Below are 115,343 nucleotides of genomic sequence, written 5' to 3' on the forward strand. Positions count from 1 at the left end.
CCGATTATGATCTGACGATGGAGGCGGTGGAAGCAGGAGGGTGCATTCGGCTCAATCTGGAGTATTGTACGAAATTATTCAAGCAGGAGACGGCGGAGCGCTTGCTGTCGGATTACGTGGGCATTCTCGAAGCAGTAGCGGAATGCGCCGATGTGGCAATTCAAGATATCGAACTGCCAAGCAGCCGCCTCCATACCCCCCATTACGAGGATGAAGAAGATGTTGAATTTAGCCTGTAATCACGCTGGTTAAAAGGGGGGATGATTCCATGCAGACGGAAGCGTTGATGGGGAACCTGCTGCTGACCAGCGGCAAGTATAAGGAAGAGCGGGACTATTGGAGCCGCAAGCTGGATGGGCGCTTGGAGATCACCGGCTTTCCGGCGGATGGTCCGGCAGACGCTATGCGCGCAGGTACTGCTAGAGCCGCTTATCCGATTCCCGAGGAAGTGGCGGACAAGCTGAATCAAGTCAGCCGGCATAACCAGGTAGGGCTCTATATTCTGCTGGTGACGGGGGTTCAATACCTGCTGCACCGGTATGTGGGCACGGAGGAAGTGGTTATCGGCATGCCGCCGCCCTCATCGGCGGAGCTGGTCCAACCGAATCAACCGAACCAACCGATCCAAGAAGCCCGCCACACGATGCCGATTATCACGACGATGCGGGCGGACTGGACGTACCGGGAGCTCCTCACGGACGTGACCCGAAGCGTGAAGGAAGCCCGAAAGTACGGGCATTTCCCCCTGGCCATCCTGTCGGAGCTGGCGGGCCATAGGACCGACGGCGAGGAGGCTCCATCCTTCAAAACCGTTGTATCGCTGGATAGCTTGCATGGGCCAGCAGGGATCAGCGAGGAACAGGCCGATATGCGCTGGACCTTCAAGACCCGTGAGGGCAGCTTGGACCTTGAGATCGCTTACAACAAAGCCTGCTTTTCCGACGGAATGATTCGAGGTGTTTTTGCCCGGCTGCTCCGGTTTTTTCGCCAGGTTCTCGATAACGGAGATGTCGGGCTGAGAACGGTGCGGCTGCTGGCGATGGAAGAGGAGCGGCAACTGCTGCATGACTTCAATGACACCGCTGCAGCGTATCCCAGGGAGAAGACGATCCAGGATTTGTTCCGCCAGACCGCAGCCCGCTGCCGGAGCCAGACCGCCATCCAATGTGGCGGGCACCGGCTGACCTACGGAGAATTGGATGCGCGGTCCGACCAGGTGGCCGGTTATTTGAGGCAAAGGGGAGTCGTGCCCAACCAGGTTGTAGCCGTCATGGTGGAGCGGTCTGTGGAGCTTCTGATTGCCATCCTTGGAGTGCTGAAGGCAGGGGGAGCTTATCTCCCGCTGGACCCTGAATATCCTCGCCAGCGGCTCGAGTACATGTTGGAGGACAGCGGTGCGGCACTGCTGCTTACGTTGGACGGCCTTCGGGAGCGGGTGGACTTCGCCGGGGAGATCATGGATTTGAAAGCCTTCGATTGGCTTGATGCATCTCCAGCCGCTCCACTTGCCCCTGTGGCGGATTCGTCTCATTTGGCGTATCTCATCTACACGTCAGGCTCAACTGGAAAACCCAAGGGCGTCATGATCGCCCAGCAAGCGGTTGTTAATTTCATCTATGGCATAGCGGGCCGCATTCCCTTCACTCCCGGGAAGACCATCGCGGCGCTGACGACCGTTTCCTTCGACATCTTCGTCCTGGAAACCCTGCTGCCGCTGACCCTGGGACTGCAAATCGCCATGTCGACGGGGGAGCAGAATCAAGACCCGGCGCTCCTCTGGCGCATGCTGGCTCAGCACCAGGTGAGCATGCTTCAGGCAACCCCCTCCAGGATGAAGATGCTCTTGAATAAGGAGGAAGGCATCCGGCAGCTTCAGGGGATCACCGAGCTCATGCTTGGAGGGGAAGCCTTCACCCCAGGGCTCTTGGACCGGTTGAAGCGGGAGCTGCCCCAAACCAGAATTTACAATATGTACGGCCCGACAGAGACCACCGTATGGTCAGCGATGAAGGACCTGACGCAATCACCTGGCATTACCCTTGGCACACCGATCCTGAATACCCAAATCTATATTTTGGACCCGTGGCACAGGCTCATGCCCGTTGGTATCCCTGGTGAGCTGTGCATCGCGGGCGATGGCCTCTCGGAAGGATATTGGAAGAACCGGGAGCTGACGAGTCAGAGGTTCGTCCTGAACCCCTATACGGGGAAGCTCATGTACCGGACCGGGGATTTGGCCCGCTGGCTGCCAAACGGGGAGCTCGACTGCCTGGGCCGAATGGACGATCAGGTCAAGATTCGGGGCTACCGGATCGAGCTTCGTGAAATTGAACAGGTGCTGACAGGCTGCGAGGGCGTCGAGGAGGCAGTAGCCATTGTCAGAACCGATAGCGAGGGCAACCGCAGCATCTGCGCTTATTTCACCTCAACCGTCCTGGTCGATATCGACCAGCTGCGAAGCCAAGCCGCCAGGGTTCTTCCGGATTACATGCTCCCTTCCTTCTACATTCAATTGGATGCATGGCCGCTGACGCCCAACGGCAAGATCAACAAGAAGGCACTGCCCGACCCGGCTGCCCACCTATACGCTGCCATGCCGTACGTTCCGCCGGCTAATGCAGCGGAGGAGCAGATGGCTGCCATTTGGAGGTCGGTCCTTGATCTGGACCAGGTGGGAGTTCTTGATCACTTCTTCTCCATCGGCGGTCACTCCCTCAAGGCTTTGAAGCTGGAGACCGAGCTGGAGAAGCATCACATTCCCTACCAGATCAATGATATTTATGAATATCCTACCATCCGGGAATTTGTCTCCCGTCAAAAAATCACAGGTGGCCATTCCATCATTCGGGGGGAGAAGCAGGAGATGCACGAAACGATAACCGCCTCAGCCAGCTTGGTAACCATTGAGCGGGTCGACGAACTGGTTCCGTATAACGACTTGTTTTATCGAAAGTGCTTTTATAACTCACTCTTCTCGATGCTTGCGTATTACGGACAAACGATTCTGCCGATTTTCGCCAGCGATATTGTGGCGTATACCTTCGATGAGAAGCGGCTGATTTTCGATGTGAAAAGCGTGAATGAGAAGACCATCGAGAGGGTTCTTGCCGACATGGGAATCGTGCTCGAGGCGAAACCGTCGGGTGAGCCCATCATCGATAAGCTGCGAGCTTCCATCCGGCACAATCGGCCCGTGGTCATTTGGGTAGACTGCTTCTACGAACCGCTTCTGTCCGATACGTTCCATAAGCAGCATATTCCCCACACATGGCTGGTGATCGGATATGACGATGCCCAGGAGCAGTTTTTGATTGTTGAGAAGGACCACCTGGAGAGCTTGACCTATGAGAAGCGTTGGATCAGCTATCAGGATGCGGTACGTTGCCATGACGGCTACAAGGAGCTGCTGAAGACCCTGCCGGCCTATGATATGGCTCCCTACTACGAGCTGTATGCCACAGCCGACAAGCCGCAGCCTCACGAGGATTATGCCAAGCTCTATATCGAGAATATGCGGGCTTACCGGGAAGTCGTGCTTGGCGGGATGAAGGTGCTGACCTTTGCCGTGGACGTAATGAAAACTATTTTGTTGGATGAAAAGCTGACTCGGCTTTATGCCGCAGGGGTGATGAATATCCTCACCCACATTATCAATAGCAAGATTGTGGAGAAGCACAAGGCCCAGAGGCTGCTGGCGTCTTATCCGGAGGTTGAACAGTGGATCGAAGCATGCATTGAACGGTGGGGAAAAATCAGAAGGCCGGTGGCCAAGTACTTGTTTACCGATACTTACAAGGCGCTGTCCATGCAGAAGCTGACTGCCGAGCTGGATGAGGTGTGTTCCGTGGAGGCCGTCTACCTGGATAACGTGTATGCCCTTCTGGACCAGTTGGTTCCCATGTGAGCCGAGGAGCTAAAAACAAGAAAGGGGAGATTTACAGGTGAACAAAGTAGGGGTTATCGGCGCGGGGGTCATGGGCAGTGGAGTGGCCCAGAGCCTGGCGCAATCCGGCTTGCAGACGGTGCTGGTGGATCTTTCGGAGGAGAAGCTGCAGCAATCCCGTGCCTCCATCTCGGAGCAGCTTCGGTTTCGAAGCCTGTTCCAGCCGTCAGCCAAGGATGTGGAGCCGTCTGATGCCGTAATGGATCGGATCACCTTCACAACGGACTACGAGCTTGTTGCGGATGCGTCCTTCATCATCGAGAACGTCACCGAAAACTGGGAGGTGAAGAAGGAGGTCTATGAGAGGTTGGATCCCTTATGCCACGAGGAGACGATCTTTATGGTCAATACATCCTGCATCTCCATCACCAAGGTTGCCTCGTTGACCCGCAGGCCCGACAAGGTTATTGGCACCCACTTTATGAATCCTGTCCCGGTCAAAAAAACCGTGGAGGTCATCCGGGGCTACCATACGTCCGAGGCGTGCATTGCATCGGTAGGCTCGCTCTTGGAGCAGATGGGAAAGGACATGATTGTGGTCCAGGATTACCCGGGATTTGTCAGCAATCGCATCTCGCATTTATTCATGAATGAAGCGGCTTACGTAGTTCAAGATCAGGTCGCTTCACCGGACGAGGTGGATGAGATTTTCAAGAAGTGCTATGGACATGCCATGGGACCGCTGGAAACAGCGGACCTGATCGGCCTGGATACCGTTGTCCACTCCCTCACCGTTTTGTATGAGAGCTTTCAAGACTCGAAATTCCGCTGCTGTCCTCTATTAAAGAAGATGGTGGATGCCGGTCTCTATGGCCGCAAGAGCGGACAAGGCTTCTATCAATACTAATCCAACGAAGGTGGGTTGAACATGGAACAAACCAAGGAAAAGATCAAAGGCTTTCTCTCCAGATTCTTCAGAAAACGTGAATTGCAGGATGATGAGGACATTTTTGCCCTGGGCTTCGTGAACTCCCTGTTTGCCATGCAGCTGGTCATGTTCCTGGAAAAAGAATTCTCCGTCCGAATCGAGAACCAGGACATGGACATGAACCACTTCAGAACCATCAACAGCATTGCCGATCTGGTGCACGGGAAGCTGCAAGTCCAATAAACCATAACGAGGTGAATCATCTTGAAGATGGAATTAACACCTGAACAGGAACGCAGCAAACATGAATTCCGGACTTTTGTTGATGAAGAGATTATTCCATTCGCAGAAAAGAATGACCGGGAGGAGCGAATCGACCCCTCCGTGATTGATAAGGTGATCAGCAAAGGGTACCTGGGCTCCATGCTGCCCCGCCAATACGGCGGATTGGACATGGACCAGGTTACGCTGGGCATTTTGAATGAAGAGATTGGGCGAGGCTGCTCCTCTGTTAGAAGTCTGCTCACCGTACATGGCATGGTCGGGCTGGCGATTTTGCGCTGGGGCACGGAGGAGCAAAGGCAGCATTGGCTGCCCAAGCTGGCGAAGGGCGAGCTCTTATCCGCCTTCGGATTAACGGAGCCGAAGGTAGGCAGCGATGCCAAGAGCATCGAAACCACCGCTGTAGCGGATGGGGATGATTACATCCTGAACGGAACCAAGAAGTGGACGACTCTGGGACAGGTGGCGGACTTGTTCCTGATTTTCGCCCGATGTGAAGGCAAGCCGACGGCATTCCTGGTGGAACGGGGGACGCAGGGCTTCTCTACCAAGCCAATTACGGGGCTCATGGGGGCCCGCGCCTCTTCCATCGCCGAGATTACCTTAGAGGATGTTCGGATCCCGAAGGCCAACATCGTTGGGCAGGTAGGCATGGGCTTATCCCACGTTGCCATGACCTGTCTGGATTATGGCCGCTATACCATCGCCTGCGGCTGTGTCGGCCTAGCTCAGGCCTGCTTGGAGGAATCCGTGAAATACGCAAGAAAACGGAAGCAGTTCGGATCCCCGCTTAGGGAAAATCAACTGATTCAGAAGATGATCACCGAGATGGTGGTCAATGTGAAGGCTGCCCGATTGCTGTGCTACAGTGCAGGCTCGATGAAGGAGCTTGGCGACCCGGACAGCATCATGGAAACCTGGTCGGCCAAATATTTCGCCTCGCTTATGGTGAACAAGGTAGCCAGCGATGCCGTCCAAATTCATGGAGCCAATGGCTGCTACAGCGGTTACCCGGTGGAACGGCATTACCGGGACGCCAAGATCAACGAGATCATTGAAGGCACCACGCAAATGCATGAAGTATTAATCGCCATTAACGCATTTCGTACCATCTAAACCAAGGTGTGAGGAGGGTAGTACATGATCGTTCACATCAATGACCCAATCGTCAAAGAGCTGACCCCATCGAAGAAGATCAAGTGCTTGGTATGGGATCTGGACAATACCCTTTGGGAGGGGGTGCTGCTGGAGGACAAAGAGGTGGTGCTGAGGGAGGGAGTCGTTGCGATCATCCGAACCTTGGACGAGCGGGGCATTCTGCAATCTATCGCCAGCAGAAACGAGCATGATCTGGCCATGGAGAAGCTGAAGGAGTTCGGCTTGGACGAGTATTTCCTGTATCCCCAGATCAACTGGAACAACAAGTCATCCTCGGTTCAACAGATTGCCCGCTCTATCAATATCGGCATGGATACGATGGCGTTCATAGACGACCAGCCCTTCGAATTGGAGGAGGTCGCGTTCCATCATCCCCAAGTCCTCTGCATCAACGCCTCCCGGCTGGGCCAACTGACGGAAATGCCTCAATTGAAACCAACCTTTCAAACGGAGGACTCCCAAAACCGCAGGAAGATGTACATGAGCGATATAGTGCGGAACCAGGTGGAGGAGGCCTTTGATGGCTCCCAGGAGGATTTTCTGTCTTCCCTGCAGATGAAGCTGACCATCTCCCAAGTGAAGGAGAATGACCTGCAGCGGGCGGAGGAGCTGACCGTCCGGACCCATCAGCTGAATGCAACCGGATATACCTATTCATACGAGGAACTGGATCATTTCCGAAGCTCGGACAAGCACAAGCTGCTTATTGCGGGGCTGGAGGATAAGTATGGGACCTATGGCAAAATCGGCTTGACGCTGCTGGAATGCGAAGAGGAGATTTGGACCCTCAAGCTTCTGCTCATGTCCTGCCGTGTCATCTCCCGAGGAGTCGGCACCTTGATGCTGGGTCATGTGATGCGGCTGGCCAAGGAGGCTCATGTGAGGCTGCGGGCCGAATTCGTATCCACCGACCGGAACCGGATGATGTACATTGCCTACTCCTTCGCTGGCTTCAAGGAAGTCGAAACCAAGGATGGCCTTACGATCTTCGAGAACGATCTGAGCTTGATTCAACCCATACCGGAGTACATTGACGTGATCGTTGAATAGCACGCTTTTACGAGGACTCATTCAAAAAGGAGTGTTTCACCATGGAAAAAATTGTGTTCCTGTTTCCCGGTCAGGGATCGCATTTCGTCGGAATGTCCAAAGGCATGGTCGATCAGTTCCCTATCGCCAGGCAGACCTTCGAGGAAGCCAACGATGTGCTGGGCTTTGATCTGACGAAATGCTGTTTTGAGGGTCCTCTGGCCGAGCTGACGAAGGCGGAGAATGCCCAGCCAGCCATTCTGGTCTCCAGCGTCGCAGCCTTCCGGGTCTACATGCAGGAAATTGGCATTGCCCCGCAGTTTTGTGCAGGCCATAGCCTGGGCGAATATTCCGCCTTGACCTGCGCCGGGGCCATCCGGTTCGAGGATGCGCTGCGCATCACCCGGTACCGGGGGAAGCTGACGGATGAGGTTGTCCGTACAGGTACAGGTGCCATGACCATTATTGATGGGGTAGAGCAGCATGTGGTGGAGGAAGAATGCAAACGGCTGACAGAGCAAGGCCGATATGTGGCCATTTCCTGCTACAACGCTCCCAACCAAACGGTCATTGCCGGGGACGCCGAGGCGGTGATGGAGGCGGAGGTGAAGCTGCTGGAGCAGGATTGCCAGGTTACGCCGCTCATTGCCAGCGCCCCGTTCCATTCCCGCTTGATGCAGCCGGTGGCGGATTTGATGCGGGAGGAGCTGAAGAAGTACACCTTCGGATTCTTCAAATACCCGGTCATCAGCAATGTCAACGCCCAGCCGCTCAGCCAGCCGGAGCTGGTGCTGGATAATCTGGCCAACCACCTGGTCAAGCCCGTCCAATGGCAGGAAACCATGTCCTACCTCAAACGAAAAGGTGTCACCCTTGCCATTGAAATGGGAGCCAAGAACGTCATGACCAACCTGCTCAAGGTGAATACCCAAGGCATCGAAGCCTTGTGCTACGGGATCAAGGACGACAGCCATAAAGTCGAAACCATCCTATCCGCCTATCCGAACCTAAGGAAGCACATTCCAACCGTCGTGACCAAATGCCTGGCTGTCGCTGTGTCCACACCGAACCGGAACTGGAACAATGAGGAATACCAGGAAGGCGTCGTGCAGCCGTACCGGAGAATCCAGGAGATCCAGGATCGTCTGGATCAAACGGGCGGCAACCCATCGGTGGAAGAGATGAAGGAGGCGCTCCAGCTTCTGTCCATCATCCTGAACACCAAGAAGGTTCCTGAACTGGAGCAGACCCGCTGGATGAACCAAATCATTGATGAAACCGGTACCTATTACACGCTGAAGGATGTCTCACTGTCCGGGTCGTTAGTTGGCACGCATTGATTATCCCCAGGTTGAAGGCATTTTCGTGTGACGAGGTGCTTTCAGCCTGCAAAAGGAACTTAAGAGGAGTTGTCGAGGCCATGGACAAATTTGTGCTGGAAGCGGAACCGTTCAATGGGATCTGGTTGAACTGTGTAAATAACAACTTGATTTCTATGATGCTGAATGTAGACCCCTCCTTCAAAGAGATTATGTTTTACATGCAGGTGAAGTACTTCAAGTGCAAGTTTGATCAGGAATTTGCTTCGGATGAGGCAAAAGTCCGCATGGTGGCCGAAGGCAATATGACTCCCTATGTGAACTACTTTAGTGACATGATGTACCAGTTTTTTGACTACAAAAAAGAGAGCTTTAAATCCAATGACTTTTCGGGTTTGCAGGATTGCCTGAAAGCGGCTATTCGCGAAGGCAGCTATGTCTTTTTGGAAATCGACCGGTTCTTTTATCCCAACGGCAGAGAAGCCGGAAACTTTCACATGGTCCATCCTGTGTTTATTCATGGATATAACGATAGGGAAGAGGTCTTCTATGCCATTGAAGATTGCTTGAATCCCGGCGTTATGGAGCATTATGTGCTCCCTTATTCGTCCGTGAAGCAGTCCCTGGAGTATTTCATTGGCCAGGGGGAGGAAATGTCCGCAGGCCTATGCAAGCCACGTGCCAAAGAAGCGTTCGAAGGCTTTTTTCAGGATAAAACCATCCCGCTCCTAGAAGCAAAAAAAATGGCCGCCGACCTGTTGGCAAACGAGATTATTTACCTCGAGAATTACGATTTGTACTGTGATACCGGGCTATCCAGCCTGGACTTATTCCATAATGAGTTAGAGCTGCTGATGAACAAAATGCAGGAAAGAAGCATGTTTGCCCTTCGAATGCTGTCGTTTCAGCAAGTGCACAAGCGCAACCAGGATTTGCTGGAGTACTTCGAAGCCCATAAACTGGTGGACCCCAAGGAGTCCCGCAAGCTGAGGCAGCGGTATCAAGAGATCCAGCAGGAATGGGGGTTCTTCAAGAACAAATCCCATTATTTGCTGGAGAAGCATGGCGGGCAATTGAACTGCCAGCCTCTGAAGGAGACGCTCAGCAGCATCAGAGCGCTGGAGGAAACCGCTGCAGGCAAGCTGCTGAACCTTTGCCAATAGCTGGAGAGGGGTCTACACGAAATGAGCCTAATGGATAATTTCTATAAAACCCGCCTCCGTGCGGGCAAGGATACCTACCGTGAATATCCATCGGAGAAAACCATACATGAGCTGTTTGAGGAGCAGGCGGAACGAACGCCGGACCGAACGGCCGTAAGCTTCAAGGGAAAAAGCCTCACCTACCGGGAACTGAACAGCCAAGCCAACCAGCTTGCCCGAGTCATCAGAAGAATGGGGATCTTGCCGGATCATATCGTTGCGTTGATGGTGGACCGTTCCTTGGACACGCTGGTTTCGATTTTGGCGATTCTGAAGGCCGGCGGGGCGTTTTTACCCATTGATCCTCATTTCCCCAATGCGAGAATCGATTATATGCTAAGCGACAGCCAGACTCGCCTGCTGATCACCCAAAGGACGCTGCAGGCGAAAGTAAACGAGGTCTACACCGGCCAAACCATTATTTTGGACGATGAGGTGGCTTCCCACGAGGATACCTCAAACCTTCCTCACACGGGAGATAGCCGCTGCCTGATGGATGTCATCTATACATCCGGTTCCACAGGAAAGCCCAAGGGGGTCATGATTGAACACCGGGCGGTTCATAATTTTATCGTCGGGATGACCGACGTGATTGATTTCGATCCTGACTACACTATCGTATCGTTGACTACCATATCCTTTGATATTTTTATCCTGGAAACGCTGCTGCCGCTGACAAGGGGCATGCGGATCGTGATTGCGGACCCGAGGGAGTTCCATGCCCATGTGGGGAAAGAGCGCATCGATATGCTTCAGACGACCCCTTCGACCATGCTGCTCCTGCAGAATGACGAGGCGAACCTTAAGACGCTCCGTGATCTGAAGGTTATCATGCTGGGCGGGGAGCCCTTCCCCACCGTCTTGCTGGAGAAGCTGAAGGACATCACCGGGGCACGCATCTATAACATGTATGGGCCAACGGAGACGACGATTTGGTCCTCGGTAAAGGAATTGACCCATGAGCAAGAAATCACGATCGGCTGGCCCATTGCCAACACGCAGTTTTATATTTTGGATCCAAACCGGACCCAGCTGCCCCCAGGTGAAATGGGGGAATTGTATATTTCCGGGGACGGTGTCGCACGGGGATACCTGCATAAGCCGGAGCTCACGGGTGAGCGATTTGTGACCCAGCACATCGGGGATGCGGAAGTCATCATGTACCGGACAGGGGACTTGGCTCGGCTGACGGAGCGGGGGGAATACACGTTTCATGGCCGGGTGGACAACCAGGTGAAAATCCGGGGCTTCCGAATGGAGCTGGGGGAAATTGAGGAGCGCCTCAGCCGGTTTGATGGGTTGAAGGAATGCGCCGTAACGGCCCGAGAGAATAAAACCGGGGAGAACTATTTGGCGGCCTACTACGTGGCAGATGAACCCATTGAGGCTTCGCAGCTCATCAGACACTTGGCCAAGGATTTGCCTGAGTATATGATTCCCGGATTTTATATCCGCATGGAGGCCATTCCGCTGACTCCCAACGGGAAGCTGGACCGGCGTTCCCTGCCGGAACCCGACAGCAGCAGGCCTATGCTGGAGACCGCTTATGTCTCTCCAGCTACAGCCATTGAGAAACAGCTGGTGGAGCTGTGGGGAGAGATCCTTGGGCTCGACCTGATTGGCGTCCATGACAATTTCTTCGAGCTGGGCGGCAATTCCATTCTCCTGTCGGTCATGCATGTGGAGATCAAGCGCAGGATGGACGAGCAGCTGACCCTGCCGGACTTATTCTCTTATCCAACCATTGCCAAGCTGGCTGACTATATGATGAGTAGCCGCAGCACTAGCCCGGCCGCGAGGAGCACGGCCGTTTCCCTCCCCCGCTCCTATGGCGGATACGACCCCGCAGGCCCATACGCGGGGTTGAAGTACCGGCTGGCCCAAGGCGATTACGCCGGACTGCTGAAGATATGCAGTTTCCAGGGCGTAGAGCTTCTTGATGTCTTGGCTGGTGTTTGGGGCTATATCCTCTCGGAAGTGAGCGGCACGAAGCAAATCCCTATCAACGTGCTGTGCAAGGATAGGGAGCAGGTTCAGCTTCAGGCCATCCCTGTCGATTACGGACAGTCCCGCGACCTGAGTCAACTGTTTACTCTCTTTCACGAAGCCCGGCAGGCTGCTGGAGCAGACCTGCTTCCGCTGGAGGCTATGCGCCATGTGATTCCCCAGGGGGAACAGGTCTACCCAATGGTATGCCTAGCGGACGGCCTGCAGGAGGACTTCGGTCGTCTGTTCGGAGTGGCTGTGGGTTTTCGTCAGGAGGCAACCCAGGGTGAGCTCCTCTTCAAGTATGACGGCAGCCGATTCGGCGGCGGCAGGATGAAGGAGCTGCTGACGACCTATATCAAGGCGTTGAAGGCCATTTGTACAATTTATCAGAAAAGGTGGAGCCAATGAAGAAACGGGCGTTGCTGTTCCCCGGTCAAGGGTCCCAATACGTGGGCATGGGCAAAAACCTGTATGAAGACAGCCTGACGGTGCGGAACGTCTTCGACGAGGTTAGTCACTCCCTGGGCATAGACATGGCCAAGCTGTGCTTTGAGAGCAGCCCCTCGGAGCTGATGAAGACCGAGAATACCCAGCCGGCGATTCTTACTGTGAGCGTGGCGATGTTCCAAGCGTATAAGGAACGCGGGGGAATCGAACCGGCCTTTCTCGCCGGCCACAGCTTGGGGGAAATCTCCGCGCTGGTATGTGCGGGTGCTATTACGTTAAGCGACGCAGCGCACCTCGTAAGGCAGCGGGGCCGGTTCATGCAGGAGGCCGTTACCCTCGGCACAGGGGCGATGGCTGCCATTCATAATCTCGATGTGGAGCTGATCGAGCGAGAGTGCCAAGCCCGGCAGAACGCCGGAACGACCGTCGTGATCTCCAACTACAATGCGCCCTTGCAAACCGTAATTTCAGGGACGGCCGACGGGGTTGAAGCCGTATGCGCCGCATTGAAGAAGCTGGGTGCCAAGGCGGCTCCCTTGAATGTCAGCGCCCCGTTCCACAGTCCGCTGATGAAGGCGGCAGCCGAGCAATTGAAGCAGGAATTGGAGAAGGTCAGCTATCATCCGATGAAATGGCCGGTCATCTCCAATGTCACCGGGCTGCCTTACCGGGACGTCTCATCCATTCCGGACAGCCTGTACCAGCAGATGGCTCAGCCGGTCCAATGGGTGTACACGATGAAGTACTTGGTGCAATCCGGCGTAACGGCTGTTGTGGAGATTGGACCGAAGGATGTATTGAAGAAGCTTACGATGAAGAACTGCCCCCAGCTCGAAGCTCTTGCGTTCGACAAGACGGAGGATCTGCCCGATATTTTAGAGTCCGCTTCTTCCTCTCATCAAGTCCACGGCGCAAGCAAGCTCAAGCTATTGACCCGGTCTCTGGCCATTGCGGTCTGTACGCCTAACCACAACTGGAACCAAGAGGAATACCAGGCTGGGGTGGTTGAGCCGTACAAGCGTCTGGAAGCGGTTGTGGAGGAACTGGAGAAGAACAGCCTGGAGCCCACGGAAGCGCACATGACCGCAGCATTGGAGATGCTTCAATCCGTATTTCGCACCAAGCAAACGTCGGAGGACGAGCAGAGCGAACGATACCAGCAGCTGATGTATGAATTGGACATGGAAGCGTTCATACGAGACAAGCTGTTTAAGTGAGGATTCCATATGGACAAGGTGAAGAAGTACATCTATAAGCAAGTCGCCGGGCAAAAAATGACCAAGGAAGAAGCGAAGGAGCTGCTTCTGGAGCTGCAGGAGCACCCGGGCAAGGAAGCGGAGCGGGACAAGGTTGCCATCATCGGGATGAGCCTGCGCTTCCCTGATGCGGATACGCCGCAGCAGTATTGGTCCAACTTATGTGCAGGCCGAAGAAGCATCAAAGACTTCCCCAAGCTTAGAGAGCGGGATGACTTCGGGTCTCAGGCAGAGGGCAAGACATTCAAGAAAGGCGGCTACCTGGACCGGATTGATACCTTCGATGCAGGGTTTTTCCATATCGCACCGAGTGAAGCCAAATATATGAATCCGCTGCAGCGGGTCTTTCTGGAGCTGGCGTATGAGGCTGTTGAGGATGCGGGCTACGCAGGCAGCCCGATTCGCAGGTCCAGAACGGGAGTATACGTCGGCGTCGATCACACGTCCAAGCCGGACTACCCGCCGCAGGAGCACAAGAAGAACCCTCTTGCGGTTACGGGCTCCTGGACCGGCATCTTGGCCAGCCGAGTATCCTATGTCTTGAACCTGCGCGGGCCCAGCATGGTCGTCGATACCGCCTGCTCCTCGGGATTGGTTGCTGTTCATACGGCCTGCAAGGCCATTCAGAATCAGGAATGCGAGATGGCAATCGCCGGAGGCATCTGTCTGGAGCTGAAGCCGGCGGTTGAGGATGATGAACTCAGTATGGTCGCTTCCAAGGATGACCGAGTCCGGACCTTCGACCGGAACGCCAACGGCACGGTATGGGGCGAAGGTGTAGGGGTGGTGCTCCTGAAACCGCTGAAGAAGGCCATTCAGGACAAGGACCATATCTATGCAGTCATTGCGGGAAGCGCCGTCAACAATGACGGAACCAGCAACGGCATCACTGCGCCGGATGCAGAGGCCCAGGAGGATGTGCTGGTTGCCGCATGGGAGGATGCGGGCGTACAGCCGGAGAGCATCGGGTATATGGAAGCCCACGGCACGGGGACCGTGCTGGGTGATCCGATTGAGGTGAAGGGGTTAACGCAAGCCTTCGGAAGGTATACGCGGAAGAAGCAGTTTTGCGGCATCGGCTCTGTAAAGACGAACATCGGACATACGGTAGGCGCTTCAGGAATGGCCTCCTTGCTGAAGGTCGTGCTGTCCCTGAAGGAAGGCGTCATCCCGGCTACCTTGAACTTCGAAGAGCCCAACCGCTACATCAGCTTTCCGAACAGTCCTTTCTACGTGGTAGACCGCACACGGGAGTGGAGGAAGGGCAGCCATCCTAGAAGGGCGGGAGTCAGTGCCTTCGGCTTCAGCGGAACGAACTGCCATATGGTGGTGGAGGAGGCGACGATTCCGCTGGAGAGCCGTTCGGCCGCTGCCCCCTATGGACAGGGAGTCATCACCCTGTCTGCCGCCTCCAGGGAAGGGCTGCTCCGGCTATTAGGCAAGTACCAGCAGTTCTTGGCGCAGAATGAGCATGTGAGCAGGGAGGCCCTCTGCTTCACGGCGAACACGGGCAGGGAGCACCGGCATGTCCGCCTGGCCATCCTTTTCCAGGACATCCCCGAGCTGCGTGAGCGGCTGGCCAGCATCCTGCAGAAGGGACTGCTGACCAGCGAGTCGGAAGGGATCTTCTATGGTGGAGGACTGGCGCCCGCGAAGGGCGGCCAATCGGAGAAGCTGCGCATGAGCGCACTAGCGAAGCAATGGCTTCAAGAGGAGGGGCATCACGGGGGCGCCGCCCGCTTGAAGGAACTGTGCCAATGGTACGTGCGGGGAGCCGAGATCCCCTGGGAGGAGTATTACAAGGGGCTGGACTACTGCAAAATCAGCCTGCCCACCTATCCCTTCGAGGCGAAGCGTTATTGGTTGGATCAGGATGAGGATTCCTCCTTGGACCAGAATGCTAGGAGCGGCTTCGGAGCGACTGAAGCGGCGTTATGGAGGATCTGGTCCGAGGTGCTGGAAACCGATCACCTCGGGCTGGATGACGATTTCTATGAGTTGGGCGGCAACTCCATCCTATCGCTGAATATCGAGGTGCGGATGCTGGAGCAGGGCATGGAGGTCACTGCAACTGATCTGATGCGTTATCCCACCCTAAGGAAGCTTGCGGCTTATGTGGATGGCAGCCGCTCTGCAGTGACAGGGGCTGATCAGGGAACCGATGCGTCACCTGATACGAGTACCGATTGGGGTGCTGATACGGGAACGAAGGCTGATGCAGTCCTCCGTCGGACTGCCAACCAGTGGGAGCCCTTCAATGAGGTCTTCTACAAATACTGCTTCTATAACTCTTTATTCCCCGTAGTTTTCTATGCAGGAGGCTCCATTACGCCGTTCCTGGCGAATGATGTGCTCTTGTATGCCTTTGACAAGTCCTCCAGTTTGGCTGACTCCCAGGTTAGCTACCGTTCGGTGAAGTCGGTGAAGCAAATCCTCGATTCCATGGGAATGACCATGGTGGGGAAGAGTCATTCCACCGATCAGCCGGCAGAGAGCGAGATCTCGGAAGCTGACAGGATCATGCTGAACAATTATGGGCGGGATCTCGGGCTTGAGGATGAACCTGCTGGCTCTGCGGACTCCTTGCTCGAGGAATTGCGTGAAGCGATGCTTCGCAAACATCCCGTAATTCTTTGGGTCGATTGCTTCTACAGCTCCAGGCGAAGGGATACCTATCAGATCGAGCATTGGCCCCATGCCCTGCTCCTCCTGGATTATGATGCAGAGAACGGCACGTTTCTTGCCCTTGAACATGACAAGAAAGACAGCCTCAATTACAAACGCTGCTCGATCAGCCAGGAGGATGTCCTTCATTCATATAAGGGCTTTCTCGCCCATTACAAACAACATACGGGTCTCCCGGCCTTTATAACATTTCCCATGGACCCCTTAGAGTCCCGAGGGCTTGTAGAGCCCTCCTTGCTGGAACAGGACACCTTGATGTATGCTCGCAACCTGCTGGAAGCCAAAGAAGAGGTTGGAGCCGGTCTGCCCAAGCTGGAACGCTTCTTCTCCCAGGTCAAGGAATGGATCTCGTCTGAGGAGTGCCTGCAGCTTCATGTGAAGGAGATGATCGAGGATTTCAATGGGCTGATTGACGGCAAGAAGGTCGATAAATTCCGCAGCCACGTCTTGTTCGGCCCCCATCACAGCCTTACCGGACAGGCGGACGCAATGGTGGAGCAGTGGAGTCAGGTACGATCGATATTGACGAAGTACTATTTCTCAGCCAACTACGCCCCGAAAAAAATCAGCGAAGTGGATCGTTTGCTTGGGGACATCCTGCAAGCCGAGCATGTCTATTATCAGGCTCTTATTTCACAGATGGACAGCATTGCTTTATGTGGGGGGAAGGCCAGTGAATGAACTAACCGAGCAGATGATGCTTATTCAATTGGATGTGGATGAAGAGATCGAAGTGGAGCATCAGCCGGTCAGCCGGGATATTGCCATCATCGGAATTTCCTGCACCATCGCGAAGGCGAATGGGAAGGAGGCGTACTGGCAAGTGATCCGGCAGGGGGAGGACTGTATCCGCCCCCTGCCTGCGGACAGAGCGGCCCATAACGACAGCTACATCGAATACTTGGGGATCCCGAAGGACGAGCGGGCGTATTATGAGGGCGGGTTTCTGGATGAGATTCACCGGTTTGATCATGAGCTCTTCTCGATCTCGCCCAGGGAAGCAAGTCTGATGAGCCCGGCCCAGCGGCTGTTCCTGGAAACCGCTTGGCATGTGATTGAGGATGCAGGCTATGGCGGACAGCGCATCAAGAGCACGAAGACCGGCATGTACGTGGGGCACAGTACGGATTTTGGCGAGAGCTACAAGCATATTATTGAAGCTATTGATCCGTCTCTGGCCAGTGTGAGTATTCCGGGGAATCTTCATTCCATCATCGCCAGCCGGATTTCGTATCTGCTGGATTTGAAGGGCCCCAGTCTTATGGTGGATACGGCTTGCTCCTCTTCCCTTGCTGCGGTGCATTTGGCCTGTCAGGCTTTGCGGAATGGCGAATGCGAGATGGCGATAGCCGGCTCTATCAAGGTCGACCTGCTTCCTCTTGCCAGCATAAGAGAAAAAGAGGATGAGCTGGGCATCACGTCACCGGACGGGAGAACAAGAACCTTCGACGACCATTCGGAGGGTACCGGGTTAGGGGAAGGCACCATTGCCGTCTTCTTGAAGCCTCTTGCACGAGCGGTGGCGGACAAGGACTCCATCTATGCCGTCATCAAGGGCAGTGCTATGAACCAGGATGGCAGTTCAGTCGGGTTAACTGCACCCAATGCAGCAGCACAGGAGGAGGTCATCCTTCGCGCTTGGCATGATGCAGGCGTGGACCCCGAGACCATCTCCTACATGGAGGTGCATGGCACAGGCACGAAGCTGGGCGATCCCATTGAGATTAGCGGCATCGAGCGGGCGTTCAGGAGGTACACCACCAAGCGTCAGTTCTGCGGGGTCGGGTCGGTAAAAAGCAATATTGGCCACTTGGACAACGCTGCGGGCTTGGCCGGCTTGGTGAAGGCTGTATTATGTCTGGTTCACAAGGAGCTGCCGCCGTCGCTGCACTTTGACCGGCCAAACCGGAAGATCAGCTTCGAGCAATCCCCGGTGTACGTCAACGATACCCTGCGGCGTTGGGAAACAAACGGGTTCCCCCGAAGATGCGGGGTCAGTGCTTTCGGGCTTAGCGGCACCAACTGCCATGTGGTGCTGGAGGAAGCGCCAAGCAGAGAGGAGGGGTTAAGAGAGGATGCCGGTCCGCTGCAAGGAGCGCCTTATCTTGTTACCTTGTCAGCCAAGAGCATGCCTGCCCTGCGGGAAATGGCTAGACAGCATCTGCGGCTGCTGCATGAGAACCCGAAGCTTCCCTTAGGGGATTGGTGCTACACCTTGAACACCGGAAGGGAAGCCTTCTCGCACCGTCTGGCGATATGCTTCCGCACGGCCGATGAGCTCATGGACAAGCTGTGCCAATTCTCCATTCAGGATAGGGACCGCTTCTCGAAGGGAAGGGCTTGGTCTGGCTGCCACAAGCTGGCCTCCGATCACGCAGCCCGGCTGATGAACGGGGAGATTACCCTGGCCCAGAAGCGGGGGATGACCGAACAGGCAGAGGTGCTTCTTGCGCAAGGCCAGAAGCTATGGGCGGACGTTGAACGCTTGTCCACTCTGTGCCAGCTGTTCGTGGATGGCGCAGACGTCTCATGGAACGTGCTCTACCCGGAGGGGCGGCACCGCCGACTCCATCTGCCGGGCTACGCCTTTCACCGGAAGAGCTGCTGGGTGGCCAAACAAAGTCCCTCCGTGGTGGACCAATTCTCCATGCACGAGGCAGGTGTGCGGCATCCCCTGCTGAACCGGTGCTTGACCATTTCCCTGGACCGGATGATCTATGAAAGCGTCTTTACGCCGGCTGACCATTGGATCCTCCATGATCATATCGTGAATGGATTGTATGTGGTGCCGGGCACCGTATACCTGGAGCTAATCACCGAGGCTGTAAGAGTTAGCTTCCCCCATAAGAAGCTTCAGCTGAAGAACGTATTGTTCCTGTCTCCGATGATTGCAGGCAGAGAGGAGAAGCGGGAGGTCCATACCATCATCAAGCTGGGCCCTAACGACCCGGAGTTCGTTATTGCCAGCAGAAGCGAGGAGCAATCCCCGTGGGTGATTCATGCGGAAGGCAGGATTCACCTGGAGGATGCCATTAGCCTGCCGAAGCATTCGGTGGCTGCGCTGAAATCCGCTTGTACAGGGGGCAGCCTACCCGTTTATTCCTACCAGCGGGGCAAGGGGATCGAGACCGGCCTCCGATGGGATTGCATCAAGGAGTCGTTCTTCGGAGTGGACGAGTACCTGGCCCTGATTGGCATGCGGGAGGAGTTCGTAGAGGAAGTCAGCCAATACAACCTTCATCCCGCCTTGCTGGACGAAGCGGTGAACCTGGCGCTCCGAAGCGTCGGAGAAGAGCTGTACCTGCCGTTCTCCTATGGCACGGTGACCCTCTGCGGCAGGCTGCCTCGGACCTTCTATACGTATACCCGTAAGAAAACCACAAGCGGCAGCCAGCGGGAAATTGTCGTCTTCGATATTTTGCTGTTGGATCTGCAAGGAAATGTTCTGGTCAAGATCGACGACTATTCCATCAAGAGGGTGCATGGGGAGCTTCAAGCCACGAGCAAGGATTGGGCCGCCTTCGATATGGGTTGGGTGAAGTCCGAGCCGCAGTCCTGGGAGGAAGTTGATCTGGACGCACCGTGCCTGGTGCTTAAGGGAAGTACCCGGTTCGCTGCCGCAACTGTCGAGCGGTTAAAGGAACGGTTCAAGGAAGTGATCGAGGTCAGCCTGGGCCATCCGTTCGTCGCCATCAGCCGCAACCAGTATTCCGTCGACGGAAGCGAAGAGGATTTCCTGAGGCTCTTCGAAGCTGTCAACGACCGGGGCATCAGCCAAATGGTTTGCCTGCAGACCTTCACTGACCAAGCTGCAGGACAGCTGGACGGCTTGAATGAGCAGCTTGAGCGAGGAGTGTACGGTCTGTTCCTCGCCGTCAAGGGTCTTCTGAAGGCAGGCGCAGTCCGCAAGCTGGATGTTGTGCTTGTCGGTGAGGCTGCCTATGCTGTGACTGGTAGGGAGGAGCGGATTCAGCCTCATCATGCGGCATGGTTCGGCCTAAGCCAAGTGATAAGCCTGGAGTATCCCAAGCTGCAATGCCGGTCCATCGACATCGATGCCCATACGACCCCGGAGCAGCTCCTGCAAGAGCTGCTGTTCCGCTCGCCGAACCCTAGGGTCGCGCTGCGGGAAGGCATCCGGTATACCCCCCTGCTGCAGCGTGTGGTGGTGGAGGAGTTGCCTGAAGAGCCGGTTATGATTCGACCTAACGGGGTGTACGTCATCACTGGCGGGCTTGGGGGGCTTGGCCTTGCATTCGCCAAACACTTGGCCTCCCGAGAGGCGGTGAAGCTGGTGCTGATGGGACGCACGGGCTTGCCCAAGGCTGAAACCTGGGATGCTCTATTGTCGGATGGTGCCGACGCGAAGCTGGCAGGGAAAATTCAGGCCATCCGCGAATTGGAGCAAAGCGGCTCCGAGGTGGAGTGCATGAGCGTGGATATTGCCGACCTGTGTCAGGTCCAGGCCGCCATCGCTTCTGTTCGGGCCCAGTATGGCCCCATTCACGGCGTCATTCACGCTGCTGGCGTAGCAGGTAATGGCTTCCTCATCAGGAAGAGCCGGGAGACGTTTCATCAGGTTATGGCGCCTAAAGTCCAAGGCACCTGGATCCTAGATCATGTAACGGAGCACGATCCGCTGGATTTCTTCGTAATGTTCTCATCGATTTCCGCCATTCTGCCTGAGGTCGGGCAGGGCGATTACATGGCAGCCAACTGCTACTTGGACGCCTACGCCAGCAGCCGTATGATGCGGGGCAAAAAAACCCTCTCCATCAACTGGCCGGCATGGAATGAAATCGGGATGGCGGTGGATTATGAGGTGGATATGGATGGAGATGTGTTCCAATCCATCGGCACCGGTCAGGCCATGGCAGCCTTCGACGCCGTCCTCTCCAGGAGGGTCCATAAGGTCCTGTTGGGCCAGATTAACGAGAAGCAGCTGCGCCAGAAGCGGGGTCGACTGCCCTTTGATGTGGAGGAGCGGCTTCGGCTTGAGGCTGAGCGCAAGGAGCAGTCGCCCCCCCCGAGGACCATGGCTCCAGGGGCCGCGTCCGATTCTGGAAGCCGTATGCTGGAAGATCGCGTAGAAGCCATCTGGAGCCGGGTATTGGGCCTTCCGCAGATCGACATGTATGAGAGCTTCTATGATTTGGGCGGCGATTCTATATTGGCTACTCTGTTATGGAAAGAGCTGAATAAGGAATTCCCCGATTGTATCGATATATCGGATATTTTCACACACGCGACGGTTATGGACATGGCGGAGTATATCCGAAGCAAGATCGAGCCAGAGCAGCCGGAGCGGCCGGAGCCCAGTAAGCCAGCGGAGCCGGTGAAGGAAGGGCTTGACTTGGATGCCCTGTTGGAGAAGCTGGCCAGCGGCGAGCTCAGTGAAGAAGAGATTGATCAATTGGTGTAACCCTCTAGAGGGATCGAACCCGGTGAACAGGAGTGACTCCCTGCTTCCTCACCGGGTTCCTTTGTGTACGCCCGGAATGGGAGATAACTTGGCGGTGAAAGTCCGCTGCAGGCTTGGCAGTAGGAACGGTTAGCCAAGGGCAAGGGCTTCTCACATGCGGATACGCTTTTTGACAACAAGAGTGAGACGGCATTTATAACTCATAAATTGTAAAATAAACTATAATATAGTAAATACACCCTGGGAAATGGTATCCTTTGCCATTATGATGGCAGTTCAGAAAGTCAGGTGTTTTCTTTAGGTTTGTGGCATTTTCTTAGGCTCTTTTTGGTTTTTTACTATTAGTTAGGGCGAAATACATAGGTTATGTTATTTACTTGACTTTAGGCCAAATAGAATTTAATGTTAAATTATTAAGGGAAGCGTTTTTGTTTTATTCAAGTGATGATGGGGTGACTTTATGTCAATCCGCTCATACCTGCAGCCTTATGAAACGTTTTCAACTGATCATCGGCCCAAGCAAATGCAAAAGGATGATTGCTCCCGAGCCATCATCGAACTGATCGCATCTTTGTTGAATACCCCCTATTTCAATCCCCCTGCGGACCAGGATCTTCGTTCCTGTGGAATGGATTCCATTAAGACCATCGTCCTGATTGTACGACTGGAGGAGCGATTCGGGATTGTATTTGACGATGCCGAGCTGTGGTACAAGCATTTTGCGACCCTTCGCAAAATCAACCAATTGGTTTGGTCTAAGCTGAGGTAACGTCCGTCATTTTTTTCTTTACCACAACACTCATAGGAAAATGATGCCGATGAATGAAGTTGTTTTGATTATATTGCAAGGCTGCTTGCTTCCCGAACGGTCGATCGCCTATCATCTGCGGGGAAATGAATACCTCTATCTGGAGAGCCACTCCAAGGTACACCTCACCATGGGAACCGTGGATATGTCGCTTGCGGACGGGGACTTGATTCTCGCTCAGGACTTTCTCCTTCACAACCTCACCGATGCTCCAGCCTATTATCGGGCTGTGCTGCTTGATCTACATGACGGACATCATCCGCCGGGACCGATTATTTCTACCATCGATCCGGTGGCCAGCTCCCATATTCGCAGCTTGCTGGAACCTCTGTTTTCGGACTGCGTGAGCTGTCATAACCAAGATTTGATTAGCACATATCTCACTACATTATCTACCGGGACTGCCGAATCCTGCGCAGCTTCTATGGACGACCCTCCCAAAGCCCCATCCAACCGCATCGACAGCAGACTCATCAAGGTCAACCGCTACCTTCGGCAAAATCATGAGAAAATCATCACCTTACAGGATCTGGCCGCCTTGATCGATTGTAATCCGGTTTATTTGAGTAACAGGTATTCCATGGTGTTCAATATGTCCCCTATGAAGCATCTGCAGCAAATGAAGATTGAAAAGGCCAAGGAGCTGTTAGCAACCACCAAGCTGAAGGTCAGCTTGATCTCCCAGCGGCTCGGCTATATTTCGACGTCACAATTTTCCCTTCTCTTTAAACGTTACACCGGTTATACACCTACCGAGTTCCGAAACACCGAGCACTAAAGAGGACGAGTTTTCCCACATCATCACCGAGTTGTCGGCCTATATTCAGCTCGAAGAAGGGGAATGAGAATCTTACTTCCCCCGGCAAAAAAGGCGGCCGGTCGTCGATGCGTTCATCGACGCCGGCCGCCTTGCTTTTGATTGCTCCCAGGCTCCGAGTGCCGTTCCATGGCCCACGAATCTTCCTGGAATGGTTCGAATTGCATTGTGTCGGTTCATGGTTAATCCTTATCAGCCCGGCAGGTGGTAATAGGGCAAAGTGAAGACCGGTTCGAACCCGAGCTTGCAGGCGAGGGCATAAGACCCGGCGTTGCTCTCTCGGCAGGCCCATACGGGCTCCAGCCCGGTCTCCAGGCAATAGTCGATGAGCGCTTCGCCGGCATCGAACGCCATCCCTCGGCCGCGGAAGGGCTCCATCGTCTCGATGCCGATCTCCAGCTCCCGGTGCGTCAGGCAGGAGGAAAAGGCGACGGATGCAACCGAACCGTCTCCGCCGCGGACGGCGAAGGCGACATTCGGCTCGGGGGTCCGCCCAGCCTCGGCGGCTTTTCCTTCCTCGGCGGCCTCCTTTCGCCAGAACAATCCGGGAACGACGCTTCCCCTAAGCCGCATGGCTTCTTCCCGCTCCAGCCGCTCTGCTTCCCGGACGGAAGCGTTCGTGCTTTCGCGTCTAGCTCGGCAGGCTTCCGCAAATGCCTCGCGGTTGAGCCGGAAGTTCACCCGTACGTGCTCCTCGACGGCTCCTTGAAGCGAGGGGAGGACCTCCTTCCAGGCCGGCGGATAGGCTTGCAGCCATTCGGCTGCCGGCCGGGTCCCGGCGGAATTCGTTATGTATTCGTCGACCTTCTGCCGGAACGAATGCCGTTCCGGGCGGCCGAACAGCAGCGACATTCCATACGGATGCACAATGTAGAATGCCTGCGGGTCTGCCGGGTCATCGGCATAAACCGTTCCTTTCACCTTTCCCTCCGCCACCGCCTGAGCGAAGAGCGTATTCATCGGGAGCCGTTTCAGTGAATCCAGGAGTGCTTGACGGGCTACAGTCGAGCCAGTAGGGTCGGAAGATGGATAGGAATCGAGAAACAACGGAAACAAACGTCAACACCCCTTCGCCTCTTTGTCCGGAACAGTGAGTCTCAACGGGTGGCAGGCTCCTCCTTCGCTGGCGGCATGGGATTGACTGCCGAAGGGGAAGGAGGGACCGCCCGTCCGCATTTGAACCATTGTAACGGAATTGGAAGTCGGTTGACTGTGCCGAAAATTCGAAATTTTTACACTAGTGGATACCGGCGTTGGAATTGCGTTTGCCGATTCCGGAGATGGGAACAAACAGATCGAAGATGCCGATCACCAAAGCCGCGAGTAAGGCTCCAAGCAGGGTGACGCGGCTTCCCGCAACGACGAACTGGGCGATGTAGATCACGACGGCGCTGAGCAGAAAGCCGACGATCCCCCGTCCAAAAGGAGTGACCTCCCGGCCGACCAGGTTCTCCACCAGCCAACCGACGACGGCGATAACCAGCGCAAGCAGCACCGCGCTGCCGAAGCTGCCGATCCGGAATCCCGGAACGAGCCAAGCCGTGATCATCAGCACGACGGCGGTCACCACAAACCGCATGACGGCTCCCAAGATGCGCATGTCCTGTACCTCCTTTCGCTTGCAGCCTTGTTCACTGCGCTTTGCCGTCCGTTACCGCCGGAAAACGGCTGCGGCCTCTTCCGCCTGCCGCTTACGAGCGAACTGAGTCGGGTGAAGGGCGATAGGAGAAGGCCGCTCTCCAGTAAGGTTCCCCGGCCTTGGGCATCCCATAAACCAAACGCGGCGGAATGCGGAATTTTCCGTTATAGGTAACCCGTGGAATAGCTTCTCCGTGCGCCATTGGATATAATAAAAGGCGAAATGCCGGAATCAAGATGGGAGAAGGATCGAGTGGAAGGCCATGCAACCAGCCAATTGGAAGGCAAAATTCTGAAGACGTTGGAATTTCATAAAATCAAGGAACGGCTCGCCGCGCGCGCGGCTACCAGCCTGGGCAAGTCCCGGGCGGAGGCGCTCGCGCCCAGCGCCGATCTGGAACAGGTGAAGAAGCGGCTGAAGGCGACCGACGAGGCCGCTGCAGTGGACCGGTTGAAGGGGCCCGCTCCGTTCGGCGGCATCCGCGATGTCCGCGCGCCGCTTCGGCGTGCGGAGCTGGGCGGCGTATTGAACCCGAACGAGCTGCTCGATATCGCGAACACGATGCAGGGAGGACGCCGGCTGCGGCGCTTTCTCGAGCTGGCGGCCGAGGATCACGCCATTCCGCTGCTCTCCGACCTCGCGGAGCTGATCAGCGAGGATCGCAAGACGGAGGAAAGCATCCTCAGGTGCATCGACGAGGCGGCATTTGTCGTCGATTCGGCGAGTCCGGAGCTGAACCGCATCCGCCAGGAGCTGAGGACCGGCGAATCGCGCGTCCGCGAGAAGCTGGATCAGATGATCCGCACGCCGTCCGTGCAGAAGATGCTGCAGGAGAACCTGGTGACGATCCGCGGAGACCGCTATGTCATTCCGGTCAAGGCCGAATACCGCAGCCACTTCGGCGGCATCGTGCACGACCAATCGGCCTCGGGGGCGACGATGTACATCGAGCCGGAGGCGGTGGTCCAGATGAATAACCGCCTGCGCGAGCTGAAGATGAAGGAGGAACGCGAGGTCGACAAGATCCTCCAGATGCTGACCGCTCTCGTGGCCGAGGACGTGCCCGCGCTCAGCGCTAACCTGGAGATTTTGGCCGAGCTGGACTTTATCTTCGCGAAGGCTTATCTTGCCCGCGAGATGAAGGCGACGCTGCCGATGATGAACGACCGCGGCTTCCTGAAGATCAAGAAAGGGCGGCATCCGCTGCTAAACCCGGGGGCGGTTGTGCCGCTCGAATTGGAACTCGGCAATCACTACTCCGCGATTATCGTCACCGGTCCCAATACCGGCGGCAAGACCGTGTCGCTGAAGACCGTCGGTCTGCTCAGCCTGATGGCGATGTCCGGGCTGTTCGTCCCGGCGGAAGACGGAAGCCAGCTCTGCGTCTTCGACGGCATCTACGCCGATATCGGCGACGAGCAGAGTATCGAGCAGAACCTGAGTACGTTTTCCAGCCATATGACCAATATTATCTCCATCCTGCGCGGGATGACTCCGAAGAGCCTGGTGCTGCTGGACGAAGTCGGGGCGGGAACGGACCCCGCCGAGGGTTCTGCGCTTGCCATCTCAATCCTGGATTACATTCATTCCATGGGCAGCCGGCTGATCGCCACCACCCACTACAGCGAGCTGAAGGCCTACGCCTACGATAAGAAAGGCGTCATCAACGCCAGCATGGAGTTCGACATCAACACGCTGAGCCCCACATACCGGCTGCTCGTGGGCATTCCCGGCCGAAGCAACGCCTTCGCCATCGCCGAGCGGCTCGGCCTGCCGAAGCGGATCATCGACCATGCCCGCGGCCAGGTCACCGAGGAGGACCAGCGGGTGGAGACGATGATCGCCACGCTGGAGGAAAACCGGCTCACCGCCGAGGCGGAGCGGGAGACCGCGGAAGGCCTGCGCCGCGAGGCGGAAACGGCCAAGCGGAAGCTGGAGGAGGAGCGCCGCCGGTTCGAGGAGGAGCGGGGCAAGCTGCTCGCCAAGGCGGAGCAGGATGCGGCCGCCGCGGTGGCCAAAGCCCGGCGCGAGGCCGACGAAGTGATCGCCGAGCTGCGACGACTCAGCATGGAGGGCGTGCGCGTCAAGGAGCATGAGCTGATCGACGCCCGCCGTCGGCTCGACGAGGCGGTGCCGGAGCTCGCGCCCAAGCGGAGCGCCGCGCCGGCGAAGAAAACCCGTCCGATCGAGCCGGGCGACGAGGTGATGGTGGCCAGCTTCGGCCAGAAGGGAACGGTCGTCGACATCGGCGCCGAAGAGGCCACGGTGCAGCTCGGCATCCTCAAGATGAAGGTGCCGGTGAAGGAGCTGGAGCTGGTCAAGGCCGCAGCCGCTAAGGCCAAGCAGCCGGCGCCGCAGGCGACCTCCACCGTCAAGCGGACGCGGGACGAGAACGCGCGGCTCGAGCTCGACCTGCGCGGCCACAACATCGAGGAAGCGATCATCGAGGTCGACCGGTTCCTCGACGAATCGTTCCTGGCGAACTTTCCCCAGGTGTATCTCATTCACGGCAAGGGCACCGGCGCCCTGCGCGTCGGCATCCAGGATTACCTTCGCCGCCACCGCCACGTGAAGAGCTACCGGATCGGCGCCTACAACGAAGGCGGCACCGGAGTGACGGTCGTCGAACTTAAATAATCTTGAAACCGCGGAATCGCCCGCCACGTAGATAATACATGTAAGCAAGACGAAGCCCACAGAGGAATACAAACCACCACAATAGATCATGGGAGGAATTCACAATGGGAGTTTTCAAACGTTTGCGTGACCTGACGATGGCGTCGATCAACGATCTGCTCGACAAGGCCGAGGACCCGGTCAAGATGCTGAACCAGTTCCTGCGGGACATGGAACAGGACATTTTGGACGCCGAAGCCGCCGTTGCCAAACAGATTGCCGTGGAGAAGAAATTCAAGCAGCAGGTGGAAGAGGCTCAGGATTTGGTGGAGAAGCGTCAGCTTCAAGCGGAGAAAGCGCTGGAGCAGGGCAACGAAGACCTGGCCCGCCGCGCCCTGCAGGACAAGAAGGAACATCAGACCCGCTACGACGAGATGAAGGGCCAGTACGACATCGCCAAGCAGAACGCCGATCGCCTTCGCGCCCAATTGGACGAGATGAAGGACGAGTTCAACAAGATGAAGAACAAGAAGGACCTGCTCGTGGCTCGCGCCGAAGCGGCCAAGGCCCAGAAATCGATCAATCAGGTGATGTCCGGCTTCGGCACCGACAACGCCGCCCGCGGCTTCGACCGGATGAGCGACAAGGTGGCCCAGCTGGAAGCCGAGGCGCAAGCCGCCGGCGAATTGAAGGACAAAAACCGCAGCCTGGACGACGAGCTGGCGAAGCTCGACCAGAACGACGGCGTCGAAGACGAGCTGGCCGCGCTGAAGGCGAAGGTCGCCGCCAAGAAAGACCCGCAATAACGATCGTTCTCCGCTCCGCCCTTGCGGCGGACAGGTGACCCGAAAAGAGGCTGAAGCTCAAGGCTTCAGTCTCTTGCGGCGTTTGGAGGCGGACCTGACATGAACCAAGAGGTGGATTCCCTGATGACCAATATCTATCTGAATACCCTCGCTTATTTTTCCGTGGCGGTTGTCGCGCTGCTCGTCTTTATGTTCATTTTCAACCTGATCACGAAATACAACGATTGGGAAGAGATCAAGAAGGGCAATGTCGCCGTGGCCATGGCCACCAGCGGCAAGATCTTCGGGATCTGCAACCTGTTCCGCTTCGCCATCCTGAACAACGATTCGGTGCTGGAATCGGTCGTGTGGGCGTCCTTCGGATTCGTGCTGCTGCTCGTCGCCTACTACCTGTTCGAGCTGCTGACCCCGTATTTTAAGATCGACGAAGAGATCAAGAACGGCAATAAGGCGGTGGGGCTCATCTCGATGGTGATTTCCATCTCGGTCTCCTACGTCATTGGCGCGAGCGTAGCGTAATCCGCAAGAATCGTTCGGCAAGCCGCAGCCTCCGTGCTCGGCTTGTTTTTCATTTGCGGGCAGTCTATCATGGGATAATGAGAAATGGAACTGAAGGGAACCGAACGGAATAAGGAGGAACAGCATGAGCGATAACGAGACCCAGGTATGTCCCTGGTGCCAGACGGAGATCGTCTGGGACCCGGAGATCGGACCGGAGGAGGTCTGCCCTCACTGCCTGAACGAGCTTGGGGATTACCGCAGCGTTTCCTTCCAGATGGAAGGACAGGAAGACGAGGAAGAAGAGGCAGAAGAGGAAGACGGGGAAGAACACGAACATAACCATGGGCATGGACACCGCCATCCCGGACATGTTCAATCGCTCCCGGCCGAATCCGATGAGGAGCTGGACGATTACGACGAGGAGAGCGAGCCCGATCCCTTCCGGGAAAAGGTTCAGGAGATTCTCGATACGCAGCTCGAAGCGCCGGAGTGCCCCAATTGCCGCGAGCTGATGCTGTTCGGCGGCCAGGTACGCCTGTCGGGAAACCGGTTCGACCCGGCGCAGCCGTTGGCAGTGGACGAGCCGATGCTGCCGGAAATTCTCGAGATGGATCTGTTTGTCTGCCCGTCCTGCTTCAAGACGGAGACTTATCTGGCGGAGCCCGGACGCATCCGGCTGACCCAAACCCTAAGCAAGTGAGGCATCCTGAAGTCCGCTGCCGTTTGACCGGCGGACTTTTTTTTCATACGAAGGCATTTCGGTAGCGAAGGAGAGATAACGGGCAATGAAAAGCGTCATGGTGAATCATATCACCGATCTGATCGGCAACACGCCGGTGGTGCGGCTGAACAAGCTGGTGGAGGAGGACTCGGCCGAGGTGCTGGTCAAGCTCGAATCCTTCAATCCGAGCGGCAGCGTCAAGGACCGGGCGGCCTATAATCTGATTGTCCAGGCGGAAAAGGACGGCAGGCTGAAAAGCCGGGACACGATCATCGAGCCGACCAGCGGCAACACCGGCATCGGACTGGCGATGGCGGGGGCGGCCAAGGGCTACAAGGTTATCATCGTCATGCCGGACAACATGACCAAGGAGCGGATCAATCTGCTCAAGGCTTACGGGGCCGAGGTCGTGCTGACGCCCTCCCGGGAACGGATGCCGGGGGCGATCCGCAAGGCCTTCGAGCTGAGAGAGCAGATCCCCGGCAGCTTCATCCCGCAGCAGTTCGAGAACCCTGCCAACCCCGACATTCACCGCGTCACGACCGCCCGCGAGATTCTCGAGCAGACGGACGGCCGCCTGGACGCGTTCGTCGCCTCCTCGGGGACCGGCGGCACAATCACCGGCACGGGCGAGGTGCTGAAGGCGGAGCTGCCCGGCATTGAGGTGATCGTCGTCGAGCCGGACGGTTCGCCCGTCTTGTCGGGCGGACGCCCCGGCCCGCATCAGCTCGTCGGCACGAGCCCCGGGTTCATCCCGGATGTGCTCAACACCGCCGTGTACGACCGCATCATGCGCGTAAAGGACGAGGACGCCCTGCGCACCGCGCGCGACCTGGCGGCGAAGGAAGGGCTCCTGGTCGGGCCTTCTTCGGGTGCGACGGTCTGGGCGGCGTTGGAGACGGCCAAGCGGCTCGGCCCCGGCAAGCGGGTGCTGTGCATCGCGCCCGATACAGGCGAGCGCTACATGAGCATGAACCTCTTCGAAGGCTGACTCCGAACCGTTCGAAAAAAGGAAATCGGCGAACCCGGCAAACGGACAAGCTGCGGCGAATGCGGCCGGGAAGCGTGCGAAATGCAGCTTTTTGCGCCGAAATGGCGGCGGAAGCTCCTTTGCAGGGGGCCGGTTTCGTTGTATAGTGGTACTAATGCTCTTTCAAAAACGGAAGGCATTCGTCGTTTGCGGCGCCATTCAACGTCAGGAGGGAATTCTTATGGTGGAATTGAAACTCAGAATCCTGGATCTTCTCAAAGAGGATGCCAGAACGGACGCGGAGACCGTGGCAACGATGCTCGGCGCGGCCCGGGAGGACGTGGAAGCGGCGATCGCGGAACTCGAAGCGGAGCATGTTATCGTGAAGTACGCGGCGGTCATCAATTGGGCCAAGGTAAACGAATCGGTCACCGCCCTCATTGAAGTGCAGATTACGCCCGAGCGGGGAAGAGGCTTCGACGCCATCGCCGAGCGCATTTACCTGTACCCGGAGGTCAATTCCGTATTCCTGATGTCCGGCGCTTACGATTTGTTGGTCGAAGTGCAGGGGCGTTCCCTGCAGGAGGTCGCCTCGTTCGTCTCGAACCGGCTGTCCCCCATCGACCGCGTATTGTCGACCAAGACGCATTTTATTCTCAAAAAATACAAGCATGACGGCATCATCTTCGAAGACCGGGAAGAGGACCGGCGGATGATCGTCTCGCCGTGAAGGGAGGCAGCAGTCGATGGACCCTATAACCAAGTCCATGCAGGACTACTTGAATCCCCGGGTGCAGGCCATTCCTCCTTCCGGGATTCGCAAGTTTTTTGATCTGGTGAGCGGCGCCAAGGACATCATCTCGCTCGGCGTCGGCGAACCGGATTTCCATACGCCGTGGCATGTCCGGGATGCGGCGGTCGTGTCGCTGGAGCGCGGCTATACCAAGTACACGCCGAACGCCGGGATTCCCGAGCTGCGCGAGGCGATCTGCCGGTATCTCGCCGACGGTTTCAAGGTTTCGTACGACCCCGACCGGGAGGTGATCGTGACCATCGGCGGCAGCGAGGGCATCGACCTGGCGCTGCGCGCCTTGGTGTGCCCGGGCGATGAAGTGCTGATTCCGGAGCCCTGCTACCTTCCCTACAGCCCGATTACCTCGATCTCCGGCGGCGTGCCGGTTCCGATCGAAACCTACGCCAAGGACAGCTTCAAGCTGACCGCGGAATCGCTCAAGGCCAAGCTCACTCCCCGCTCCAAGGTGCTCGTGCTCTGCTACCCGAGCAACCCGACCGGCGGCATCATGACCTACGAGGATTTCCTTCCCATCGCGAAGCTCGTCGAGGAGCACGACCTCATCGTCATCTCCGATGAAATCTATGCCGAGCTCACCTACGGCCGGAAGCACGTCAGCTTCGCTTCCCTGCCCGGCATGAAGGACCGGACCCTTCTCGTCAGCGGCTTCTCCAAGGCGTTTGCCATGACCGGCTGGCGCATGGGGTACATCTGCGGACACCGTGAGTTGATCGCGGCAATGCTGAAGATCCATCAGTACACGGTCATGTGCGCGCCGGTGATGGGACAGGTAGCTGCGCTTGAAGCGCTGGAGAACGGCATCGAGGAAAAGGACCGGATGGTGGAATCGTACAACCAGCGCCGGCGGCTCGTCGTCAAGGGCTTCCGCGATATCGGGCTGCCCTGCCATGAACCGGAAGGAGCGTTCTATGCCTTCCCCAGCGTGGCCGGAACCGGTCTTACGTCCGAGGAATTCGCCCAGCGATTGGTAGTCGAAGCCCGGGTGGCGGCGGTCCCCGGAGAGGTCTTCGGACTGGGAGGAGAAGGGCATCTCCGCTGCTCCTATGCGACTTCCGTCGCCCAGCTCAATGAGGCTCTGGACCGGATCGGGGAGTTTGTCCGGAAAGTGAAAGCTGAGCAAGGCGGTTGATTTTTTTGTAAAAAATGCTATATTTATAATACATCATGAAGGAAACCTCCCTCAAAATCTGTCAATATTCGGATTTATCTGATTATTTTGGTTCCCATGTCCCGGCTGCTTCCTACGCGGGACGGGTCAAAAGAAGCGGAACGCCGCACCAGCATTCACAGCAAAAAGGGGGGGTAAACGTGCTCTATGGCCAAAGCGCTTTAGCGACCGGAGGGTATCTGATCCGGGATCACGGGTCCAGATTGACGCCTGCTCCTCACCAACCGGCTTCCTCCTCGCAAGCTTTATCTTTCCTGGAAGAAGAGATCCACCGCCTGCGCATCCGCATGGAGAAGCTCTTCGAGCAGGAGCAGTCGCTGACGTCGCCGCATGTCGTCGAGGCGAGCAATGAGCTGGATCTTAAGATTAATGAATATATCCGGTATCATGAATTTCAGGAAAAGCCCGGCTCCCGTTAAGGGCCGGCAGACCGACGAGATGGCCTCGGCGGTCTTTTTTTGCATAGCCTTTTAACAGCAATGCGCCGCCGGCCGGTTGCCGAGAGGGAGGATTCCGGGTATGGCTTGTCAAAGCCGATAGGTTCCACTATACTTTGGATCGGAGAGCTTTTTGGTCCGGAAACCTTAAGATCCATATCCCGCCAGGTGCCTGTCCGCCAAGGAGAGGTTAAAAGGGAAGCCGGTGCAAATCCGGCACGGTCGCGCCACTGTAACCCGGGAAATCGTCCCCAAAAGAGCCACTGTCCATCCGGATGGGAAGGCGGGGAGGGTGTCCGACCCGGGAGTCAGGAGACCTGCCCGGCGGTGAAGCTGACGAAATCCTTCGCGGAAAAGGATGCGGCTAAACTGGGGTATGACGAGCTGTTGTGCTGCCTGTAAGCTGAACCTGTCCGTATTGTGGACAGGTTTTTTTTCGTTCCAGCATGGATGCGGTAAGGAAAGCGGAGAGAAGCCTTACATGGAGCGAAATGGGGAATGGGGAATGGAAAGAAAGCCGGGGACAACAGCAGGGCTTGCGGGAAACGGGATGAAGCGGTTCGGCGCGTTCGGGATGGCGCTCGTTCTTACGGTGGGGCTAGCCGGCTGCGGAACGAAGAGCGGAGAGGGAGCATCGGTACAACCGACCCAGGCGGCGACGGCTGCGGCGACAACGGCACCGACGGCCAGCTCGGCACCGACGGCCGCACCGAGCGCCGATCAAACCGTTTATCCGCTGACGGTAAAGGATTCTACGGGTACGGACGTGGTCCTGAATGAGGAACCGAAGCGGATCGTCACACTCGCTCCAAGCGAGACCGAGACGGCCTTTGCCGTCGGCGCCGGCGAACGGGTGATGGGCGTCGACCAGTACAGCGATTACCCAAAGGAAGCAGCGGATAAGGCCAAGATCGGCGACATCAACACGAACGTGGAGGCCGTGCTGGCTTTGAAGCCGGATCTGGTGCTGGCCCACAACGGGCTGCAGGCGGACGTCGTCAAGAAGCTGCGGGACCTCAAGGTCACCGTCTACGCCGACGACCCCAAGACGCTGGATCAGGTGATCCAGCATATCGGAGCGGTCGGCAAGCTTCTGAACGAACAGGAGAAGGCGGCGGAAGTCACAGGTAAAATGAAAGCGGACCGCGACCGCGTGGTCGCCGCCGTGAAGGATGTCCCGAAGAAGAAGGTCTACCTCGAATTTTCCCCCGGCTGGAGCGTGGGCAAGGGCGAATTTCTGGACGAGCTCCTGACTTTGGCCGGAGGAACGAATGTCGCCGGAGACCAAACGGGCTGGTTCGAGATCAACGCCGAGTCGATCATCAAAGCCGATCCGGAGGTCATTCTTTACGGAACCGATGCCTTTACGGGCAACACGATCTATGATGCCATCCTGAAACGGCCGGGCTTCTCCGCGTTGACCGCGATCAAGAACAAGGACATCCACGCCGTGGAGTCCAATCTGGTTACGCGCACGGGTCCGCGTCTCACGGACGGGCTGGTGGAGATCGCCAAGGCTGTTCATCCCGATAAGGTGAACTGATATGCGCAAAGCTTGGATCTATGGAGGAGGCTTCGGCCTTCTCCTGCTTGTTTCCATCTTGATCTGCCTCTCGCTCGGCTCGGCCCGGGTTCCGTTGATAGAGGTATGGCGGGTGCTGCTCTACCACGTTCCCGTCCTTGGGCCGCGGCTCGTCGCGGTTCCCGACGCGACCTACGATACCATCGTCGCCGGCGTGCGCTTACCGCGGGTCGCTCTCGCCGTTCTGGTCGGTGCGTCCCTGTCGGTGGCGGGAGCGGGCTTTCAGGCGGTGCTCCGCAACCCGCTCGCCGATCCCTATACGCTTGGGGTGGCTTCCGGCGCATCGGCGGGAGCCGCTTTTGCGATTCTGTCGGGCATGCGGGCCGCGCTCGGCCTGTGGAGCGTTCCCGGAGCGGCGTTTCTCACCGGTCTGTTGACGCTGCTTCTGGTCTACACGCTGGCCGGCAAGAGCGGGCGCAGCAAGGTGGAGACATTGATCCTCGCGGGCGTGATTGTCCAGGCCTTTTTTGGCGCATTCGTCTCGCTCATGGTCTCGCTGTCCCAAGGGGTCATCAACGAGATCGTCTTTTGGCTGATGGGCAGCGTGGCCCTGCGCGGTTGGGAGTACTCGCGGCTGCTGTTCCCCCTCTTCGCCGCGGTCCTGCTTCTGCTGATCGCCTACAGCCGTCAGCTTAATTTGTTCGCCCTCGGAGAGCGGCAGGCCTTGCACACGGGGGCGAACGTCAACCGAACCAAGCTCGCGGTGCTGGGGGCCAGCACACTGCTGACGGCGGGAGCGGTGTCGGTGGCCGGCACGATCGGTTTCGTCGGGCTGGTGGTTCCCCACCTGATCCGGCTTATGGCCGGGCCGGACAACCGGCTGCTCGTTCCGGTGACCGCGCTGGCCGGGGCCAGCTACGTTCTGTGGGCGGATACGCTGGCGCGTCTCGCGCTCGGGGCGCAGGAGATTCCGCTCGGCGTGGTGACGGCGCTCATCGGCACGCCGTTCTTTGCTTATTTGCTGCTGAAGCGGCGGCGCGGACGCGGAGGGATACCCGAATGATCGAGGCAAACGAAGTCCGGCTTCGGCTGGACGATAAGGAAATCCTGCGCGGGGTCAGCCTGCGGATTGAGGAAGGTTGTTTCTACGGCATCATCGGACCGAACGGCAGCGGCAAATCAACCCTGCTGAGGCTGCTGTCGGGGGTGAGCCGTCCCGATTCCGGTACGGTCCGCCTCGGCGGGCGGGAAGCGGCGGACTATCCCCGCAAGGAATTGGCCCGCATGCTCGCCGCACTGCCCCAGGAAGGCGTCTCCGCTCCCGGCTTCACGGTCCGGGAGGTGCTGGAGATGGGACGGTATCCGTACCAAGATTGGTTTGGCCGCGAACCGGGCGATCCGGAGACCATCCTCGGGCGGGTGATGCAGCGGCTCCGGCTTGAGGAACTGGCCGAGCGCGAGATAGACAGCCTGAGCGGCGGCGAGCGGCAGCGGGTGGCGCTCGGCAAGACGATGGTGCAGGAGCCGCGGATTCTGCTGCTCGATGAGCCGACGACCTTCCTGGACATCGGCAACCAGCTCGAGCTGATGGATTACATCCGCGAATGGCAGGCGTCCAGCCGCATCACGGTCGTAGCCGTGCTGCACGACCTCAACCTGGCGGCGCAGTACTGCGACCGGCTGCTGCTTCTGGCCGAAGGCCGTTCCGCCGGGGAAGGGACGCCGGCCGAGCTGATCCGGCCGGATCGGATCGAGCGGGTCTACGGCACGCGTCCGCTCGTGCTGCCGCATCCGGTCAGCGGGGTGCCGCAGGTGCTGCTGCAGTCCGCAGCGGAGCGGGCGGCATCCGGCGCCTGGCTCCGCACGGACATTCATGCAAGGCAAAACAAGGAGGAACGAACGCGATGAAGACCTTGGAAGACCTGTGCGGCCGGATTGGGCCGCTTAACGAAGCGGCGGTGGAAGCGGCCAAGCGCAAGCTGGACAGCCTGACCAAGCCGCCCGGAAGCTTGGGCAAGCTGGAGCGCCTCGCCTGGCAGACAGCCGGGATTACCGGCGAGGTTGAGCCGGACTTGACCCGCAAGGCGGTCATCGTCATGGCCGGCGACCACGGCGTGACCGAGGAGGGGGTCAGCGCGTTTCCCTCCGTGGTGACGCAGCAGATGGTGCACAACTTCCTCGCCGGAGGCGCGGCGGTCAATGTGCTGGCCCGGCAAGCCGGGGCGGAGGTGCTGTGCGTCGACATGGGTGTCGACGCCGAGCTGCCGCCGCACCCGGGGCTGACGGACCGCAAGGTTCGCCGCGGAGCGGGCAACATCGCGCGCGGGCCGGCCATGACCCGCGAGGAAGCGGAGGCAGCGGTCCGCGCGGGCTTCGAGCTGGCGGCGGCGAAAGCGGCCGAGGGCTGCCGCGTCTTCGCCACCGGCGAGATGGGCATCGGCAACACGACGCCGAGCGCTGCGGTCTTGATGGCGCTGACCGGCATCAGCGCCGAGGAAGCCGTCGGCCGCGGCACCGGGCTGGACGACGCAGGGCTCGCCCGCAAGCGCCGCGTGGTGGAGCAGGCGCTGGCCGTCAACCGGCCCGACGCGGAGGACCCGCTCGGCGTGCTGGCGGCGGTCGGCGGCCTGGAGCTGGCCGGGCTGGCCGGGGTTATCCTCGGCGCAGCCGCCTCGCGCGCCCTCGTCGTGATCGACGGCTTCATCTCCTCGGCCGCCGCCCTCGCCGCCGTGCGGCTCTGTCCGGCAGCGCTCCCGTACATCGCGGCCTCGCATGTGTCGGAGGAGCGCGGCCACGCCCGGCTGCTCGCCGAGCTCGACCTGTCGCCGCTCCTTGAGCTCGGTATGCGGCTCGGCGAAGGCACCGGCGCGGTGCTGGCGTTCCATCTCGTGGATGCCGCCGGGCGGATCGTCCGCGAGATGGCGACCTTCGAGAGCGCCGGCGTATCCGGCAGGCGGGAGGATTAGGCCGATGGTTATCTTCATCACCGGCGGCGCGCGCAGCGGCAAGAGCCGGTTCGCCGAGGCCATGGCCGGCCGCCTCTCCTTAAGCGGAGAGGGCGATTATATCGCGACGGCCCAGCTCTATGACAACGAGATGGAGGAGCGCGCTCGGCTGCACCGGCAGCGGCGGGCCGAATCGGGCTTCCGCTGGCGGCTGCACGAGGAGCCCTACGAGCTGGCGGCCCTGCTGGCGGAACGGAGCGCGCGCTTCCGCGAGGGAGAGACCGGAGGCGTCGTCCTCATCGACTGCCTGACGCTGTGGCTCTCCAACTGGCTGCTGAAGCTGGAGAGAGAAGAGCGTTTGGACCGGCTGGAAGCGCAGATCGAGGAGCTCTCGGCGGCCCTCGCCGATTGTCCGATGCCCGTCCTCGTCGTCTCCAACGAAGTTGGCGACGGTATCGTGCCGGAATACGAGCTCGGGCGGCTGTTCCGCGATTACGCGGGACTGCTCGGGCAGCGGATTGCCCGGTTAAGCGACCGGGCGTTCCTGGTGACGGCGGGGATTCCCGTCGACCTCAAGCGGCTGGAGTTCAACCTGGACGACTGGGAACGTTAACCCGGACACTCGGATCACCATCGGTTCTCCTCGTCCCGCTGGCCGGAAGATCGGATTCCGGCTGAAGGCGGCGGAGCGCTGCCGCTTATTAAGTCCGTGCAGGGAGGAATGATTATGCTTCGAACGCGCAAGCTGCTGATCGCCTGGTTGCAGGCGGCCGCCGCGGCGCTGCAGTTCTTGACCCGCCTGCCGGTTCCGTACCGCTTCGAGTATACGGCTGCCGTGTTCCGGCGAAGCGTCGTCTTCTACCCCGTCGCCGGCGGGCTCATCGGACTTCTGCTCAGCCTGCTGCTCTACGCAGCCGGGCTGGCGCTGCCGGCCGGTCCGGCCGCGGCGCTGACGCTCGTCCTTTGGGTTGCCGTCACCGGCGGTCTGCACCTCGACGGCTGGATGGACTCGGCCGACGGTCTGCTCAGCCATCGCCCGCCCGAGCGGATGCTGGAGATCATGAAGGACAGCCGGGTCGGCGCAATGGGCGTGATGGCGGCCGTGCTGCTGCTGCTCGTCAAGTACGCCTGCCTGGCGGCGCTTCCCGGATCGGCCGCCGACGGTCTGCTGCTGCTCGCCGTCCTTCCGGCCTGGAGCCGCTGGTGGATGACGGTCGGCATGGCCGGCTGGCCTTACGCCCGCAAGGAAAGCGGGCTTGGCTCGCTGTTCCGCCAGGTCGGCTGGTCCGAGGTTTCCCTGGCCTGGGCGGGGGCGGCGGCCGTTACGTTTGCGTTCACCGCCCTCGGTCGGATGGTAGGCGGCGACACGGGGGTATTCGCCGGTACCGGCTGGGTCACTGTGGCCGGCCGATTCGTCTTGGCCGCTACCCTGCTCTGCGGCCTGTTCGGCGGCTTGGCCGCCCGCACGGTGAGCCGCAAGCTGGGCGGCCTGACGGGCGATCTCTACGGAGCGATGAACGAAGGACTGGAGGCGCTGCTGCTGCTGGTCGCGGTTGCAGCCTGCACCGCGCTTGGGTATGCTTAAAGCACGCAAAGAAGTGAACCGAGAAAACCGAGGGGGCGAGGGTGGATGAAGCTTTATACGCGGACCGGGGACGAAGGCAAGACATCGGCCATCGGCGGCCGAATCGGCAAGGATGACAAGCGGGTCGAGGCTTACGGCTCGGTGGACGAGCTCAATGCGTTTGTCGGGCAGGCGGTCTGCACGCTGACCGGTCTCAGCTTCGATGATCTCCGCGACGAGCTGATCCGCATTCAGCATGAACTGTTCGACTGCGGCGGCGATCTGGCTTACCTGGCGGAGTCGGCGGCCGCGGCCTGGAAGGTAACGGACGCGTATGTGGAACGGCTGGAACCGCTGATCGACCGCTATGACGGGGAAGCGCCGGAGATTCGCCGCTTCATCCTGCCCGGCGGTAGCATAGAAGCGGCCGCTCTGCACGTGTGCCGGACGGTCTGCCGCCGGGCGGAACGGCGCGTCGTCGCGCTCGCCGCGGAGCAGGAAGCCAACCCCGCCGTGCTGCGGTATTTGAACCGGCTGTCGGACTTCTTCTTCGCCGCCGCCCGGGCCGCCAATGCCCGCTTGGGCAAAAGCGACGTCGAATACATTCGCGGAGCCGAGGTGTTCAACCGCGGCAGCGCCGGCAAAGACGGCGAATAAACCGCTCCGCAAGCGGCATGAACAGGATGGAGAGACGAACGTGATCAAGGAAACCGGGGCTTATCACGAGCCCCTGAGCTACACGGCGACCGAAGCGGACGCCGGCATGAAGCTGGCCACTCTGCTAAAAAACCGCATGGGAATCTCCCGCACCCTGATGACCCGGCTGAAGCAGTCCGAACGGGGCATTACGGTGAATGGGCAGCGCGCCTATACCAATGCGATCGTCCGCCCGGGCGACCGGGTGGAGGCACGGATGGAGCGCGAGGTATCCGAGGATATTTTGCCGGAGGAGATGGACCTTGCGATTCTGTTCGAGGATGAGCATCTGCTTATGGTGAACAAGCCGCCGGGAATGATCGTACATCCGACGCACGGGCATTATACCGGTACGCTCGCGAACGGAGTGGTCTGGCATTGGCGGCAAAACGGCGAAACCGTCCGCTTCCGTCCGGTGCACCGGCTCGATCAGGAGACGTCCGGGGTGCTGGCGATCGCCAAAAACCCGTTCGTTCACCAGAGCATCTCCGAACAGATGCAGCGCGGGCAGGTCATCAAGGAATATACGGCCGTGGTCCACGGGCGGATGGAGACGAAGGAAGGCACGGTGGATGCGCCGATCGGCCGCGACGGGGACAATCCCCGGGTCCGGGTGATCACCGGGCAAGGCGACCGGGCGGTCACGCATTACCGGGTAGAGGAAGCTTATCCGGAAGGCTCCGTGGTCCGCATCCGCCTGGAAACCGGGCGGACTCATCAGATCCGCGTGCATATGCGGCACTTGGGACATCCGCTGTTCGGAGATAAAATGTACGGTCCGGGCGGCGAAGCGGAGACGGGAATCATTCCCGGCCGCGCTCCTGTCGCCGGCGATTCCGGCGCCGACGACTCGGTCGGCAGGACCGGCTGCGCTTCTTGCGGCGAGTCTGCCTCCTATGCCGAGCCCTCGGCATTGCCCGCAGCAGCTACGGCTATCTCCCGTCAAGCCCTGCATGCCGAGCGGTTAGCCTTTATCCATCCGGGCACCGGCTTGCCGGCGGATTTCCGAGCACCTCTGCCCGCCGACATGCAGCGGCTGATTGAACGCCTGCGCGGCGAAGAGAAAGCCTGATCGGCGAGAAGCCGCAGATGCGCCGGGGAGTCTGTTATTCTCGCTTCCTAATGCGGTATGCCGAAATTCAAAGCGACAAAGGAAGTGCGTTTATGAGTCTGGTCTTCTATTGGTATCCCCGATGCGGCACCTGCCGCAAGGCCAAGCAGTGGCTGGAGGCGGCGGGGCAGACGCTCACTCCGGTGGATCTGGTGGAGAGTCCCCCGAGCGCGGAGGAGCTGGACTTGCTTGTGAAGGAGAGCGGTCTGGAGATCGCCAAATTCTTCAATACCTCCGGCGAGGTCTATCGGGAATTGGGCTTGAAGGACAAGCTTCCCGCCCTGAGCCGGGAAGAAAAGCTGAAGCTGCTCGCCTCGAACGGCAAGCTGATCAAGCGGCCGATCGTAAAAGGCGGGGAACGGGTCACCGTCGGCTTCCGGGAAGACGAATACGAGCGGGTTTGGGGAACCCGCTAAGTTTTTTGCAGAGCGTCCAGTCGGACGCTTTTTTCTTTTTCCGATTGTCGGGACTGGACGAATTTCGACAATGCTATTGAAAATACCATAAAAATATAATTTGTCCTATACAAAGAACTAATGGAAAATATTATTATTTCTTTGTCCTGACCATCGTTCCTGAGAAAAGACCCGGCAGATGGGCTTGACGGACCTGCAGTGCGGGAACGGTTCTTTGGGGCGGATGGCCGGGACAAGAACGCGGTATTTGAATGATAGGATAACATCACATAATAAAAATAACGAAAATGCGACCGTTATCCTATGTTCCAAAACAGAAAAAACATGCTAGAATAGAAAGGAGGTTGGAATATGATGGATATTATGGGGCTTTTCGATAGAGAATTGGCTAGCCCCCAACGGAGGTGGATGCCGGTCATTCTCGCTTTCGTTCCTCATCGGCTGGAGCAAGCGAGAAACGGAAATCAGGGCCGTTCAAATTGGAAGCGCTTCATTTTATGGAGTCTGTTATTCGAATTTTGGTAGCGGTTCGATTATTCAATTCGGAGGAGGGCAATGATGAAAACACCATGGCTGCGCAAATTCGGAAGCATGGCGTTGGCGGCGGCGCTTGGCATCACCGGCTTCTATGGACTGGCCGGTTCGTCGGCTGCCGCCCAAGCAGGCACCGTTCGCTACGAAGCGGAAAACGGGATTCTCCAGGGAACGACGGTCGAGGCCACCGCCGCGGGTTATTCGGGAACCGGCTATGTCACGGGTTTTGACACGGCGGGCGATTCCGTTACGTTTACGGTGACGGTCCCGGCAAAGGGATTGTACGATCTGAAGGTTGGTTATCGGGCCCCTTACGGCTATAAGCAAAGCAACCTGTTTTTCAACGATGCGGCATCGGGACAGGTGGTCTTCCCGGAAATCTCGGTCTTCTCGACGGCTTCCGCCGGCAAGCTTCTGTTGAATGCGGGGACGAATACCATCAAGCTGGAGAACGGCTGGGGCTGGTATGAGATCGACTACATTGAAATTGCCCCTTCCGCACCGCGAGCTCCCCATCAGGTGACAAAGGCGCTGGTCAATCCCAACGCTTCGCAGAGAGCGAAATCGCTGATGAGCTTCCTCGTGGACCAATACGGCCAGAAGATCATTTCCGGGCAGCAGGAAATGAGCGATATTGACTGGATTAAGGCGAATGTCGGTAAAATGCCCGCCATGGCCGGCCTCGACCTGATCGACTACTCGCCGTCCCGCGTCGAGAACGGCACCACCTCCAATGCGGTCGAACAAGCCATCGACTGGTACAACAACAAGGGCGGCATCGTGACCTTTGTCTGGCATTGGAACGCGCCAAAGGGACTGATTAACCAGCCGGAGAAGGAATGGTGGAGGGGCTTCTACACTTACGCCACGACTTTTGATGTCGACTATGCCATGAGTCACCCGGCATCGGAGGATTACGCCCTGCTCCTGCGGGACATCGATGCAATCGCCGTTCAGCTTAAGCGCTTACAGGATGCAGGCGTGCCGGTGCTCTGGCGTCCGCTGCATGAGGCGGAGGGCGGCTGGTTCTGGTGGGGCGCCAAGGGCCCGGAACCGGCGAAAGCCCTGTATCGCCTGATGTACGACCGGCTGACCAACTATCACCACCTGAACAACCTGATATGGGTTTGGAACTCGGTTTCCCCGGACTGGTACCCCGGCGATGATGTGGTGGACATCGTCAGCTTCGACTCGTATCCTTCGGCCGGCGATTACGGTCCGCAGAGCGGCAAGTATGAGGAGCTGGTCAGCCTGGGACAAGACAAGAAGCTGGTGGCCATGACCGAAAACGGGCCGATTCCGGACCCGGACCTGCTCCAAGTCTATCAAGCGATGTACAGCTGGTTCGTCACCTGGAACGGCGACTTCATTCGCGGCGGCTACCAAAACAGTCTCGATCACATCAAAAAAGTATACGAGAGCAATCTGGTCATCACCTTGGACGAGCTGCCGGATCTGAAGAACTACGGCAATGGGGCCACGCCGACGCCGACGGCTACCGCAACGCCCACGCCAACAGCGACGCCCACTGCAACTCCGACAACGACGCCTACTGCAACTCCGACAGCGACGCCCACTGCAACTCCGACAGCGACGCCCACTGCAACTCCGACAGCGACGCCTACTGCAACTCCGACAACGACGCCTACTGCAACTCCTACTGCAACCCCGACGACCACGCCAACGGCGACTCCCACCGCTTCTCCGGCAACGGGATTGGTCGTCCAGTACAAAGTGGGAGATTCGAGCGCAACGGACAACCAAATCAAGCCCTTCTTCAACATCAAGAATAAGGGCACGGCCGCGGTGAAGCTGAGCGATCTGACTCTGCGTTATTACTTCACCAAGGAAGGCGGAGCTGCGCTCGATTCCTGGATCGACTGGGCCGCCGTCGGCGGAAGCAACATCAAACGGACCTTTACCTCGACTTATGTGGAGCTGAGCTTCACGAGCGGGGCGGGCTCAATTGCGGCAGGGGGACAGTCGGGAGACATTCAGCTTCGCATCGCCAAGACCGACTGGTCCAACTTCAATGAAGCGGATGATTACTCTTACGACAAAACCAAGACGTCTTACGGAGACTGGAACAAAGTAACGCTTTACCAAAACGGTCAGCTCGTCTGGGGCATAGAACCGTAAAAGGATGAGTTTACCGTATCCACTCTAAGAAGAAGGAATGTGGTGAAGGACATGACTCATAGATTTGGCAAGATTGTATTAGCCGGTATGCTGGTCCTCGCGAGCTTTGCGGGGTTGGCTAAGGCAAATGATACGAAGGCGGCTGCGGCATCGGGGTACTACCAAACCTCCGGCAACCGGATTGTGGATTCGAACGGCAATCCGGCCGTATTCAACGGCCTCAACTGGTTCGGCTTCGAGACCTCCAATTATTCGCCGCATGGCATCTGGGCCCGGTCGATGGACAGCATGCTGGACCAGATCAAGGAGAAGGGCTATAACCTGATCCGTCTTCCGTTCTGCAACGAAATGTTCGATTCCGGAGCGAAGGTGGCCGGGGTGGATTACGTCCGCAATCCCGATCTCGTCGGACTTTCCCCCATCCAAGTGATGGACAAGCTGGTGGAGAAGGCCGGAGCGCGGGGCATCAAAATTTTCCTGGATCGCCACCGTCCCGATTCGGGCGGCCAATCTGCCCTGTGGTACACCGCCGCCTATTCGGAGGAGCGCTGGATCAGCGATTGGAAGATGCTGGCCGCCCGCTACCTCAACAACCCGACGGTCATCGGCGCCGATCTGCACAACGAGCCGCACGGCGACGCGTCCTGGGGAACCGGCGACCTGGCGACGGACTGGCGGCTTGCCGCCGAACGGGCCGGCAATGCCATTCTCTCGGTTAACCCCAACTGGCTGATCATCGTTGAAGGCGTGGACAGCAAGGTGCAGGGAGAAAACGGCGGCTACTGGTGGGGCGGCAATCTCAAAGGCGTGAAAAACAACCCGGTGCGGCTGAGCGTTCCGAACCGGATCGTCTACTCCGCGCATGATTACGGCCCCGGCGTCGCCGATCAAACCTGGTTCCACGATTCGTCCTACCCGAACAACATGCCGGCAATCTGGGATGCGTATTGGGGATATATCAGCAAGCAGAACCTGGCGCCGGTCATCGTCGGCGAATTCGGCGGCCGCAGCGTGGACACGGCCAGCACGGAAGGCGTCTGGCAGAATGCCCTCGTCGATTACATCAAAGCGAACGACTTGTACTGGACCTATTGGTGCCTGAATCCGAACAGCGGCGATACGGGCGGACTCCTGCAGTATGACTGGCAAACCTGGGAAACGGCCAAACAAACCATGCTGAACCGGATCATGAAGCCGCTTACCGGACCGACTCCGACACCGACGGCTACGCCAACAGCGACACCGACGGCAACACCAACAGCAACACCGACGGCAACCCCGACGGCAACGCCAACAGCAACGCCAACAGCAACACCGACGGCTACGCCAACAGCAACACCGACGGCAACGCCCACGGCAACTCCGACCGCCTCGCCGACCTCCACGCCAGTGGTTAGCGGACTGACGGTTCAATACAAGGCCGGCGATTCCAGCGCGACGGACAATCAGATCAAACCGTTCTTCACTATCAAGAACACGGGAACGGCCTCCGTGCCGTTAAGCGAGCTGACCCTCCGCTATTACTTCTCCAAGGACGGCAGCGCCGCCGTCGAATCCTGGATCGACTGGGCGGTAATCGGAGCGGCGAACATCAAGCGCACGGTCACGGACACGTATATCGAGCTGGGCTTTACGGCCGGAGCGGGATCGCTCGCGGCAGGGGCGCAGACCGGCGATATTCAGGTTCGGCTGGCCAAAGCGGATTGGTCGAATTTCAACGAAGCCAACGACTACTCCTACGACGGCACCAAGACGGCCTATGCCGATTGGAACAAAGTGACGCTCTACCGAAGCGGCAAGTTGATATGGGGCATTGAGCCCTAAGAGCTTACCCGTCCCGCTCATAGCCTAAAAAAAAGCACGGTTCCCCGGAGGAACCGTGCTTCTTCGTTCGGTTTCGGGCAGTCCAGGACGTTCGACAGCTTCATGAAGCCGGCGATCAGGGAGCGGTCTCCAGCGTCACGACCACGATCTCCGGCCGGTTAAACAGCCGTTGGGGGATATCGCTGTTGCCGAGTCCGCGGCTGATCACCATCGCGGACGACCCGTTCCGGTGAAGCCCCTCGGTCAGCTTCGGAAAGAAGCCCTGATCCGGCGCATACAGCGGTCCGAGAAAAGGGAGACGGATCTGCCCGCCGTGGGCGTGCCCGGCGAAGATGAGGTCGAAGCCTTTGCCCGCGTAAAAAGGGAAGAGCTCCGGCCGGTGCGCCAAGAGCAGCGAATACAGCCCTTCGGGCCGGTCTGCCGTCGACCGGTCCATGTTCTCGTTGACAATCGCTTCGGTGTCCCGGCTGCCCGAAGGCGACCCGAACAGCGGATCATCGATGCCGGACAGCCAGATGCGCTGGCCGCTGCGGGAGAGGGGAGTGCCCCGGTTTGCCAACACGTGGACTCCGGCCTTCGTCAGCTCGCTTTCCAGGCTGGCGAAGCCCGGAACACTGTCGTTGTTGCCGCTCACCCAATAGACGAGCGCGATTTCGACCAGACCCCGCATGAGGGTCATGCTGCGGGAACGGTTGCCGGACGTATCGGTATCGATGAGATCGCCGGTAAAGACAATCACATCCGGCCGTTCCTTGCGGACCGCCTTCAGAAGCGGACGCTGGCCGAAGCCGAAGTTTTTGCCGTGCAGGTCGGAGAGCTGGACGATCCGGTACCCGGTAAAGGCCGCCGGGAGACGCCCCGAGGTGACGGTAAACCGGGTGAACGACAGGAGGTTGTTCTGGATGTAGGAGAAGACGAAGAGGGCGAGTAGTAGGCCGATGATGAGCAGCGGCACGGCTATCCTGCTTTTCAAGGAGTATCCCGCCTTCCGCAAGGTTCCATTTCTTTCAAGTAAAGCATGCCCCGGCGCTGCCGTCAAAAAAAGGCGTCCCGATGACCGGAACGCCTTGCCGGATGAACTTCAATTATCAAGAGAGACCGGCCGGTTTTCCCGCACGGACCGGTAAGCCGCTTCCATCAGCCGGGACAAATCGAAAGCCAGGCCCACGTTCTCGGCGTCGTCGGTGCCGTTTACCATATGGCCGACCCACTGCTCGAAGGCCGATTCCCGCCGGTTCTCCAGGGGCAACTCCTGCCACCCGTCGGTGTCCTCGGTGCTGAGGTAGAGCCGGTCGGCCTGAGGCGCGCCGTAGATCAGCGTTCCCTTGGTGCCATGAAGCTCCAGGAAGAGGGGCGACCGGGCATTGACGAAGCCTGCTTCGACGACGGCGCAGGCTCCGGTTCCAAACCCAAGGACGGCCACCGCGTTGTCCTCCACCTCTTTGCCGGTCACGTAGCCGAAGGTGGCGCTGACGCGGTTTGGCATCCCGAGGAACAGGCGGGCCAAAACCATCGGATGGCAGCCCAGATCGATGAGCGCGCCGCCGCCGCATTCGGCTTTGTTATAGAAGTGGCCGGGCAGCCAGCCGCCCGTCGCCCCGTTGTGGGAGAGCCTTGTACGGACCAGCGTCAGATCGCCGAGCAAGCCTTCCTTCAGCACCTTTTGAATGGCGAGGGTGTACCCTTCGTTCAGGTGGGGCAGGGACACCGTCAGCTTCACGCCGTTTTCGCGGGCCGTGTCCACCACCTCGCGGGCTTCCTGCTCCGTGGCGGCAATGACCTTTTCGGTGAAGATGTGCTTGCCGTTCAGGGCTGCACCGACCATGACGTCGCGGTGCAGGCTCGTCGGGGTGTCTACGATAACTGCGTCGATGCAATCGTCTTCCAGCAGGTCCTCCAGCCGGTCGTAATACTTCACCCCCCGTTTGGCGGCTTCCGCTTTGCCACGCTCGGGAATTTCGTCCCAGATGGCGGTGATTTCGGTATCGGGGTGTTTTTCGGCCTGCATGGCGTAATCGTTTGCATGAACGTGCCAAAAGCTGAGCATGGCCACTCGGATCATCGGAAGATCATCCTCTTTTCCATTGGTTAAATAGGCGGTACGGACTTCTTCGACCCGTTCATCATAGCACATCCGGCGATATCGGAAACACGGCTTCCCTGTGACGATCCTGTGATATCCTTCCAGAATTGTCGGATTGGTTACGGTGGGAAAATGGCTTTCCTTTACGGCGGACGCGGTGGACAAAAACATGGTAGAATGGAGAGACACGATGATCACGGTCGATCCGCAACCGGCGGCCATCGACGAAGGAGGCTCTCCCTTTTGCAAACCAACCTACCAACCCCCGCAGCGGAGCCGGCCAACCATGTCATGCTGGTAGACGGAATGGCGCTCTTGTTCCGCGCGTATTACGCCACCTCGTATAGCGGCTACATCCGGCGGACGAGCGCAGGCGTTCCGACCAATGCCATCTACGGCTTCCTTCAGTATCTGTTCGACGCGCTTGCCACCTTCGGACCCTCGCATGTCATCTGCTGCTGGGACATGGGCAGCAAGACGTTTCGCACCGAGCAGTTTGCCGCGTACAAGGGCAATCGAGCCGAGCCGCCCGCCGACCTCGTGCCGCAGTTCAGCCTCATCCGCGAGGTTACCGACGCCATGGGCATCCTGAGCGTGGGCATCGTCGGCTATGAGGCGGACGATTGCATCGGCACGCTGGCGAGCCGGTTGAGCGCCGAGGCCGAGGTTTCCATTCTGACCGGCGATCACGATATGCTGCAATTGGTGGCGGAGCGGGTAAAGGTGGCCATTATGGCCAAAGGCAGAGGCAACTACACGGTTTATACCCTGGAGTCGCTCGCTTCCCTGAAGCAGCTCACGCCGGCGCAGGTCGTCGATCTCAAGGGCTTCATGGGCGACACGAGCGACAATTATCCCGGCGTCAAAGGCATCGGCGAGAAAACGGCGCTCAAGCTGCTCCTCGATTACGGTTCCATCGAAGGCGTGCTGGAGAACCTGGACAAGCTGCCGAAGGGAGTGCGGAGCAAGATCGAAGCGAATCTCGACATGCTTCATTTGTCGCGCGACCTGGCCCGCATTCGGATCGACGTTCCCCTCTCCTGCGAGCTGTCCGCTTGCGGCCTCGTCAACCTGTCGCGCGAATCGGCGCTGCACAAGTTCGAGGAGTTGGAGCTTGGCAGCCTCGGGAAACTGCTGGATCTTCACGCGGCGCCGGACCTGGATCCGTTTGCCGTGTAGCGCTGCCGATAGGAACCAAGCGGCGGCATCCTGCCCACCGGTAGGGGAATGAAGCAAATACGAATCCATTGCGGCAAGCTCCCTCATGAAAGGTGGAGGGAGCTTGTTTTTTTCGGGGAAGCGGCTTGCTTGGCGAATCGGCAAATGGTTTATTTTATCATTCGGTCCGTTGATTCACTTTCATTTGGAAGGGGAATGAATGATAGCGGAAGCCGCGCGGAGGGGTCGGCTTTCTTTTGGAGTGAGAAAGGAGGGCCGGTATGGGGCTGATATTCGTCGTTTTCTATTTTGGAATCATTGTGGTGGTGCTGGAGATCTCGGTAGCGCTGCTCCGCCTGTCGGGACTCAAGAAGCCGATCGCCCGGTTTCAGGCGCTTTCGATGATGACGGGTACGGGATTCACCACCAAGGAGTCGGAGCTGATCCTCCGCCATCCGATCCGCCGGAGGATCGGGATCGGCCTGATCCTGTTTGGGGCGCTGTCGCTTGCGGTGCTCATCTCGTCCTTCAGCACCATTCTGGCGGAGAGCTTCCGCATTCTTCCGCTCGGCCTGGCACTGGCTATCTTGGGGATTCTGCTCCTTTTTGTGCGCAGTCCGTTTTTTGCCCGGCGGGCCGAGAGGTACTTCATCCATGAGCTGGAGGAGGAGTTTGAGCTGCATGAGCTGCCCATCCAGGAAGTGCTCTATTCGACTCCCGAGGATTTGTTTACCTCGGTGGCCATCTACGAGGATTCCTCGTATTGCGGCAAACGGGTGGGAGAGCTGTTCGGCGAAGACGAGGACATCCTCTTGCTGTTCATCCAGCGAGGCGAGGTTCGGCTGCGCTGCAAGCTGGGCCAGGAAACGATCGAGGCGGGCGACGTCCTCTATCTGTACGGCGACAAGGGAGTAATTGAGAGAGATTTCAAAAGGGAACTGAAGGAGATGCACGAAAAGGTGGTCGACGAGATGAAGGCCGCCAGCTTGGAAGATTAGGCGATAATCGGCTGCGGTTGCTGCGGAAACGGAGGCGATCCGATAGAACCCTTTTATGCGGCGGATTGAAAAATGCTTTTGCCCCAACCTCCCGCGGGCATGTCAACTATCCGCCAAACGTGATAGAATTGGTGAAACGAAGCATGGATTCCATACGCGGGAGGCGGACTGAACAATGGCACCAGCAGTGAAAAAGCGCAGCGATATGATCACCAAAGGGTTTGACCGGGCCCCTCATCGGAGCCTGCTCCGGGCAGCCGGAGTGAAGGAAGAGGATTTCGGCAAGCCGTTCATTGCGGTCTGCAACTCCTATATCGATATCATTCCCGGGCACGTGCATCTGCAGGAATTCGGCAAGATCGTCAAGGAAGCGATCCGCGAGGCGGGCGGCGTTCCTTTTGAATTCAATACCATCGGCGTCGACGACGGCATCGCCATGGGGCATATCGGGATGCGGTACTCGCTGCCGAGCCGCGAGATCATCGCCGATTCCGTCGAGACGGTGGTGAACGCGCACTGGTTCGACGGAATGGTCTGCATTCCGAACTGCGACAAGATCACGCCGGGCATGATCATGGGCGCGATGCGCGTCAACATCCCGACGATTATGGTCAGCGGCGGGCCGATGAAGGCCGGTCGGGACAGCAAAGGCAAAGCGCTGTCACTGACCTCGGTGTTCGAGGGCGTCGGCGCTTATCAGGCCGGCCACATCGACGAGAACAGCCTGTATGAGCTGGAGCAGTACGGTTGCCCGACCTGCGGCTCCTGTTCGGGGATGTTCACCGCCAACTCGATGAACTGCCTCGCCGAGGTGTTGGGCATCGCCCTGCCGGGCAACGGCACGATTCTCGCGATCTCCGAGGACCGCCGCGAGTTCGTCAAGAAGTCGGCGCGCCAGCTCATGGAGCTGATCAAGCTCGATTTGAAGCCGCGCGACATCGTCACGCAGGACGCGATCGACAACGCCTTCGCCCTCGACATGGCGATGGGCGGCTCGACGAACACGGTGCTGCACACGCTCGCCATCGCAGCCGAAGCGGGCATCGAGTACCCGATCGAGCGGATCAACGAAGTGGCCAACCGCGTGCCGCATCTGGCGAAGATCGCCCCGGCTTCCGATTATCACATTGAGGATGTGCACCGCGCGGGCGGCGTCAGCGCCATTATCCACGAACTCCTGAAGAAACCGGGCGCTTTGAACGGCGAGTGCATCACGGTGACGGGCAAGACGCTGGCCGAGAACGTGGCAGGCTGCGAGATCCAGGACCCGGCGGTCATCCATCCGCTGGAGAACCCGCACAGCGAACGGGGCGGCCTGGCCGTGCTGTTCGGCAACCTCGCCCCCGAGGGCAGCATCATCAAGGTCGGCGCGGTCGATCCGTCCGTCGGCGGCCGCCATGTCGGCCCGGCGATCTGCTTCGACTCCCAGGAAGACGCGCTCGCCGGCATCGCCGGCGGCAAAGTCAAGGAAGGCCATGTCGTCGTCATCCGCTACGAAGGTCCGAAGGGCGGTCCGGGCATGCCGGAGATGCTCGCCCCGACCTCGCAGATCGTCGGCATGGGCCTTGGGGCCAAGGTCGGCCTGATCACCGACGGCCGCTTCTCGGGCGCATCGCGCGGCATCAGCATCGGCCATATTTCGCCGGAAGCGGCGGAGGGCGGTCCGATCGCCTTCGTCCGCGACGGCGATATCATCGAGCTCGACCTCATCGGCCGCCGCATCGAACTGAAGGTGAGCGAGGAAGAGCTGGAGCGCCGGCGCGCCGAATGGCCGGGCTTCGAGCCGAAGATCAAGTCAGGCTACCTGGCCCGTTACTCCAAGCTGGTAACGAATGCCAGCATGGGCGGTATTCTGAAGATCTGACCCAAGCGGGGGTCGGCCTGCTCTAAGCGCCGATCCCGTCCGAATAGGCCAAAAAGCGAACCGAGCGGAATGCTTTCCGCTTTGGTTCGCTTTTTTTGGTTTGCTCGGTCTATTGCCAATTTACATTGAAAACCAAAAGTGATATCATCATGATATCAAATTGATTTGGTGGAGGCGTTGGGAAATGAACGAAAAGCTGCTTCGCCCGATTAGCGGATTCTGGGTGGTGCTGGCCATCGCGCTGTGCGCAGGGGGAGCCATCTACGGCTTGGCCGAGGACTACAATACGGTTCCGGCTCTGCTCATTGTCGTTGCTGCCCTGCTTACAACCTGCATCACTGTGGTTCAGCCGAATAAGGCGGTCGTGGTCATGTTCTTCGGCAGGTATGTCGGTACCATCAACAAGAGCGGGCTCTGGGCCGTCGTGCCCTTCAGCATCCGCAAGGCGGTCTCGCTGCGGGTGCGCAACTTCAACAGCGTCAAGCTGAAGGTCAACGACGTCGAGGGCAATCCGATCGAGATCGCCGCGGTCGTCGTCTTCAAGGTAGTGGATTCGGCTAAAGCGATGTTCGACGTGGACAACTACATGAAGTTCGTCGAGATCCAGAGCGAGACGGCGCTTCGGCATGTGGCCAGCAAGTATCCCTACGACAGCTTGACCGGCACGGGCCTGTCGCTTCGGGCCAATGCCGAAGAGATCGCTTCGGAGCTGGCCGAGGAGCTGCAGGGCCGGTTGTCCATCGCCGGAGTGGGGGTGCTGGAGGCCCGACTGACGCATCTGGCCTACTCCACCGAGATCGCCAGCACCATGCTGCAACGCCAGCAGGCCGCGGCCGTCCTCTCGGCGCGGCAGATCATCGTCGAAGGAGCCGTCGGCATGGTCGATATGGCGATCAAGCAGTTGAAGGAAAGCGGCGTGGTCGAGCTCGACGAGGAGCGCAAGGCGGCGATGATCAATAACCTGATGGTCGCCATCGTCTCCGAGAGGGGAGCGAATCCGATCATCAACGCCGGTTCGCTCTACTAGAGCGGCAGGGACGTGAAGCCATGGCCCCGAAAAAGAGCTTTCCCCTCCGCATCGACCCGGAACTCTATGAAGCGCTGGAACGGTGGGCGGCCGAGGAATTCCGCAGCGTGAACAGCCATTTGGAGTTCCTGCTGCGGGAGGCGCTGAAGCGCTCCGGCCGGCTTCCGCGCAGCAAGAACGCTCCGCCCGAAGAATAACGGAGCCTGGCTGAACGGACGGCCATAAGCTCCGCTCCATGCAGCGACCTCCGTTCTCAGATGTCGGTGAAATTCACCGTACCCAGCACCGGGAGGAGGAATTCGGCCAGCTCGCCGGCTTCCTCCTCCGACAGTCCGTAATGCGATTCCAAATAGCCCTCCTGCTCCAGGTCATCGGCGGCGAGAATGGCCGTTCGTCCCGTCTGCATATCCGTAACCAGCGTCTTGCCGTAGAACCGGCCCGATTGGGTCAAGGCCAGATCGAACCGGCGCAGGGCCGGGCCGATGAAGGAGACGAAGCGGGTGGAAGTCGCTTCGGTCGTGTCGTACAGATAATCGAATTCGGCGCTCATGGTCAGGCCTCCTTGGAAGAATCGTCGGTTTTCCTTCTCATCGTACCGGGAACCTTCGGTTCAATCAAGGCGAAAACGGGATAAGCGGAATCTCTCCCCGACGCTCGATGGAAACGAAACCTTTCACGAAGCGGACAGGGCTCCAATTCGGCTTGTCACTTCGTGGGATTGATGGTAAGATGAAGTCAAATCAGGCAACGTGAGGAAGCACCTCTTGCCGCTTCGGCGGCGGGAGGTGCTTTTTGCCGTTCCGGTTGAATCCATGGGGAGGGGTTTCAATGAGTTTGGTATTTCTGAACAGCTTCGAGCGGACCGGCGATGCCGGGGAGAAGGAGCAGGCTCGGCTCGGCATTCAACAAGCGGAAGAGGGTTGGCAAATCTGGTGGAGCTGCGGAGAAGGCGAGGAGGCAACGGAAGAGATGTGGTTTGAAGGGGCGTCCTGGATGCAGCTCATGGACCGATTCCGGTTGGGCTTGAAAACCAAGCAGAGCGAAGGCTATGCTCCGCTGATTGAGACGCTTGCGGAGGAGAAGGGCTTCGTGTTCAGCCGCCGCGTTCAGCTCTTGTACTGCTACAGCGAGCATCACTACCGACCGGACGCTTTCGAGCGGCTCAGGCTCTGGCGACGGGAGCATGCCAAGCAGGAAGGCAAATCCGCTTACATCATCGCCTCGAACCGAATGCTGCAGATGATTTCGGCTTTTCTGCCGCAGACGCCGGAGGAGCTCGCGCAGATCCCGGGCATCGGCGATAACCGATTGAAGGCTTACGGCGCCGAGATTCTGGCGATCACCGGAGAGTATGCGCCGGAGACCCCTTTCCCGCTCGATTGGGTAGCGGCCGCCGTTCATCCCGACGACTTCGCCGCTTGGCAGGTATTGACGGAGCGGGAGCGGTTTCGCCAGCAGGCGGACCGGCTGGAGCACCGGAAACAGATTATGGACCGTCTTGCCCAAGGAGACGGCCTGGGCGAACTGGCCAAGGCGTTGAAGACGAGCCGAAGAGACATTCTCAACCACCTGGAGGAGCTGAACCGGGAGGGGTGCGACATGGACCGGTTGTTGGAAACGGAGCTCGCCCATGTCAAACCGGAGCTTCGGGAGATGGCGGAACAGCTGTTCTGCGAGCTCGGCGACCGGTACCTGAGGCCTGTTGTGAACCGTCTCATGCCTGCCGCCGAAGCCGGCAGCAAGGAAGTCGAGCAGACCTACGAATGGCTGCGGCTTGAGCGAATTTGCCATCGGCGGCGGTTGAAGGAAGGGGAGGAACTCGTGTCCGTGTCCGAAAGCCGGGCCTGAGCCTGCTGGACGCTGGTGTTTCTGCAATGGACTAAGCTAACGTACCCGGTTCTGCGCGAGGCGAAATCGTCTTGTTGCAGAACCGGGTTGTTTGCTTAGCAACCCGCGACCGGTCCGGATTGTTTTACCCCAATCGGATGCCCGAATGTTCGTCGCTTTTCTAACGGTTTGCTATAATGGGTAAAGAGGGAAGCCTTTGCCATTGCCTGACCCGCTCGATCCTCGGGTCGATTTTGTGTTCAAACGGATTTTCGGCAGTATCAAAATGTGTTCCCCCTTAAGGAAGACCGACGTGGAATTGCCCAAGCTGGATGACCGGCCTTCGAGTGAGGACGGACTAATCAATTGGCTGTTGTTCCTGAAAGGGACAGATCCTACCCATTGGAAGGTGCTGAAGATGAACGAGACCGGATTGGAAAAAGCGATGGAGACCCTGCAGTATTTGAGCCAGGATTCGAAAGCGCGGCTTGTGTACGAAGCTCGGCAGAAGTACTTGCACGATCAGGCGTCCTTCGAGGAAGGGAGCAGAGAGGAGAAAGAAAAGCTTCGAGAGGAGAAAGAAAAGCTTCGTGAGGAGAAGGAGAAGCTTCGTGAGGAGAAGGAGAAGCTTCGTGAGGAGAAGGAGAAGCTTCGTGAGGAGAAGGAGAAGCTTCGCGACAAGAGAGAGCGGCTTCGAGATGAAATGGAAACGCTCCGCGACAAAAGGGAGAGGCTTCGAGCAGAAGAAGAGCGGTTCCGTCAAGAAAGAATGGAAATGAGCGTCCCAGAATGTGTGAAAGAAGGACTTCAGGAAGTGGCCGCTAGGATGCTGTCAATGGGGCTTGCTCTCGAGATGGTTGCCCAAGTGACGGGGTTGCCAGCGGAGGAACTGGAAACGCTTCGATAACCGAGCGGAAGCCCTGGCTGCCGAAAAGCAAAAATCCGAATCTTTTTGCCGGGGCAAAAAGATTCGGATCGGGAAATCGGCCCAGTTCGTTCATAGCCAATCCTTCTTGCGGAAGAAATAGAGCATCAGCGCCCCGAGAAGGAACATGCCGCCCAGCACGATGTACTCTCCGCCGGGAATGTCCTTGCCGGGTAAGAATTCAAAGTTCATTCCATAGATGCCGGTGATGAAGGTTAGCGGCATGAAGATCGTGGTCAGCGCCGTGAACACGCGCATGATTTCGTTCGCGCGGTTGGCGACGCTCGATTGGTAGGCTTCGCGCAAGTTTCCCATCAAATCGCGGAACGTATCGAACGTGTCGGCGATCTTAACGGCGTTCTCGTAGATGTCTCCGAAGTACTTCTGCAGTTGGTTGTCGATCAGGCGAAGCTCCTTCTTGTTGAGGGAGGCGATCAGATCCCGCTGTGGACCGAGCACCCGCTTCAGCCAGAGAATCTCGCTTCGCAGCCCGATGATCTCGTTCAAGTGGGTCTTCTTCGTGTTCATGAGAATCTGCTCCTCCAGATTCTCGATGCGGTCTTCGATGCGGTCGCCGACCAGAAAATAATTGTCGACCACGAGGTCGATCAGGTGATACAGGAAGCGGTCGGAGGAGTTGACCTCTTCTTCCCAGAGAATCGGCTTCAGCTTGCGCAGCTCGTTGATCTTCTGCTTGGTGACGGTGATGATATAATGCCTTCCGAGGAAGACGTTCAAGGCCCGGAGGAAGATTTCCTCGTCGTCGAAGCGAATGCTGTTGATGACGATAAAATACTGGGCGTCGTAGATTTCCAGCTTGGGCCGCTGTTCCTCCTCCGTCATGCAGTCCTCCACCGCGAGATCATGCAGGTGGAACAGGGGCTGCAACAGCTCCAGGTCCTCGACTTCCGCGTCAATCCAATAAAAGCCGCTCTCGGGCGCGGCAACGCAATTCGCCACGTCCTCGACCAGCGTAAATACCCCATTTTGCACCAGGCGCACTTTCATGGCTGTCACTCTCCTTCTCCCATAACGGAACATGCGGGAAGAAACAGCCGGCACACAGGCTCTTCATCGGCGAGAGGATGGCGGCATGTGCGGACACCGGCTGTTGCTCATAGCTTTCTCGATTTGTTGCATTCTACTCCTAGGTCGGTCTCCGTCCATTCGCCTGCACCCCTTTCGAAGATGAAATCGGTCAGAGACGAACAAAAAGCCCCGCCAGCAAGGGGGGAGTACGCTCTAACTTGTCTAGTATACCGTGGACAATCCCATTGTTCAAGACACCCCTATCGGCATATTATGTGAAGGTTTGCGGAAGTTTCCGAAGCGGAGAGGCAAGCTGCCGGAGAGACCGGATTTTTTGCTTTGATCCGAGGAGAAAGTAGGCTAAGATCAGAGCAGGCCTATAGAAAGGGGTTACTACTCAAGGGGAGCGGGAACGAAGATGGAGCTCGTCAGTTTGGATTTGTTTCAAACGCTGGTCAATATCGACAGCCGCCGAGAGCAGGTATGGAAGCCGATTCTGCAGGGCGACTATGCCCCGTCCCTGGCGGAGACTTGCGCAGGGGCGCTGCGGGGTCACTTTTTCGATCAGTGGGCCCTGAGTCACACATCCGGCGCGTTCGTCTCCTTGCAGGAGGTATACGGACGCAGCTTTGCAGCCTACTTCGCCGAGACCGGACGAAGCTTTGATGCGGAGGAAGCCGTCGATATTCTGTTCCGCGAGCACCGGGCGGCGCCTTTTTATGAAGAGACGGCGGAGTTTCTGGGAAAGCTGATGAACACCCGGAAGGTGTGCATCGTGAGCGACGCCGATGAGGCGATGATCCCCGATTTCTGCGCAGCTTACGGAATCAAGCTGTTTACGTCGGAGGAGCACCGTTCGTACAAGAACGACGACCGCAATCGGATGTTTAAAGAAGTCATCCGGTACTACGGAGTGCAACCAAGCGAGATTCTGCATATCGGCGATTCGGTCAGCGATGTTCTCGGCGCGCGCCGGGAAGGGATTCGGACCTGCTGGATCAATCGGACCGGCAGCGTTTGGACGCAGGGGGCGGAGCCCGACTTTACGGTATTCTCCTTGCTGGAGCTGGAGGGCCTCCTGCAGACGGCCGAGGCAGGCCGATCGTGAAGCAAGAAGCCGGACAAGCTGCGGGCACAGCCGCAGAGAACCCTTCACGTTTTGCTTGACGCCCGGGTCTTTTTCCATTACAGTAAAGTTAATTTTCAGAACAATTGAATAAGTTGTTGCTCTTATCAAGAGTAGGTGTAGGGACGAGCCCGATGACACCCGGCAACCGGCAAACCTTTTCGCAAGGGGGCGCACGGTGCTAATTCTTGCAGAACGCGGAAGAAGCGCGGATCTGAGAGATGAGAGAGGACACGCGAACCAGTGGTGACGAGCGGCCTTTCTCTATCGAGAAAGGCCTTTTATTTTTACATGACGACAAGGAGTGAAGGATGTGCCGATTAAAGTTCCCGACCACTTGCCCGCCAAAGAAATTCTAAGCGGGGAAAATATCTTTGTCATGGATGAATCCCGAGCATTCCACCAAGACATCCGCCCCCTCAAGATCGCCATCCTGAACCTGATGCCGAACAAGGAGACGACCGAGACCCAACTGCTCCGGCTCATCGGCAACACGCCGCTGCAAGTCGAAGCCGTGCTGCTTCATCCGAAGACGCATCAATCCAAGAATACCTCGAGCGAGCACCTCGACGCCTTTTACCAAACCTTCGAGGACATCCGCGGCCAATTCTGGGATGGAATGATCATCACCGGCGCGCCGGTCGAGACGCTGCCCTTCGAGGAAGTGAATTACTGGCAGGAGCTTCAAGAGATCATGAGCTGGGCGAGAGATCATGTCACTTCGACGCTGTATATCTGTTGGGCCGCTCAGGCCGGCCTCTACCACCATTATGGCGTACCCAAGCATCCGCTCCCGGAAAAGATGTTCGGCGTCTTCCCGCATACGGTCACCCGCCGCAATGTGAAGCTTTTGCGCGGCTTCGATGACGTATTCTATGTCCCGCAATCCCGGCACACGGAGGTCCGCCGCGAGGATATCGAGAAGGCTCCCGAGCTGACCATCCTGTCGGAATCCGAGGAATCGGGGGTCTATCTCGTAACCGCGCGGGACGGGCGCGAGATCTTCGTGACCGGCCACTCCGAATACGACCCATACACGCTCAAGTGGGAGTATGACCGCGATATCGCCAAGGGCATGGACGTCCGGATTCCGAGCCATTATTACCCGGGCAACGATCCCGAACGCGAACCGATGACCCTGTGGAGGGGACACGCGAACCTGCTGTTCTCCAATTGGTTGAATTATTATGTCTATCAGGAAACGCCGTTCGACTGGAGCATATAAGACAGGAGAGGAATCCGCCCATGAAAATCGAAAGCCGCCTCGCCCAGATTGGTTCGATCAGCGAACCCGGCACGGGAGCCGTCAATTTCCCGATCTACCATTCCACCGCGTTCCGGCATCCGGCGCTCGGACAAAGCACCGGGTTCGATTATTCGCGCACCAAAAGCCCGACCCGCACCGTGCTGGAGCAAGCGGCGGCCGAGCTCGAAAGCGGCGACGCCGGCTTCGCCACGAGCTCCGGCATGGCGGCGCTCACGACGGTGTTCGCGCTGTTTCAGCAGGGCGACCATCTGCTCGTGTCGCTCGATCTGTACGGCGGCACCTTCCGCCTGCTGGAGCAGATCATGACCCGGTTCGGCGTCAACGCGAGCTACGTCGATACGAACGATTTGGCCGCGCTTGAAGAGCACCGATGTTCCGCGACCAAGGCGGTGCTGATCGAGACGCCGACCAATCCGCTGATGATGGTCACCGATTTGACCGAGGTGAGCGCCTGGGCGAAGCGGCACGGGCTCCTCACCATCGTCGACAACACCCTGCTCACCCCCTTCTTCCAGCGTCCGCTTACGCTGGGAGCGGATGTCGTCGTCCACAGCGCCACGAAATACCTCGGCGGGCACAACGATGTGCTCGCCGGGCTGATCGTGACCAAGGGCAAGGAGCTGTCCGAGCGGATGGGCTTCCTGCACAATTCGTACGGGGCGGTCCTCGGCCCGCAGGATTCGTGGCTGCTCATCCGCGGCATGAAGACGCTCGCGCTCCGGATGGAGCGCCATGAGGCGAATGCGCTTACCGTCGCCCGGTACCTGCAGGCGCATCCGCTGATCGCCGAGGTGTTCCATCCCGGCCTGCCCGACCACCCCGGTTACGAGATCCAGCGGCGTCAGGCTTCGGGCAACACCGGCATCTTCTCCTTCAAGGTGAAGGAGGCCGGTCTCGTCGAGCCGATCCTGCGCCACATCAAGCTGATCGCCTTCGCCGAGAGCCTGGGCGGCGTCGAATCGCTGATGACGTATCCGGCCGTGCAGACGCATGCCGACATTCCCGAGGACATACGCAGGCGGGTCGGCGTCGATGACCGGCTGCTGCGCTTCTCGGTCGGCATCGAGCACGCCGACGACCTGATCGCCGACCTCGGCCAGGCGCTCGCCGCGGCGGAAGCCGAATTGCACGCGAAAGGGGACCGCTGACCATGAGCCATTCCGAAGAACGCCGCACCTCGAAGACCGGGGATCAATTCGCCACCCGTCTGATCCATTTCGGAGCCGAGGTCGACCAAGCAACCGGCGCCTCCAGCGTCCCGCTGTATCAGGCCTCGACCTTCCATCACGCCTCGATCGACGCGCCGCCGCAGTACGACTATACCCGCTCCGGCAATCCGACCCGCCAAGCGCTGGAGGATTATATCGCCGGGCTGGAGGGCGGCGTGCGCGGCTTCGCCTTCGCCTCCGGGATGGCGGCGATTTCCACCGCCTTCCTGCTGCTGTCCGCGGGCGATCACCTGATCTGCACCGAAGACGTCTACGGCGGTACGTACCGGTTTCTCACCGTCGTCGCCAGCCGGCTCGGGATTGAGACGACCTTCGTCGACATGACCGATCTGGACGCCGTGAGGGCGGCCTTGAAGGACAATACCAAGGCGGTCTATATGGAGACGCCCTCCAACCCGACGCTGAAGATTACCGATGTGGCGGCGGTCGCCGCCTGGGCCAAGGAGTGCGGCCTGCTCACTCTGCTCGACAACACCTTCATGACCCCTTACCATCAGCGCCCGATCGAGCAGGGAGTGGATGTCGTGCTGCACAGCGCAACCAAGTTCCTCGGCGGCCACAGCGACCTGCTCGCCGGACTCGCCGTGGCGGCGGACGAGAACATCGCGGTCCGGCTGAAAATGCTGCAGAACAGCCTCGGCTCGGTGCTCGGCGTGCAGGATTCCTGGCTGCTCATGCGCGGGATGAAGACGCTTCAGGCGCGGATGGAGCACTCCGAGCGCAGCGCGCGCAAGCTGGCCGCCTGGCTGGCGGAGCGCCCCGATATCGCGCGGGTCTATTATCCCGGGCTTGCGGACCATCCGGGACGCGAAATCCACGAACGCCAGTCCAGCGGCTACGGGGCGGTCGTCTCCTTTGACACCGGCAGCGGCGAAGCCGCACGGCGGTTGATGGACAAGGTTCGTCTGCCGCTCGTGGCCGTCAGCCTCGGCGCCGTGGAAAGCATCCTGTCGTATCCGGCGCTCATGTCGCATGCGTCCATGCCGCAGGAAGTCCGCCATGCCCGCGGGATCGGCGACGGACTCCTGCGCTTCTCCGTGGGGCTCGAGGATGCGGACGACCTGATTGCCGACTTGGAGCAGGCCCTGGCCCGCTAACCCGAATCGGTTCGCCTTCTCCGTTAAGTCGTCCCGTTCGACGCCCGGACCTGGGATGTGCTACCATAGAAACGTAGGGTTGGACACATTTCCGACAAGCTTTCGGGAGAGGGGACAGACGCGAGATGAAGAAAGTGGATCACATTTTAGCCCGGGCTTTACTCGGGGAACGATTGACCGTCGAGGACGGAATCACCCTGTTTGAGTCGGACGAAATCGAGAAGCTGGGCCACACGGCCAACCGAATCATGCAAAAATGGCATCCCGATCCGGTGGCGACCTTCGTCATTGGCCGAAACATCAACTATACCAATATTTGCGATACCTATTGCCGGTTTTGCGCCTTCTACCGCCCGCCCGGTTCTCCGGAGGGCTACGTGCTTCCCGACGAGACCATTTTCCGCAAAATCCAGGAGACCCTCGACGTTGGCGGAACCGAAATCCTCATGCAGGGCGGGACGAACCCGGAGCTTCCCTTCCGGTATTACACCGATCTGCTGAAGGCGATTAAGGAACGGTTCCCCGGTATCACCATGCACTCGTTCTCCCCGGCGGAAATCCTGAAGATGCAGGAGGTATCGGACGGGCTGACGCTTGTGCAGGTCGTCCGCGACCTGCATGCCGCCGGACTGGATTCGCTGCCGGGAGGCGGAGCGGAGATTCTCGACGACCGGACCCGCAGCAAGATCAGCCGGAAGAAGGGCTCGTGGACCGACTGGATGCGGGTGATGGAGACCGCCCACTCCGTCGGGATGAGCACGACGGGAACGATGGTGATCGGCTTCGGAGAATCGCTGGAGGAGCGGGTCCTGCATATGGAGCGCATCCGCGACGCCCAAGACCGCACGCAGCGCGCGGGCCATCCGACACCCGGGTTTCTCGCGTTTATCCCCTGGACCTTCCAGCCGGACAACACCAACATGAGCAAGACGGAAAAGGCGACCCCTGAGGAGTACCTGAAGACGCTGGCGATCAGCCGCATCTTCCTCGACAATATCCCGAATTTCCAAGCCTCTTGGGTAACGATGGGACCGGAGATCGGCAAGCTCACGCTCTCCTACGGCTGCAACGACTTCGGCAGCACCATGATCGAGGAGAATGTCGTGTCCGCCGCCGGAACTACGCACAAGGTCAACATCGGCTCGACGCTTGCGCTGATTCGCGAGGCGGGCAAGATTCCCGCCCAGCGCAACACCCGCTACGAGATTCTCCGCACCTTCCAGGAGGATTCGGCGGTGGAGAAGGACTTCATCATGCAAAATTGATCCGCTAACCGCCGTTTTCCTGCCAAATACTTGGTTGTATATCGCCACCCCCCGGGCCATATACTTTATTGTGTCGCAAGACCGATAAGGCCCGGGGGGTGCTTACGCTTGGATCAGTTCAGGATCGCGCTCATGAAGGGCCCGGACGCGAGAGCCGGTAAGCTTCGGGAAAAGCTTGTTCAGCAGATCGGGACGCTGTCCTTTCTCGTCTCGCTCGATATGGAGGCCTATGCCGGCCACCGCCTGTTTCGCTGCTCCCGCATCGGGGAAGACAAATGGAGCGCGGCGGAGCGCAAGCGGGTCCGGCGCGAGCTCGCCCGCGCCGTCGCCCGGTTCATCTTGGAAGACGAAGAGGACGCGCTTCTGAAGCAAATTTTTGCCCGCGAATACCGGTACAAGACCGAGTCCGATCTCGAGAAGCTCCTGGCGTACTGCCGTTTGCCGGGCGAATCGGGGGAGGAGCCGGCCCGCAGGAAAACGCAGGCGATTCGTCTGTTCAAGGAATTGGCCGACGCGATCGAGGACTGCCTGCAGACGCATGGGATCGTCAACGTCGAAGGCGTGATGGAATTCCGCTTGGCCGGGTACCGCAAGGAATTGAAGGAAACGGCCGATTACGCCGTGGATGAGTATCTCATGGATAAGCAGTACCAGGAATTCATCGCCCTGCTCAAATATTTCGTCTTGGTCCAGCAGGTGAAAATCCCTTCGGTTCATGTTCTGCATCGCGGCGGCTCCGAATTCGAGCTGCTCGACGACAAAATGGAGGCGCTCGAGCCGGTGAGGTCGGAAGGCATCTCCTATGAGACGCTGGAGAAGGAGCTCAACTTCGAGGACCTGATCGTAAGCTCGCTTATCACCATGGCGCCGGAACGGATTTACATCCATACGGGGTTTCCGGAAGCACAGGTGATTCGAACCATCCGCCAGATCTTCGAGGACCGGGTGATTCTTTGCGACAGCATCGCCAAATAATCGGGGCGCTCCGCGGGGTCGAAGTTGACTTCCGGCGGAGCCGTTTTTATAATAATAGTAAGTGCCACAAGCAAAACGCGTTGACCAAAGACACGAATCTTCCGCATACGGTTCAGAGAGAGAGGCACGGGTGGAAGCCTCTTCCGGAGGGCGGCGGATTTACCCCTTTGCAGCAGCGGCTGGGAACGCCGACATGCGGCCGAAAGACGGCTGCCCTCGGTCAGTATCCGCCGCCGGTTCATCCCCGGTACCGGATGCCAGAGGACAGCGGCTTTCGAATGCGGACGGACGCTGTCAAAGTAGGGTGGAACCACGAGACCAACACGCGCTCGTCCCTGGGGACGAAGCGTGTTTTTTATGTTTATTTAGCCTAACACGACAAAGGAGTGCTTGAGGGATGGTAATCAAAGTGACGCTGCCGGACGGCGCGGTGCGCGAATATGCGGCCGGCGTAACCGTGGAATCGATCGCCGAATCGATCAGTGCGGGATTGAAGAAGAATGCGGTGGGCGGCAAGGTGAACGGCAAGCTGGTGGACCTGACAACGCCGGTTACGGAAGACGCGGCGGTGGAGATCGTGACGCTGGACAGCCCGGACGGGCTCTTCATCATGCGGCACAGCACCGCGCATCTGATGGCGCAGGCGATCAAGCGCCTATATGGGGCGGAGAATGTGCATCTGGGCGTCGGGCCCGTGATCGAAGACGGGTTCTACTACGATATTGATCTGGACACGCCGATTTCCTCGGAAGACCTGGCCAAGATCGAGAAGGAAATGGACAAGATCGTCAAGGAAAACCTGCCGATCACCCGCCGCGAGGTTTCCCGCGAGCAGGCGCTGCGGATCTATGAGCAGCTCGGCGATCCGCTGAAGGTTGAGCTGATCACCGATCTGCCGGAGGATTCCGTCATCAGCATCTACGACCAGGGCGAATTCTTCGACCTGTGCCGCGGTCCGCACGTTCCCTCGACCGGCCGGATCAAGGCCTTCAAGCTGCTGAACGTGGCCGGCGCTTACTGGCGGGGAGACGCCAAGAACAAGATGCTCCAGCGCATCTACGGCACGGCGTTTGCCAAGAAGGCCGAACTGGACGAGCATCTCTTCCTGCTGGAGGAAGCCAAGAAGCGCGACCACCGCAAGCTGGGCAAGGAGCTGAAAATCTTCACCTTTTCGCGCGAGGTCGGACAGGGCCTGCCGATCTGGCTGCCGGCCGGAGCCAAGCTGCGCCGCACCATGGAACGCTATATCGTCGATCTGGAGGAGCGGCTCGGCTACAGCCACGTCTATACGCCGGTGCTGGCCAATGTGGAGCTGTATAAGATTTCCGGACACTGGGATCACTATCAGGAGGACATGTTCCCGAAGATGGTGCTCGACGACAACGAAGAGCTGGTGCTGCGTCCGATGAACTGCCCGCACCACATGATGGTGTACAAGAGCGACATGCGCAGCTACCGCGACCTGCCGCTGCGGATCGCCGAGCTCGGCACGATGCACCGCTACGAAATGTCCGGCGCCCTGACGGGGCTGCACCGCGTCCGGGCGATGACGCTCAACGACGCGCACATCTTCTGCCGTCCCGATCAGATCAAGGAAGAGTTCGCCCGCGTCATCAACCTCATCAAGCAGGTCTATGAGGACTTCGGAATCAAGGAATATCGCTTCCGTCTGTCGTATCGGGACCCCAAGGATACGGAAAAATACTTCCCCAACGATGAGATGTGGGAAATGTCCCAGCGCATGCTGAAGGAAGTCGTCGAAGAGCTCGGCCTGCCCTATTACGAAGCGGAAGGCGAAGCGGCCTTCTACGGGCCGAAGCTGGACGTGCAGATCAAGACGGCGCTGAAGAAGGAAGAGACGCTCTCCACGGCACAGCTCGACTTCCTGCTGCCGGAGCGGTTTGAATTGGAATATGTCGGCGACGACGGCCAAAAGCACCGTCCGGTAGTCATTCACCGCGGCATCATCAGTACGGCCGAACGCATGACGGCCTACCTGCTGGAGAACTTTGCCGGGGCGCTGCCGACTTGGCTTGCTCCGACCCAAGCGAAGGTGCTGCCGGTCACGACGGCTCTTGAACCCTATGCCAAGGAAGTAACGGAACGGCTGCTCGACGCCGGCATCCGCGCCGAATACGACGGCCGCAACGAGAAGCTGGGCTATAAGATCCGGGAAGCCCAGCTGGAGAAAATCCCCTACATGCTCGTCGTTGGCGAGAAGGAAGCGGAGGAAGGCACGTTCTCCATCCGCAAGCGCGGAGAAGGCGATATCGGCGCGAAGAGCGTCGACGAGACCATCGCGCTGATCCAGGCAGACATCCGCCGCAAGAGCCGCGACGCGGAACAATAAGCTTACCTAAGCCGAACGCGGCTTAGATAGCACGCATAAATCGCCGGCTTCGGGTCACCCTATGGGGAAGGATCGGACACACCGTCCGAACCGTTAACCGAAAGGGTGATCTATGTCATGCTTGCCGGCTCGAAATGGCGGGCCATCTGGCTTCCGGTCGGTCTTCTTCTGGCCGCCGGGCTGTCCGCGGCCGGAACCGGGCTAGCGATGGACCGTCCGGCGGCTGCAGCGGGATCGGGCTTGGGAAACGCGGCTGCACACCCGCATGCGCCGCTTCCGGGCCATCCGGCTTTGCAGGCGGCCTCTGCCGGGGGAATCGGACGGCAAACCGTCCGGGTTCCAGAGGTTCAGCCGCTTCCCGCTGCTCCGGCGGACCATTCGACGGAAGCCTTCTCTTTTTTGGAGCCGCGGCATTTCCAGGCGGTGGAGGTCGTCGCTACCGGGTATTACGCCGGGCCCGAATCCACCGGGAAATCGCCGGGCCATCCGGAGTATGGAATCACGTATTCCGGCGTCCGGGTGCGCAAGGGTCTGTTCTCCACCGTCGCGGCCGATCCGTCCGTCTTCCCGCTCGGAACCATCCTCTATATCCCGGGTTACGGGTACGGGGTGGTCGCTGACACGGGAAGCGCGATCAAGGGCAAGAAGCTCGACCTGTATTTCGAGACCAAGCGTCAGGTCTATGAACGCTGGGGCAAGAAAAAGGTCAAGGTATCGGTGCTGCGGCGCGGCGACGGCCAGGTCACCGAGGCCATGCTCGACCGCCTGAACGGCATTGTGGAAGCGGCGGGGTCCCCCGCTCCTTAACGTATTGCCCATCAACGTATTGCCCATCCGAAAGCGCCCGACATCGGGCGCTTTTTTGGCATTCTATGGCTCGGATACCCGACGCACACCCCGGCCGATGTCTTTTGTGATCCATCTTTTAGAAGGGGCTTTGTCTTGTGTTTAAGGACATAGCCCGTTATGCTGGAAGGGGACTTTCCCGCAAGTTTTTTCGAAGATTCCTTGCTTTTTTAGGTAGCCTTTAGTTGATTTTAAGGTTCGATTAAGCTTTTTGGCGATAATGATAAGAGAAGGGAGCAGGAAAAGGCTCCCGCCCCGGAATACCAAGTCGAGGCCAACCGTCTCGCTATCATATCATCCTTACGAGGAGGTACATTTCTTATGGAAGACAACAAACGGCAGTTCGACGATTTCTTCAAGGCGAATTCGAATCGCGAGCCGGAAACGGACCGTCCGGCAGAGCAAGCGGACCGCGCTGAAATGGAGCACTCCACGACCGAACGGCAGGAAGCGCCTGCCGCCGAGGAACGGGCGAGCGACCGCATCGAGGCTTCGGCTTCTCCCGAGGGAAGCCGCTCGCCGGACGCTTCCGAATCCACAGAAGGCGAGCCGTACTATTACTCCTACGGCCCCTATAAATCGCAGGACAACGAATCGGCGCGCCAGAATATGCAGCCCGGCGAAGTCGAGATGACCCCGCCGCGGCAGGTCCGCCCGCTGGATACCGCCGCCCGTCCGGCTTACCAGTGGTCGGCCGGCCAGCCGCCCAAGAAAAAGCGCTCGCGGTTCATGTCCACGATGGCGACCGTGCTCGCTACGGCGCTCGTCACCGGCGGCCTCATGTTCGGCGCCGACAAGTACAACCTCTTCACTTCCGGCGAGTCGGTCGCCGCATCCGGCAGCGCCAACACGGCGGCCGCTACCGTCAGCACGACGAACAGCGGCAAGAATGTCGTCGATTCGATCCGGCCGAATAACATTCCGACCATCGTCCAGAACTCCAGCCCGGCGGTCGTCAAGGTCGTGACCTTGGAGAAACCCTCGAGCCGCGGATCAAGCTCCTCGCTGTTCGACGATCCGCTGTTCCGCCAATTCTTCGGCGGCAGCGAAGAGAACAACAGCCAGAGCCAATCGAACCAGCAGCCGCAGGTAGCGGGCTACGGGTCCGGGTTCATCTTCGAGAAGAGCGGCTACATCCTGACCAACGAGCACGTCGTGTCCGGTGCGGATGAGATTCAGGTGTATGTGGAAGGCAACGATGAGCCTTACACCGCCGAGCTGCTCGGCCACAGCTCCGACCTCGACCTGGCGGTGCTGAAGATCAAGGGCACGAAGGACTTCCCGACGCTTCCCCTGGCTGCCAATATCGACAACGCCAACGTCGGCGATTGGGTCGTCGCCATCGGCAACCCCTACGGCATGGACCATACCGTTACGGTAGGCGTGCTGAGCGCCAAAGAACGCTCGATTGAAATCCAAGACGGCAGCACCGTGCGCAAATACAAGCACCTGATTCAGACCGATGCCTCGATCAACCCGGGGAACTCGGGCGGCCCCCTGCTGAACATGAACGGCGAAGTCATCGGGATCAACACGGCGATCAACTCCGAAGCGCAGGGGATCGGCTACGTCGTGCCGATCAGCACGATCAACGAAGTGGTCGACAAGCTGAAGAACAACGTCACCATTCCGAAGGACCCGGTTCCCTACGTGGGCGTTCAGCTTGATAATATCCCGCAGGCTTATGTGAAGGAGCTGGGTCTCAGCAACACGAATGGAGCCCTTGTCAAAGATGTTATCATGGGCAGCCCCGCCTTCAAGGCCGGCATCAAGACCTATGACGTCATCACCTCGATCAACGGCAAGGAAATCAAGACGAGTCAAGCGCTCGTCGATACGGTCCAAACGCTCAAGGTGGGCGACAAGGCGGTCTTCGGCCTCGTCCGCGACGGCAAGAAGATGGAGATCACCGTCACCATCGGGGACAGCACCAAGCAGCAGTCGACGACGACCAACAACAACTAAACGGACGGCCCGTTCCCGCAAGAGCAGACTGACGGAGATTCCGCTCAGTCTGCTCTTTTTGCCCCTGTGGACAGGGAACGGCACTTGCGAAATAATAAGAAGACCGACACGACGAAACGGGGGACATCCGGCTTGAGGGAACAAATTCTGGTGATCGACGACGACGAAAAGATCACGTCCATGCTGCGCAGAGGGCTGGCCTTCGAGGGCTACTCGGTGACGACGGCGAACGACGGCCTGGAAGGGCTGAAGAAAATGATGGAGGCCGAGCCGCACCTCATTATCCTCGACATCATGATGCCTCGGGTGGACGGCTGGGAGGTCTGCCGCCGGATTCGGGAGAGCGGCAGCGCGGTGCCGATCCTCATGCTGACCGCCAAGGACGAAGTGTCCGACCGGGTGAAGGGGCTCGATATGGGGGCGGACGATTACCTCGTCAAGCCGTTTGCCTTGGAGGAGCTGCTCGCCCGCGTCCGGGTGATGCTCAGGCGGCGCACGGAGAAAAGCGAGAAATCCGGCAACCGGCTCGAATACCTGGACATTGCGCTGGACCCCGATACCCGCGAGGTGTTTCGCGGCGACAAGCGGATCGAGCTGACGACGAAGGAATTCGATCTGCTCCAATTGTTTCTTTTGAACCCGAAGCGGGTGCTGTCCCGCGATCTCATCATGGAGAAAATCTGGGGCTACGATTACAGCGGGGAGTCCAATGTGCTGGAGGTGTACATCGCTCTTCTGCGGCAGAAAACGGAGGAGTTCGGGCATAAACGGCTCATTCAGACCGTCCGCGGAGCGGGTTACGTCCTGAGAGGTGACAACTAGCATGTCCATTCGCACGAGGCTGACGCTCTGGTATTCGTTCCTGCTCGGAGCGCTCCTCCTGGTTTTCGGGATCGGACTTTACTCGTACATTTCGGTTAAGCTGTTCGACAGCCAGGACCGGGAGATGGCGAGCCTGGCCGAAGAGGTGATCAACCGCGGCATTCAAAGCAGTTCCAATCCGTTCACCGGCGAGCTGGAATTTACATGGTCGCTGAGCTTTCGCTTCAGCACCGGCTATGCCGCCCAAATCATCGACCCGGCGAGCGGTGAAATTAAACGCAGCACGCTGCCGCGCAACGTGGTCATCCCCCATTCGTCGGAATCCATCCAAAAAGCGATCAAGGATTCCTTCTATGTGGTGAACGAGAAGGGGAAATCACCGAACGGAACCGATATCGTCTGGAGAATCGCTTACGTGCCTTTTTCCATGAAGGTCGCCCCTGACCAGATCGTCGGGGTACTGCAAATCGCTACGACGATCGACAATACGCTGGCTATTCTCAGCCAGGTGTCCCGGTTCCTGATTCTCTTCGCTTTGCTCGTCATCGTGCTTGCGGCCACGAGCGGTCTGTATCTCTCGCGCAAGGCGCTGAAGCCGATCGAGCAGATCATCCGCACGACGGGCCAGATCGAGAGCAGCGAGGACCTCGGCCGCCGGATCGAATACAAGGGACCCCGGGATGAGATCGGCCGGCTCACGGAGACGATCAACAGCATGCTCGACCGGGTCGAAGGAACCTACCGGGAGCTGGAGGAATCCGACCGCATGCAGCGCCGGTTCGTCTCCGATGCTTCGCACGAGCTGCGCACGCCGCTGACCACCATTCGCGGCAACGTGGAATTCCTGGAGAAAGTTTGGAACCAGGAGCGTTCGGGCGGCAGCCTGAGCGATGAGGAGAAGCGCGAGCTGTCGCTCGAGGCGGTTTCCGATATCGCCGGCGAAGCGAGCCGGATGAGCCGGCTCGTGAACGACCTGCTGGCGCTGGCCCGCGCCGACTCGGGAACGGCGATGCAGCTGGAGGAGCTGGAAATCCGGCCGATTGTCGAGGATGTCTGCCGCAAGGCGGCCCTCCTGCCGAAGAAGGCCGATTGGCGGATCGGCAGCCTCGAAGCGCTGACCGGCGCATTCGTCCGCGGGAATGCGGACTCGCTCAGCCAGATGCTGTTCATCTTCCTGGAAAATGCCTTCAAATACACGCCGGAGGGCTATGTCGTGCTGGACGCCGTGAAGGCCCCTCGGCAGATCGGCATCCGGATTCGCGATACCGGCATCGGCATGGACAAGGACGAGGTGCCGCATATCTTCGAGCGGTTCTACCGGGCGGATGTCTCGCGCGGGAAGACCGCCGGCACCGGCCTCGGCCTGTCCATCGCCAAGTGGATCATCGACCAGCACGGCGGGTCGATCGAGGTGACCACCCGGCTCCAGGAAGGCTCGACCTTCTTGATCTGGCTGCCGCTATCGGCAAGCGAGGCGCTTGAAGCCGGGGAAGGCCCCATTCCGCTTGCCGACGGAAGTAACGCAGACGCTTCTGCGGATACAGACGAGTGATCCGTCCATACAATGGATCCAGCAGAGACTGACCAAGTAGACGACTGACCCAGCTGGACGATGGACCTTCCATCGGCCGGGTTCCCTCAGGCTGCCCCGTTTTTGGGGCGGCCTGTTCGGCGTCGGCGGGAGAATCGGCCGTCCAACTTTGACTATAGGGATAATTCCCCTTTTTCCGCCGGTAACCCGAAGGTAGAGTGAGAGGGAGGAAGTCCGCAGCATGCGGCGAAGGAGGAACGAAGACATGGACCCTATACGGTTGGAGAGCGGCGGATGGGTGATCCGTCAAGCGGAGGAGAGCGATGCCCGGCTCTTGTGCGAATGGTGGAACGACGGCGACGTGATGGCGCATGCCGGTTTTCCCGACGGTCTCGGAACCACGGAGCGGGAGGTAGCGGCTCTGCTTAAGACGGGCTCCGGTTCGGGACGAAGGCTCCTGCTGGAGGTGAACGGCGTACCGGTCGGGGAGATGAATTACCGGACGGTGGCGGCCGACGAGGCGGAAATCGGCATCAAGCTCTGCGATCCGGCGGCGCGGGATCGGGGGAACGGAACGGCTTTTCTGCGGATGCTGATCGAGTATTTGTTCGAGGAGGCGGGGTATGGACGAATCCGGCTGGATACCAACCTGCGGAATACCCGAGCCCAGCATGTCTACGAGAAGCTGGGGTTTCGCCGAACGGCCGTCCACATCAATGCGTGGAAGGATCAGCGCGGTTTGCTGCAATCGACGGTCGATTACGAGCTGACTCCCACCGCTTATGCCTCGGCTTGTCCGAGCGCTTAAGCCGGTTTCCTTTCCCAACCCGGCGGAATCCGGTATACTGGCAGTGGGGGACGGAATGACGCTTCGGCGCCGGACCGCCCGCCGACTTCCGCCGAAAGGAACGAAACCGCAATGGACGTAATCAAAATATCTCCCCGCGGGTACTGCTACGGGGTGGTGGATGCCATGGCGCTCGCCATGTCCGCCGCCAAGAACCTCGAGCTTCCGCGGCCTATTCATATACTCGGCATGATCGTTCACAATTCGCACGTCACCGACTTCTTCGAGCAGGAAGGCATCGTCACCCTGGATGGAGCCAATCGCTTGGAGATCCTCGATAACATCCGGGAGGGAACGGTAATCTTCACCGCCCACGGCGTCTCGCCCGAGGTGCGCAAGCGGGCGCGCGAGAAAGGACTCACGGTGGTGGATGCCACCTGCCCCGACGTTACCAAAACCCACGACCTCATCCGCGAGAAAACGGCCGAAGGCTACGATATCATCTATATCGGCAAGAAGGGCCACCCCGAGCCGGAGGGGGCCGTCGGCATTGCCCCGGACCGGGTGCACCTGATCGAGAAACCGGAGGAAATCGCTTCACTCGACGTACCCAATGAACGCATCATCATCACCAACCAGACGACCATGAGCCAATGGGACATCCGGGACATCATGAACCGCCTGACCCGCAAGTTCCCGACCGCCGAGATTCACAACGAGATCTGTCTGGCGACGCAGCTGCGCCAGGAGGCGGTGGCCGAGCAGGCGAAGGAAGCGGACCTCGTGATCGTCGTCGGCGATCCGCGCAGCAACAACTCCGGCCGCCTCGCCCAGGTGTCGGAGGAGATCGCCGGTGTCCGCGCCTACCGCATCGCCGACATCACCGAGCTGAATGCAGAGTGGCTGAAGCCGGTCCGCAAGGTGGCGGTCACCTCCGGCGCGTCGACGCCGACGCCGATCACCCGCGAGGTCATCCGCTACCTGGAGCAGTACGATCCGAGCAATCCCGCCACCTGGGAGATCGTACGGACGATCAACATGAAGAAGCTGATCCCCTCGCCGAAGGAGAAGAGCGTGCCGGTCTCGGCAGCGTCCGCCGAGGAGTGACGGAAGGCGAGCCAAGCGCATAACGCATCGTGAAGAGTCGGGAAAAGGATTGACACCCGGCTCTTTAAGCGCTATAGTTGCTTTAACGATTAAAAGCGTATAAGCGTTGAAGCGTCAAATTATTCATGATGGGGGAATTGCCATGATCGTCATAACATCCAATCAGGTTCCGGAGGAACGGATCGCCGAGATCGTCCGGTACATCGAGAAGCATGACCTCAAAGCTCACCTATCGCGGGGAGAAGACCATACCGTCATCGGCATCATCGGCAAGATTGAGCCGATGCTTGCCGAGCATCTGCGGCAGATGCAGGGCGTCGCCCAGGTGATCAAGATTTCCAAGTCCTACAAGCTGGCGAGCCGCGATTTCCACCCGGCGGATACCGTGATCGACATCAAGGGCGTCAAGATCGGCGGCCCCGAGCTGGTCGTCATGGGCGGCCCCTGTGCCGTCGAGAGCCCGCAGCAGATCGACGAGATCGCCCGATTGGTGAAGCAGGCGGGCGGCCAGGTCTTGCGCGGCGGCGCCTTCAAGCCGCGAACCGGGCCCTACAGCTTCCAGGGCGTCGGCGTGGAAGGCCTGCAGATGATGGCCGAAGCCGGACGCAAGCATGGCCTCCTGACCATCACCGAGGTGATGACGCCCGAGTATGTGGACGTCTGCGCCGAATATGCCGACATTCTCCAGGTCGGCACCCGGAACATGCAGAACTTTGATCTCCTGCGCAAGCTGGGTACGATTCAGACTCCGGTGCTGCTGAAGCGCGGCTTCAGCGCGACCTACGACGAATTCCTGAACGCCGCCGAGTATATCCTGGCAGGCGGAAATCCGAATGTTATGCTGTGCGAGCGGGGAATCCGCACCTTCGAAACCTATACCCGCAACACGCTCGATCTGGCGGCGATTCCGGCCCTCAAGGGCCTCAGCCATCTTCCCGTCATCTCCGACCCGAGCCACGGCACCGGCCGCCGCGAGCTGGTGGAGCCGATGGCGAAGGCATCGGTCGCCGCGGGAGCGGACGGCCTCATCGTCGAGATGCACACCGATCCCGACAACTCGATGACCGGCGACGGCGTCCAATCGCTGTTTCCCAATCAATTCTCGCGTCTCCTGGACGACCTGGAGAAGCTCGCGCCCATCGTCGGCAAGCGGTTCGAGACCGCCAAGCAGCCGGTTCTGGCGGGCTCCTGGGCAGTCTAGGAAGGACGAGCCGCATGCAATAGCCGCACAGCAAGCGAAGCCCCCGGGTTTCGCTTGTTTCGGTTATACGCATCGCAGCGGAAACGGCCGGTCTGCTTGGCGATCAATTTGTCAAAAGCATGAACAAAAAAACAAAAGGTGTTAGTAAACCTAACATGAACGAAAAAAATAGCTTACATAAGTATTGACGGTGGCAAATGATCGTTTTATAATAATCGCAAGATTGAGATCGAAAACCTGAACGTTAATCAAGCAGGGTTGATAAATGTTCGGAATTTGGGAGGGGTAATAATCATGACGGCAGCAAGTGTGTTGGAATTGATTAAAGAGAAGAACATCGAATGGGTGGATTTCCGCTTTGTGGACCTTTCCGGCAAGGCGCATCACGTGACGCTTCCGGCATCCGAAGTGGAAGAAGAAACGTTCGTGAACGGAGTTGCCTTTGACGGCTCTTCCATCCCCGGCTTCCGCGGCATTGAAGAATCCGACATGGTGATGATGCCGGATACGGAATCCACGTTCGTGGACCCGTTCACCGCTCATCCGACGCTGAACGTCATGTGCAATATCTATACGCCGGACGGCGACCGTTATGACCGCGACCCGCGCAGCATCGCCCAGAAGGCGGAGGAATACCTGAAGACGACCGGCATCGGCACGGCGGCTTTCTTCGCACCGGAGTCCGAATTCTTTATTTTCGACGACGTCCGTTTCGAGAGCGGCATGAACAAGTCCTACTACGAGGTGGACTCGGAAGAAGCCGTATGGAACACGGGCCGCAAGGAAGAAGGCGGAAACCTGGCATTCAAGGTGCGCCAAAAGGGCGGCTACGTGCCGGTTGCTCCGACGGACAGCCAGCAAGACATCCGCAGCGAAATGTGCCGTCTCCTGATCGAATCGGGCCTGCGCATCGAACGCCATCACCACGAAGTGGCGACGGCTGGCCAGGCGGAAATCAACTTCCGCTTCGACACCCTCACCAAAACCGCCGACAACCTGCTGAAATATAAATACATCGTGCAGAACACCGCCCGCCAATGGGGAAAGATCGCCACGTTCATGCCGAAGCCGCTCTTCGGCGACAACGGGTCCGGCATGCACGTTCACCAGAGCATCTTCAACGGCGACAGCCCGCTGTTCTATGAAAAGGGCGCCTACGCCAACCTGAGCGACCTCGCCCTCTACTACATCGGCGGCATCCTCCACCACGCTCCGGCGCTGATCGCCCTGACCAACCCGAGCACCAACTCCTTCAAGCGTCTGGTTCCCGGCTATGAAGCTCCGGTTAACCTGGTCTTCTCGAAGGGCAACCGCTCCGCGTCCGTGCGTATCCCGGTTGCGGCCGTTACCCCGAAGGGCTGCCGCATCGAGTTCCGCACCCCGGACTCCACGGCGAACCCGTATCTGGCCTTCGCCGCCATGCTGCTCGCCGGCCTCGACGGCATCCAGAACAAGATCGACCCGCGCAAGCTGGGCTACGGTCCGCTCGACAAGAACATCTACGAGCTGGCTCCGGAGGAACTGAAGGAAATCCGCAGCGTTCCCGGCTCCCTGGACGAAGCCCTGGACGCGCTGGAAGCGGACAGCGAGTTCCTGACCAAGAGCGGTGTCTTCTCCCAGGACTTCATCGACAACTACGTGGAGTTCAAGCGCGGCGAAGCCAAGTCCGTCGCCATCCGCGTTCATCCGCACGAATACTCGCTCTACTTCGATTGTTAATCCGGATTCATCCATTCGAACGGCTCCTCTCAGAGTGGCCGTTTTTTTCGTGCATTTGTTCGTCCGCGCGTATGAAAAACCGGAATCCGCCGACGCATCGGCGGATTCCGGTGAAAGCGGCTTATCCAGGATCCCATTTGCAGAGCACCCTTTACACGAGGGGTTTAACCGAACGGCCGGGCTTCAGCTCCGTGGAGAGAACGACGCGCTTCCAGAGGGCGGCTTCCTCGCCGCGCTCCCGGATGCGCTCTAGCAGCAGCCGCGCGCCTTGGTAGCCGAATTCGTAAGCCTGCTGGGAGATGACCGTCATGAATGGGTCGATCTCCGAGAAAGGGCCGAAGTCGTCGAAGCAGCAGACGGAGACGTCCTCCGGAACGGCGAGGCCGCGCTTGCGCAAGAGCCGGATGGCTTCGAGAGCCAGCACGTTGTTGCCGGCGATGAAGACGCTGGGGAACGGATCAAGGGTGCTGAGCCACGTCTCGATCGCCGTCAGCTCGCTCCGCATGCCGAAGCTGGCTTCCATGCAGTAGCTCTCGCGGAACGGCAGGTCGTTCTGCTGCAGGCCCTCCAGGTAGCCCTGGAACCGGTGGCGGGCGCTCGACACCTCGGACGAGCCGTTCAGAAAGGCGATATCCCGATGCCCCAGCTCCGCAAGCGCACTCACCAGCATACGGCCGCCTTCCTTGCTGTCGCCCAACACGACGTCGCATTCGATGCCGGGCACCTCACGGTCCAACAGGACGAACGGAATGCCGTTCTGCCGGAGCAGGGCCAGATGGGGCAGCGAGGAGTCGCCGGCGGGAGCGATCAGAACGCCGTCTGCTCGGCTGGCAAGGATCGTATCGATGTAATCGGCTTCCTTCAGCAGGCTCTCGTCGCTGTTGCCGAACAGGAGCCGGTAGCCCGATTCCTTGGCGGCGTCCTCGGTTCCGCGCGCGACCGTCGTATAGAAGGGGTTGGTGATATCCGTAATCAGCAGGAACAGCAGCTTGGTCTGCTGCAGCACCAGGCTGCGGGCCATGTGATTGGGGATGTAATGCATTTCATCCATGACTTTCTTGACGCGCTGGCGCGTCTTTTCGCTGATCCGTCCCGAATTGTTGATGACCCGGGATACGGTCATGGCGGAAACCTTCGCTTTTTCGGCAATATCGTATATGGTGACCATGGGAGTCTCCTTCGGTTCTTCGTGGGCAAACCCGTTAGAGTCTATCTTAAAGAAATGTCGGACGTTCAGCAACTACAGTTATAACAGCGCGGCGCAAACAAAAGACCGCAGCCTAGGCCGCGGTCAACAAGGAGGAGGAACCTGAGAAAAAAGAGGATGAAGAAAAGGCTGAAACCCATGCGCTACAGCAAAGAACCGAGCCAAGACTTGCGCCGGAGGGGCCGGTCCAAACCGGATGCGGCAGGTCGGCCCGCCACCGCCTGCGGCTGTTGAAGCGACTGCGCGAGCGAATCGAGCGAGCAGGCCAACTCCTTAACCGACATCCGCAGCTCGTCGATCTCGCGGCGGTGCTCGAGGATTTGGTAGGTGACGATGTCGCCGGCTTTGCGGTCGAGGCTCTTCTCCAGCTCCTTCAGGCGGTCGGACAGCTCGTCCCAGCCGGGAGGCAGGACCGGGCGCTGCCAGCCGTCGGTCACGGCGGGACCCAGCCGAACCGGTTCGGAGGCGGATCGCAACCCGCCGGGCGCTGAACTACTGTCCTCGCCGGTCCCCTTGGCCTCTGCCAATACGGAGAGGTCCTCCGGCAGGAAGACGTAATGGCCGGACGCGTCCTTGCGAAAGCGTTCGGGACGGGAGGAGGCCCAGCGTTTGACGGTCGTGGGGCTGACGCCGAGCGCCGCTGCCGCTTCCTTGGTTTTGAGGTATTCCATATCGAGTTCACCCGCTTTCCCATTGGTAGAATAAGGTATTCGCCTAGGGAAATGGATCTCCTGCACGGGTGACAAAGGTAGTCAGCGTTCGCTAAACAAAGTGGTTTTCCCGCTTTTCTCGCTCTTCATGGGAAAGATCGCCAACGGCTCATACATCGGCGAGCGGCCCAGATGGCTCCGGTACAGCACGACGGAATCGGCGTCGAAGGGCAGCGGCTCCGCCCACTCCCGCTCGGCCGCGGCCCGAATCAGGCCGCCGGGATCGCCGCCGCCCTGATAACGCCGGGCCAGGGTGATATGGGGCGAGTAGGGGCGGTTCTCCGCCGGGAAGCCGATTGCCGACAGGCGGCTTGTCACGTCGGCGGCAAGCGCGGAGAGCGCCGTCCGGTCGCCTTCCAACTCCGCGAAGAGGACCCGGGGCGAGGCGGGTGATCCGAAGAAGCCGAGCCGGCCGACCGCGAGCGGGAAGGGAGCGTGGCGGTCGGCCGCCGCCGCGAGCGCCTCCTGCACCGCCGGCAACCGGTCTTCGGCGACGGCGCCCAGGAACATCAGCGTGATATGCAGATCGAGCGGGTGAGGCCAGGTGCGGAAGGGCAGCTCGGCGTGCAGGGCGCGCATCCGCACGTCCAGCTCGGTTTTGCAGCCGGAGGGCAAAGGGACGGCGGCGAAGCAGCGGGATTCCGGCGTTCGGGGAGCGTTCACAAGAATTAACCTCCGTGATAGAATTTTTGTGCTTCCACGTCATGAAAGAGATCCGCTATAATAATGGGAATCAGGTCGCTAAAGCGGTAAAGACAGGCCAGCGTCCAATCCAGCGAAAGGTGTGGAAACATGAGCAAGCGAGCGTACAATTTCAACGCCGGTCCGGCGGCGCTCCCGTTGGAGGTTCTCCAACAGGCCCAGGAAGAATTGGTGGACTACCGGGGGATCGGGATGTCTCTGATGGAGATTTCCCACCGGAGCAAGGAGTATGAAGCGGTCAACGGCGAGACGCAAGAGCTTCTGAAGGAACTGCTCGGCATTCCCGACGGGTACAAGGTTCTGTTCCTGCAGGGAGGGGCCAGCACCCAATTCGCCATGATCCCGATGAATTACCTGATTGAAGGCAAGGTCGGAGCCTATGTTCACTCCGGCAGTTGGGCGGAGAAAGCATTGAAGGAAGCCGAGCTCATCGGCGAAACGGCAATCGCCGCCGAATCGCAGCCCGGCCTGCTGAACATTCCGGCCCTGTCGGATATCCGCATTCCCGACCGCGCCGCCTACCTTCATATAACCTCGAACGAGACGATCGCCGGAACCCAGTTCAAGGAATACCCGACCACCGGCGAGGTTCCGCTGATTGCCGACATGTCGAGCGACATTCTCAGCCATCCTTTTGATGTCTCCCAATTCGGTCTGATCTATGCGGGCGCGCAGAAAAACCTCGGCCCGTCCGGCGTAACCCTGGTCATCATTCGCGAAGACTTGGTCGAGCGCTCGAACAAGAAGCTGCCGACCATCTTCCGCTACAGCACCCACGTGAAGAACGATTCGCTCTATAACACGCCTCCGGCCTATTCGATCTACATCGTCAACCTGGTGCTCAAATGGCTCAAGAACCTCGGCGGACTCCAGGCGATCGAGAAGCTCAACCGGGAGAAGAGCGACCTCCTGTACAACATCTTCGACAACAGCGGCGGCTTCTACGAAGCGCTGGCCGCGCCGGACAGCCGGTCCACGATGAACGTGACCTGGAAGCTGAAGGACGAAGAGCTGGAGAAGCAGTTTATCAAGGAATTTCAGGCGCAGGGCTTCGTCGGCCTGAAGGGCCACCGCAGCGTCGGCCATCTGCGCGCTTCCATCTACAATGCCGTTCCCTACGAAGCGTGCAAGGCGCTGGCCGATTTCCTCCAGGACTTCCAGAAGCGCAACGGATAAAGGGAAGAGAAACCGGGTCCAGTCCGACAGAGAAGCATGAACATGAAGCAAGCCTTCCAAGTCCCGCGCGAGCGGAACGGGAAGGCTTTTTTACCGGCCGCCGATTGCGGCTCATTCCTTTACGGCGAAGCGATCTCGATCACATGGTCGACGGACAGCTTGCCGATCTGCTTGGCCTGCGGGAGAAAATCCGGCACATTCAGGTAGACCAGCTTGGTGCGTCTCGACTCATCGTCCATCATGATCAGGATATGCTGCCGGCCGTCCGTCACCGTATAGCCGAATCGGTTGAACAGGGGATCATGGGGAAGCGGAACCTCCAGCCATGTCTCGTTGCGGAGATCCAGTGCGTAGAAGTGCTCCGTGCCGCGCTCCACGAACAGGTAATAGTCCGACGGATCGTTGGAGCTGTCCTTGGCCAACTCCAGATCGCCTTGGAAGGTGACGACCGGCTTTACTTCGTCCCCGACGAGCTTGCCGAGGATCGCCGCTTGCGGGCCGTAGTCTTGGAAGTAGACATAGTCGCCCATGATCTTCATGGTGCCTACCGCCGAGCTTTCGGTCAGATCGTCAAATCCTTTCAGGGTGTACATTTTTCGGAGCATTCCCTGCCGGTCGTATTTCATCAGGATATAAGTCGGCTGGTTGTTATCCGTCTTCCGAGCCAAGGTGTACAGCGAGTCTCCCTGGGTGGCAAATTGCAGCATCCGGGTTGCCGGCACGTTCCCCAGCCCGAAGGAGGCGTTGTCCAGTTCAAACGTATCGACCTTGCCGGTGCTCGGCCCAAACGCCCGAAGTCCCGTTTGGTACGGGTTGCTTTTATAGACGAGAGCTTGATTTCCCAGCCCTTGCATGTAGAGCGGATGGGGGGCGTCTTTGCCGCTGAGCACCTTTTTCAGCTTCCGGTTCTCCGGGTTGTAGGCGTAGAGGTTGGTCTGATAAGCCTCCTCGGATTTGATTCCCACCGGAAAATAGAGGCGGCCTTCCAGCCATGCGTTGCTTCCTTCGCTAAATAAAAAGGGAGAGACCCTGCCCACGACCCGGCTGCGCGCCGTGGTCATATCGAATTCCGTGAAGGTGCAGGTATCATCTCTGATGTTGAAATAGAGAAATCGCTTGTCATACAAGGCGAGGATGCCGGTATAGTCCTTGAAGAAGGTCAAGGGAACTTCATAGGCAAACGGTCGATTCTGCTCCTGCGGGCGGACTTCCGCTTGGCTGCGGGTATCTCCGGCAGGGGAGAGCAGGGTACAGCCGCTCAGGGCGGCTACCGCGATCCAAACCAGGGGGACCCAGCGGTACCGGGTTAAACGCATGGTATCATCTCCACTTGGGGATATCTTCCATGCTAGCATAGGCTATCGCACCGCTCAACGTGCCTAGCTTCACAAAGTAGCTGACGAAAGTAACCGATTGGACAAAAAAGAGCCGAATTTCGGCTCTTGGGCGATTTCTCCCTGCTGCGGTTCCTTCGGTTTGCTCTATCCGGCTTACTCCCCGTCCGACGAAGTGGCGGTGAGGGGTTCCTTCGGCGTCCAGGAACCGGGCACGATCCTGCGCCCGCCCTGGCCTTGCAGCTTATAGCCGACATTGCGGACTGTCGTGATAAATTCCGGCTGGCGCGGGTTCTTCTCGATCTTGTCGCGGAGGTGGCTGATGTGCACGTCGACGATCCGGGTGTCTCCGAGGAAATGATAGTCCCAGACGCCGTGCAGGAGCTGAATTCGGGTCAGCACCTTGCCCGAATGGCGGCAGAGAAACAGCAGCAGATCGTATTCTTTCGGTGTAAGCTCGACCGGCTCGCCGTGGACGGTGACCTCGCGGCTCGCCGCTTTCATGCGGATTGGGCCGATTTCAAGTAGCTCCTCCTCGGGTGTGCGCTCCGGGTTCTTCCCGGTGCGGCGGAGGATGGCCTTGATGCGGGAGACCAGCTCCGGGGGGCTGAAGGGCTTGGTCATATAATCATCCGCCCCGTTGTCGAGGCCGGCGATCCGGTCCTGTACGCCGGTCAATGCGGTCAGCATCAGGATCGGCACGAGGTTGCCGGAAGCGCGCAGTTTGTGGCAGACCTCAATCCCGTTGGCCTTGGGCAGCATCCAATCGAGCACGATAAGATCGGGACGGTACTGGGGAAGAATCTCGAATACGGCTTCTCCGTCTCCCACCGACCGCACCTCGAATCCGGCCTGCTTCAGATTGAAATCCAGCAGCATGGAGATGGACGGTTCATCATCTACGATGAGTATCTTCATTTTGGACATGACGGATGCTCCTCTCGTCTTCTTCTCCTTCCCATTATGGGCATGGTAAATCAAGGCCGGATTATCGAAAAATAAACGGAATGTTAAATTTGTTCCTCGGTGAGAATCATGTATAATAGAATAGATGAATAGGCGAGGTGCACCGAGATGGCTTTTCACATTGTATTGGTAGAGCCGGAGATTCCGGCCAACACGGGCAACATATCCCGAACCTGCGCGGCGACGGGAGCCCACCTGCATCTGGTCCGGCCGCTGGGGTTCTCCACCGACGACAAGACGCTGAAGCGGGCGGGACTGGATTATTGGGACAAGCTCCACTTGTCCTACCACGATTCGTTCGACGAGGTAAAACAGCAGTATCCGCAGGGCCGTTTTTTTTGCGCTACGACCAAGGGAAGCCGGACGTACACCGATTTTGAATACCGGGACGGAGATTTTTTTGTATTCGGCAAAGAAACCAAGGGGCTTTCTCCCGAGATTCTGGCGGCTCATCCCGACAGCTGCATCCGGCTGCCCATGGGACCGGAGATCCGCTCGCTCAACCTGTCCAATTCGGTCGCGGTCGTTTTGTACGAAGGGTTGAGGCAGACGGGCTTTGCCGGGCTTCACTGATGAAACGAGGGGTTAACCGGAACCAATCATCCGGATGTCCATAACGTTGTCACCAATCGGGGGAATCGACATCAGGACTCCCAATACTCCTGACAACGAAATCGCAATCTAACATCTAATGAAAGAGTGAGGGGATTCATCATGAAACCGGCAGGTATTGTCTGGAAGGTCGACCAATTGGGTCGCATTGTACTGCCCAAGTCCTTGCGCAAAAGATATCAGATGAACGAGGGGGACCCGATTGAAATTCTGGTCCAGGGAGACCAAATTCTGCTGGAGCGTTACCGGCCGAGATGCGTATTCTGCTCGGGCATGGAAGGCGTCAGCGAATTCAAGGACCGTTTTGTCTGCAGCACTTGTCTGTCGGAAATGAATCAAATGAAAGCCTAACGCACGAATGCACGGCACGCGCCACCTCGACTGAGGTGGCGCTTTTTGTGTGTCAGGCTGCGGCGATTCCGCGGATAAGCGTCATCCGGCCGGTTAACGGGTATAGTACCTTCAAAAACGGAAGCGGGCTAAAGAGATGAACGATACGCGAGACTGCATCATGGTCGGTGGAGGAATTGCCGGGCTGCAAGCGGCGATTCAGCTCGGCCGGTATCAGGCGCACCGGATTCTGGTGATCGATTCCGGTGACGGCCGTTCGGCGCTCTGCCGCGGGTACCACAACCTGCTGGGCTGGCCCGACGGGATATCGGGCGCCGAATTGAGACGGATCGGCCGAAGGCAGGCGGAGCAATACGGCGCAGAGTTCGTCGAAGACCGGGTGATCCGGGCGGAACGAACGCAGAGCGGCGGCTTCGCCGTTACCGGCCAGAGCGGAGAAACCTACCGGAGCCGGACCTTGGTGCTGGCCACCGGGGTAACGGACCGGTTCCCGGAATGGCCGGGCTTCCGGGAGTGCTTCGGCAAGACGGCGTACGTCTGTCCCGACTGCGACGGCTTCGAGATTATCGGGCGCCGTACGGTCGTGCTCGGGTCGGGAAATCCCGGCGCGTCGATGGCCCTGCTCCTGGCGAAGCGCAGACCGAGCTCGCTGCACTACCTTAACCATGAGGGCAAGCCCGTATCCGATCCGCTCAAGCGTCGGCTGACGGACCAGGGCATCGCTTATGCGGAGGAGCCGGTTGCGGAAGTGGAGCTCCGCCAGGAAGGGGCGATCGCCGCGGTTCGCCTGGCGGGCGGCAGCCGGATCGAAGCCGAGCGGGCGTTCGTGGCGTTCGGAGGCAACGAGGTCCACTCGGAGCTCGCGGCTCAGCTCGGAGCCGAGCGGCTGGAGAACGGCCATGTGCTGACCCATGCCCGGTCCAAGATGACCAACGTGCCGGGACTGTGGTGCATCGGCGACGTCGGCGTCCATTCCGAGCAGGCCGCCATCGCCATGGGCGAGGGAGTTCAGGCGGCCATCTGGATTCACAAGGTGCTGATGGGCGAGGAATACGGCATGTAAGCAGGCACGGTTCTCGCACTTTTACCGCTTGTCCCCCATACAAGGAAAGCCGCCAAGCCGCCGTTCGGAGCAATCCTCTCGGGATCTGCTCCGCTGAACGGGGCTGGCGGCTTTCGTGTGAATGGCGTGGCGTACGGAATCTTTACAGCGGGGAGCGAGCATGCCGTTCCCCTGGCAGAATCGCAGACGGAAGCGCGCTTGCCGATTCGCGTTGGCGATGCGCACTGGCGGGAACCAGCGGTTTCGTTCAGCTTGCTTCCGTGGAAACGGTCATACGCTTTTCCAGGATGTAGCTCTCCTCCAGCCGGTCTCCCGGGTGATGAATCTGCACGATGTGGAATCCGCACTTGTTGACGTAGAAATGGTGGTTCCGCTTGGAGAATCCCGGTGTGTCCGTTCTCCAGATCTGCGCCTCGGGATAGCGCTGCAGGAGAAACTCCCAGACGAGGGTCCCGATACCCTGATCCTGAAGCGCCGGTTCAATGAAGACATTGCCGAGGTAGTAGACTCCGTCCGGGTTCGGGACTGCGTTCACGGCGCCGATGACGATCCCGTCGCGAAGGATTTTATAGCTGTCAACCTCGACATGCAAGTACCACCTTCGCAAGAAATCCCCGTTGTCGTACCCCGGGGGGCCTCCATGCTCCTCGCCCAAATGCCTCCTCGCATCTTCGTCGAAAGCCCTCGCCATCATCGGCGTGAGCTCCTCTACATCGCTTTCGGCGAGAGGGATGAATTCTAACGTCTTGTATCGGCTCATGCGTCTGCCTCCTTCGGGTATCTCCCGAAACCGAATCTTCACCGCTGCAATGCGGTCACCGATTCCTCGTTAAGGGGGCCGTTCGTGCGGAACGGTTGCCAACCCAGTATAGAGGGTGACGCGAGGTCAAAGTAAAGCGGTCGAGAAGGAGGACCTGTCTAAGGAGCGTCATCCCCGCTCGGCGATCTCCCGCGACCAGTCGGCGATGAGGGCTTCAAGGCCGCAAGCTCCCTTGTCGCCTTCGCCGCGCTTGCGGAGGGAAACCGAACCGTCCGCTTGCTCTTGATCGCCGAGGATCAGGAGATAGGGCACCTTTTCCGCGCTGGCCTGGCGAATGCGCTGCCCGAGCTTCTCGTCGCGGGCGTCGATTTCGCAGCGGATGCCGGAGGCGGCGAGACGCTCTTTCACCTGTCGGGCATAGGGCAGGTGCGACGGGGCGACCGGAAGCAGCTTCGCCTGCACCGGCGCGAGCCAGAGCGGGAACTGCCCGGCGTAATGCTCGACGAGGATGCCGATGAACCGGTCGATGGAGCCGTAGACGGCGCGGTGGATGAGGACCGGGCGGTGCTTGCCGCCGTCTTCGCCGATGTAATGCAGATCGAACTTCTCCGGCATCTGGAAGTCCAATTGGACCGTTGCGCACTGCCAGCTCCGCCCGATGGCGTCGCGGATATGGAAATCGATCTTCGGCCCGTAGAACGCGCCGTCCCCGGGATTGATCCGGTACTCGCTGCCCCTTCGGTCCAGGACTCCGGCGAGCGCCGCCTCCGCCTGCTCCCAAAGCTCGGCGGACCCCATGGAATCCTCGGGGCGCGTCGAGAGCTCCATCGTATACGAGAAGCCGAAGACGCGGTAGATGCGGTCGATCAGGTCGAGAATGCCGCCGATCTCGGCTTCGATCTGGTCGGGGCGAACGAAGAGATGCGCGTCGTCCTGGCAGAACGTGCGCACCCGCATCATCCCGTTCAGGGCGCCGGAGAGCTCGTGGCGGTGCACCTGGCCGAACTCGAAGAGGCGCAAGGGCAGGTCGCGGTAGGAATGCAGCTCGTTCTTGTAGATCAGCATATGGCCGGGGCAGTTCATCGGTTTAAGGGCGAACCGGGCGTCATCGACCTCGGCAAAATACATGTTGTCGCGGTAATGGTCCCAGTGGCCGGATTGCTCCCACAGGCGCTGATTCATCAGGAACGGCGTCCGCACTTCCTCGTAGCCGCGCTCCCGTTGAAGCTCACGCGAGAGGTCTTCCAGCTGAGCGCGCATAGCCGCTCCCTTGGGTAGATAGAACGGCATGCCCGGAGCCTCCTCCGAGAACATGAACAGCCCGAGCTCCCGGCCCAGCTTCCGGTGATCCCGCTCCTTGGCCTCCTCCTGCCGCACGAGGAAAGCTTCCAGCTCCTCGGAGCCGGCAAACAGCACGCCGTAGATCCGCTGCAGCATCGGCCGGGCCGAATCCCCGCGCCAATAAGCGCCGGCGACGCCTGTCAACCGGAACGAATCCGGCAGCTCGCCCGTCGAGGCCAGATGCGGCCCGCGGCACAGGTCGGCGAATTCGCCCTGCTCATAGACCGTCAGCGCTTCTTCGTCGGCGAGTCCGGCGAGCAGCTCCAGCTTGTATGGCTCCTCCCGGTCCGTAAACAGCCGCTCCGCTTCTTTGCGGTCCAGCTCTTTCCGGCGGATTGGCAGATTCTCCTCCACAATCCGCCGCATGCCGGCCTCCAACTCGGCCAGATCGTCCGGCGTAAGCGGGCGCGGCAGCTCCAGATCGTAATAGAAGCCGTCCGCCACCGCCGGGCCGATTCCCAGCTTGACCGCTTTGTCTCCGAAGTGCCGTTTGACGGCTTGGGCCAGCACATGAGCCGCGGTATGGCGGCTGACCTCGATCGGTTGAACCGGCGATGCGTCCGATTCGTGCGCTTGCTTGGAATGAACTTCGTTTTGTCCTGCCATGTGGAACTCCTCCTCCTTCGAGTAATGACGAACGCAAAAAAACACACCGTCCAAGGGACGAGTGCGTTCGGCTCGTGGTTCCACCCTGATTCGATCCCCATGCTCCGCGCTTCGCGAAATAAGGAGATCCTCATTGTGATCCGGTAACGGGGATGAGTCGGCTGCGCATACGTCCGTGAGTTTCCTCCGAAGGAGGGGGAGCGGGGTTCCGCGCAGCGGCTGCAAAGGGGTAACCGAGCCCATTCGCTGAAGGTGCTTTCACCACGCACACCTCTCTCTGACAGCTAGCTGGCAAGGTCATGTCTTTGGTCATGGCCGCTTGTGATATTGACGCTTATTATAGGACCGGGCGATGGGAAAAGTCAACAAGCGTTTTTGCCTAGGCGCTTGGCGGCCGGATTTTCCCCGGAAAGCGGATGGAGGCAAGTTCCGAGAGGAAAGGGACTTTACAGCGGGGGAGGAGAGGAATACACTAAAACTGATCAATGTTCAAATCAATGATCAACATTACGGTGAACGGATGTCCAAGGAGGCGGCGGGCTTGAAAAAGTCGGAGGAGATGAAGGAGCGAATCATCCGGGCGACCATGGAGCTGATCGAACAGGGAAACGGCCGGGCGGAAGAGATCACAACGCGGATGATCGCCGACAAGACGGGGATCGGCGTCGGATTGATCCATTACCATTTTCAGACCAAGGAGCGGCTGCTGGAGCTGTGCGTGCAGCGGATGATCGGGGGCGTCATCGCCCGGTTTCGTCCAAGCGAGGCAGGCAGGCTAACCGGAACCAACGCGTTGAAATCGGTGGCCAAGGAGGTGGCCGATTTTCTGATGGACCATCCGTCGATCTCGCGGATCTCCATCCTCGGCGACTTGGCTGCCCCCGCCCCGGAGGACAACACGGCCAAGACTATGCGCGGCTTCGCTATGGCATATAACGGGGGACGTATGGCGGATGGCGCTGAGACGGGGCCGGTGCGCAAAGCCGCAAAAACCGCAGAAACCGCGGAAACCGCAGAAACGGCAGGAACCGCAGAAACTGCCGGAGCCGCAGGAGCCGTAAAAACCGCAGAACTCGCAGAAACTGCCGGAGCCGATGGGACACCGCAGGCCTCGCTGCTGCAAGCGCGGCTCTTTGCACTGACCGCCATGCTGCAGGCGGCGTTCCTCCGCCGGGACATCAGCGGCGAGACGTTCGGCTGGGATGTGCGGATCAAGGAAGAGCGCGACCGTTATATCGACTGGTTGACGGATCAATTGTTTGCGGGGGAGGAACGAGGATGAACCGTTCGCTAAACCGGCCCGCGAAGCGGCCCTTGAACCACTCGCTTGGAATGGCCTGCTCGCTCGGGGCGCTCGCTTGCACAGGGTTGTTTTTGGTTGGCTTGCTGTTCGCTTGGCCGACGCTGAGTTTCGTCGTATGCCTGTTCTTAAGCTGGTTCTATGTCGGTCTGGCCTGCGTATATGCCCATTACGCGCCGGATGAGCGCAAAGCGGCGGCCACCGCCGGAATCGCCATCGCCGTCGTTTACTCGGTGTTCACCAACCTGGTGTATTACACCCAGCTCACCACGGTTGCCCAAGGCGGTGCGGATGGCGCGGTGCTCAAGCTGCTGACCTTCGAGCCGGGGAGCTGGACCTTCGGCTTCGACCTCCTCGGTTACGGTCTGATGGCCCTCTCCACCTTCCTGATCGGTCTCGCCCTGACGGCGAACACGCGCAGAGACCGCGCCCTGCGCTTTTTGCTGCTGCTTCACGGGGCCTTCTTCCCCTTCTGCGTTGCCGCTCCGGCGCTCGGGCTGTTCCGGCCGGACGAAAGGGCGGCGGAATTAGGCGGAACGCTTGCGCTTATGGGCTGGTGCCTCTATTTTGCACCGATTCTCGTCCTCTCGTACTTGCATTTCCGCGTTAAGGCCGCTGTGTCTGACACGTCTGCCCAATAGTAAAAGGAGCCGGTTCCGGCTCCTATTCGTTCACGCCAAGCTTTATAGTGTCTGCGTCCCGCGACTTCGGACTCTTATCCTTCTTCAATGTTCGCGGGGCATTCTTCGTTCCGGTTCGCGTCCCGCTGCCTGTCGCCGGTCTTGCGGCTTCCTTCGTGCTGTTTGCCTTCCGGTTGGCAGTCCTCTTCGTGCCGCTTGTCGTCGGGCTTGCGGCATCCATGGCGTCGCTTGCACCTTCACTCGCGTCGTTTGCCTTCGGACTTGCGGTCTTCTTCGCGCGAGCGGACTTCTCCCTCTCTTCCCCGCTGACGGAGGCAGGCTTAGGCGGCTCCAAGGCGGTCCGTCCCTCCAGGACGTGGCGGTATTGCAGGAGTGCCTCCGCCCCAAGCGGAGTCAGGGCATACCGGCCTTTGTCCGTGTGCTGAAACCAGCGATAGTGGTTCGTCCGCATCAACGTCGCCGCGTTCGCGTAGCCGGTCCTCGCCCTCACCTCGCGGCTCAAGCCCTCGCCCCCAAGATCGCTTAAGGATTGCGCGCAGAGGAGCGCCTTTTCCCGGTAGGCGGTGACCAGCTTCACCTTGCTGCTGCCGCCGACATTGTAATCGCCGCTGCGCTCCTGAAATTCGCGGACGAGGCGCACGGTCTTCACCGACGGGCGCTTCTTTCCGCCTGTCGGTCTCGGCGCCGCCGGCTCCGGGTCGCAAAGCACCTCCACGGCCGGCGCTTTGGTCTTGTAGAAGCGGACGACCAACAGTCCGAGCTCCAGCTTCCGGCACAGCCGAATCAGCTCGCACCAACGCAGTCCGTACGGCGCCTTGCCGTTGCGGTTCTGCTCGACGGCGAGGTACACGCGGCCGGAGCGGCGCTGGCGCTCCATGCCTTGGATGACCAGCGGCAGGTTGAAGCTCTTTTTCAGCTCCACCAGCACCGGCTCCTCGTCCGGCTTCATGGCGACCAGATCGCAGTTCAGCACCTCGGCCTTGACGGTATAGCCCAACCGTTCGAAAAACCCCTTCACCGGAGCATACAGCTCCGTCTCGCTTTGGATCGGCACGTCTCGTAAGCTCCTTGCATGTACCTCGGACGGTACAGTCTCTTACCCCTATTATAGCATGAGAGAGAAGGGGCGGTTGACTGCGGTTTCGGACTCCCAAGCGCTCCGGCAGGAGTCTGCGGAAGCTTGCCGTTCGCTTGTTATCAGGATATGCGGGAGTCTCTCGAAGCATACCTCGGAATCTCGAAAAGAGAGCTAGATTCGCCCCTTTTTCCCGAGTTTGGGCCGCTCCCGCTCTGAATTTTCGGGCAACTTCACCCCCCTTGGCGCATACACATTAATACGTCAATTTAATCGCGTGGGGAAAGGAGGCTGCCATGGACATCTTTGAACGAATCGCCCGGCACCGGGAAGAGAATGAGAAGCTGACATGGGTTGGAACGTTTGCGGACTATATCGAAAAGGTGAAAAGCCAGCCGGGCCTGGCGATGACCGCCCATGCCCGCGTATACCGGATGATTGCGGCGGAAGGCACAGAGACCGTGAACGGCCAAACCAAATATAAATTCTTCGAGAATGAAATCTTCGGGCTGGACCGCTCGTTGGAGCGGCTGGTCGAGGAGTACTTTCACTCGGCGGCGCGCCGACTGGATGTGCGGAAGCGGATTCTGCTGCTCATGGGGCCGGTCAGCGGCGGCAAATCGACGCTGGTGACGATGCTGAAGCGGGGGCTGGAGCGCTTTTCGCGGACGGAGGAAGGGGCGGTGTACGCCATCCAGGGCTGCCCGATGCATGAAGACCCGCTGCACCTGATCCCGCTGGACCTTCGCCCCGATATCGAGCGGGAGCTGGGCGTGCGCATCGAAGGCACGCTTTGCCCCTACTGCCAATTGCGATTGAAAACCGATTTTTCCGGCAAAATCGAGAGCGTCCCCGTGGAGCGCGTCCTAATCTCCGAGACGGCCCGCATCGGCATCGGCACCTTCAGCCCCTCCGATCCCAAATCGCAGGATATCGCCGACCTGACGGGGAGCATCGACTTCAGCACGATCACCGACTACGGCTCGGAATCGGACCCGCGCGCCTACCGGTTCGACGGCGAGCTGAACAAGGCCAACCGCGGCATGATGGAGTTTCAGGAAATGTTGAAATGCGATGAAAAGTTCCTCTGGAATCTGCTGTCGCTGACCCAGGAAGGCAACTTCAAGGCCGGCCGCTTCGCGCTCATCTCCGCCGACGAGCTGATCGTGGCCCATACCAACGAGTCGGAGTACCGCGCCTTCATCGCCAACAAGAAGAACGAAGCGCTCCAATCCCGGATGATCGTCATTCCGGTTCCGTATAACCTCAAGGTCTCGGAGGAAGAAAAGATTTACGCCAAGCTGATCCACCAGAGCGAGATGAACCATATCCACATCGCACCCCATGCGCTGCGGACGGCGGCTATTTTCTCGATCCTCACCCGCCTTAAGGAGTCCAAGAAGCAGGGCATGGACCTGGTGAAGAAAATGCGCATGTACGACGGCGAGACCATCGAGGGCTACAAGGAAGCGGACCTCAAGGAGATGCAGAACGAGTTCCTCGACGAGGGCATGGCCGGAATTGATCCGCGCTACGTCATCAACCGCATCTCCAGCGCGCTGATTAAGCCGGACGTGACCTGCGTAGGCGCACTCGACGTGCTCCGGGCGATGAAGGACGGCCTCGACCAGCACGCCTCGATCACCAAGGACGAACGCGAGCGGTTCCTGAATTTCATTTCGGTCGCCCGCAAGGAATACGACGATCTGGCGAAGAAGGAAGTGCAGAAGGCGTTCGTCTACTCCTTCGAGGAGTCAGCCAAGACGCTGTTCGAGAACTACCTCGACAACATCGAAGCATTCTGCAACTGGGGCAAGATCAAGGACCCGCTGACCGGCGAATCCGTCGATCCCGACGAGCGGCTGATGCGCTCGATCGAGGAGCAGATCGGCGTCTCGGAGAACGCGAAGAAGGCGTTCCGCGAGGAAATTCTGATCCGGATGTCGTCCTATTCCCGCAAGGGCAGAAAATTCGATTACAGCTCGCACGAACGGCTGCGCGAGGCAGTCGAGAAGAAGCTGTTCGCCGACCTCAAGGACGTGGTGAAGATCACCACCTCGACCAAGACGCCGGACGAACGCCAGCTCAAGCGGATCAACGAAGTGTCCGCCCGGCTGATCGACGGCCACGGCTACTGCCCGACCTGCGCGAACGAGCTGCTGCGGTATGTGGGGAGTCTGTTGAACCGGTAGGTAGGCGGCGAGACGGAGTCAGGAGAAATCCTGGAAGAATCGCTTTTGGAGTGGGAGTCAAGGGTAGGGATGGGGAGGAACCTTTCCGGACAGCGGCGGCTGCTGGGGAAGGTTCCTTTTATGTATGGCGGAAACCATAGGTGAAGGTCGAGGCCAGCTCCATTCCATGTGTTTGCGAGCATAACTCGAGCAGGTTCTCAAGATCGACAATTTCATTGGCTGAATGCCGTTCCTTCCAGACCTCCATTGCTTTGGATGCCTTTTGCCTCACTTGGTGATACTTAGGATTGCTGGACATTATTTTTTCATCAGGCTGTAAATTACCGTGATACAGTTCCTCCGCAAGACTCCGCATGGATACCTATCCTTTCCTAAAAGCCTTGATGCAAATTTATGCGAAAATCGCATAAAAGTCAATATACGAAAATCGTATTAATTAAGATTGCTTTGGGTGATGGATAATGTACAAGAAGATTCGCGATCTGCGAGAAGACAAAGATTTAACTCAACAAGAACTTGCAACCATGCTGCACCTCACACAAGCCACTTATTCCCGTTATGAAACCGGAGATTTGGACATTCCGACCGGCGTATTAATTCAGTTGTCGAAATTCTATAAGGTCAGTATTGACTATCTTCTCGGACAGACCGAGAACCCTAAGCCGTATGACAAGAGGCGGCGGGAATAGAAGACGCCGATCTTGAGCAGCAGGGAGAATGGCCGATCAAGCGGCCAATTTCTGCGGCCAGACCGCAGGAGCCATGCACGAGTCGAACTTGATTAGGGAAGAGGCAACATCGACCAAAATGAAACCTCGGCGGCGGTTCGATACTCGATCACATAGGACACGTAGGAAGAATGGGCGGATTGTTGCTTGAAAACAACCAAATACTGCTCCCCGGAGGCGGTTTGGATATTGACCCAGTCGCCTTTTTTTCGTCTGCTCCAGGAGGCGTTCAAGCCGCTCTTTTTCGGGTCTTGGAACTTTTCCTGTATCGATTGGGCATCGGTGACCGGAATCCCTTTGGTGAGACAGACCCAGTAAAGACCGCGAATGAGCTCCGATGTTATGGGAAACGACGAATTGGCATCAAGAATGCCGCTGAGTTGGGATTGAATGGAGGAATCCTCGGCATAGACAAACATAGCTTGTACGCCCTGCAGCTTCGACGCCATCTGGTTTCGATCCCAAGTGTCCAAGATGGAACCGACCGGAGTCCACAGCAAAGGGAAGAGAAAGGAGTTCACGACATATAAAACACAGGCAAAGCTAAGTGCGGTCCGTTTGAGTAACCGATTCGGCTTGGCCTCTTTTCCGCGAAGATAGATCAGCCCTGCGATGAGAAGTCCAAGGGGCAGAAATAGACCCTCGATTCTTAAACCGAGCAGGCCCGACGCGAGATAGAGAACGATTTTCAACGCCCGGTAATGCTCTGTTTCTCGTGGAAGCTTGACTGCGATGAATCCGAAGGCAACAAGCAGTAAACTCACAATCCCTATACCTACCATAATGACCTCCTGGTTTATTTCTATATCATCATGATAGGATAAATTTTGTTAATTTGGAAACAAAAAACCCGATTAATACCAGGTTAAATAAACAACAAATTATGAAGAGCGAGAGCGGGCTCCAGATGTGATTGCTCAATAAAGATTCCTAGCTATTTCTCGATGCAAAGCCAATCCTAAGAATAAGGGAATATCAATCTCCGTACTCGTCCAAATAGCGAGCGAATCCGCTGCTTCATGCGGCGAAAGTTGGGTTAGAGCGGTTTAAGGTTTGTTAACCGGCTGAGAATGAACGAGCAGCCCCGAATTAATGTTAGATGGGATGGGGTGACCCAGCCGCGCTTGACGAAGATAATCGACGAGCATCTCTCCCCAATGGCTCTCATGTTGGGACACGACAGACGTTACTTGTCCATTGAGAGATCCATTTTGAATTTCTTTGTTCTGGCTGAAAATTAATAGATAGCGATCGAGACCGCTGGCCTTCCAGGTGAGAATGGCAGCCGTTCCCGATATAAAATCCAAAGCAACGAACGCGTCAAAGTGGGGATGCTCATCGATCATCTGTTCGAGGTCCCGATAAGCCTGGGCTTCGTCTCCCCGATTATAGCGTACATCCAGAACCTGAATTTCCGTCCTCGTCCGGATATAGTCCAACAAGCCTTCCACGCGCAGCTTGGACCCGAGCATCCGGTCGAAGCCCGCTTGGACCAGGATCATGCCTTTGCCTCTCAACAGCGCGTTGACGCTCTCGCCCAGCTTCGCCCCGGCTTGCCGGTTATCGATGCCGATATACGCTGTTCGGCCGCTGTCCGGCGCATCCGATTCAAAACAAATGACCGGAATGCCGGCTTGGACGGCTTTCTTAATGACCGGTATCAAGGCGTCCGAGTCAATCGGAGAGATGGCGATTCCGTCGACCTTTTCTTTAATCATCTGCTCCGTGATCCGGATTTGTTGCTCTACGCTGGGATCGTCGGGTGCCCGCGCGATAACCCGACTTCCGTCGCGCGCGGCCGCCGTCTCGGCGCCTTCCGTGATCACTTGATAGAATTCATGCGCCATGGGATAGATGATGCCGTAGGTGAATCCATCCGCTGGCTCCGGCGCTTTCGATTCCACTGGGGCCGGATCGTTGGAAGACGGGCTAGCCGCGGGAGTGGCGTCCCTAACCTCCCGGTTGCAGGAAGCCAAGAGAAGTACCAATAAGACGGGAAGCAGGAATGCACGGAATAACCGCTTTGAAGCGCGCATAAGTCATCCTCCGAATTCCGGGATTAACCATCCGGCAATAGGGTTTTTCGAAACTCTCGGATCGTTTTCCCCGTAACCCGCTTGAACAGATGCGAGAAATAGTTCGGGTCGCTGTATCCGACCTGATAGGCAATTTCATAGGATTTTGCGTTACTGGATTGCAGAAGCTCCAAAGCCTTGCCGATCCGGGTTAACATGAGAAATTCAATGAAGGTTTGACCCGTTTCCTGGCTGAACAGTTTGCTCAAATGGCTGGCGCTGACATTAACATGGTCCGCAGCGTCCTGCAAAGATAAGGTGTTTTTGTGATAATTCGCGTTCACAAAGGATTTCACTTGCTTGATCAGTTCGCCGTATTTGCTCGCGGAGCGCAGACGCCAGCTCCAGAAGTGCTCACATAGCATCATTAAATAGGTTTGAAAGTCATCAAGCGATTGGATCCCCGGAATTTTCTTTTTGAGCTCCTGCAGGCGGTCGTCTTCGTCTTCGATAATCCGGTATAACGCTTTGCCTGAACGAAACACTTCCAGCGTGAGGTCATACAAGACGTACTGCGTGAACAAACCGGGCTTCCACCCATTGGACACCCACTTCGACGTGTAGGAGGCAAGGAACGATTCTGCTTGCTGCCTGGTTCCGAGCTTAAGAAATTCGATAAACGCATGGCGGTCCAGATAGATGAAATCATCGTAAGTTTGGCCGGCAGCATCGTGCCATGCCTTTAAGTTTTGACTGGACAGCTTGCGCCAATGCTTATCCTCCTCGGCAGCCAGAAAAGAGTTGTAGATGCCTTGCATGCGGGCCTGAATGCTTCCTATTCCCATATAGAGGATACACCGCATCTGGGCCTCAATCATGTCCTTGCCTTGGATTTCAAATTGCCGAACCGATCGGGTTAAATCCTCTTCCGAGTCGTCCATCAGAATCCAAGCCAACTCACAGCGGCTTCTGCGGTAGGTCAACAGCTTTAACGTCCCCATCCACTTGCAGCGGATCGCCGTCTCGATCTGGTAAACAAGGTCGCTGCCCGCTGTTTCCTGACTTGCCATCAGCCGGATATCGGTGAGGACGACTGAATAATAGCGTGCCATAAGGTTGATGCCGAATGAATTCGCCTGTTCAATCGCTTCAGCGGACGAAATGAGGCCGTTACAGATATCGCCGATTAACTTCTCCGCCAACCGCTCCTGTTTGAGGTGAAGGTTTTTTTTCAGTTCCTCGATCTCTTTTTTGTTGTTCCAATCCTCATCGATTTTATGGCACACGCGGTGAAGAAGCTGAGTGAGGTCGGCAGAACCAATCGGCTTCAGGCAGTATTCCTCGACACCGAGCTTCAGGGCTTGCCGGGCATATTCGAATTCGTCGTGGCCGCTGAGAAGGATAATTCGGGTCTCCGGCAGCCGTTTCCGGACAATGTTGCTCAGCTCCAGTCCGTCCATAAACGGCATCTTGATATCCGTGATAAGGATATCGGGCTGGTTCGCCTCGATTAACGGCAGCGCCATTTCACCGTCGGGCGCATCCCCGCAAAAGACCAGGCCTTCCCGTTCCCAGTTAATGCAGTTTCGGATATTTTCCCGGATCACGATCTCGTCATCAACCAGAAAGACTTTCTTCATAGCTGTTCCCCCTGAAAAGTGCCGGAATTTCCACACAGACGGTTGTGCCTTCTCCTGCCTTGCTGTCTATGCGTATTTTATAGTCCTGACCGTAAAAGAGGCTGATGCGCTGCTGGACGTTAAGTAAACCGTATCCGGATTTGGTATTGCCCGGCTCCTGGGGAGCCTGCGTCTGATCGAGCGCGTTTCGCAATTTCTTCAGCGTCTCAACCTTCATGCCGATTCCATTGTCTTCGACCCGGATGACCACTGTCTTGCCGGGCCCGCTCCTGGCGGTAATCCGGATCATCCCTTTCCCTCGCTTGTTTTTAATACCGTGATATAAGGCGTTCTCGACGATCGGTTGCAGCGTCATCTTCAGAATGGTGTAGGGAAGGATGGAAGGGTCTTCTTCAATGGTAAAGTCCAAAATGTCGCGGTAGCGCACCTGCTGAATCGTCAAGTAGCTTCGAATATGCTCCAGCTCGTCCCGAATGGAGATCCAGTCATGGCCTTTGCTGAGGCTGATCCGGAAAAAGCGGGAGATCGCAGCAACGAGGTCGATCACCTCCGCGTTTTTTCCTGCCTCCGCCATCCAGATGATGGAGTCCAGCGTGTTATAGAGAAAATGGGGATTGATCTGGGCCTGGAGGATTTTTAGCTCCGCTTTTTGAATCTGCTTCTCCTCTTCAACGGTCTTGTCAATTAACCGTTTGATTTGTTCAATCATGGTATTGAAGCTTCGGCCTAAATCCGCCACTTCATCTGTGCCGTGCGGGCGGAACTTCGTAGCGAGATTCCCTCCAGCGGCTTGCCTCATTTTGTTCTTCAAAATTTTCAGCGGACGGGTGAGCCGTATGGTGATGAAAAAGTACAACGCCACGATAAAGGCGATACTCAGCCCGACCGTCAAGATGATCAGCCACCGGATTTTTTGGACTTCACTGACAATCTCCTGAAGCGGTGCCGCACCGATGATTTTCCAGCCGGTCATCTTGGAGGTCGTGAATATGATAAACAGCGGTTTACCGGCCTGCGTCTGAATGAAATGATCGTGATCCAGAGCCAGGCGCGAGTCCATCTCTTCGGGTAAAACGGTTGCGGCGTACGCCCCTGACGCAGGTCCGACAATGGGCTGGCCGCCGGTATCAGCTACATAGAAATAGCCGGATTTTCCGAGCTTGAAGGCGGTCGTGGACTGGCTGATAAAATCGTCGTTCAGATCGATGACCATAAACCCGATCACCTCATGCGTGATCGGCCTTTTGATGGCGGCCATGATCGAGACGATGCTGCCTTGCTCGTAGGTGAAGCCGTCCAGCCGATCCATCTCCAACGTATCACGAGGAGGCACGACCAGCAGTTGATCCGGATTTTGCATGAGCTTCTGAAAATGGGGGTTATTGAGCGGGTTTTGGTTAAGGGAAAATACCCCCTTGCGTTCACTGATCCCCCGTCCGTAAAGGTTGACCATCAAGATATTCCATACATGGTCGTACTTATAAATTTCCCGGTATAGTCCAATGGTCTGCAGAATTTGTTTCGCATCCGGGAAGGATTGCGTCGGCTTGGACAGAAACTGCAGGACGGACGGGTTCTGATTCAGTTCGAGGAGCCGGCTGGTATCTTGGATGCGGTTATCGATATCCCGGGCGAGTTGATCCACCACCAATATGGCCGAAGCTTTGCTGTGCTCGGAAATGGTACTGTAGGATTTCTGATAGGAAATCAATCCGACGGTAATGAGAGGTACCGACGTAAGAATAGCAAACATGATGAGCATCTTAGCCCTTAAACTGGACGCCGCCAGCCTATAAAGTCTTCTCATAGGGAGCACGTACCTTTCTAAGCGGAACACAAATTATAGCAATTTAAACAAAATCAAGTACATTCATGATACACCATCTCTGGTTGGAAGCGCACACAAAAATAATAAAATCGTGAATCTTCATAAACAATCAAAGAAAAAGGAGTCTCGCTTGCAAAACCATAAAATATCCAAGGTTATAGACAAGATCGTCCGTATGATTTGAAATAAAAGCGCTTTAGAATTGGCTTACACCAAAAAATGGTGATAGTTAGGGGAGGGATGAAAGTGAAGAAGTTCAAGAGTGTAGGCATGGTTTTCACGATTGCGATGGTTATCTTAATGCTCGCGGCGTGCGGCAACAAAGCCGCGAGTTCGAACAATGGGGGAAGCGGCGAAGCGTCCAACAGCCCGAACACGCAGGCGACAACCGCAGGGACGGATAAATCGGGCGGGGCTTCGAATAAGAAAGTCGTGCTTGGCTTTTCGCAGGTTGGGGCAGAAAGCGGCTGGCGTACGGCAAACACGGAATCGATTAAACAGTCCGCAAAAGATGCCGGTTTTGATCTGAAATTCTCCGACGCGCAGCAGAAGCAGGAAAACCAGATCAAAGCTATTCGCTCTTTCATCCAGCAGAAGGTCAGCGTTATCGCTTTCTCGCCGGTCGTGGAATCCGGCTGGGACACAGTGCTGCAGGAAGCTAAGGATGCGGGAATTCCGGTTATCCTGACGGACCGCGCCGTCGATTCGAAAGACACGTCGCTCTATAAGACGTTCATCGGTTCGGACTTCGTAGAAGAAGGACGCAAAGCCGGCAAATGGCTGGCCGATCAATACAAGGATGCCAAGGAGCAGGTCAATATCGTCGAGCTGCAGGGCACGACGGGCTCCGCTCCGGCGATCGACCGCAAGGAAGGGTTTGAAGAGATGATCAAGAGCAATCCGAACCTGAAAATCATCGCCTCCCAAACGGCTGAATTTACGCGTGCCAAAGGCAAAGAAGTCATGCAATCGTTCCTTCAGGCGAACAAAAAGATCGACGTCCTGTATGCGCACAACGACGAAATGGCACTCGGTGCTATTCAAGCCATGGAAGCGGCTGGTCTGGTTGCGGGCAAGGATATCAAAATCATTTCCGTAGACGGCGTAAAAGACGGCATGACGGCCGCTTCGGAAGGCAAAATCAACTACATCGTGGAATGCAACCCGCTCCTTGGTCCGCAGTTGATGCAAGCCGTCAATGACGTGCTGGCGAACAAAGAAATCCCGCAGCGAATTGTTACCGAAGAGAGCGCGTTTACTTCCGACGAAGCGAAGGCCGCACTGCCGGACCGCAAATATTAATAGCGGACTGGAGCTAATCATGAGGGCCACTCCACCCGAGAAGCTGGAGCGGGGTGGCTTTTCCTTTCAAAAGGAGATGTGCAGCCATGACTGTAAAGCAGCCGATCCTGCAGATGACGGGGATCCACAAACGGTTTACCGGCGTCCATGCGTTGAATAATGTGAACTTCCGGCTGTTCCCGGGTGAAGTGCACGCCCTGATGGGAGAGAACGGGGCAGGCAAATCAACGCTGATCAAGGTGCTTACCGGTGTATACACGGCAGATGAAGGGAACGTCACGATCGAAGACCGGCCCGTATCGGTCGCGAATCCGCTAATGGCACAAGCGGAGGGAATCAGCACCGTCTATCAGGAAGTGAACTTATGTCCCAACCTGTCGGTCGCAGAAAATATATACATCGGCCGGGAGCCGCGCAGGATGGGATGCGTGAACTGGAAGGAAATGAACGCAAGGGCGCATAAGCTCCTGCAAGAACGGATGAACCTGAATATTGACGTAACCCGGCCCCTTGACTCCTACTCGGTGGCCGTTCAGCAACTCGTCGCGATTGCGCGCGCGCTGAACATATCGGCCAAGGTGCTCATCCTGGATGAGCCGACGTCCAGCCTGGACCAGAAAGAGGTTCGCGAATTATTTGCCGTCATGCGTAAGTTGAAAGCCCAGGGGCTGGCGATCCTCTTCGTCACTCATTTTCTGGATCAGGTTTATGAAATTTCGGACCGGATTACGATCCTCCGAAACGGAGAGCTCGTCGGCGAGTATTTCACGGCCGAGCTTCCCCGAATCGAACTCGTGCTCAAGATGATCGGGAAAGACCTCGAACTGTTGGCCGAACTCCCGAATGGGGCCGAGGGAAAGCAGGCGGCTTTAAACGGACTCTTTTTGAAAGCGGATCGGCTTGGCCGCGAAGGCGCGATTGAGCCCTATGATTTTGCAATCAAACGGGGAGAAATCGTGGGACTTGTCGGACTGCTAGGCTCTGGACGTACAGAAGCGGCACGCCTGTTGTTCGGCGCAGACCGGTCGGACAGCGGAACCCTTGCGATAAATGGAAAGAGAACGAAGCTGGATTCCCCCCGTCACGCGATCGGCCAAGGCGTCGCGTTTTGTTCGGAAAACCGGAAGACGGAAGGGATTATTGCCGATCTCACGGTCAGGGAGAATATGATCCTGGCGCTGCAGGCCCGCCGGGGCTGGTTTCGCGCTTTGTCGAAAAAACGGCAGGATGAGATTGCGGATGAGTATGTCTTGGCCTTGAACATCACCCCCAAAAATCCGGAAGCGCTGATCAAAAACCTGAGCGGAGGAAATCAGCAAAAAGTCATCTTGGCCAGATGGCTGCTCATGCAGCCGGAGTTCCTCATTCTCGATGAGCCGACACGGGGAATCGATGTCGGGGCAAAGGCGGAAATCCAGAAGCTTGTTCTGTCCCTTGCAAAGAAAGGGATGTCCGTATTGTTTATCTCGTCCGAAATCGAAGAAGTCCTTCGCGTTAGCGACCGCGTCGCGGTGCTGCGCGACCATCGATTGGTTCAGGAAATCTCAGGCGAAGGCATGAATCAGCAGACCGTCATGCAAGCCATTGCAGGAGGTCAGGCCTAATGTGGACCCGTGTTGCCAAGCATCATCTGTTTTGGCCGTTCGTCATTCTTGCCGGGCTGCTGTTGTTTAACCTTATCTACAAGCCCTGGTTTTTTTCGATTCAAGTGAAGAATGGACATCTATACGGCAGTCTCATTGACATCATCAACTTCGGGGCGCCGCTTGCGCTTGTCGCCATCGGGATGACGCTGATCATCGCGACGAAGGGCATTGACCTTTCGGTCGGCTCCGTCATCGCCCTATCGGGTGCCATTTCCTGCTTACTGATAAGCAAAGCGGGGGATCAGAATACGCTCTCCATCGTGCTGCTGTCGGTCGGTGCGGCGCTTGCGCTTTCGCTGTTTGCGGGTCTTTGGAACGGTACCCTCGTGTCCGTGTTCGGCATTCAGCCGATCGTGGCTACCCTGATTCTCATGGTTGCCGGCCGGGGCGTCGCTCAACTGATAACGGGCGGTCAGATTATCACGGTATCGAGCCACAAGTATGAGTTCATCGGCGCCGGTTGGCTGTTCATGCTGCCCTTTTCCGTCTTCATTGTGGCGGTTCTATTTATCGCCGCGTTGTTCCTGACGCGCAAAACCGCGCTCGGCTTGTTCATCGAATCAGTGGGCTCCAACCCGACCGCCAGCCGGCTCATGGGCATCCGGTCGCGAACGATTCTGCTTGCGGTCTATCTGTTCGGCTCTTTGTGCGCGGGTATTGCGGGCCTGATCATCAGCTCGAACGTGTCAAGCGCCGACGGCAATAATGCGGGCCTGTGGTATGAGCTGGACGCCATTCTCGCGGTTGTCATCGGCGGAACCTCCATGAACGGCGGTCGCTTCTATCTGTCGGGCTCGTTGATCGGTGCCATGGTTATCCAGACGCTGACCACGACGATTTATATGACGGGCATTCCTTCCGACACCATTCTGGTAGTGAAGGCGGTCGTCGTTTTCGCGGTTTGCTTGATACAGTCCGAGAAGTTCCGAAAAAAAGTGTTTCGGTCGAGAAAAGCGACGGCGAAACCAAACGAAAGCGAGGTGGCCCGCAGTGTTTAAGCGCCGCTTTATACCGCTACTGGTCACGATCGGCCTGTTCGTGCTGATGATCATCGCGGGTTCCTGCCGGTATGCGGGATTTTTATCCGCCCAGGTGTTTTACAACTTATTGATTGATAATGCGTTCCTCCTTATCGTTGCGGTCGGGATGACTTTCGTCATCCTAACAGGCGGGATCGATTTATCCGTCGGTTCGATGGTGGCGTTGACGACCATGATCTCGGCTTCGCTTGTCCAAAATCACGGATGGCCGCCTGCCGTCGTCATTCCGTTGGTACTTGTCATCGGCACCTTATTCGGGCTCATTATGGGGGCAGTCATCCATTACTTTGAGATCCAGCCGTTTATCGTCACCCTGGCGGGGATGTTCCTCGCGAGAGGCCTTTGTTATGTCATCAGCATCCAAACCATTACGATTGACGACAGCTTCTACAAAACGATGGCGCTTACCAAAATCCGTATGCCGGGTGGAAACTTTATCTCCATCAGTGTTCTGATCGCCGTTGCCATGGTCCTGGTCGGAGTGTTTCTGGCCCACTATTCCCGGTTTGGCCGTAATACCTATGCGATTGGCGGCAGCGAACAATCTGCCGTCCTGATGGGCTTGCCCGTTGCCCACACGAAAATGCGGGTCTATGCTTTCAGCGGTTTCTGCTCGGCCTTGGGCGGCGTGGTCTTTACCTTCTACATGCTCTCCGGCTACAGCCTGCATGCCATGGGGATGGAGCTTGATGCGGTTGCAGCCGTCGTGATCGGCGGAACACTGATTACGGGCGGTGTCGGCTTTGTTGCCGGGACTGTGTTTGGTGTGCTGATTCAAGGGATTATCCAGACCATTATCAGCTTTGAAGGTACGCTCAGTTCCTGGTGGACGCGGATCGTCATCGGCATTTTGCTTCTGGTGTTTATTCTCATGCAGCGCGTGCTAAGCGCGAAAGCTGCGCAAACGAAGGCAGCCTAAGGTCGCCGGGAGGTCTGTGGCGGGACAACCCAAAGGTTTCCCTGCAGGCCTTTCCGCCGCAACCTAACATCGGCCACGGAGCCAGAATATCCGCAACGTCGAGGTTCGGATCGACGGCCTGACTTTGAGTATCGTGTCGATCCACGATATGGTAAAGTTGGTAATGAACTTTTTCCGCGTTGCGGATACCGATAAGGTGGACGAACCCCATGAGATACAATCGAATGAAGGGCATTGGCATGCTGTTGCTGATCGGCATGCTGCTGGTGTGGTTCCGGGCGTCGACGGACGGTAAGCATACGGTGCAGACCACTATTGCGGCCAATGGGCATGTGCCGGATAGTGCACCCCAGACGAGCAAGTTTAAGATGCGTCCCATCGTCGTCGGCTTTTCGCAGCTGGGTTCCGAAAGCGACTGGCGCAAGGCGAATACCCGTTCCATACAGGAAGCGGCCGCCAACATGGGGATCACGCTGCTGTTTAAGAATGCCGAACAGTCGCAGGAGAAGCAATTTGAAGCGATTCGGGAATTTATCGCCAGGAAAGTCGATGTCATTGCGATTTCCCCCGTCATCGAATCCGGTTGGGAAGCTATCCTGCAGGAGGCTAAGGAGGCGGGAATTCCGGTCATTCTGTCCGACCGTTCGGTCCAGATCCGGGACCCGTCTCTGTATGTCACCCTAATCGGTTCGGATTTTAATGAAGAAGGGCGAAAGGCCGGGAAGTACCTGCTGGACAAGGTCCGGGATCGGCCGGGGCCGGTCCGTATTGTGGAGCTGCAGGGTACGGCAGGCTCCACGCCTTCGATTGAGCGCGGGAAAGGATTTCGCGCTATCATTCAGAAGCGTAGGGATCTGACCATCATCTCCTCGGCGCCGGCTGATTTTACGGTCGAGCAGGGACAAACGGTGATGCAGCGGATGTTGGAAAAGTATGGACCCGATATCGACGTGCTCTACGCGCATAACGATGATATGGCACTTGGTGCGATAACGGCGATTGAACAATATGGGCTGCAGCCGGGGAAGGATATCGTCATCCTTTCGGTAGATGGGACCAAACGGGCATTTCAAAGGATGGTCCAAGGCAAGATCAATGCCGTTGTGGAATGCAACCCGATGTTCGGCTCGATTCTGATGCAAGCGGTAAAGGAAACTCTGGAAGGCCGAACTCTTCCCAAAAAATTAGTGATGCCGGAAAGCATCTTCACCGATGCACTCGCCGACAAGGAGGTAGACAGCCGGCAGTATTGAGCTAACGTCGTTGCGGATCGGCAAGTAAATCTTAAAAGTTTAATTAACAATTAAAATTAGTTGAAATCACAAATAGGGTATGATAAGGTCAAGATAGAACGACAACAGGAGGCTGTTATGAAAACGCTATTCCGCTATCTTGACCACCCTGTCATTGAACCGCAGCCCGGCTGCGCCTGGGCCGATAAAATGGTGCTCAATCCCGCAATCGTCGCGGACCCCGATCCTTCGTCGACCACGCTGCACATGCTGTTCCGGGCAACCGGCCCATGGCCGCAGAAGCGGAGAGAGGGCTGCCACGACCCGTATCCGATTTTCCTCGGCTATGCGAAGAGCGAGGACCGGGGCGTCACCTGGGATGCCGACTTTTCCCGTCCGGCGCTCGCGCCGGCGCTCGGCTATGAGGAAGACGAGCTGTACATCGAGGACATTCACGGGCGCCGCGTGCGCAATTATTCCAACGGCTGCATCGAGGACCCGCGCATTTTCTCCGTGGAAGGCGAATGGTACCTGACGGTGGCCTGCCGCCCGTTCCCGCCGGGACCGTACTGGCTGGCCGATCAAGACCCGCCCGTAGAGACGCGCTTCGAGTATGTGCCCTCGTGGATTTTCGAGGGGGAGACGGAGGACCCGTTCGTCCGGACGGCCCGCTCCAACGATACGGTGACGGTGCTGTACAAGCTCGACCTGGACCGGCTGAAGGCGGGCGATTACGACGCCGCGTTCCGCTACGTCTGTCCGCTCACGGAAGGCCATGTCAGCGACAACCGCGACGTGTTCCTCTTCTCGGAGAAGATGGTGATCGACGGCCGCCCGCAGTATGTCATGCTGCACCGGCCGATGAACGTGCTGCCCTTCCCGGGCGGCGACCAAGCGAAGAAGCCGTCCATTTATCTGGCGGCTGCCGACTCGATCGAGGACTTCGCTTCCCCCAAGGCGACTCACCGGCTGCTCGCGACCAGCCTGTTCGATTGGGAAGAGAACCGCGTCGGCGCGAGCTGGCCGCCCGTCCGTCTGGGCGACGGCGAGTGGCTCGTCCCTTACCACGGCAAGAAAGACATCTATTTCGGCTATACCCAGTCTTTCCTGATCGTGCGCGAACGGGCCAACGATTTTCCCGAGGTGGTGCACCGCTGCCCGGAACGGCTGATGTATGCCGAGCGGAACTGGGAGATGCCTTCCGATTACCCGACGCCCTGCCTGTTTACAACGGGCGGAGTCGTGCAGGACGGCGAACTGATCATGGCCTACGGAGCGGCGGACCAGAAGGTGGGTATCGCTTGGGCCGATTTCGCCGACCTTGTTGCGTTGATCCGGCAGTATGATGCTGAAGGGCGGCAAATTTCGGCGCCGGAAGAAGACCTGGTTCGTTAACCGGGCTCGAAGGTTCGAAGGAAAATTGATAAAAGCCCATTCTGCCAGTATGATAGAGAAAATCAGGAGCATGTGGGCGAGGGGAACGTTTTGTTGAAAAAGGTTACGTTGCAGATGATCGCCGACCGGGTCGGGGTGTCCAAGGCGCTCGTGTCGAAGGCGCTCGGAGGCGACCCGGCCGTCAACGACGGCACGCGCGAAGAAATCCGGCGAACCGCCCAGGAGATGGGGTACCGGTTCGACAAGCTGAGAAAATCCTCCGTGCAGCGCAGGACCGGCAATATCGCCGTACTGATGCCGGAGGCTTACCTCAGCGACATGGAATACTGGAGCAAGCTGATCGGCGGCGTGAGCAAGGCACTGGCCGCCCAGGAATTCAGCATGCTGCTCGCGAACATCGACCCGTCGCTAGAGCCGGAGGAGGGAATGCCCGCGGGTCTCGCCGACAAGGCGGACGGAGCACTGCTCTTGGGGCATATTCCCGCGGCGTATAGGAAAACGCTGGATGACCTCGGCCTGCCTTACGTGCTGGTCGATTCCAACGATCCGTTGGCCCGGCATCACCATGTCCTGGCGAACAATTTCCTCGGCGCTTACGAGGCGACGGCCTATCTGCTGGAAGCGGGGCACCGCAAGCTCGCCTTTGTCGGCGACCGGGAGGCGGCCTGGAGCTTCCGCGAGCGGCACCGCGGCTTCGAAGAAGCGCTGCGCGACTTCAACCAGAGCGCGGCCGAGGACCAAGCGGCGAGCCTTCGGGTTCGCGGGCTCGGCGTCAGCGGCCGAGGCAATTATGTCCACGGCGCCGAGTTCGAGGAGCAGCTGCGGGCCGCGATCTCTGCGGAGGCCGTGACGGCTTTCTTCTGCGCCAACGATACCCTGGCGATCGAGACGATGCGCCTGCTGTTCGAGTGGAAGCTGAAATGCCCGGAGGATTTCTCGATCATCGGGTTCGATGACCTGAGTCTCGCGCAGTTCATGATCCCCAAGCTGACGACCGTGAGCGTGCCCAAGGAGGGCATCGGCGCCCGCGCCGTGGAATCGGTGCTGGAGCTGACTCGCAACCCGGATAGGCCATGTGAACAGGTGCTGCTTCGAACCGAGCTGATCGAGCGGGAATCCGTGCGCAAGCAGGGAGACGGCAATCGGCCGGAGGCGCAGTAAGGCCGAAAGGCGGTAAAGCAAGGACAGAAGAAGGTTGTGTAAAGCCGCAAGACGGCACAGTAAGGCAGCACTATGGTAAAGGTAAGACGATGAGCGGCGCTCCGAAAGGAATGCCTTAACCGAATACGAGCAAGCCGCGCCGGTTCCGCTTTTGCGGGAGCGGCGCTTTTTGTGCAACGAAAGAGCGCCCGAGCGGCTATCGCTGGGCTCAGAGTGGGGGGGTGGGGCAGCCGGTCCGAGTGCTTTCCATCCCGCCTATGAGAGAGAACTCCTTCACGCCAATGAAGTTGAATAAAGTTTAATGAAACAAAAAAACTTCCTCCGGAGAGGAAGCCGGTCAGTATTCGATTCCGCGCACCTTGGCGAAGATCAGCGTGTCGCGAAGCTGACCGCTCGTGTCGAGCGCCTCGGAGCGCATTACGCCCTCCATGGTAAACCCGCAGCTTCGCGCTACCGCCGCGCTTGCGATATTGCGGCTGTCGCAGTAGATTTCGAGCCGGTTCGCGCCGAGCTCGCGAATGGCAAACTGCTCGATCGCCCGAACCGCCTCCGAGATGTACCCCTGACGGGCCAGGGAGGTCCGGACCCAGTAGCCGATCTCGAATTTCCTCGCTTCCCAATGGATGCGATGAAGGCCGCTGCCGCCGACGAACTCGCCGTTGTCCTTGCGGAACAGCTGCAGCCGCAGGTCCTCGCGGCGCAAGAACTTGAGCCGGGCTTCGCGCACGTTCAGCTCCGACGCTTCGACGGTCGGCGCCTCCGCCGCCCACGGCATCCAGGGCTTCAATTCATTCAGGCTTTCCCGGATCGCCGCGTTCATGGCGGCGCCTTCTCCGTAGCGCGGAGCGCCGATTCGCAGCCGTTCGCTCTCGAAGCTCTCGGGAAAATCCAGCAGCAGGGGGTTGGACAGGGAGCTCATGCTTTCCACCTCGGTCTCCTGACGGGCAGGAGCTAAATTTCTCGTTACTGTACCACGAGAAGCGAAGGCGGACAAGGGGCGGCCTCCGGAAAAAAATCAATTGAGCCGAATCCTCTCTCCCTATACAATGGAAAGCAGGCTTATCCGCGCGCTTCGGCGTCTATCCGGATAAGCCGTTATCCTGTCGCGAAAAGAGGCACCGGTTTGAACGCATCTTCTCCTACCCGCACATTTGCCTTCATCAAGCTGTTTACCTTTTTTACCTATGGCTCCATGGCGGTCCTGCAGGTCTATTTCCCCCTGTATTTCAGCGAGATCGGCCTCTCCAAGCTGCAGATCGGCATGATCATGGCCGGCGGACCGGTTTTGTCGGTGTTCGCCAATCCCTTCTGGGGCTACGTGAGCGACCGCCGGCAGAACATTCGGATGACGCTGGTGATCCTGCTTACCGGCAGCCTGTTGCTGGTTCAAGGCGTATCCGCCGCCCGTTCCTTCTGGCCGCTTACGGCGGTGATGCTGGTCTTCTTCTTCTTTCAAAGCCCGCTCACCTCGCAGGGCACCAGCCTGATTCTGAACGCCATCGAAGACACGGACCGCAAGTTCGGCGGCTTCCGGCTCTTCGGCTCGCTTGGGTACGCCGTCGTCGCGCTCGGCGCCGGGCCGTTGTTTGCCCGGATCGGCAGCGGATGGGCGACGGCCGCTTACTCTTGTCTCATCGTGATCGCGCTTGCCGCGGCCGTAGGGCTTCCGCGCGGAGGCGAGGCCAAGGTGGGAAGCGCGTTCTCGGCAAAGGGCTACGGGCAGATTTTTCGCAACCGGCCGTTTGTGCTCTTCGTGCTGCTCGGCGTGTTCCTCTCCGTGCCCAATTCGGTCAATTCGACCTTCGTCTCCCTCTACATCCGCGAGCTAGGCGGATCGAACGCCATGGTCGGCTGGGGATCGTTCCTGTCCGCGTTCTTCGAGATTCCCGTCTTCTTGCTGCTCGACCGTCTGGTAAAGCGCAACAGCCGCTACCTGCTTGCGGGGCTCAGCTTGGTGAGCGTGGTGTTCGCCTTGCGCTGGCTGTTCATGTCGCTCGCGACCCATCCGATCCATATTCTGCTCACCCAAATGCTGCATTGCGTCAGCTTCGGCGTCTATTCGTACCTGGGGACGACGCTCACTTCGCTCTGGGTACCGGCGGAGTACCGCGCTTCGGGGCAGGCGGTATTCACCCTGACTTGGGGCGGCCTGTCGGGGATCATCGCCGGCTTTGCCGGCGGCTGGCTGTACGACGCGGCGGGCGCTTCCGTGCTGTACCGGCTGGGAGCTGTGATGGCGCTCGTCGGCGCGTTCGGCTTCGCCTTGCTGTTGGTTAAGTCTTCGGCCGGCAGGAAGCCGGACTGGAAAGGGCAAGGGAACGCGGGATAATCAAATCCGCAGCCGAGTGGTATAATGAAACGGAATTTTTTTAACGGACCGGAGGGCGACGGCATGGAGCCATTGCTTGCGATCGATAATCTATCGAAGAGCTTTGCCGCGGAGAATGAGCGGGTTACCTTATTTACGGGCGTTACCGCCGCAATCGAGGAGCGGACGGCCATCGCGCTGATCGGCGTGTCCGGACAGGGGAAGAGCACGTTCTTGCGCATTCTCGGCCGATTGGAGGCGCCGGATGAGGGAACGCTGCGCTTCCATGGCCGAGTTGCGGCGGATTGGCCGCCGACGGAATGGCGGAAGCGGATCGTCTACGTGGCTCAGCAGCCCATCATGCTGCCGGGGTCGGTGGAGGATAACCTGCGCACGGCAAGCCGGCTTCACCGGACACCGTTCGATGCCGGCTTGGCTGCCCGGCTGATGGAGGAGCTCGGCCTGCCGGATGTCGCCTTAAGCAAGGAAGCGTCCACCTTATCGGGGGGACAAAAACAGCGGCTCGCGGTCATTCGCTCCTTGCTGCTGGAGCCCGAGCTCCTGCTGTTGGATGAAGTAACCTCGTCGCTCGACGGAGACAGCAAGAAGCGGGTCGAAGCGACGCTCGGCGCTTGGTCCCGCGAACGGGGGACGGCGCTCGTATGGATTACCCACGATCTGGAGCAGGCCGGAACGAACAGCGACCGCATCTGGCACCTGGCCGAGCATGCCCTGAAGGAGGACCTGCCGACCGCGAGCTTCTTCGCTCAGCGCGGGTATAGCGCTCCGAACAGCGGGGAGGAATGGCGATGAGCTATTGGACGCTCAGCTTGACGCTGGTGTTTATCTTGATCACCATGCTGCTTTCCTTGCGGCAGAAGCTTGGATTGGAGAAGGAAATCGCCATCGGCACCGTCCGGGCCGCCGTCCAATTGTTCGCCGTCGGCTATATCCTGGAGTATGTCTTCCGCTCCCGCCAACCGCTCATCATCCTGCTGATCTTGGCCGTGATGATAACGGTCGCGGCGGAGAACGCCCGCAAGCGGGGCAAAGGGCTGCCCGGTGCGTTCTGGCGGATCATGGCGGCCATCGCCGCGACGGAGACGGCGACCATGGGATTGCTGCTGCTGCTCGGAATGGTGAAGCCGGAGCCGCAACAGATCATCCCCATCAGCGGCATGATCATCGGCAATGCCATGGTGGTCTGTGCGCTGTATCTCAACCAGATGATGCGCGAGGTAGAAGCCTCCCGTGGAGAGATCGAGGTATTGCTGTCTCTGGGAGCCACCGTGCGGCAAGCCGTTCAGGACCCGCTCAAGCGCGCGGTCAAGGCCAGCATGATTCCTTCGATCGACGGGATGAAGACGGTCGGTATCGTTCAATTGCCGGGAATGATGACCGGGATGATCATCGCCGGAGCCAGCCCGTTGCAGGCGGTGCGCTATCAGATTCTGATCATGTTCTCCTTCAGCGCTTCGGCTGCGCTGACCTCGATCTTGCTTGCGCTGATCAGCTACGGGATGTGGTTCAGCGACGACGGCCGGCTGCTGGGAACACCCAAATGAAGGCAAGCTTTCTTCAATAATGGGGCCGTGCCGCTTTGCGAAATGGATGTTCGCAGGCGGCTTTTCGTGCTCCGCGGGAGACCGATTGCCGCAGCAACCCCCAGGCGCTTTTCCAGAACGCTTCCGTCCCCTCCGCTCGGCTTGCAGCTCTCTTCGATAACGCTCGTTTTTCCGGGCTGCCGGGTTGTCGTTCGGGCGGTTTTGGAGTAAGGTAGGAGAGAAAAATCGTACCGGGACGGGCTTGGGAAGTTCGTCTTCGGGCTTAAGAAATGAAGGAGAGATTGGGATATGACGCGCATCAAGGAAAACTCGCTGGTTCTGTTCCAAGGCGACAGCATCACGGATTGGGGCCGCAACCGCGAGGAATCGGAAAGCTTGGGACATGGGTACGCCCTCCTGGTCGCAGCGGAATTCGGCAGACGCTATCCGGAAAAGAAGGTCCGCTTCCTCAACCGGGGGATCGGCGGCAATCGGGTCGTCGATCTGCAGGAGCGTTGGCAGCGGGATTGCCTCGACCTGAAGCCGGACTGGGTCTCCATCTATATCGGAATCAACGATACCTGGCGGCGGTACGACAACAACGAGCCGACCGGCACGGAGGCGTTTTACGAAGGCTACCGCAAGCTGATTCAGCGCACTCTGGAGGGAACGGATGCGGGCATCCTCCTGGTGGAACCGTTCGTTCTGCCGTACCCGGAAGACCGCAAAGCCTGGCGGGAGGACCTCGACCCGAAGATCCAAGCCGTCCGCGAGCTGGCGCGCGAGTTCCATACGCCTTACGTTGCTCTGGACGGATTGTTTGCCGCCGCCTGCTCCAAGGCCGAACCGGAATATTGGGCAGCGGACGGCGTGCATCCCACCGCAGCGGGACACGCCATTATCGCCAAGGCTTGGCTGGAAGCGATGGAAGCTTGATCCGATTCTCCTGAAGATGCAGCAAAAAAAGCCTGCCGCTTGTGAGCTTTTTCGTCACGGCGGCAGGTTTTTTGGTGTACAGTGAAGAAAGGATATGACAAACAATGGAAAATTAGGATGGAAAGGGGGTTATTCGGCTTGCTCCGAGCCTGCCACCGCAATGCGGTAATCCCGCAGGAAGGCGGTTAAGTCATAGGGCAGCACGATCAGATGCATGCGCGAGTCGTCGTCGAAAAACAGCAGCCTATGCGGCCCCTTTGCATCCTCGGCGAAGAGAAACAGCTCCCGGACAGGACCGCGGTACCAATCGCGGTCGACCACAGCCGGAGGGACGAGCGCAATGCGCAGGCCGATTCCCTTGTGCGGCTCGAACGCCAATTCTCCGGCTTTGCCGGAAGCGGCGCTCAGCCAGCGGTCCGCCTCTTGGCGGAGGCGGCTATCCGCGGGAATGAGCCGGATCACCTGCTCCCGCTTCACGTCAAACAGCTCCGCGTCGGGTACGGCGGAGGGCGGGACTGAAGCGGTGGGCTTACCAGACGGCGTGGCGGTGCTTGGCGGCACGGCAGCGGTCGGTTGGGCGGGTGCGTGGGTCGGCGATGCGGCGGCGGTTGGCGAGGGAGCGGATGCCGCTGCGGCGGCGGTTGGCGAGGGAGCGGATGCCGCTGCGGCGGAGATCGGCGTTGCGATTCGAGCCGGTGGTCCCGCCAGGGCTAGGGAAGCGGGACAAGCAAGCAGCAGCGCAGCGGTCAACAGCAGGCCGGCGAAGAATTTGGACAAGTCGAATCTTCCTTTCCATTGAAGCTTTTGGTCCTAGTATGGGTGATTGGAAAGCAAAAAAAACGGCTTCCCGGGAGGAAGCCGGCCTGAGGCCGCTTGCGCGCCGTAGGCGGCAAGGAAACGGTGAGGCTTACGGAGCGTTGACCGGCACGGACTGGCCGAAATATTCATCCAGCGTTACGCCTTGACCGGCCACCTTCCGGGCGAGCTCTTTGCCCAGGTAGCGGATATGCCAGGGCTCGTACTGATAGCCGGTGATCTTCTCGGTTCCCTTGGGATAACGGATGATGAAACCGTAGTCCGGCGCATGCTTGGCGAGCCATTTGCCTTCGGCCGTCTCGCCGAACGACTCTTCCAGCAGGTAGTTGACCTCCTTGCAGGAGACGTCCATCGCGAGTCCCGTCTGGTGCTCGCTCATCCCCGGCCGCGCGCTGTAGCGGGAAGCGGCGGCTTCTCCGTCGCGCTTGACGTAAGCGTTGAACAGCGAGGTTTGAGTCTTGTAGGAACGGTAGCCGGATACGGCATAGAGTTTGACTCCGTCCTTGTCGGCAGCGGCGAATAGCTCCTCCAGGGCGGCGGCGGCCGTCTTGCGCATCTTGCGCTTCTCCAGCTTCTCGCTGAAGGAGAAGCGAACCTTCGGCTCCGTCAGATCCGAGGGAACATAATCGGCGGGAAGCTTGCGCGACTTGTTGACCCAGACGGCCAGCTCCGACGGCTTGGCGATGGTGGTGACGGCGTCGGGCTTGGCGGAAGCCGATGGCTTAGCAGTAGGTTTCTCCGGCGGCTTAGCGGTGGGCTTGGCCGTCGGCTTCGCAGTGGGTTTGGCGCTGGGCTTGGCCGTCGGTTTGGCAGTAGGCTTCGCGGTCGGCTGTGCCGTTGGCTTGCCGCTTGCCGTCGGTTCTGGCGAGGCGGATGCGCCGGTCGACGCCGACGGCTTGGCGCTTGCCGGCTTCGCCGACGGCGATTCCGAAAGGGAAGCGGATTGGGATGGTTGAATGGAAGAAGCGGAGCCCGCCAGCGGTTTGGCGTCCGAGCAGCCCGATGCGAGCAGCAGGGCGGACGCCATGAGCGGGATCTGCCAAGTCAATTTGGGTTTCATTCGTTGTACCTCCGGTTTTGCGGGTCTTGGGAGCGGCGGAACGCTCGGGTTCCTCCCTATAAGACGAATCGTAACCCCGAAGGGTTGCATCATCGCCTTTTTTGCGGGGGCCTACCTTTTCCCCTCGCAATTTGGCATAATGGACGGAGAACAATCGAACGGAAGGGGAAGTTTTCTTGTTCAAGAAAGCGCTCGGATTGCTCATGGCCGGGGGACTCCTGGCAGCGGCTTTTTCCGGCGGTTCGGCTCACGCCGACGGCGGTCTGCTCCAAAACGGCGGATTCGAAAGCGAGGGGGCCGGACAACCCACCTCCTGGTCAGTCGATTCCTGGCTTGCCGGTGAAGACAACTCCCGGCTGACCATCCAGCAGGAGATCGTACATAGCGGCACGCATGCGGCCCTCATTGAGAATCTGCAGCCCAACGACGCCAAATACGTCCAGAAGGTGTCGGTCGACGCCGACACCCTGTACAAGCTGTCGGCTTACGTGCGGGTGGATTACGCCGATGCCGAGACCAAAGGGGCCAACATCTCGGTGTTGGGCATTGGAGATACGTCCATTGACCTCAAGGCGACGAACGGCGATTGGCAGCTTGTCGAAATGTACGGCAAAACCGGCAAAAGCCAAAAGGAGCTTCAGGTTGCCGTCCGGCTCGGCGGGTACGGGAGTCTGAGCAAAGGCAAGGCTTACTTTGACGACGTCAGCCTGACCAGGGTAAACGAGGCTCCGGCCGGTGCGACCGTCCTGCCGCTGGCTCCCGCAGGCTCGGATATTCCCGACGCCGTGTCGGCCATGGGCATCGCAGCCTTGTCTGCCTTGTTCGTGCTGCTCTATTTCTTCGTCTATCAGCGCTGGATCCGGCCGCAGCCGGCGGGAGGGCTCCGGGAAAAACGGCATTTCGCCGCTCTGTTCGGGGCGGCCGCCGTCATCGGTCTCGGGCTCCGGTTCTACCTGGCTCTCAAGTCGCCGGGCTATGTAGTCGACGTGAATACCTTTAAGGCCTGGGCCGCCAAGGCGGCGAGCGGCGGGCTCTCCCGCTTCTACGACGGGCAGTTCGCGGACTACCCGCCGGGTTACATCTACGTGCTCTGGCTGCTCGGCACCCTGCAGAACGTCTTCCATATCGACTGGGCCTCGAAGTCTGCGCTTCTGCTGATCAAGCTGCCCGCGCTCCTCGCCGATGCGGCCGTCGCCTATCTGCTCTTCCGTGAGGGTAGCAAGCGGATGAGCGCCTCGGCGGGCTTCGGGCTGTCGCTCCTGTTCCTGTTCAACCCGGCGGTGCTCGTCAATTCGGCCGGCTGGGGCCAGATCGATTCCGTGTTCACCTTCGTCCTGCTCGTCACCCTGCTGCTGCTTGCGGCGGGCAAATGGGAGGGCTCGGCGGCCGTGTTCGCGCTCGCCATTCTCATTAAGCCCCAAGCGTTGATTTTCACGCCGGTCTTCCTGTTCGAAGCTTACCGGCAGAAGAAATGGTCCCGCTTCGCGGCCTGCCTCGCCATCGGCCTCGGCGTGTTCCTGGTGCTGATCGCGCCGTTCTCCTTTCACCAGACCGGACCGATGTGGATCATCGACCTCTACAAGTCGACGCTCGGCCAATACGCGTACGCCACGCTGAACGCTTTTAACGTGTACGCGCTGTTCGGCGCAAACATGGTCGCCTCCAGCCTGGGCTCGCCCTTGTCGTACCAGACGCTCGGCAATCTGTCCATCGTGCTCACGGTCCTGGTCGCGGCGTACTTCTTCTTCCGCCGGAAGAAGGAGGGAGGGGACAAGCTGTTCTATTCGGCGCTCTTCCTGATCTTTATGGTGTTCATGCTGTCCGCCAAGATGCACGAGCGCTACCTGTTCCCGGCGCTGGCTCTGGCGATGTTCGCTTTCTTGTTTTCCAA

At 58.6% G+C, this 115,343-nt stretch carries 97 protein-coding genes and 2 riboswitches (2 of these 99 only partly in view); of the genes, 75 read left to right on the top strand and 22 right to left on the bottom strand.

The annotated features are described in order from the left end of the window. From ACSEXS_RS03105 to ACSEXS_RS03170, 14 genes are all read left to right on the top strand, one after another. On the top strand, positions 1–239 hold the final stretch of the coding sequence (locus ACSEXS_RS03105; RefSeq protein ID WP_438431723.1) for an SDR family NAD(P)-dependent oxidoreductase. Its footprint begins 4,954 nt before the window's first position; the window shows 239 of its 5,193 coding nt (coding positions 4,955–5,193); its start codon lies beyond the left edge, outside the window; it ends in the stop codon at positions 237–239. A gap of 29 nt (positions 240–268) precedes the next feature. Then, entirely contained in the window at positions 269–3,904 is a 3,636-nt protein-coding gene (locus tag ACSEXS_RS03110) for a non-ribosomal peptide synthetase (RefSeq protein WP_438431724.1), read from the top strand. 70 nt (positions 3,905–3,974) lie between these two features. Further along, the gene (locus ACSEXS_RS03115) at positions 3,975–4,790 is read left to right on the top strand and encodes a 3-hydroxyacyl-CoA dehydrogenase family protein (RefSeq protein WP_438433068.1); all 816 of its coding nucleotides are present in this window, start codon (positions 3,975–3,977) and stop codon (positions 4,788–4,790) included. A 21-nt stretch (positions 4,791–4,811) separates the two neighbouring features. Continuing rightward, complete coding sequence (locus ACSEXS_RS03120) at positions 4,812–5,054, top strand: acyl carrier protein (RefSeq protein WP_438431725.1); 243 nt, start codon at positions 4,812–4,814, stop codon at positions 5,052–5,054. 27 nt (positions 5,055–5,081) lie between these two features. Further along, entirely contained in the window at positions 5,082–6,209 is a 1,128-nt protein-coding gene (locus ACSEXS_RS03125) for an acyl-CoA dehydrogenase family protein (RefSeq protein ID WP_438433069.1), read from the top strand. A 24-nt stretch (positions 6,210–6,233) separates the two neighbouring features. Then, a complete protein-coding gene (locus ACSEXS_RS03130; RefSeq protein ID WP_438431726.1) occupies positions 6,234–7,301 on the top strand; it encodes an HAD-IIIC family phosphatase in 1,068 nt (355 codons plus the stop codon). A 41-nt stretch (positions 7,302–7,342) separates the two neighbouring features. Further along, complete coding sequence (fabD, locus tag ACSEXS_RS03135; RefSeq protein WP_438431727.1) at positions 7,343–8,620, top strand: ACP S-malonyltransferase; 1,278 nt, start codon at positions 7,343–7,345, stop codon at positions 8,618–8,620. 80 nt (positions 8,621–8,700) lie between these two features. Beyond that, complete coding sequence (locus tag ACSEXS_RS03140) at positions 8,701–9,762, top strand: hypothetical protein (RefSeq protein ID WP_438431728.1); 1,062 nt, start codon at positions 8,701–8,703, stop codon at positions 9,760–9,762. A gap of 21 nt (positions 9,763–9,783) precedes the next feature. Further along, positions 9,784–12,198, top strand: coding sequence for a non-ribosomal peptide synthetase (locus tag ACSEXS_RS03145; RefSeq protein ID WP_438431729.1), 2,415 nt, complete (start codon positions 9,784–9,786; stop codon positions 12,196–12,198). Further along, complete coding sequence (fabD, locus tag ACSEXS_RS03150) at positions 12,195–13,454, top strand: ACP S-malonyltransferase (RefSeq protein WP_438431730.1); 1,260 nt, start codon at positions 12,195–12,197, stop codon at positions 13,452–13,454. The genes ACSEXS_RS03145 and fabD (ACSEXS_RS03150) overlap by 4 nt, the downstream gene beginning before the upstream one ends. A 9-nt stretch (positions 13,455–13,463) precedes the next feature. Next, on the top strand, positions 13,464–16,859 hold the full coding sequence (locus ACSEXS_RS03155; protein ID WP_438431731.1) for a beta-ketoacyl synthase N-terminal-like domain-containing protein: 3,396 nt from the start codon (positions 13,464–13,466) through the stop codon (positions 16,857–16,859). Beyond that, the gene (locus ACSEXS_RS03160) at positions 16,852–21,600 is read left to right on the top strand and encodes a type I polyketide synthase (protein ID WP_438431732.1); all 4,749 of its coding nucleotides are present in this window, start codon (positions 16,852–16,854) and stop codon (positions 21,598–21,600) included. Before ACSEXS_RS03155 ends, ACSEXS_RS03160 begins: the two co-directional genes overlap by 8 nt. A 523-nt stretch (positions 21,601–22,123) precedes the next feature. Then, complete coding sequence (locus ACSEXS_RS03165; protein WP_438433070.1) at positions 22,124–22,369, top strand: acyl carrier protein; 246 nt, start codon at positions 22,124–22,126, stop codon at positions 22,367–22,369. 49 nt (positions 22,370–22,418) lie between these two features. Further along, positions 22,419–23,186, top strand: a complete 768-nt coding sequence (locus ACSEXS_RS03170) for a helix-turn-helix domain-containing protein (RefSeq protein WP_438431733.1) — start codon at positions 22,419–22,421, stop codon at positions 23,184–23,186. A 231-nt stretch (positions 23,187–23,417) separates the two neighbouring features. Here the strand turns inward: ACSEXS_RS03170 and ACSEXS_RS03175 are convergent, their stop codons facing one another. Both ACSEXS_RS03175 and ACSEXS_RS03180 read right to left on the bottom strand, forming a co-directional pair. Next, the gene (locus ACSEXS_RS03175; RefSeq protein ID WP_438431734.1) at positions 23,418–24,146 is read right to left on the bottom strand and encodes a GNAT family N-acetyltransferase; all 729 of its coding nucleotides are present in this window, start codon (positions 24,144–24,146) and stop codon (positions 23,418–23,420) included. A 316-nt stretch (positions 24,147–24,462) separates the two neighbouring features. Next, positions 24,463–24,825, bottom strand: coding sequence for a phage holin family protein (locus ACSEXS_RS03180; RefSeq protein WP_438431735.1), 363 nt, complete (start codon positions 24,823–24,825; stop codon positions 24,463–24,465). A gap of 315 nt (positions 24,826–25,140) precedes the next feature. Between ACSEXS_RS03180 and ACSEXS_RS03185 the strand changes: the two genes are divergently transcribed. From ACSEXS_RS03185 to ACSEXS_RS03275, 19 genes are all read left to right on the top strand, one after another. Then, positions 25,141–27,501, top strand: a complete 2,361-nt coding sequence (locus ACSEXS_RS03185; RefSeq protein ID WP_438433071.1) for an endonuclease MutS2 — start codon at positions 25,141–25,143, stop codon at positions 27,499–27,501. A gap of 104 nt (positions 27,502–27,605) precedes the next feature. Further along, on the top strand, positions 27,606–28,286 hold the full coding sequence (locus tag ACSEXS_RS03190) for a PspA/IM30 family protein (RefSeq protein ID WP_438431736.1): 681 nt from the start codon (positions 27,606–27,608) through the stop codon (positions 28,284–28,286). A gap of 99 nt (positions 28,287–28,385) precedes the next feature. Beyond that, positions 28,386–28,805 (top strand): DUF350 domain-containing protein, encoded by a 420-nt coding sequence (locus ACSEXS_RS03195; RefSeq protein WP_438431737.1) that lies wholly within the window; start codon positions 28,386–28,388, stop codon positions 28,803–28,805. Positions 28,806–28,929: 124 nt separating this feature from the next. Next, on the top strand, positions 28,930–29,487 hold the full coding sequence (locus ACSEXS_RS03200; RefSeq protein WP_438431738.1) for a hypothetical protein: 558 nt from the start codon (positions 28,930–28,932) through the stop codon (positions 29,485–29,487). An 85-nt stretch (positions 29,488–29,572) separates the two neighbouring features. Then, positions 29,573–30,499, top strand: coding sequence for a cysteine synthase A (gene cysK / locus ACSEXS_RS03205; RefSeq protein ID WP_438431739.1), 927 nt, complete (start codon positions 29,573–29,575; stop codon positions 30,497–30,499). A 220-nt stretch (positions 30,500–30,719) separates the two neighbouring features. Continuing rightward, positions 30,720–31,208, top strand: coding sequence for an Lrp/AsnC family transcriptional regulator (locus tag ACSEXS_RS03210; RefSeq protein ID WP_438431740.1), 489 nt, complete (start codon positions 30,720–30,722; stop codon positions 31,206–31,208). Between the two features lie 16 nt (positions 31,209–31,224). Further along, positions 31,225–32,421, top strand: a complete 1,197-nt coding sequence (locus ACSEXS_RS03215; protein WP_438431741.1) for an aminotransferase class I/II-fold pyridoxal phosphate-dependent enzyme — start codon at positions 31,225–31,227, stop codon at positions 32,419–32,421. A gap of 35 nt (positions 32,422–32,456) precedes the next feature. Beyond that, positions 32,457–32,879, top strand: a complete 423-nt coding sequence (locus tag ACSEXS_RS03220) for an aspartyl-phosphate phosphatase Spo0E family protein (protein WP_438431742.1) — start codon at positions 32,457–32,459, stop codon at positions 32,877–32,879. Between the two features lie 167 nt (positions 32,880–33,046). After that, positions 33,047–33,236, top strand: a riboswitch (cobalamin riboswitch). A gap of 142 nt (positions 33,237–33,378) precedes the next feature. After that, positions 33,379–34,440: an ABC transporter substrate-binding protein gene (locus ACSEXS_RS03225; protein ID WP_438431743.1), complete on the top strand. Its 1,062-nt coding sequence runs from the start codon at positions 33,379–33,381 to the stop codon at positions 34,438–34,440. Between the two features lies 1 nt (position 34,441). Next, positions 34,442–35,482, top strand: a complete 1,041-nt coding sequence (locus tag ACSEXS_RS03230; RefSeq protein ID WP_438431744.1) for a FecCD family ABC transporter permease — start codon at positions 34,442–34,444, stop codon at positions 35,480–35,482. Next, positions 35,479–36,327: an ABC transporter ATP-binding protein gene (locus ACSEXS_RS03235; protein ID WP_438431745.1), complete on the top strand. Its 849-nt coding sequence runs from the start codon at positions 35,479–35,481 to the stop codon at positions 36,325–36,327. Before ACSEXS_RS03230 ends, ACSEXS_RS03235 begins: the two co-directional genes overlap by 4 nt. Beyond that, a complete protein-coding gene (cobT, locus tag ACSEXS_RS03240) occupies positions 36,324–37,385 on the top strand; it encodes a nicotinate-nucleotide--dimethylbenzimidazole phosphoribosyltransferase (RefSeq protein ID WP_438431746.1) in 1,062 nt (353 codons plus the stop codon). The genes ACSEXS_RS03235 and cobT overlap by 4 nt, the downstream gene beginning before the upstream one ends. A 4-nt stretch (positions 37,386–37,389) precedes the next feature. After that, entirely contained in the window at positions 37,390–37,977 is a 588-nt protein-coding gene (gene cobU / locus ACSEXS_RS03245) for a bifunctional adenosylcobinamide kinase/adenosylcobinamide-phosphate guanylyltransferase (protein ID WP_438431747.1), read from the top strand. 114 nt (positions 37,978–38,091) lie between these two features. Further along, positions 38,092–38,949, top strand: a complete 858-nt coding sequence (cobS, locus tag ACSEXS_RS03250) for an adenosylcobinamide-GDP ribazoletransferase (protein WP_438431748.1) — start codon at positions 38,092–38,094, stop codon at positions 38,947–38,949. A gap of 45 nt (positions 38,950–38,994) precedes the next feature. Then, the gene (locus tag ACSEXS_RS03255) at positions 38,995–39,585 is read left to right on the top strand and encodes a cob(I)yrinic acid a,c-diamide adenosyltransferase (RefSeq protein ID WP_438431749.1); all 591 of its coding nucleotides are present in this window, start codon (positions 38,995–38,997) and stop codon (positions 39,583–39,585) included. 106 nt (positions 39,586–39,691) lie between these two features. Beyond that, positions 39,692–40,696, top strand: a complete 1,005-nt coding sequence (locus ACSEXS_RS03260; protein ID WP_438433072.1) for an RluA family pseudouridine synthase — start codon at positions 39,692–39,694, stop codon at positions 40,694–40,696. A 92-nt stretch (positions 40,697–40,788) separates the two neighbouring features. Next, positions 40,789–41,151, top strand: a complete 363-nt coding sequence (locus ACSEXS_RS03265; RefSeq protein WP_438431750.1) for an arsenate reductase family protein — start codon at positions 40,789–40,791, stop codon at positions 41,149–41,151. A gap of 558 nt (positions 41,152–41,709) precedes the next feature. Beyond that, entirely contained in the window at positions 41,710–43,824 is a 2,115-nt protein-coding gene (locus tag ACSEXS_RS03270; RefSeq protein WP_438431751.1) for a glycosyl hydrolase, read from the top strand. 51 nt (positions 43,825–43,875) lie between these two features. Continuing rightward, on the top strand, positions 43,876–45,648 hold the full coding sequence (locus tag ACSEXS_RS03275) for a cellulase family glycosylhydrolase (protein ID WP_438431752.1): 1,773 nt from the start codon (positions 43,876–43,878) through the stop codon (positions 45,646–45,648). Positions 45,649–45,763: 115 nt separating this feature from the next. On the opposite strand, the gene ACSEXS_RS03280 is transcribed toward ACSEXS_RS03275, so the two are convergent. Beyond that, positions 45,764–46,621, bottom strand: coding sequence for a metallophosphoesterase (locus ACSEXS_RS03280; protein ID WP_438431753.1), 858 nt, complete (start codon positions 46,619–46,621; stop codon positions 45,764–45,766). 108 nt (positions 46,622–46,729) lie between these two features. Next, positions 46,730–47,710, bottom strand: coding sequence for a Gfo/Idh/MocA family protein (locus ACSEXS_RS03285; RefSeq protein WP_438431754.1), 981 nt, complete (start codon positions 47,708–47,710; stop codon positions 46,730–46,732). Between the two features lie 312 nt (positions 47,711–48,022). Here ACSEXS_RS03285 and ACSEXS_RS03290 point away from each other — a divergent pair, with 312 nt between their 5' ends. From ACSEXS_RS03290 to ACSEXS_RS03310, 5 genes are all read left to right on the top strand, one after another. Next, complete coding sequence (locus ACSEXS_RS03290; protein WP_438433073.1) at positions 48,023–48,910, top strand: 5'-3' exonuclease; 888 nt, start codon at positions 48,023–48,025, stop codon at positions 48,908–48,910. 260 nt (positions 48,911–49,170) lie between these two features. Beyond that, entirely contained in the window at positions 49,171–49,887 is a 717-nt protein-coding gene (locus ACSEXS_RS03295) for a TrkA C-terminal domain-containing protein (protein WP_438431755.1), read from the top strand. Positions 49,888–50,062: 175 nt separating this feature from the next. Further along, complete coding sequence (gene ilvD / locus ACSEXS_RS03300; protein WP_438431756.1) at positions 50,063–51,751, top strand: dihydroxy-acid dehydratase; 1,689 nt, start codon at positions 50,063–50,065, stop codon at positions 51,749–51,751. 184 nt (positions 51,752–51,935) lie between these two features. Further along, positions 51,936–52,778 (top strand): SPFH domain-containing protein, encoded by an 843-nt coding sequence (locus tag ACSEXS_RS03305; protein ID WP_438431757.1) that lies wholly within the window; start codon positions 51,936–51,938, stop codon positions 52,776–52,778. A gap of 20 nt (positions 52,779–52,798) precedes the next feature. Beyond that, positions 52,799–52,975 (top strand): type II toxin-antitoxin system antitoxin, encoded by a 177-nt coding sequence (locus ACSEXS_RS03310; protein ID WP_438431758.1) that lies wholly within the window; start codon positions 52,799–52,801, stop codon positions 52,973–52,975. 56 nt (positions 52,976–53,031) lie between these two features. Here ACSEXS_RS03310 and ACSEXS_RS03315 read toward each other — a convergent pair whose 3' ends face one another. Next, complete coding sequence (locus ACSEXS_RS03315) at positions 53,032–53,328, bottom strand: DUF3055 domain-containing protein (RefSeq protein ID WP_438431759.1); 297 nt, start codon at positions 53,326–53,328, stop codon at positions 53,032–53,034. A gap of 278 nt (positions 53,329–53,606) precedes the next feature. On the opposite strand from ACSEXS_RS03315, the gene ACSEXS_RS03320 reads away from it, so the two are divergent. Both ACSEXS_RS03320 and ACSEXS_RS03325 read left to right on the top strand, forming a co-directional pair. Next, positions 53,607–54,626: an HRDC domain-containing protein gene (locus ACSEXS_RS03320; RefSeq protein WP_438431760.1), complete on the top strand. Its 1,020-nt coding sequence runs from the start codon at positions 53,607–53,609 to the stop codon at positions 54,624–54,626. A gap of 292 nt (positions 54,627–54,918) precedes the next feature. Next, complete coding sequence (locus tag ACSEXS_RS03325; protein WP_438431761.1) at positions 54,919–55,512, top strand: PD-(D/E)XK nuclease family transposase; 594 nt, start codon at positions 54,919–54,921, stop codon at positions 55,510–55,512. Positions 55,513–55,602: 90 nt separating this feature from the next. Here ACSEXS_RS03325 and corA read toward each other — a convergent pair whose 3' ends face one another. Next, positions 55,603–56,538, bottom strand: coding sequence for a magnesium/cobalt transporter CorA (gene corA / locus ACSEXS_RS03330; protein WP_438431762.1), 936 nt, complete (start codon positions 56,536–56,538; stop codon positions 55,603–55,605). A 439-nt stretch (positions 56,539–56,977) separates the two neighbouring features. Here corA and ACSEXS_RS03335 point away from each other — a divergent pair, with 439 nt between their 5' ends. From ACSEXS_RS03335 to glnA, 15 genes are all read left to right on the top strand, one after another. Beyond that, positions 56,978–57,667 (top strand): HAD family hydrolase, encoded by a 690-nt coding sequence (locus ACSEXS_RS03335; protein ID WP_438431763.1) that lies wholly within the window; start codon positions 56,978–56,980, stop codon positions 57,665–57,667. A 119-nt stretch (positions 57,668–57,786) separates the two neighbouring features. Then, positions 57,787–57,913, top strand: a riboswitch (SAM riboswitch). Positions 57,914–57,998: 85 nt separating this feature from the next. Then, positions 57,999–58,910 carry a homoserine O-acetyltransferase MetA gene (gene metA, locus ACSEXS_RS03340; protein WP_438431764.1) on the top strand — a complete coding sequence of 304 codons (912 nt, stop codon included), beginning with the start codon at positions 57,999–58,001 and terminating at the stop codon, positions 58,908–58,910. A 20-nt stretch (positions 58,911–58,930) separates the two neighbouring features. Next, positions 58,931–60,100, top strand: coding sequence for a PLP-dependent transferase (locus ACSEXS_RS03345; protein ID WP_438431765.1), 1,170 nt, complete (start codon positions 58,931–58,933; stop codon positions 60,098–60,100). 2 nt (positions 60,101–60,102) lie between these two features. Further along, positions 60,103–61,278, top strand: a complete 1,176-nt coding sequence (locus tag ACSEXS_RS03350; RefSeq protein WP_438431766.1) for a PLP-dependent transferase — start codon at positions 60,103–60,105, stop codon at positions 61,276–61,278. 125 nt (positions 61,279–61,403) lie between these two features. Next, positions 61,404–62,543, top strand: coding sequence for a cyclic dehypoxanthinyl futalosine synthase (mqnC, locus tag ACSEXS_RS03355; RefSeq protein WP_438431767.1), 1,140 nt, complete (start codon positions 61,404–61,406; stop codon positions 62,541–62,543). Between the two features lie 108 nt (positions 62,544–62,651). Beyond that, positions 62,652–63,518 carry a sporulation protein YtxC gene (ytxC, locus tag ACSEXS_RS03360; RefSeq protein WP_438431768.1) on the top strand — a complete coding sequence of 289 codons (867 nt, stop codon included), beginning with the start codon at positions 62,652–62,654 and terminating at the stop codon, positions 63,516–63,518. 397 nt (positions 63,519–63,915) lie between these two features. Continuing rightward, positions 63,916–65,868, top strand: coding sequence for a threonine--tRNA ligase (thrS, locus tag ACSEXS_RS03365; RefSeq protein ID WP_438431769.1), 1,953 nt, complete (start codon positions 63,916–63,918; stop codon positions 65,866–65,868). A gap of 117 nt (positions 65,869–65,985) precedes the next feature. Then, complete coding sequence (locus ACSEXS_RS03370) at positions 65,986–66,675, top strand: 3D domain-containing protein (RefSeq protein WP_438431770.1); 690 nt, start codon at positions 65,986–65,988, stop codon at positions 66,673–66,675. A gap of 360 nt (positions 66,676–67,035) precedes the next feature. Next, the gene (locus tag ACSEXS_RS03375) at positions 67,036–68,679 is read left to right on the top strand and encodes a S1C family serine protease (protein WP_438431771.1); all 1,644 of its coding nucleotides are present in this window, start codon (positions 67,036–67,038) and stop codon (positions 68,677–68,679) included. 132 nt (positions 68,680–68,811) lie between these two features. After that, a complete protein-coding gene (locus tag ACSEXS_RS03380) occupies positions 68,812–69,501 on the top strand; it encodes a response regulator transcription factor (RefSeq protein ID WP_438431772.1) in 690 nt (229 codons plus the stop codon). 1 nt (position 69,502) lies between these two features. Next, positions 69,503–71,053: a sensor histidine kinase gene (locus ACSEXS_RS03385; RefSeq protein ID WP_438431773.1), complete on the top strand. Its 1,551-nt coding sequence runs from the start codon at positions 69,503–69,505 to the stop codon at positions 71,051–71,053. Positions 71,054–71,297: 244 nt separating this feature from the next. Next, entirely contained in the window at positions 71,298–71,840 is a 543-nt protein-coding gene (locus ACSEXS_RS03390) for a GNAT family N-acetyltransferase (protein WP_438431774.1), read from the top strand. Between the two features lie 111 nt (positions 71,841–71,951). Further along, a complete protein-coding gene (locus ACSEXS_RS03395; protein ID WP_438431775.1) occupies positions 71,952–72,926 on the top strand; it encodes a 4-hydroxy-3-methylbut-2-enyl diphosphate reductase in 975 nt (324 codons plus the stop codon). 142 nt (positions 72,927–73,068) lie between these two features. Beyond that, positions 73,069–74,127 (top strand): 3-deoxy-7-phosphoheptulonate synthase, encoded by a 1,059-nt coding sequence (gene aroF / locus ACSEXS_RS03400; protein ID WP_438431776.1) that lies wholly within the window; start codon positions 73,069–73,071, stop codon positions 74,125–74,127. A 294-nt stretch (positions 74,128–74,421) separates the two neighbouring features. Then, positions 74,422–75,846, top strand: coding sequence for a type I glutamate--ammonia ligase (glnA, locus tag ACSEXS_RS03405; RefSeq protein ID WP_438431777.1), 1,425 nt, complete (start codon positions 74,422–74,424; stop codon positions 75,844–75,846). Positions 75,847–75,997: 151 nt separating this feature from the next. Here the strand turns inward: glnA and ACSEXS_RS03410 are convergent, their stop codons facing one another. From ACSEXS_RS03410 to thpR, 3 genes are all read right to left on the bottom strand, one after another. After that, complete coding sequence (locus tag ACSEXS_RS03410; protein WP_438431778.1) at positions 75,998–77,014, bottom strand: LacI family DNA-binding transcriptional regulator; 1,017 nt, start codon at positions 77,012–77,014, stop codon at positions 75,998–76,000. A 182-nt stretch (positions 77,015–77,196) separates the two neighbouring features. Then, positions 77,197–77,724, bottom strand: coding sequence for a helix-turn-helix domain-containing protein (locus tag ACSEXS_RS03415; protein WP_438431779.1), 528 nt, complete (start codon positions 77,722–77,724; stop codon positions 77,197–77,199). A gap of 81 nt (positions 77,725–77,805) precedes the next feature. Beyond that, positions 77,806–78,426 (bottom strand): RNA 2',3'-cyclic phosphodiesterase, encoded by a 621-nt coding sequence (gene thpR, locus ACSEXS_RS03420; protein WP_438431780.1) that lies wholly within the window; start codon positions 78,424–78,426, stop codon positions 77,806–77,808. 129 nt (positions 78,427–78,555) lie between these two features. Here thpR and serC point away from each other — a divergent pair, with 129 nt between their 5' ends. Beyond that, positions 78,556–79,641: a 3-phosphoserine/phosphohydroxythreonine transaminase gene (serC, locus tag ACSEXS_RS03425; RefSeq protein WP_438431781.1), complete on the top strand. Its 1,086-nt coding sequence runs from the start codon at positions 78,556–78,558 to the stop codon at positions 79,639–79,641. 119 nt (positions 79,642–79,760) lie between these two features. On the opposite strand, the gene ACSEXS_RS03430 is transcribed toward serC, so the two are convergent. Together ACSEXS_RS03430 and ACSEXS_RS03435 are read right to left on the bottom strand one after the other, a co-directional pair. After that, positions 79,761–80,957 (bottom strand): hypothetical protein, encoded by a 1,197-nt coding sequence (locus ACSEXS_RS03430; RefSeq protein ID WP_438431782.1) that lies wholly within the window; start codon positions 80,955–80,957, stop codon positions 79,761–79,763. 174 nt (positions 80,958–81,131) lie between these two features. After that, positions 81,132–81,902, bottom strand: coding sequence for a response regulator (locus ACSEXS_RS03435; protein WP_438431783.1), 771 nt, complete (start codon positions 81,900–81,902; stop codon positions 81,132–81,134). Positions 81,903–82,049: 147 nt separating this feature from the next. On the opposite strand from ACSEXS_RS03435, the gene trmL reads away from it, so the two are divergent. The 3 genes from trmL to ACSEXS_RS03450 all read left to right on the top strand — a co-directional run bounded on the left by trmL (position 82,050) and on the right by ACSEXS_RS03450 (position 83,967). Further along, positions 82,050–82,514, top strand: a complete 465-nt coding sequence (gene trmL, locus ACSEXS_RS03440; RefSeq protein WP_438431784.1) for a tRNA (uridine(34)/cytosine(34)/5-carboxymethylaminomethyluridine(34)-2'-O)-methyltransferase TrmL — start codon at positions 82,050–82,052, stop codon at positions 82,512–82,514. 141 nt (positions 82,515–82,655) lie between these two features. Next, positions 82,656–82,904 carry an AbrB/MazE/SpoVT family DNA-binding domain-containing protein gene (locus tag ACSEXS_RS03445; RefSeq protein WP_438431785.1) on the top strand — a complete coding sequence of 83 codons (249 nt, stop codon included), beginning with the start codon at positions 82,656–82,658 and terminating at the stop codon, positions 82,902–82,904. Between the two features lie 136 nt (positions 82,905–83,040). Further along, positions 83,041–83,967 carry an NAD(P)/FAD-dependent oxidoreductase gene (locus ACSEXS_RS03450; protein ID WP_438431786.1) on the top strand — a complete coding sequence of 309 codons (927 nt, stop codon included), beginning with the start codon at positions 83,041–83,043 and terminating at the stop codon, positions 83,965–83,967. A gap of 247 nt (positions 83,968–84,214) precedes the next feature. On the opposite strand, the gene ACSEXS_RS03455 is transcribed toward ACSEXS_RS03450, so the two are convergent. Together ACSEXS_RS03455 and thrS (ACSEXS_RS03460) are read right to left on the bottom strand one after the other, a co-directional pair. After that, complete coding sequence (locus ACSEXS_RS03455; protein ID WP_438431787.1) at positions 84,215–84,727, bottom strand: GNAT family N-acetyltransferase; 513 nt, start codon at positions 84,725–84,727, stop codon at positions 84,215–84,217. Positions 84,728–84,895: 168 nt separating this feature from the next. Continuing rightward, positions 84,896–86,674: a threonine--tRNA ligase gene (gene thrS / locus ACSEXS_RS03460; protein WP_438431788.1), complete on the bottom strand. Its 1,779-nt coding sequence runs from the start codon at positions 86,672–86,674 to the stop codon at positions 84,896–84,898. A gap of 541 nt (positions 86,675–87,215) precedes the next feature. Here thrS (ACSEXS_RS03460) and ACSEXS_RS03465 point away from each other — a divergent pair. Continuing rightward, a complete protein-coding gene (locus ACSEXS_RS03465; protein WP_438431789.1) occupies positions 87,216–87,956 on the top strand; it encodes a TetR/AcrR family transcriptional regulator in 741 nt (246 codons plus the stop codon). Then, entirely contained in the window at positions 87,953–88,615 is a 663-nt protein-coding gene (locus ACSEXS_RS03470; RefSeq protein ID WP_438431790.1) for a hypothetical protein, read from the top strand. Before ACSEXS_RS03465 ends, ACSEXS_RS03470 begins: the two co-directional genes overlap by 4 nt. 22 nt (positions 88,616–88,637) lie before the next feature. Here the strand turns inward: ACSEXS_RS03470 and ACSEXS_RS03475 are convergent, their stop codons facing one another. Next, a complete protein-coding gene (locus ACSEXS_RS03475; protein ID WP_438431791.1) occupies positions 88,638–89,669 on the bottom strand; it encodes a DUF2161 family putative PD-(D/E)XK-type phosphodiesterase in 1,032 nt (343 codons plus the stop codon). A 317-nt stretch (positions 89,670–89,986) separates the two neighbouring features. Between ACSEXS_RS03475 and ACSEXS_RS03480 the strand changes: the two genes are divergently transcribed. After that, positions 89,987–91,882, top strand: coding sequence for a PrkA family serine protein kinase (locus ACSEXS_RS03480; protein ID WP_438431792.1), 1,896 nt, complete (start codon positions 89,987–89,989; stop codon positions 91,880–91,882). A gap of 118 nt (positions 91,883–92,000) precedes the next feature. On the opposite strand, the gene ACSEXS_RS03485 is transcribed toward ACSEXS_RS03480, so the two are convergent. Continuing rightward, positions 92,001–92,237, bottom strand: a complete 237-nt coding sequence (locus ACSEXS_RS03485) for a DUF6809 family protein (protein ID WP_438431793.1) — start codon at positions 92,235–92,237, stop codon at positions 92,001–92,003. A gap of 106 nt (positions 92,238–92,343) precedes the next feature. Between ACSEXS_RS03485 and ACSEXS_RS03490 the strand changes: the two genes are divergently transcribed. Further along, positions 92,344–92,571 (top strand): helix-turn-helix domain-containing protein, encoded by a 228-nt coding sequence (locus tag ACSEXS_RS03490; protein WP_438431794.1) that lies wholly within the window; start codon positions 92,344–92,346, stop codon positions 92,569–92,571. Positions 92,572–92,663: 92 nt separating this feature from the next. Here ACSEXS_RS03490 and ACSEXS_RS03495 read toward each other — a convergent pair whose 3' ends face one another. The 4 genes from ACSEXS_RS03495 to ACSEXS_RS03510 form a co-directional block, all read right to left on the bottom strand. Then, positions 92,664–93,392 (bottom strand): hypothetical protein, encoded by a 729-nt coding sequence (locus ACSEXS_RS03495; protein WP_438431795.1) that lies wholly within the window; start codon positions 93,390–93,392, stop codon positions 92,664–92,666. 264 nt (positions 93,393–93,656) lie between these two features. Further along, on the bottom strand, positions 93,657–94,514 hold the full coding sequence (locus ACSEXS_RS03500; protein ID WP_438431796.1) for a sugar ABC transporter substrate-binding protein: 858 nt from the start codon (positions 94,512–94,514) through the stop codon (positions 93,657–93,659). 155 nt (positions 94,515–94,669) lie between these two features. After that, the gene (locus tag ACSEXS_RS03505) at positions 94,670–96,265 is read right to left on the bottom strand and encodes a response regulator transcription factor (protein WP_438431797.1); all 1,596 of its coding nucleotides are present in this window, start codon (positions 96,263–96,265) and stop codon (positions 94,670–94,672) included. Beyond that, positions 96,243–98,018 carry a sensor histidine kinase gene (locus ACSEXS_RS03510; RefSeq protein WP_438431798.1) on the bottom strand — a complete coding sequence of 592 codons (1,776 nt, stop codon included), beginning with the start codon at positions 98,016–98,018 and terminating at the stop codon, positions 96,243–96,245. Before ACSEXS_RS03510 ends, ACSEXS_RS03505 begins: the two co-directional genes overlap by 23 nt. Before the next feature lie 321 nt (positions 98,019–98,339). Between ACSEXS_RS03510 and ACSEXS_RS03515 the strand changes: the two genes are divergently transcribed. The 7 genes from ACSEXS_RS03515 (at position 98,340) to ACSEXS_RS03545 (ending at position 106,788) form a co-directional block, all read left to right on the top strand. Then, entirely contained in the window at positions 98,340–99,395 is a 1,056-nt protein-coding gene (locus ACSEXS_RS03515) for an ABC transporter substrate-binding protein (protein ID WP_438431799.1), read from the top strand. A gap of 86 nt (positions 99,396–99,481) precedes the next feature. Then, entirely contained in the window at positions 99,482–100,999 is a 1,518-nt protein-coding gene (locus tag ACSEXS_RS03520; RefSeq protein WP_438431800.1) for a sugar ABC transporter ATP-binding protein, read from the top strand. After that, the gene (locus ACSEXS_RS03525) at positions 100,999–102,039 is read left to right on the top strand and encodes an ABC transporter permease (RefSeq protein ID WP_438431801.1); all 1,041 of its coding nucleotides are present in this window, start codon (positions 100,999–101,001) and stop codon (positions 102,037–102,039) included. The genes ACSEXS_RS03520 and ACSEXS_RS03525 overlap by 1 nt, the downstream gene beginning before the upstream one ends. Beyond that, positions 102,032–103,000: a galactofuranose ABC transporter, permease protein YjfF gene (gene yjfF, locus ACSEXS_RS03530; RefSeq protein WP_438431802.1), complete on the top strand. Its 969-nt coding sequence runs from the start codon at positions 102,032–102,034 to the stop codon at positions 102,998–103,000. The genes ACSEXS_RS03525 and yjfF overlap by 8 nt, the downstream gene beginning before the upstream one ends. Before the next feature lie 209 nt (positions 103,001–103,209). Beyond that, positions 103,210–104,253: an ABC transporter substrate-binding protein gene (locus tag ACSEXS_RS03535; protein WP_438431803.1), complete on the top strand. Its 1,044-nt coding sequence runs from the start codon at positions 103,210–103,212 to the stop codon at positions 104,251–104,253. Positions 104,254–104,370: 117 nt separating this feature from the next. Continuing rightward, entirely contained in the window at positions 104,371–105,627 is a 1,257-nt protein-coding gene (locus ACSEXS_RS03540; RefSeq protein ID WP_438431804.1) for a glycoside hydrolase family 130 protein, read from the top strand. A 93-nt stretch (positions 105,628–105,720) separates the two neighbouring features. Continuing rightward, on the top strand, positions 105,721–106,788 hold the full coding sequence (locus ACSEXS_RS03545; RefSeq protein WP_438431805.1) for a LacI family DNA-binding transcriptional regulator: 1,068 nt from the start codon (positions 105,721–105,723) through the stop codon (positions 106,786–106,788). 337 nt (positions 106,789–107,125) lie between these two features. Here the strand turns inward: ACSEXS_RS03545 and ACSEXS_RS03550 are convergent, their stop codons facing one another. Then, positions 107,126–107,707, bottom strand: coding sequence for a GNAT family N-acetyltransferase (locus tag ACSEXS_RS03550; protein WP_438433074.1), 582 nt, complete (start codon positions 107,705–107,707; stop codon positions 107,126–107,128). Between the two features lie 204 nt (positions 107,708–107,911). Here ACSEXS_RS03550 and ACSEXS_RS03555 point away from each other — a divergent pair, with 204 nt between their 5' ends. The 4 genes from ACSEXS_RS03555 to ACSEXS_RS03570 all read left to right on the top strand — a co-directional run bounded on the left by ACSEXS_RS03555 (position 107,912) and on the right by ACSEXS_RS03570 (position 111,576). Beyond that, on the top strand, positions 107,912–109,117 hold the full coding sequence (locus ACSEXS_RS03555) for an MFS transporter (RefSeq protein WP_438431806.1): 1,206 nt from the start codon (positions 107,912–107,914) through the stop codon (positions 109,115–109,117). Positions 109,118–109,180: 63 nt separating this feature from the next. After that, entirely contained in the window at positions 109,181–109,909 is a 729-nt protein-coding gene (locus ACSEXS_RS03560) for an ABC transporter ATP-binding protein (RefSeq protein ID WP_438431807.1), read from the top strand. Beyond that, the gene (locus ACSEXS_RS03565) at positions 109,906–110,661 is read left to right on the top strand and encodes an ABC transporter permease (protein WP_438431808.1); all 756 of its coding nucleotides are present in this window, start codon (positions 109,906–109,908) and stop codon (positions 110,659–110,661) included. Before ACSEXS_RS03560 ends, ACSEXS_RS03565 begins: the two co-directional genes overlap by 4 nt. A gap of 288 nt (positions 110,662–110,949) precedes the next feature. Continuing rightward, a complete protein-coding gene (locus ACSEXS_RS03570; RefSeq protein ID WP_438431809.1) occupies positions 110,950–111,576 on the top strand; it encodes an SGNH/GDSL hydrolase family protein in 627 nt (208 codons plus the stop codon). A 129-nt stretch (positions 111,577–111,705) separates the two neighbouring features. Here the strand turns inward: ACSEXS_RS03570 and ACSEXS_RS03575 are convergent, their stop codons facing one another. Both ACSEXS_RS03575 and ACSEXS_RS03580 read right to left on the bottom strand, forming a co-directional pair. Next, positions 111,706–112,353 (bottom strand): hypothetical protein, encoded by a 648-nt coding sequence (locus tag ACSEXS_RS03575; RefSeq protein ID WP_438431810.1) that lies wholly within the window; start codon positions 112,351–112,353, stop codon positions 111,706–111,708. A gap of 130 nt (positions 112,354–112,483) precedes the next feature. After that, the gene (locus tag ACSEXS_RS03580) at positions 112,484–113,452 is read right to left on the bottom strand and encodes a M15 family metallopeptidase (RefSeq protein WP_438431811.1); all 969 of its coding nucleotides are present in this window, start codon (positions 113,450–113,452) and stop codon (positions 112,484–112,486) included. A 176-nt stretch (positions 113,453–113,628) separates the two neighbouring features. Here ACSEXS_RS03580 and ACSEXS_RS03585 point away from each other — a divergent pair, with 176 nt between their 5' ends. Next, positions 113,629–115,343, top strand: partial view of a phospholipid carrier-dependent glycosyltransferase gene (locus ACSEXS_RS03585; RefSeq protein ID WP_438431812.1) — the 5' end (the start) only. 2,083 nt of this gene lie beyond the right edge of the window; the window shows 1,715 of its 3,798 coding nt (coding positions 1–1,715); it begins with the start codon at positions 113,629–113,631; the stop codon falls past the right edge of the window.

Source organism: Gorillibacterium terrae, assembly GCF_051594785.1.
Taxonomy (GTDB): domain Bacteria; phylum Bacillota; class Bacilli; order Paenibacillales; family NBRC-103111; genus Gorillibacterium.

Excerpts from the sequence above, each read along its gene's own strand:
- ACSEXS_RS03265 (WP_438431750.1), top strand. The coding sequence starts at position 40,789 with ATGAGTCTGGTCTTCTATTGGTATCCCCGATGCGGCACCTGCCGCAAG.
- ACSEXS_RS03415 (WP_438431779.1), bottom strand. The coding sequence starts at position 77,724 with ATGGAATACCTCAAAACCAAGGAAGCGGCAGCGGCGCTCGGCGTCAGC.
- ACSEXS_RS03125 (WP_438433069.1), top strand. The coding sequence starts at position 5,082 with ATGGAATTAACACCTGAACAGGAACGCAGCAAACATGAATTCCGGACT.
- ACSEXS_RS03130 (WP_438431726.1), top strand. The coding sequence starts at position 6,234 with ATGATCGTTCACATCAATGACCCAATCGTCAAAGAGCTGACCCCATCG.
- aroF (WP_438431776.1), top strand. The coding sequence starts at position 73,069 with ATGATCGTCATAACATCCAATCAGGTTCCGGAGGAACGGATCGCCGAG.
- ACSEXS_RS03550 (WP_438433074.1), bottom strand. The coding sequence starts at position 107,707 with ATGAGCTCCCTGTCCAACCCCCTGCTGCTGGATTTTCCCGAGAGCTTC.
- ACSEXS_RS03560 (WP_438431807.1), top strand. The coding sequence starts at position 109,181 with ATGGAGCCATTGCTTGCGATCGATAATCTATCGAAGAGCTTTGCCGCG.
- ACSEXS_RS03505 (WP_438431797.1), bottom strand. The coding sequence starts at position 96,265 with ATGAAGAAAGTCTTTCTGGTTGATGACGAGATCGTGATCCGGGAAAAT.
- cobS (WP_438431748.1), top strand. The coding sequence starts at position 38,092 with ATGCTTCGAACGCGCAAGCTGCTGATCGCCTGGTTGCAGGCGGCCGCC.
- ACSEXS_RS03510 (WP_438431798.1), bottom strand. The coding sequence starts at position 98,018 with ATGTTTGCTATTCTTACGTCGGTACCTCTCATTACCGTCGGATTGATT.
- ACSEXS_RS03220 (WP_438431742.1), top strand. The coding sequence starts at position 32,457 with ATGAAGGAAACCTCCCTCAAAATCTGTCAATATTCGGATTTATCTGAT.
- ACSEXS_RS03270 (WP_438431751.1), top strand. The coding sequence starts at position 41,710 with ATGAAAACACCATGGCTGCGCAAATTCGGAAGCATGGCGTTGGCGGCG.
- ACSEXS_RS03580 (WP_438431811.1), bottom strand. The coding sequence starts at position 113,452 with ATGAAACCCAAATTGACTTGGCAGATCCCGCTCATGGCGTCCGCCCTG.
- thrS (WP_438431788.1), bottom strand. The coding sequence starts at position 86,674 with ATGGCAGGACAAAACGAAGTTCATTCCAAGCAAGCGCACGAATCGGAC.
- ACSEXS_RS03215 (WP_438431741.1), top strand. The coding sequence starts at position 31,225 with ATGGACCCTATAACCAAGTCCATGCAGGACTACTTGAATCCCCGGGTG.
- ACSEXS_RS03455 (WP_438431787.1), bottom strand. The coding sequence starts at position 84,727 with ATGAGCCGATACAAGACGTTAGAATTCATCCCTCTCGCCGAAAGCGAT.
- ACSEXS_RS03320 (WP_438431760.1), top strand. The coding sequence starts at position 53,607 with ATGAGTTTGGTATTTCTGAACAGCTTCGAGCGGACCGGCGATGCCGGG.
- serC (WP_438431781.1), top strand. The coding sequence starts at position 78,556 with ATGAGCAAGCGAGCGTACAATTTCAACGCCGGTCCGGCGGCGCTCCCG.
- ACSEXS_RS03305 (WP_438431757.1), top strand. The coding sequence starts at position 51,936 with ATGAACGAAAAGCTGCTTCGCCCGATTAGCGGATTCTGGGTGGTGCTG.
- corA (WP_438431762.1), bottom strand. The coding sequence starts at position 56,538 with ATGAAAGTGCGCCTGGTGCAAAATGGGGTATTTACGCTGGTCGAGGAC.
- ACSEXS_RS03395 (WP_438431775.1), top strand. The coding sequence starts at position 71,952 with ATGGACGTAATCAAAATATCTCCCCGCGGGTACTGCTACGGGGTGGTG.
- ACSEXS_RS03490 (WP_438431794.1), top strand. The coding sequence starts at position 92,344 with ATGTACAAGAAGATTCGCGATCTGCGAGAAGACAAAGATTTAACTCAA.
- ACSEXS_RS03375 (WP_438431771.1), top strand. The coding sequence starts at position 67,036 with ATGGAAGACAACAAACGGCAGTTCGACGATTTCTTCAAGGCGAATTCG.
- ACSEXS_RS03170 (WP_438431733.1), top strand. The coding sequence starts at position 22,419 with ATGAATGAAGTTGTTTTGATTATATTGCAAGGCTGCTTGCTTCCCGAA.
- ACSEXS_RS03390 (WP_438431774.1), top strand. The coding sequence starts at position 71,298 with ATGGACCCTATACGGTTGGAGAGCGGCGGATGGGTGATCCGTCAAGCG.
- ACSEXS_RS03140 (WP_438431728.1), top strand. The coding sequence starts at position 8,701 with ATGGACAAATTTGTGCTGGAAGCGGAACCGTTCAATGGGATCTGGTTG.
- ACSEXS_RS03110 (WP_438431724.1), top strand. The coding sequence starts at position 269 with ATGCAGACGGAAGCGTTGATGGGGAACCTGCTGCTGACCAGCGGCAAG.
- ACSEXS_RS03345 (WP_438431765.1), top strand. The coding sequence starts at position 58,931 with ATGAAAATCGAAAGCCGCCTCGCCCAGATTGGTTCGATCAGCGAACCC.
- ACSEXS_RS03435 (WP_438431783.1), bottom strand. The coding sequence starts at position 81,902 with ATGTCCAAAATGAAGATACTCATCGTAGATGATGAACCGTCCATCTCC.
- cobT (WP_438431746.1), top strand. The coding sequence starts at position 36,324 with ATGAAGACCTTGGAAGACCTGTGCGGCCGGATTGGGCCGCTTAACGAA.
- ACSEXS_RS03315 (WP_438431759.1), bottom strand. The coding sequence starts at position 53,328 with ATGAGCGCCGAATTCGATTATCTGTACGACACGACCGAAGCGACTTCC.
- ACSEXS_RS03295 (WP_438431755.1), top strand. The coding sequence starts at position 49,171 with ATGGGGCTGATATTCGTCGTTTTCTATTTTGGAATCATTGTGGTGGTG.
- ACSEXS_RS03520 (WP_438431800.1), top strand. The coding sequence starts at position 99,482 with ATGACTGTAAAGCAGCCGATCCTGCAGATGACGGGGATCCACAAACGG.
- ACSEXS_RS03120 (WP_438431725.1), top strand. The coding sequence starts at position 4,812 with ATGGAACAAACCAAGGAAAAGATCAAAGGCTTTCTCTCCAGATTCTTC.
- ACSEXS_RS03495 (WP_438431795.1), bottom strand. The coding sequence starts at position 93,392 with ATGGTAGGTATAGGGATTGTGAGTTTACTGCTTGTTGCCTTCGGATTC.
- ACSEXS_RS03535 (WP_438431803.1), top strand. The coding sequence starts at position 103,210 with ATGAGATACAATCGAATGAAGGGCATTGGCATGCTGTTGCTGATCGGC.
- ACSEXS_RS03255 (WP_438431749.1), top strand. The coding sequence starts at position 38,995 with ATGAAGCTTTATACGCGGACCGGGGACGAAGGCAAGACATCGGCCATC.
- ACSEXS_RS03260 (WP_438433072.1), top strand. The coding sequence starts at position 39,692 with ATGAAGCTGGCCACTCTGCTAAAAAACCGCATGGGAATCTCCCGCACC.
- ACSEXS_RS03200 (WP_438431738.1), top strand. The coding sequence starts at position 28,930 with ATGAGCGATAACGAGACCCAGGTATGTCCCTGGTGCCAGACGGAGATC.
- ACSEXS_RS03485 (WP_438431793.1), bottom strand. The coding sequence starts at position 92,237 with ATGCGGAGTCTTGCGGAGGAACTGTATCACGGTAATTTACAGCCTGAT.
- ACSEXS_RS03335 (WP_438431763.1), top strand. The coding sequence starts at position 56,978 with ATGGAGCTCGTCAGTTTGGATTTGTTTCAAACGCTGGTCAATATCGAC.
- ilvD (WP_438431756.1), top strand. The coding sequence starts at position 50,063 with ATGGCACCAGCAGTGAAAAAGCGCAGCGATATGATCACCAAAGGGTTT.
- thrS (WP_438431769.1), top strand. The coding sequence starts at position 63,916 with ATGGTAATCAAAGTGACGCTGCCGGACGGCGCGGTGCGCGAATATGCG.
- glnA (WP_438431777.1), top strand. The coding sequence starts at position 74,422 with ATGACGGCAGCAAGTGTGTTGGAATTGATTAAAGAGAAGAACATCGAA.
- ACSEXS_RS03370 (WP_438431770.1), top strand. The coding sequence starts at position 65,986 with ATGCTTGCCGGCTCGAAATGGCGGGCCATCTGGCTTCCGGTCGGTCTT.
- cobU (WP_438431747.1), top strand. The coding sequence starts at position 37,390 with ATGGTTATCTTCATCACCGGCGGCGCGCGCAGCGGCAAGAGCCGGTTC.
- ACSEXS_RS03470 (WP_438431790.1), top strand. The coding sequence starts at position 87,953 with ATGAACCGTTCGCTAAACCGGCCCGCGAAGCGGCCCTTGAACCACTCG.
- ACSEXS_RS03525 (WP_438431801.1), top strand. The coding sequence starts at position 100,999 with ATGTGGACCCGTGTTGCCAAGCATCATCTGTTTTGGCCGTTCGTCATT.
- cysK (WP_438431739.1), top strand. The coding sequence starts at position 29,573 with ATGAAAAGCGTCATGGTGAATCATATCACCGATCTGATCGGCAACACG.
- ACSEXS_RS03275 (WP_438431752.1), top strand. The coding sequence starts at position 43,876 with ATGACTCATAGATTTGGCAAGATTGTATTAGCCGGTATGCTGGTCCTC.
- ACSEXS_RS03230 (WP_438431744.1), top strand. The coding sequence starts at position 34,442 with ATGCGCAAAGCTTGGATCTATGGAGGAGGCTTCGGCCTTCTCCTGCTT.
- ACSEXS_RS03350 (WP_438431766.1), top strand. The coding sequence starts at position 60,103 with ATGAGCCATTCCGAAGAACGCCGCACCTCGAAGACCGGGGATCAATTC.
- ACSEXS_RS03480 (WP_438431792.1), top strand. The coding sequence starts at position 89,987 with ATGGACATCTTTGAACGAATCGCCCGGCACCGGGAAGAGAATGAGAAG.
- ACSEXS_RS03570 (WP_438431809.1), top strand. The coding sequence starts at position 110,950 with ATGACGCGCATCAAGGAAAACTCGCTGGTTCTGTTCCAAGGCGACAGC.
- trmL (WP_438431784.1), top strand. The coding sequence starts at position 82,050 with ATGGCTTTTCACATTGTATTGGTAGAGCCGGAGATTCCGGCCAACACG.
- ACSEXS_RS03410 (WP_438431778.1), bottom strand. The coding sequence starts at position 77,014 with ATGGTCACCATATACGATATTGCCGAAAAAGCGAAGGTTTCCGCCATG.
- ACSEXS_RS03430 (WP_438431782.1), bottom strand. The coding sequence starts at position 80,957 with ATGCGTTTAACCCGGTACCGCTGGGTCCCCCTGGTTTGGATCGCGGTA.
- fabD (WP_438431730.1), top strand. The coding sequence starts at position 12,195 with ATGAAGAAACGGGCGTTGCTGTTCCCCGGTCAAGGGTCCCAATACGTG.
- ACSEXS_RS03450 (WP_438431786.1), top strand. The coding sequence starts at position 83,041 with ATGAACGATACGCGAGACTGCATCATGGTCGGTGGAGGAATTGCCGGG.
- ACSEXS_RS03445 (WP_438431785.1), top strand. The coding sequence starts at position 82,656 with ATGAAACCGGCAGGTATTGTCTGGAAGGTCGACCAATTGGGTCGCATT.
- ACSEXS_RS03195 (WP_438431737.1), top strand. The coding sequence starts at position 28,386 with ATGAACCAAGAGGTGGATTCCCTGATGACCAATATCTATCTGAATACC.
- ACSEXS_RS03310 (WP_438431758.1), top strand. The coding sequence starts at position 52,799 with ATGGCCCCGAAAAAGAGCTTTCCCCTCCGCATCGACCCGGAACTCTAT.
- ACSEXS_RS03290 (WP_438433073.1), top strand. The coding sequence starts at position 48,023 with ATGCTGGTAGACGGAATGGCGCTCTTGTTCCGCGCGTATTACGCCACC.
- ACSEXS_RS03115 (WP_438433068.1), top strand. The coding sequence starts at position 3,975 with ATGGGCAGTGGAGTGGCCCAGAGCCTGGCGCAATCCGGCTTGCAGACG.
- ACSEXS_RS03565 (WP_438431808.1), top strand. The coding sequence starts at position 109,906 with ATGAGCTATTGGACGCTCAGCTTGACGCTGGTGTTTATCTTGATCACC.
- ACSEXS_RS03145 (WP_438431729.1), top strand. The coding sequence starts at position 9,784 with ATGAGCCTAATGGATAATTTCTATAAAACCCGCCTCCGTGCGGGCAAG.
- ACSEXS_RS03210 (WP_438431740.1), top strand. The coding sequence starts at position 30,720 with ATGGTGGAATTGAAACTCAGAATCCTGGATCTTCTCAAAGAGGATGCC.
- ACSEXS_RS03285 (WP_438431754.1), bottom strand. The coding sequence starts at position 47,710 with ATGATCCGAGTGGCCATGCTCAGCTTTTGGCACGTTCATGCAAACGAT.
- ACSEXS_RS03385 (WP_438431773.1), top strand. The coding sequence starts at position 69,503 with ATGTCCATTCGCACGAGGCTGACGCTCTGGTATTCGTTCCTGCTCGGA.
- ACSEXS_RS03180 (WP_438431735.1), bottom strand. The coding sequence starts at position 24,825 with ATGCGCATCTTGGGAGCCGTCATGCGGTTTGTGGTGACCGCCGTCGTG.
- fabD (WP_438431727.1), top strand. The coding sequence starts at position 7,343 with ATGGAAAAAATTGTGTTCCTGTTTCCCGGTCAGGGATCGCATTTCGTC.
- ACSEXS_RS03165 (WP_438433070.1), top strand. The coding sequence starts at position 22,124 with ATGCAAAAGGATGATTGCTCCCGAGCCATCATCGAACTGATCGCATCT.
- ACSEXS_RS03225 (WP_438431743.1), top strand. The coding sequence starts at position 33,379 with ATGGAGCGAAATGGGGAATGGGGAATGGAAAGAAAGCCGGGGACAACA.
- mqnC (WP_438431767.1), top strand. The coding sequence starts at position 61,404 with ATGAAGAAAGTGGATCACATTTTAGCCCGGGCTTTACTCGGGGAACGA.
- ACSEXS_RS03155 (WP_438431731.1), top strand. The coding sequence starts at position 13,464 with ATGGACAAGGTGAAGAAGTACATCTATAAGCAAGTCGCCGGGCAAAAA.
- ACSEXS_RS03235 (WP_438431745.1), top strand. The coding sequence starts at position 35,479 with ATGATCGAGGCAAACGAAGTCCGGCTTCGGCTGGACGATAAGGAAATC.
- ACSEXS_RS03540 (WP_438431804.1), top strand. The coding sequence starts at position 104,371 with ATGAAAACGCTATTCCGCTATCTTGACCACCCTGTCATTGAACCGCAG.
- ACSEXS_RS03190 (WP_438431736.1), top strand. The coding sequence starts at position 27,606 with ATGGGAGTTTTCAAACGTTTGCGTGACCTGACGATGGCGTCGATCAAC.